This is a genomic window from Burkholderia sp. L-4, from assembly GCF_056856535.1.
In genome coordinates this window covers 624226-737833 of record NZ_JBXEOX010000002.1, presented here as the reverse complement: position 1 = coordinate 737833, position 113608 = coordinate 624226, and the positions used below count along the sequence as shown (strand labels likewise).

Here is a 113608-nt window from a genome sequence, read left to right as displayed (position 1 = left end):
AATTCCTTGCGCTGAACGTCGCGTAACCCGCTCTGATAGCTCGACGCCATGCTGCGCAACGAGTCCAGCTCGACCAGCATCGGCTTGACGCGGCGTTCGGCTTCGGCCACGGCGTCCTTGATTTGCTGCGCGTAGTGCTCGGTGCGCTGCTGCAATTCGGCCTGCAATGCATCGATCCGGTCGCGCAGCGCAGCGTTTTGCGCCTGCTCGGTGTCGATGCGGGCCGCCGCCGCGGCCAGTTCCTTTTCCAGTCGGGCGATTGTGGTGAGCAACGTGGCTTCGCTTGCCGAACCGTGCGTCGATTGCGACACGAGCTGAACTTCGAGTTCGGTCACGCGGGCCTGCAGTTGCTCGTTCCGGGCTTCGCCGCGGGCGAGCGCCTCTTCCAGCGTCTGCTGGCGGATGGTTGCGTCGCGCAACCGCCGTTCGGCGTCGGCCATCCCGGCGCGAACCTGTTCACGATCGCCATCGAGGCTGTCGCGTGCGGCTTTCAGCGCTTCTTCATAGAGTGCGCCGAGCAATGCACCGGCTTTTTCCTCGACGGCCTTCGGGATCGCCGCACCGTCGAGCCGAATCTTGGACGCGGAACGGATGCGCTCCCAGAAATGATCGATGTCTTTCGGAATGTCGCTGGCGCTGCCGGTCTGGGTGAGATCGCGGACATTGGCGGCCGATGGCCGGATGCCGAGATCGAAGAACAACCGCTTGCATGCATGCAGCGACAATTCCTGACGACGTGCACCGCTGGCACGCAGCGATTCCAGTTCGTCGCGAATGACTTGGCGCATTTCATCCAGGGTCATGACCAGGCTCACAAACGTTGAAATGTGGCAATCATAACGAAATACGTATTTCCTGATACCAATTTTGTGCAGGCGTGGTGAATTTACGTCGTAATGCACAGAAAGCGGGTCTGTGAGCCTATCCGGACGAATGTGGTTCGGGATTCCGTGAAACAAAGCGAAGAAAAGCAGCTAAGTCTTTGTTGTACAAGCATTTTCTAGCGGACCGCGAATTTGGGCATTTGTTTCACATGCCGACGGATCCGTTTGCCGGCGGGTGTTCAGGGGTTGGGGTGTCTGTGGAAAACTCGTCAGCCGATGTCTTGAGAGTATTAGAAGTAAACACCCTTGAACCCTTAGTTAAAAACGTTAACGCCACGGCACAGCCTTATGTAGCAAGGCTTTCCAGCCGACAAGGTGAAGTTTTACGGGAGCCAAGGTGATCGTCTGCGGGAGCTGACGTGATGGGGTTCAGGGAGCAGCGTGAGCCGTTGCAGGAAAGGTCGTGAGCGGATTCGGGATCACAGTGAAACACGAGATTTCCCAAAGGTGAGCGTTTTCGGGGCCGCACAGCCACAGAACCCGCGCGCTGCCTGACTGCACAGTTTTCTGCCTGTGCAGACACAGGTGAGAATTTGCGGGACCTTCTTTGCGCCCCGATTCTGCCCATCTTTTAGGCAGTTTGGGCGAAAGGTGAGGTTTCACGGGACTCCGCGAGATTTTGCTGTGAGGATTTCCGGGAACCGAGCGCCATTTTGCACAGCAAAAGTGCGTTCAGGGGCCCGTGATGCCCTAAAGGTGAGGTTTTTCGGGAGGGAAATCCGGGTTTTCCTGCCCTGATCCCGCTGAGGTGAGCTTTTTCGGGGCATGGATCACAGGCTGTGCGCTCGCTCACAGGTGAGACTTTTCGGGAATGGAATTTGCCCGAAAAATGGGCACAGGTGAGGCTTTTCGGGACCCTTGAGGGGCCGAATTCGCCGAAAAGCCCGCCAGGACTGGAAGAAATCTCGTTTTTGCTGTGCCACTTTTTGGCACAGGTGAGATTTTTCGGGGGCGGACCCAGGGTCGTCGGATGAAGGATTCCCGCCGAAAGGTGAGGCTTTTCGGGGGACATCTACCGCGCACAGCCAAATGCCTTCTGTGCATAAGTATCGGAACGCATTGAGGTTTTTGATACCGCGGTGGTTACGGTGAGGTTTTTCGGGAGCCATTCCCGTGCCTGTCGACGCACAGCCTTTTTTCGGCAAGGTGAGCGTTTTCGGGAGGCGGTACCGGTCAATCCCGCGTGAGTCGGGCCTTCGTCGGCATCCAGGTAAAAGAACAAGCTGTGCTCAAGGTGAGTATTTTCGGGACCTGATCCGATTGGGCCGCTGTACAATGCGCGCCCGGACCTGCAAATCAGGCCCGATCGGGCCGCACGAGCCGGTTTCGACGGCGCCGTGTCGAACGCCGGACCCGATTCCGATCTTCCCGCGAGCCGCGCCTGTACATGCATACAGGCCGCCGCGAGGCGATCCGGAACGCAGGGTGCAAGGCAATCGCAACCCTGTGCCGAACCCCCGGCCGTGAAGTCGCAAAATTACGACAAATCGAAAGGTGAGCCGATACGGGAGCGAATTCCGCACGTGTCGAGCACAGGTGAAATTCTGTGAATCCGCGCATCCCGCGGCACGTCTGGAAGAGTCCGGAACGCCGCAATGACGGACCGGTGAGGGTTTTCGGGAGTCGCTGGGGTGAGTGCTGTTTTGCACGCGTGCTTCACCGGCTATGGTGAGCATGTCGTTCTGGACGCACATCACCGCAGGCGCTATCCTTCCGGGAAACTTCACCTCCGACCCGACGTATGGCCACGACGAAGCGCGCCAAGAAAACCGATGTGGATGTGGTGAGTGCCAGTTCCGCCGAATTGCGCAAGGCCGTCGAGGCGATTGCCATTCAGCCGAAAAGCGGCAAGATCACGCTCCTCACTCGCAAGCTGTTCAATGTCCTGCTGGCCGTCGCGCAGCAGGCCGACGACTCGGGCGATACCTACCGCGCGCTGCTGTCGGACATCGTTGCCAACTCCGCTTTCGATTCGAACGACACCGCACTGGTGAAGGAACACCTGCGCCGCATGGTGTCGGTGCAGGTCGAATGGAGCACGGGGACGTCGAGCCAGAAGCCTGGCCGCAAGTGGGGGATCTCGACGCTGATCGCCGACGCCGAAATTCTCGAGGATCCGACGACCCGCCGCGTGTGGGTCGAATTCTCGTTCGCGCCGAAGATCAAGAAGAAACTGCTCGACCCGGTCCAGTACGCGCGCCTGAGCCTGCAGTTCCAGAGCCAGCTGCGCAGCAGCGCGGGTCTCGCACTGTACGAGATCTGCGTGCGCTACCTGACGAACCCGAGCCACCTGACGATGCGCGAGCCGTGGGAATGGTGGCGGCCGATCCTGTCGGGTACGCCCGATACGGAAGCCGGCGACGAGGCGAAGCGCGAGTACAAGTACTTCAAGCGCGACTACCTGCGCCCCGCGATCGCGGAAGTCAACGCGGTCACCAACATCTTCGTCGAGCTGATCGAGCACCGCGAAGGACGCCGGGTGGCCGAGATCCAGTTCCGCGTGACCGAGCGCAAGCAGCCGATGCTCGCGCTCGACGAACACCCGAACGTGTTCGACAGCACGCTGGTCGACCGGATGGTGAAGCTCGGGATCCCGCTGAAGGAAGCGCAGACGCTCTATGCGGACAGCGAGGAGAACCGGATTCGCGCCGCACTGCAGATGACCGAACAGCGGATGCGCAGCACGACGCTGCCGCCGGTGCGCAGCGCGCCGGCGTTGTTCAAGGATGCGCTGAAGAAGGGTTATGCGCCGCCGGTCGAGTCGGTCGATGCGCTGCCGGCCGGCACGCCGTCCGCGAAGGTCGCGGCGGCCCAGCCTGACGACCTGAAGGCGCGCCTGCTGAGCGAGTTCTCGGCGTTCCGCCGCAAGGAAGCGAAGGTGTTGTACGAAGAGCAGGGCGACGCGGAGCGCGAAGTGGCGCGCGAATCGTTCGAAGCGGAGGCGCTGCCGACGATGGGCTCGCATCTGCGCGACGACTGGCGCAAGCGCGGCCTCGATTCCAAGCTGGCCGAGACGGCCTTTTTCGACTGGCTGGCCCAGAAGACCTGGGGTGAGCCGACGGACGGCGACCTGCTGTCGTTCACGCTGAACCAGTCGCGGGCCGCCTGAGGCCCGCTCAGGCCCGCTGACGGGCCGCCGCCGGCCCCGACCCTCGATCGGGCGGGCCCGGCGTCCTCACCAGGCCCTGCCGGCCGTTTCCATCACTCCGACAACAGCATCCGCTCGAGCTGCTCGAGAATCGCGTCGCGCTTGTCCTTCGGGAGGCCGCGCAGGCGCAACTCGATGCGATCCTCGCCATACGACTTCAGGTCGCCGACCGACTTGCCGCCGAGCTTGATCTCGAGACGCTGCGCATAGCGCTGGCGGCCCGCGGCCTTCGGCGTTTCCTGCGCCGCGACGCGGCCCTTGACGATGTCCGACACCTGGCGCGTGCTGAGATCGTCCGACACGATCTTGTTGATCAGCCGCAGCGTCGCCTCGGTCCCGCGCGCATTGTGATAGCGGCCGACCTGATACGCCATGTTCGAACCGAAGCGGTCGGGACGCGCGACCATTTCCTGCATGATCGCTTCCGGCAGCTTGCCGATCGACAGCGCAACGGCCACCGTCGACTCGTCGAGCCCGAGGTGCTCGGAGAGCTCCTTCTGGCTCTGGAAATGCTTGTCGTCGAGGAAGCGGCGCCACACGACGGCGTTGTCGAATACCGTCTGCGAATCGCGCTGGACGTTGAGGTCGTAGCCGAGCTTGTAGCTCTGGATGCCGATCGGCACGTCGATCACGATCGCCTTGACCGACTCCTTGTTCGCTTCCTTCAGCGCCCGCACGCGGCGACCGCCGTCGCTGACGAAATACGTGCCCGGATTGTCGTAATCCGGAATCACGTGGATCGCCTGCTGTTGCCCCTGCTTCGCGAGGTTGACCGCGAGTTCGGCAATCGACGCCTTCAGATAGAAGTGCCGCGGGTTGAACGGGCTGTGCTTGATCGCCTTCAGCGACAGCTCGATCACCTGGCCCGGTGCGTAACGATTCTCGAGGCGCCACGCACGATATTGCGGCGACTCGTCGATCGACGGATCGATCGTGAATTCCGGAGCAGGCGGCGAAGCGATGTCTTTCTTTGCGGATTTGGTCGGCGTCGGCGTGGGCGTCTCGGACTTGACGATGCCGTCGATCGCATTGAGCCGATCAAGCGCGGTGCGCTTCTCGCTCGTCGTGATATCCGGGCGCGCTTGGAATCCTTTGGCAAATTGGGAAGGTTTCATGTGACTCCTTTATGCGCATAAAGTCAGGGCAGCATGGCGACGATTTCGTCGGCACATGCGCGAATTTCGGCGGCGGCCAGCTTGCCGCCGCGATCGTTCATCTGCAGCACGGTCTGACCGAGCGCCATCGCCTGCTTGTACGCTTCCCGGGTCGGGATCTGCGTTTTCAGCAACGGGAAGCCGAGTTCCTCGAGCGCGCGCTTGAGCTCGCGGGTCAGCATGCGCTTCTCTTCGGTCTTGTTCAGCAGGAAGACCGCGCGGAGGTCTTCGTTCATGACCTGCGCCTGCTGGATCAGCTTGACCAGCCCGACGCTCGACCAGTAGTCGGCCGGCGACGACGAAGTCGGGATCACGGCAATCGACGCGGCGAGCAGGACGACACCGGACACCTTCTCGGTGATCGACGGCGGGCAGTCCACGACGATGATGTCGTAGTCGTTGATGAACTTCTTGATCTCGCGATGGATCTGGCCGTCGGCTTCGGCGAGGTTGACGACCGGAAACGGGATGCCGTTGTCGCTGTCGCCGGATGCGCTCGACCAGTGAACCAGCGTGTTTTGACGGTCTGCGTCGATGACGAGGACGCGCTTCCCTTTTTCATGGAACGCGGCGCCGAGGTGCATGGCAATCGTGCTTTTGCCGACGCCGCCTTTTTGTTGAGTGACTGCAATGATTTCCGCGGCCAATTTTCACTCCTGTTTTGGTCGTTGGAATTCTACAGGACGATATTTGAATTTCAATGAAATTGTCGTTCGACAACTACGCATTAGCCATTCGGGCTATCGGTTTATGCGCATAAACGGGACGGAGGAGATCGATGGCTCGATCGGATCGTGTGGCGGAGGCCTGGCGATGTCGATGGGCTACTCGATGGATGTGTCGCGGCGATCGATGTCGGCGAGATGAGTGGGCGCGCGCTACGATGTCCCGAAGCACTGCCCTTTCGATGGATGGGGGGACGCTTGCCAGAGAGTCGGGGAGTTTGTGCGCATAAACTCGGCGGGGATCGAGCGGATCAACATCGAGGCCAAATGGGCTGTCGTTCGCGAGCGAGGGGCGTGAGCGGCGTACCCTGACCAAGCATGTGGCTTTAATGGTGCGTGTGGTTTGAGCGCGTCGGCATCGATGCGACGGCCTGTTCGGGCGCGACGTGTTTATGCGCATAAACCGGTGACGCTCGATGGCGATGAGCGACGGGCCACGCGCAGTCTCCGCCTGAGTCCGATGCGCGATGATGCCGTGGCCAAGCCGCATATCGATACAACGGCCCCTCGAGGCCGTGGAATATCGACATGCAACCACGCCGTGAATCGCGACGCACCTCCTCCGGCGACCGGAATTTATGCGCATAAACCAAGCGGCTCACGCCATTCCCCGCCCCCTCTCTCAATGCAAAGGGAGCCACGATGCATTGGCTCGCAGATCCCGCGCCTCATCCCGCGATCGCACGCTGCCCGACTTTATGCGCATAAACACATCCATTCTTTGACGCGAATTCTCCGGATAGCACACCCCTCTCGCGGCTCGCATCGACGAGGCGCCACCTGTCCGATCGCCGCGGCGATACACCAGCCCACTCGCGCCCGCCCCTGACCACCTTCGGGGCCCCCGGCACAGACTGGCTACAATACCGGGCTCTACCATCCAGGCCTGAATGATGATCACGATCTACCACAACCCCCGATGCTCGAAGTCGCGCGAGACGCTTGCGTTGGTCGAGTCGCTGCATGCCGCCGGCACGCCGCTGAACGTCGTCGAGTACCTGAAGACGCCGCCGACGGTCGAGGAACTGGAAACGCTGCATCGGCAGCTCGGCCGCCCGGTTCGCGACATGCTGCGCGACGGCGAGGAGCCGTACAAGGCGCTGAATCTGGCTCGCGCGGATCTCACCGACGCCGAAGCCTATGCCGCGATTGCCGCGCACCCGATTCTGCTGCAGCGGCCCATCGTCGTGTACCGCGGCAAGGCGGCCATCGGCCGGCCGCCCGAATCGGTGAAGGCGCTGTTCGAATAATTATTGCCCGGCGTATTTTTCTTATTGCATCAGCCCGACGTTCGCACCGGCATCCGACGCCGACGCGATCGCCGGGCCATCGGCCGCCCGCGACGCGACGAACGACGGCGACAACACGACGAACCGGATCCTAGCGTTCACCGGACGGCGCACCGTCATCGTCCGGCGCCCGCCCCGCCGCCGCTTTCGCGGCCGTCCGCAACAGCGAAATCTGTCCGCGATAGGCCCTGCATCCGCTGCAGGTCGGCAGATGCACGCGCACCTGCAGTCGCTCGTGCAGTGTCAGATGCCGATCGAGCGCATCCGACAGCAGTCGCGTGATGTCAGTACATTTCCCCGGCAGCATCTTCGGTCGTCATCCCTTTTTCGCTCAGGCAGGTTCGCAGGCGCGTGCGCGCCCGATACAGCAGCACGCTGCAATGATTCGTCGTCAGCGTCAATTCGCTGCAGATGTCCGTGATCTCGACGTCGAGGAACTCCCGCATCATGAACACGCGCCCGATCTGTTCCGGAAGGTGGTCGAGACAGGCCTGGAACAGCGTCCAGAACTGCTGCTGCTGCAACAGCGTCTCGGGCTTCGGCCACGGTCGCGGCTTCGCATGCGCGGCCCAGTGCCCGTTTTCCTTGAACAGTTCGCGGTCGAGCACCGATTCGCCGTCGAGTTCGGCGTCGAGCGCGGACAGGTTGACCGTCCGCTGCCGCGCGCGCAGCACGTCGATCAGCTTGTTGCGCAGGATACCGAACACCCACGTCTTGTGAGCCGACAGCCCGGCGAAATCGCCCGCGTGCGACCACGCGGCGGTCAGTGCCTCCTGCACGGCGTCTTCGGCCGCGTCGGCATCGCGGAGCTGGAGTCGCGCGAAGCGCAGCAGGTCGCGCCGCAGTTGTGCGAGATAAACGGGATCGTCGTAGGCGGACGGCATGTCTGGGTTGCAGTGTGTCGAAACGGTCGCGCCTGCGCGACAGAGCGCGCGCATCGCGGTGCGAGCAGCTTACTGGGCGCGCCGCTTGCCCGCAACGCATGTTCGGTCACGATTTCACGAAACCGGCCTGCCGGCTGCGCTATGCTTGCCGAACCCCGGCTCGCGCGTCGACGGCGTCGCGCGGCGGGCAATCTGTAACGTCGGAACATAACGGTCGAGTTATCCACAATTTCTGTGGAAAACCTTGTGGAAAGTCGGCCGGACGGCCCCGTGGGACGGCTCGCGGGCTGGCTTGCCTATAAACAGACCTTTGTCGCCCATTCGGAAGCAATCGATCCGATTCCTTACTCACCGGAAGGAGAATGCCATGTCCTATCGTGTTGCGGTCGTCGTCGGCAGCCTGCGCCGTACTTCGACGAACCGTGCGCTCGCGCACGCCGTGATCTCGCTCGCCCCCGCCGATTTTTCGTTCGAGTTCGTCGAGATCGGCGAACTGCCGCTGTACAGCCAGGACTACGACGCGGATTTCCCGGACGTCGCCAAGCGCTTCAAGCAGTCGATCGAAGCCGCCGACGCGCTGCTGTTCGTCACGCCCGAATACAACCGGTCGATTCCCGGCGTGCTGAAGAATGCGCTCGACTGGGGCTCGCGCCCGTGGGGTTCCAACTCGTGGTCGGGCAAGCCGGGTGCGGTGCTCGGCACGTCGCCGGGCGCCGCGGGCACCGCGCTCGCGCAGCAGCACCTGCGCAACGTGCTCGCGTACCTCGACGTGAAGACGCTCGGTCAGCCCGAGATGTTCATCAAGCACGATCCCGCTCGTATCGACGATCAAGGCCAGATCGTCAGCGAGGACACCCGCAAGTTCCTGCAGGGCTTCGTCGATCGCTACGCGGGCTGGGTGCGCCTGCTCAAATCGGCCTGAGCGTCACGCCCGCCCCGCCGCCGGCGCCGGCCCGCATGCAGCGGGTCACGCGCCGGCGTGCCGTGCGTCGCGCGCCTCGCGGATGCCCAGCAGGATTTCGTCGAGCAGCGCGATGTCGAACGGCTTCGACAGCACGCGGACGTTGACGGTGCGCGTGCGGTCGAGTTCCTCCGCATAACCCGTGACGAGTATCACGGGCAACTTCCCCGGCCGCTTGTCGACCGCTTCCGCGAGGTCGATGCCGTTCAGGCGGCCCGGCATGTGGATATCCGAAATCACGAGGTCGAACGCGTCGTTCGCGGCCGCGCCTTCGATCAGGCGCAACGCGTCGTCGGCGGTGGGCGCATAGGTCACGCGGTGCCCGAGCAGCGACAGCAGCGCTTCCGTGCCGGCCGCGACCTCGCTGTTGTCCTCGACGAGCAGCACGTGCAGGCCGGCGAGCGTGCCCGAACCGGCATCGTGCGCGACGGCCTGCGGCCGCGCGACGACGTCCTCGGCGCGTGCGCGCGGCAGATAGAGGCGCACCGACGTGCCGGCGCCGACCGCGCTGTCGATCGTCGCCAGGCCGCCCGAGCGCTCGCAGAACGCGAACACCTGCGGCAGGCCGAGCCCCGTCCCCATCCCCGGCGCCTTGGTCGTGAACAGCGGCTCGAAGGCGCGCGCGAGCACGTCGGGCGCCATGCCCGAACCCGTATCGTCGAGCGAGATCTGCACGAAGTCGCCGGTCAGCGGGAAGCCGTCCTCGCGACGCAGCGTCACGTTGCGCGCGCCGACCGTGAAGCGCCCGCCGGCCGCCATGGCGTCGCGTGCGTTGACGGCGAGGTTGATCACCGCGAGCTCGAGTTCCGCGACGTCGACACGGATCGGCCAGACGCCGGGCTCGATCGCGACGACCAGCGACGACTTCGAACCGAGCGACGTCTTCAGCAGTTCGCGGCACGTGCCGAGCCATTGGCCGACGTCGATCGTCTCGTTGTGCAGCGGCTGCTTGCGCGCGACGCCGAGCAGCTGGCGCGTGAGCGATTGCCCGTTCTTCAGCGCGCGCTCGATCGCGCCGAGTTCCTTGTCGAGATGCTGGACACCGCGCCGCCGCGCGATCTGCACGTTGCTCGAGATGATCATCAGCAGGTTGTTGAAGTCGTGCGCGACGCTGCCCACGAGGTTGCCGAGCGCCTGCATCTTGCGCGACTGCCGGTATGCCGACTCGATCGAACGCCGCATCGATGCTTCGGCCTGCCAGCGATCCCATGCCTCCTCTTCCGCCTTCAACCGCTTGAGCGACAGCCAGATCACCGACCACAGCGCGATCGACGGTGCGAACATCGAGATGAACAGCACGCTCAGGTGTTCGTACCATTCATGCCAGATCGCCGACGTGCGGTACGCGCACGTCACGTACACGGGATAGCTGCCGACCTGGCGGTACGCGACGATCTCGCTGCTCGCGCCATCGTGGCGCACGCGCACGACGCCCGCGCGCGGATCGTTGCGCGTGTCGCCGAACGTGACCGAGCGATCGGTGTGCGCGAGCGACGGCGGCGGCGGATACGATGCGATCACGGCGCCGTCCGAGCGTGCGAGCGCCATCGTCATCGGCGTGCTCGCGCCGCCGAGCAGGTCGCGATAGAACGCATTGAAATACGACGACTTCAGCGCGATCGACACCATCCCGGCGAACGAACCGTCGCTATGACGGCGCGCGACGCCCGTGTTGAACACCGGAATGTTCTCGAGCTTGAGCGGACCCATCATCAGCCGCGAGATGTGTTCGATGACCTTGCCGTCGCGGATGCCCGCGAAGTCGTCGCGGTTCGCGATCGACGCGTACGGCGCCGGGTAGTAGAGGCTGTTGGCGAGCAGCATCCCGCTCGCGCCGAAGATCGACACGGCGGCCACCTGCGGATAGCCGCCGCCGATCGTGTTCAGCGCTTCGTGGATGTCGGACTCCTTGTCGCGCACGGTGGCGTCGTCCATGTCCTGCACGAGGTCGACGATGCGCGCGTCGAGCGTCTCGCTCAGGTCGAACACCTTGAGCGCGTGTTCCTCGGCGACCCGCACGGTGCGCATCGTCACGTCGCTCGCGGCGGCCTCGCGCGTCTTCAGGTCGTTGTACGCCATCACCACCACGTAGATGCACGGCAGCACGATCGCCGCGACCAGCAGCACGATCAGCGTCACGCGGCGGACCGCGAAATCGTGTTCGGGTGCGCCGGACGCGTAGCCGCCGTCGTCCTGCCAGTCATCGGCGGGCGGGGAGGCGGGAGCGTGGGAGTCGGCGGGCCGGTCGGACGTCATCGAAGAGGCGGGCGAAGCGGAGGTGCCTGCCATCATAAACGAGTTGCGGCGGCCGGCCGCGCAGCCCCGCCGCGCCGCGATCCTGTCGATTCCGACAGGGGGAGATTGTCAGATTGAAAACGCGACGAATCCGGCAGCGCAAACGTACACAAGGAAAAATTTTGCGTGCTTATCTCGAAAATGATCGCGGCTGTTTTCGGAATGACGGGCGATCGGACCAATTCTGTTCGAAATGGTGAAAATGGCGAGTTGCATCGCCTCCGGTTTACTCCGAGAATCGCGCCTTGCTTTCCCTATGACAGATAGATGCGCCCGCCGGCGACCGCCGCGCGGGCATCGCGCGCACCCGCGTCGCGATACCCGCGCACGGCCGCAAGGCGGTTGCCCCGCGCCCGAACGCATGGCCCCCTAAAGAAGTGCGCCGCGCGGTCGTTAACGCGAGAGAGACCATTCCGTATACCGCATCGCCCCATGCCTTTGCCGATTGTAATTGCCGACGATTCGCTGCTCGCTCGCAAACTTCTGACAAAGGCGCTGCCGGGAGACTGGGACGTTGAAGTCGCGTATGCCGCGAATGGTCGCGAGGCCTTGGCGCTTTATCGTGACGGCAAAGCTTCCGTGATGTTTCTGGACCTGACGATGCCCGACATGAGCGGATATCAGGTCCTCGAGACACTGCGCCACGAAGATCTGAACACGTTCGTGATCGTGGTATCCGCCGATATCCAGCCGCAGGCGCAAGCACGCGTGCGTGAATTGGGCGCGATCGCATTCGTTGCCAAGCCCGTGACGTCGGAGGCATTGCTGCCCATTCTCAAGGAGTATGGGTTGTATGCCTGAATCGGTGTTCACGGCGGAGCAACGCGACGCGTTGCAGGAGATCGCCAACCTGGCAATGGGCCGCGCCGCCGCGCGGCTTGCGTTGTTGCTCGGGCGCTTCATCGAATTGTCGGTGCCGCGCGTGCGCGTCGTGAAAGCGGCCGACGCAGGCAATGCGCTGCGCGAGATGACGGGCATTCACGACAACGTGACCGCCGTGCGCCAGGGCTTCCGTTCCGACATCAAGGGCGAGGCGATCGTACTGTGCCGCAGCGCGAGCGTCGCGCGGCTCACGTCGGTCGTCGACCGCACGTTCGGCGACGGTGTCTACGGCGGGATGGCGAGCCCGGACGAACTCGTGTTCGACGTCGCGAACGTGCTGATGGGCGCGTGCGTCGCGTCGATCCTCGACGAGCTCGGCCGCAAGCCCGTGTTCTTCCCGCCGGGGCTGCTCGGCGCGAACGTATCGTTCGACGACGTGTTCGAGCCGAACATGCTCGCGTGGAGCGTCGCGCTGCTGCTCGAGGTGAACTTCGGGCTCGAGGACCACACGTTCCGCGCGCACTTCGTGATGCTGATGGCCGAGGATTCGATCCGGCTGATGGGCGACGCGCTCGACGCGTTGCTCTCCGCGCTATGACGGCCGCCGCTCCGTCGCTGAGCGACCTCGTGATCGAGCGGGTCGGCTTCGGGCTGTTCGTGCTCGACCGCTCGATGACCGTGCTGATGTGGAACCGCTTCATGCAGGATCACAGCGGCATTGCGGCGGCCGACGTGATCGGCCGCAACCTGTTCGACTGCTTTCCGGACCTGCCGCGCGCGTGGCTGTCGCGCAAGCTCGAAAGCGTGTTCCAGCTCGGCAGCTTCGCATTCAGTTCGTGGGAGCAGCGGCCCTACCTGTTCCGCTTCGAGCATGACCGCCCGATCACCGGCGGGGTCGACTACATGCAGCAGGACTGCACGTTCATGCCGCTCACGCGCGGCCGCGACGTCGAGGCCGTGTGCGTGACGATTTCCGACGTCACGCATGTGAGCGTGATGCAGCGCGAGCGCGAGGAAGCCGTCGCGAAGCTGCGCGAACATGCGAATCGCGACGGGCTGACCGGCATCGCGAACCGGCGTTTCTTCGAGGCGCGGCTCGGCGACGAATTCGCGCGCTGGCAGCGCTACGGCGGCGACCTGTCGGTGCTGCTGTTCGATCTCGACCATTTCAAGACGATCAACGACCGCTTCGGGCATGCGGCGGGCGACGCCGTGCTGCGCGAGACGGCGCGCCGCGTCGCGTCGATCGTGCGCGGACAGGATACGTTCGGCCGCTTCGGCGGCGAGGAATTCGCGCTGCTGCTGCCGTGCACGAATCTCGACGAGGCGATGCGGGTGGCCGACAAGGTGCGCGACGCGATCGGCAGCATGCCGGTCGATGCCGAGGGCGTCAGCGTGCCGGTGACGGCGAGCGTCGGCGGCGCATGCGCGAGGAACGGCGCGCCGACCAGCGACGTGCTCGTCAGCGAGGCCGACGCCGCGCTCTATCGCGCGAAGCGGCTCGGGCGCGATCGTTCGGTCGCCTACGCGTAGACCGCGCGCGCCCCTCGCTCAGCTTTTCGCGATGTCGGCGAGCACGCCGGCCAGCACGGCCGGTTGCGACACGAACGGCGAGTGGCTGCTGTCGAGCTGGTGCACGTGGGTCGGATTGCCGGGCGCGAGCGTATCGGCTTCGTCAATGAAGCGCTGCTGCAGCGCGGGCAGGATCACGCGATCCTCGAGACACTTGATGTAGTGGCGGTCGATCGCACCCCAGCGCGCGGCGGTGGTCGGGATCGCGGTCGCGAACGGCGCGGCCGGCACGTCGCAGGTCATCAGGTTCGCGACGGCGTCGAAGTCGGCCTGCGACACGTCTTCATAGAGCGCGCGTTTCATGGTGTCGCGATACGCGGCGTCGCCGCTGCGCGGATCGATGCGCAGCGCGCCGGCCACGCGCGGGCTTGCGAGCATCAGCGGGCCGAGCATCTCGCCCTTGTTCTCCGGCGCGCGCACGTAGTCGAGGCCCGGCACGCCCGAGCCCGGCATGAAGGCCGCGAGATAGACGATCTTCGCGATCTTCTCCGGCGCGCGCTCGGCGGCCGCCGTGATCGCGAGGCCGCCCATGCTGTGGCCGACCAGCACGACCTTGCCGCGGCCGAGCGCGTAGGCGTCGTCGACGGCCTGCATCACCTGTGTCGCATAATCGTCGAGCGTCGTGTTCGCGACCGGCGACGGTTCGGCGCCGAACGCATCCTTGTCGAGCGGCCGTTCGAGATACGACGCGGGAAAGCGGGCATTGATGCCGTGCGCGGGCAGGTCGCGCGCGATCGACAGATAGCCGCGCGCGGCCAGCGCCGCCGCGACGTGTGCGTAACACCAGGCGCCGTGCCAGGCGCCGTGCACGAGCACGAAAACGGGATGGCCGGACGGCGGGGTGGCGGTATCGTTCGTCTCCATGATGTCCGTATTTTTTCGAGAAAGGTGTCATCTTAGACGAACCGGCCGTCATCCAGACGCGAACGCGCAGGGCGATCGCGTGACGGGCCTCGATCCGTCCCCTTTGTCTCGTGCAGGCCACATTTCGTCCGGATCCGATAGGCATTTGTGCCGAAGCACGCTACTTTGTCGCTTTACTTGCGATTGCGCCCCATGAACGTCGACTATCTTTTCTACCGGAAGCCTGACAAGCCCGGCCCCTATTCGCTCGACGACCTGGGCGACATCGCGCCGCCGATCGGCCCGGGCGACGTGGTGCGCGCGGGTATCGCGCGCGTGTTCGAGCAGATCGACTGGCAGGAATCGCCGGACGTGCCGGGCGCATGGTTCGGCACCGGCGGTGCGGTGTTCCAGTTCACCGCGGAGCCCGACGGCGGCGTGACGAGCTTCATGGGCTCGCGCCTCGAACGCCGCTCGATGCTGCAGCTCACGCGTGAAATGGGGCTCATCGCGCTCGATCTGCAGCGCGACATCGTTTACGGCTGACCCGCCGCCGGCGCCCGGTCCCGCCGGGGCCGGCCGCGCCCGGCTGCCGGCGGCCTCCGGCGCCCCGCCGGGCTTGGCGCGTGTCCGCCATCGAACTTCAAAGATTGCTATACTTTCGCCCAATTCCGGCTTCCGGCCGGTAATTTGTGCCTGTCTGTGTCGATCGTTCGCATATCTCGCACGCATTTGACACCCTGACCATCCCAGCCGGGCATGGCTTCTTCAATCGCCCCGCGTGGGTGTCTCCGTGGAGCTCGTCTTGGCCGTTTCCCATTCCGTCGTGGACGAACAAGAAACCGACGCCGCTGCCGTCACATCGGGCAGTTCCTTCTATCTGGCGATGCGCATCCTGCCGGCCGTGCAGCGCGACGCGATGTTCCAGGTCTACGCGTTCTGCCGCGCGGTCGACGACATCGCCGACAGCGACCTGCCGCGCGCCGAGCGCAACGCGGGCCTCGACCGCTGGCGCGCGGACATCGACGCGTGCTTCGCGGGCCGCCCGCCGCGCCACCTGGTCGCGCTCGACCGCGAGATCCGCGCGTTCAACCTGCAGCGCGCCGATTTCCACGCGATGATCGACGGGATGGCGATGGATGCGGTCGAGGATATCTGCGCGCCCGACGAGCCGACGCTCGACCTCTTCTGCGATCGCGTGGCGAGCGCCGCCGGCCGGCTGTCGGTGAGGATTTTCGGGATGCCGGAAGCCGAAGGGATCAAGCTGTCGCACCACCTCGGCCGCGCGCTGCAACTGACGAACATCCTGCGCGACATCGACGACGACGCGGCGATCAACCGCTGCTACCTGCCGCGCGAACTGCTCGCGCGCGAAGGCATCGCGATCACCGACCCGGCGACGATCGTGCGCGATCCGGCGCTGCCGCGCGTGTGCGCGACGCTCGTCGAGCGCGCGCTCGAGCACTTCCGCCAGGCCGACGCGGTGATGGATACCTGCCCGCGTGCACAGGTGAAGGCGCCGCGCATCATGTCGGGCGCGTATCGCTGCATTCTCGAAGCCGCGATCGCACGCGGCTTTGCCGCGCCGCGCGCGCCGCTGCGCAAGCCGAAGGCGCGCATGCTGATGATCGCCGCGCGCTACGCGCTGTTCTGAGCCGATCGCGTCGATGCCCAGAACCGTCCACGTGATCGGCGCCGGACTCGCGGGCCTGTCGGCCGCGGTCGAGCTGCAACGCCGCGGGCGGCGCATCGTGCTGCACGACGCGCACGCACACGCGGGCGGCCGCTGCCGTTCGTGGTTCGACGGGACGCTGAACGCGACGCTCGACAGCGGATTGCACACGGTCTTCGCGGGACAGCCCGCGACGCAGCGCTACCTGCGCGCGATCGGCGCGGCCGATCAGCTCGCGGGGCCCGCGCTGCCTGAATGTCCGGTCGTCGACGTCGCATCGCGGCAGCGCTGGACGCTGCGCTTCGGCGACGGGCGCTGGCCGTCGTGGCTGTTCGACGCCGCGTCGCGCGCGCCGGGCACGACGCCGCTCGACTACCTCGCGCTCGCGCCGCTCGCGTTCGCGCGCACGGGCCGCTCGCTCGCCCAGACGATGCGATGCGACGGCGTGCTGTGGGATCGTTGGCTGCGGCCGTATTTCCTCGGTGTGCTGAACGTCGAGCCGCGCCACGCAAGCGCCGAGCTTGCGCGCGCCGCACTGTGCGGCACGTTCGGCGCGGGTGGCCCCGGCAGCCGCCCGCTCGTCGCGCGCCACGGGCTCGGCAGCGCATTCGTCGAACCGGCGCTGCGGATGCTGCAGCACGGCGGCGCGCAGATCCGGCTGAATTCGCGGCTCGACGCATTCGAATTCGGCGCGCACGGCAATGCGGTCGATGCGGTTTCGGTCGGCGGCGAGCGCGTCGATCTCGCGCCGGGCGACGCCGTGGTGCTGGCCGTGCCGCCCGAGGTCGCGCGGCCGCTGGTGCCCGAACTCACCGCGCCCGACACGTTCAGCGCGGTCGTGACCGCGTATTTCGCGGTGGAGTCTCCAGCCGGCCATCCGCTGCAGACGGCCGTCGTGAACGGCATCGTCGATGCGGTGCGCACCGGCGGCGGCCAGCTTGCGGCGACGATCCGCGACGCGGGCCGCTGGCTCGACACGCCGCGCGACACGCTCGCGCGGCGCATCTGGGAAGACGTCGCGCGCGTGACCGGCGCGAACCCGGAAACCATCCCCGCGTGGCAGCTCGTCGTCGAGCCGCGCGCGGGTTTTGCGGCGGTGCCGTCGCAGGAAATGAAACGTCCGGCCGTGCGTACGCGCTGGACCAATCTCGTGCTCGCGGGTGACTGGATTGCCACCGGCCTGCCCGCCACGATCGAGGGCGCGATCCGTTCCGGCCAGCTGGCCGCGGACGTGCTCCAGACGCAATAAACAGAGGGACCAATGAACGATCTCACCGAAATGGCTACCCTGTCCGCCGGCGCGGTGCCGGCCGGCGTCGACGCGGCCGTCGCGCGTGCGACCGACGCGCTGCTGGCCGCGCAGCAAGCGGACGGACACTGGGTCTACGAACTCGAAGCCGATTCGACGATTCCCGCCGAATACGTGCTGCTCGTCCACTATCTCGGCGAGACGCCGAACCTCGCGCTCGAGCAGAAGATCGGCAACTATCTGCGCCGGATTCAGCAGGCCGACGGCGGCTGGCCGCTGTTCACCGACGGCGCGCCGAACATCAGCGCGAGCGTGAAGGCGTACTTCGCGCTGAAGGTGATCGGCGACGACGAGAACGCCGAGCACATGCAGCGCGCCCGCAAGGCGATCCACGCGATGGGCGGCGCCGAGATGTCGAACGTGTTCACGCGCATCCAGCTCGCGCTGTACGGTGCGATTCCGTGGCGCGCGGTGCCGATGATGCCGGTCGAGATCATGCTGCTGCCGCAGTGGTTCCCGTTCCACCTGTCGAAGGTGTCGTACTGGGCGCGTACCGTGATCGTGCCGCTGCTCGTGCTGAACGCGAAGCGCCCGATCGCGAAGAACCCGCGCGGCGTGCGCATCGACGAGCTGTTCATCGATCCGCCCGTCAACGCCGGGCTGCTGCCGCGCCAGGGCCACCAGAGCGCCGGCTGGTTCGCGTTCTTCCGTGTGGTCGACCATGCGCTGCGCGCGGTCGACGGCCTGTTCCCGAGCTATACGCGCGAACGCGCGATCCGTCAGGCCGTGTCGTTCGTCGACGAGCGCCTGAACGGCGAGGACGGCCTCGGCGCGATCTATCCGGCGATGGCCAACGCGGTGATGATGTACGACGCGCTCGGCTACGCGGAAGATCATCCGAACCGCGCGCTCGCGCGCAAGTCGGTCGAGAAGCTGCTCGTCGTGCACGAGGACGAGGCGTATTGCCAGCCGTGCCTGTCGCCGGTGTGGGACACGTCGCTCGCCGCGCATGCGCTGCTCGAGACGGGCGATGCGCGCGCGGAAGAAGCCGTGCTGCGCGGCCTCGAATGGCTGCGTCCGCTGCAGATCCTCGACGTGCGCGGCGACTGGATCTCGCGCCGCCCGCACGTGCGGCCCGGCGGCTGGGCGTTCCAGTACGCGAACGCACACTACCCGGACGTCGACGATACGGCCGTGGTCGTGATGGCGATGGATCGCGCGCAGAAGCTCAAGCAGTCGGACACCTATCGCGATTCGATGGCGCGTGCGCGCGAATGGGTCGTCGGCATGCAGAGCAGCGACGGCGGCTGGGGGGCGTTCGAACCGGAAAACACGCAGTACTACCTGAACAACATCCCGTTCTCCGATCACGGCGCGCTGCTCGATCCGCCGACGGCCGACGTGTCGGGCCGCTGCCTGTCGATGCTGTCGCAGCTCGGCGAGACGCCGCTGAACAGCGAGCCGGCCCGCCGCGCGCTCGACTACATGCTGAAGGAACAGGAACCGGACGGCAGCTGGTACGGCCGCTGGGGGATGAACTACGTGTACGGCACGTGGACGGCCCTGTGCTCGCTGAACGCGGCCGGCCTGACGCCGGACGATCCGCGCATGAAGCGCGGCGCGCAGTGGCTGCTGTCGATCCAGAACAAGGACGGCGGCTGGGGCGAGGACGGCGACAGCTACAAGCTGAACTACCGCGGCTTCGAGCAGGCGCCGAGCACGGCGTCGCAGACGGCCTGGGCGTTGCTCGGCCTGATGGCGGCCGGCGAAGTGAACCACCCGGCCGTTGCACGCGGGGTCGACTACCTGATCGCGCAGCAGAACGAAGAAGGCCTGTGGGACGAGACGCGCTTCACGGCGACGGGTTTCCCGCGCGTGTTCTACCTGCGCTACCACGGCTATCGCAAGTTCTTCCCGCTGTGGGCGCTCGCGCGCTACCGCAACCTGAAGCGCGACAACGCGACGCGCGTCACGGTCGGGATGTAACGCGTGGGCGTGTCACGACACAACGGCGCATTGCCCGTCATCGCGGTGACGGGGATGGCGTTCGAGGCGCGCATCGCGCGCGGCGACGGCGTCGAGGCCGTGTTTGCCGCGCGGGCCGACCGGCTCGAACGCGCGCTGGCCGACGCGACCGCGCGCGGTTGCGCGGGCATCGTCAGCTTCGGTACGGCCGGCGGGCTCTCGCCCGATCTGGCGCCCGGCTCGCTCGTGATCGCGAACGCGATCGACGGGCCGTTCGGCCGTGTGGAGACCGACGCGGGCTGGAGTACGCGGCTCGTCGCCTCGCTGCACGACACGCCGGTGTGGGCGCGTGTCACGCGCGGCACGATCGCGGCCGTCGGCGCGCCGGTCGTCAGCGAACAGGAGAAGACGTCGCTGCACCACGCGAAGGGCGCACTGGCCGTCGACATGGAGTCGCACATCGCGGCGGCCTTCGCGGCGGCGCGCGGCGTGCCGTTCGCGGTGTGCCGCGCGATCGTCGATCCGGCGTGGCGCACGCTGCCGCGCGCGGCGACGGCCGGCCTGCGCGACGACGGCAGCACGGCGATCCTGCCGATCCTGCGCGAACTGCTGAAGCAGCCGTCGCAGCTCGGCCCGCTGCTGCAGGTCGCCAGCGACGCGCGCGCGGCGCGTACGACGCTGATCCAGGCGCGGCACGCGTTCGAGCGGACGGGCGCGATGCGGATCGTCTGAGCGGCCCGCGCCGCGGCTGTCTCCCCTCTTCCCGGATTCTCCGTTTCGTACGGACAAAAAAAGAGCGCTGCGTGATGCAGCGCTCTTTGTCCTTGCGCGGCCGCCGGTGCGGCGTTACTGCGCGGCCGGACTGCTTGCGGGTGCCGCCGGAGCAGCCGGCACGGTCGCCGCCGGTACCACGGCCGACGCCGCGGCAGGCGCGCTCGCGGGCATCGCATTGTCCGCGCCCGGGTCGTCGTACTGCGGCAACCCCGGCGCAGCCGGCGCGGGGTTCGGCGCGGCGCCCGATGCGCCGCCCGCATCGCCCGGATCCTCGTAGTTCGGCAGCCCCGGCACGGCCGGCGTCGCGGCCGGCACGGCGCCGGCTTCACCCGGCTCGTTGTAGGTCGGCAGCGCGGCCGACGACGACTGGCTGCGGTACGTCAGCGACTTGCGCTGCTGCAGGTATGCGTCGCGCACGAACGAATACGGATCGAGCGCGGCCTGCTTCAGCAGGTCGGTCGCGCCGAGCAGGTCCGAACGCGCGCTGATGAACTGCGCGATGTACATCGGGTTGCGCGCGGCCGGCTCGATGTAGTTCAGCAGGTTGAAGCGCACGTCCACCGCGCGGCCGACGCCGTCGCGGACCGTGCTCGGCCCGAACACGGGCAGCACGAGGTACGGGCCGGACGGCATGCCCCAGCGCGCCATCGTCAACCCGAAATCCTGGTGATGCTTCGGCAGCCCGGCCGGCGTCGCGATGTCGATCAGGCCGGCGACGCCGAACAGCGAGTTCATCGCCACGCGCATCAGATCCTGCGTCGCATCGGTGATGCGCAACTGCAGCAGGTTGTTCGCCATGTTGCCGAGATCGCCGAGGTTCGAGAAGAAGTTGCTGATCGCGGTCCGCACCGGCGTCGGCGTGACCTTCTGGTACCCCTTCGCGATCGGCTGGGCGATGTTCGTGTCGACCGTGTCGTTGAACTTGTACATCGCCCGGTTCATCGGCTCGAGCGGGTCGTCGGGATTGCGGTTCGGTCCCGTCGCGCAGCCGGACAGCATCGCGCTGGCGGCGACGGTCGCCGCAATGATTCGCACCTTATTCATTGATTCCTTGCGATTGGTTCTTGGCACGTTTGACGCGCGGTTTGCCCATCAGGACGGGCTGGAACACCACGGCGCCGATCAGCGTGCAGGTCAGGGCCAGCGCGAGCAGCTTGCCCATGCTCGACGTGCCCGGATGGTGTGACAGCCACAGGCTGCCGAACGCGGTCGCCGTGGTCGCGGCGCTGAACAGCACGGCATGCGTGAGGCTCGAGTGCAGCAACCCCGTCTGCCCCGCGCGCCATGCCATCACGAAATACACCTTGAACGCGACGCCGACGCCGAGCATCAGCGGCAGCGCGATGATGTTCGCGAAGTTGAGCGACATGCCGAGCACGACGCACATCTCGAGCGTCACGATGCCCGACACGAGCAGCGGCACCAGCGTGCGCAGCACGTCGCCGAAACGGCGCAGCGTGATCCACAGCAGGATCGTGATCGAGATGATCGACCACAGCGCCGCGTGCAGGAACGCGTTGATGATCGTGTCGGCCGAATGCAGGATCGAGATCGGCCCGCCGGTCGCGCCCGGTTCCGCGGCCTTCACCGCCTTCGCGAAACGGCGCAGCATCGTGTCGTCGTTCGGGTCGACGCCCTTCGGCACCTTCGGCGAGACCTGCACGAGCGCGTGGCCGTCCGGCGCGACCCAGTCGCGCACGAGTTGCGGCGGCAGCGATTCGCGCGTGATGTCCTGCGGCTGCAGCAGCGACGCGAGCTGGTTGAGCGCGATGCGCAGCGTGTCGGCGAACGCGCGCTCGGCGCGGTCGCGCGTCGCGCTGTCGGCCGCCGCGAGCTTCGCGAGCGACGCGGACAGGTGCTGCGCGGCGGCCGCGCCGGGGCCCGGGTGATCTTCGGCCGCGTAGCCGAGCAGGTCCGACACGCGCTTGAGCGCGGCCACGCGCTGCGCATCGGTCGCGGGTGGCGCTGCCGGCTGCGTCAGCGCCGGCAGCAGGTCGCTCGCGGCCGCGGCGATCGCCGCGCGCTTGGCCGGCTGGTCGGCGGGGATGAAGGTCGACAGTGTGGTCGTGCGGCCGACTTCGGGCAGCGTGTCGAGGCGCTTCGCGGCCGCGTCGGCTTCGGCGAGCGACGGCGCGAGCAGCGTGACATCGTTGACCGCGGCTTCCGGCGAATCCTTCAGCGCGAGCAGCGTCGCCATCGATTCGCTGTTCGGATCCTTCAGGTGCAGCGGGTTGAAGTCGAAGTGCAGGAACGCGAGCAGCGGCAGCGCGCCGATCACGACCGCGAGCGTGCCGATCAGGATCGGCTTGCGATGACGATCGAGGTAGTCGTCGACCGGCGCGAGCCACGGGAAGCCCGGCGTCTTCGATTCGCCCGGCGGCGCGAACAGGCGCAGCAGCGCGGGCAGCAGCGTGAGCGTGGTCAGCAGCGCGACGAACATCCCGACGCCCGCGATCAGCCCGAGTTCGGACACGCCGCGATAAGCCGTGGGGATGAACGAGAAGAAGCTCGCGGCGACGGCCGCGGTGGCCAGTGCGAGCGGCATGCCCATCGAATGCGCGGCGCCGATCAGCGCGTGATCGATGCGCGGATCCCGGAAGCGTTCCTCGCGGTACTTCACGCCGTACTGGATCGAGAAGTCGACGCCGAGGCCGACGAACAGCACCATGAACGCGACCGAGATCATGTTCAGCGAACCGACCATCGCGAGGCCGAGCGCGGCGGTCACGACGAGACCGACGAACAGCGTGACGAGCACCGAGCCGATCATCCGCTTCGAGCGCAGCGCCAGCCACAGGATCACGAGCACGGCGAGCAGCGTGAGCACGCCGTTGAGTGCGGCGCCGTCTTCGACCGACGCGAATTCGTCGTCGGCGAGCGGCTGCTCGCCGGTCAGGCGCACGGCCGCGCCGTAGCGCTTCTCGAGGTCGAGCGAACGGGCCGCGTCGCGGATCACCTGGCTCGTTTCCGCGCCGGCCTTCAGCGCGCCGTAGTTGACCACCGGCTGCACGGTGACGAACGCGCGCGCGGGCAGCCGCGCGGCATCGTTGTCGACCAGCGCGCGCCACGAGAACGCGGCCGGCTTGCCGGCCAGCACGTCGTCGACCGTCGCCGCGCTGCGCGCGAGCAGCTTCGCCATCGCGGGCAGTTTCACCTGGCCGGTCAGCAGCGGCTGGCCGAGCGTGGTGGCCAGTGTGGTGACGAGCCCGGTCAGGCTCGGGTTCTTCGCGAGTTCGTTGACGAGCGGGCGCGCGCTCGCGAGCTGCGACGTCGTATCGGCGACTTCCTGCGGCGACAGGAACAGCAGGCCGTTGTGCTCGAAGAACGGCCCGCCGCCGGGCTCGGCGACCTGGCCGATGCGGCCGGCGGCCGCGTCCTTCCGCAGTGCTTCGGTCAGCGCATGCGCGGCGGCATTCGCGAATTCGGGCGCGGGTGCCTCGACGACCGCGAGGATCGTGCCGTTGCGTTGCGGGAACGCCTTGTCGACGGCCTGCCCGAGGGCGGCCCATTGCGGCTCGGCATCGACGAGCTTGCTGATGTCGGTGTTGATCTTGAAATGCTGCGCGACGTAGACGCCGCTGACGGCGGCGATGACGAGCGACAGGACGACGACCCAGACGGGGCGGCGCACCGACCATGCGACGAGTCGGACGATGAGAGATGTCACCATGTGGCGGTGGGGAGCGGCTGGCAAGGGCAAAGTAGCCAAGTATACCGGCGCGGCGTGGCGGCGGTCGTGACGTTGCGGGTTTCGGGGCAGGAAGGAGATTTGCTCGTGGCGGCGAAATCGGTACCGATGACCGGTTCGTTTGTATGGGGATATTTACATAATCGGTGCGGGGCCGCGCGGCCTGTGACAAATGCGGCTGAAAGGTAACAGTCGGTCACCGTGAGGCACCGGGGCGTCGGGCCCGGTATACTTTGCTTCACCGGCCGATGCAAGGAGCCGGTCGTTTTTTCCCATCGAGTGCGATATCCGTATGAAACGTCATCTGTTTGCTTTCGTCGCGGCCGCCGCCGTGTCGGTTTCCGCTTTCGCGCAGAGCGCGCCGGTCGACATCGTCCGCAATGCGGTCGAGGGCACCGTCAATGCGATGAAGGCCGACCCGGCCGCGCGCGGCGGTGACATGGCGAAGGTCTCGCAAGTCGTCGAGCAGCGCTTCCTGCCCGCGACCAACTTCGAGCGCACGACCCGCATCGCGGTCGGCGATGCGTGGAAGCAGGCCACGCCGCAACAGCAGCAGGAGCTGTACAAGCAGTTCCGGCTGCTGATGACGCGCACCTACGCCGCGTCGCTCGCGCAGCTCGGCAGCCAGGACGCGAAGTTCTCGTTCAAGGCCGGCGGCGCGTCGGGCGCCGACGCGCTCGTGCAGTCGACGGTCACGACGCCGGGCGACAGCCAGTCGGTCGGCTACCGTCTCGGCAAGGTCGGCAACGACTGGAAGATCTACGACATCGACATGTCGGGTGCGTGGCTGATCCAGGTGTACCAGGGGCAGTTCAAGAGCCAGCTGTCGTCGGGCGGGATCGACGGGCTCATCGCGTATCTGCAGAAGCACAATTCGCGGACGAACTGACGGCTGATTCAAGGCCGCGATCCGGATGCATGAAGGGCGCCCTCGGGCGCCCTTTTTTCATGGCTGCGCGTTGACTGTGCGTCATGTGCCGATGCCGAGCATCCGCAGGCAGTCGTCGACCACCACATCGACGAATGCCGCACGATTCGTTTCCGGTGACGACGCTTCATTTTTGGCCGCGTGTCCGAGAATTAACGTGATTTCCTGCGAGTTACGATGCTCGCCGAGACGATCGCAACGATGACAGACAGCCCACCCCATCCTGCGAAGAATGCATTCGCGATTTCCGGGTTCGTATCGAAAAGACTGCCCCTGCCATGCAGGACGAACGTTCCGTATGCGTAGAGCGCGCCCCAGCAGAACAAGGTCGCGCAGGCTGCGCCGACAAGTGCGCCCGCTACAGCGGCAACGAGTTTCATTTGACGGGAAAGAACAGGATGGTTTTTGAGTGACGGAAATCAGACCAGAAGCCCGCTATGACTATATTCCATGAAATCCGAATGCCTGATGCGAAACCGGTGAGCCTGCGTCCGTTCCAGAGGTCGATATGCCCGCCGCTCAAATTATCTGGCGAATCGCCGTCCTGCAACCAGTAGCCATCGAAAAAGACAATTCCGGTTCGGCCTGCTACTTTGCGTGCCCAATCGGGTCCCGTAATGTTCTCGGGAGGCAGCACGCCGGCGACCGGCCGCAGCTTCAACCATTCGGCGAACTCGTATGCACGAGTCGCGGTCGGTTTACCGTCGATGAGAAGGCGGCCTATCGTCGGTTTGCCCGGCATCGGCCGAACCCGCTTCTGCGAAAACGACTTCATTGCGATGCCGACCTTGTGCAGCGTCACGCTCATCCGGATTGCACACTGGTTCTTGTATTGTCCGTTCGGATCGTCGTACGGGTTGCCGTGAGCATAGTTGTTCCAGAGCTCGGAAAACGTCACGGACTTCAACTCGACTGCCTTGTGCGATTCCGGCACGGCGGTTGTCTTCACGGTTGTCCTCGGGTTCGGCACTATGCGTCCCCGCTTGATCGGGCGAGCGCTTCGTCGCCCCAATAGACGACGTATTCATCCTCACTGGCAGTGTGAATGCGCGGCAGATGCCCGCTGTCGTCGAGGTGGCCCGAGTGGATGCGTCCGTCCGACGTTTCGATAACGTACGGATAGCCTGTCGACGCACCACTTCCGATGGCGTGAACGGATTCGTCGTAAGCGCCCGCGATGATCGACACGACACCGCCTTTCCGATTTTCGCCGGACGTCACAATGCCTGCCGTTTCCGCCATGTCATCGCACCATGATTCGCCGGCGAGGACCGCGACGATGCGCGGCGGTGTCGGGCAGCCGCATAAGACGACGTCACCATCGGCGGCCGTTTCACCCATGAATTCGAGACGTCGCGGCCCGCCGGCCTTGGCGATCGGCCCGGTGCCTTGGCATGCATCGCAGAATGCGAGACCGCCGATCAACGCAACCGGGCGACCGGGGCTGCCGAACGTGAATGTCGGCCCCGCATAGGCAAGGATGCTTCCCCCGGTCTCCAGCGCGTCGCCGACCACCGCGATACGGCGTTTCATGATTTCGCTCCCCGGTTCCGGTCGCCGACCCGTGCCGGCGATACCGTGTGCCGCGTGACGACGTCACGCGCGGGAGGGCGCGGCTCATGACGATGTCGCCTGCTGCGGCAAGCGAAAGGATTCCATCGACCCGGGGAGCGGTCGATTGGACGAGTATGAAATTGAACGGCGAATCGTGAGGGGATGTGCTTGGGGTACCGACCTACCGCCGCCGATGCTCGACCGCGAACTTGATCAGCTCGGCCTGCCCTTCGATCTCCAGCTTGCGCTTCAGGTTGAGCCGGTGCGTTTCGACCGTGCGCACCGACAGCCCCGTCTGCTGCGCGATCTGCTTGCTCGACAACCCTTGCGCCAGCGCATCGAGGATGTCGCGTTCGCGCGGCGTCAGCCGATCGAGCGGCGACGCGGTCGCGCTCGCGTGGATCATCCGCGCGGCCAGCCCTTCGCTGAAGAACGTCTGACCGGCCAGCACCGCGCCGATCGCGCGGACGATCTCGCTCGCGGGCGAATCCTTCAGCAGGTAGCCGCTCGCGCCGGCCCGCACGGCTTGCGTCACGTATTCGACGTTGTCGTGCATCGACAGCATCAGCACGCGGATGCCGGGAAACCGATCGTGGAACACGCCCGCGAGCGTGATGCCGTTCATCCCGTTCATGCCGACGTCCATCAGCGCGAGATCGGGTTCGAGCGACGCGGCGAGCGCGAGCGCCTCGTCGGCGTTGCCGGCTTCGCCGACCACCGACAGGTCGGCCGCCTCGAGCCGCATCCGCAGGCCGTCGCGCACGAGCGGATGATCGTCGACGAGCAGCAGTCGGGCGGCGGGCCGGGCGGAGTCGGGGGCGCTCATGCGTGAAAGTCTCCTGTCATGGGGCGTGTCGTCACGCCGCGCAGCGGCACGCGCGCGGCGACGATCGTGTGGCCGACCTGCGACGCGATCGTCAGCGTGCCGCCGAGCGCGTCGAGGCGCTCGCGCATGTTGCGCAGGCCGATGCCGCGGCGCGCGTCGGCCTGCGAGCGTTCGGCGTCGAAGCCGCAGCCGTTGTCGGCGATGGTCAGCGTGACGGCGTGCGCGCCGACGTCGAGCGTGACGGCCGCGCGCGACGCCTGCGCATGATGCACGATGTTGCTCAACGCTTCCTGCGCGATCCGGAACAGCGCGGTGTTGACGGCCTCGGGCAGCGGCTGCGCGCCGCTGTGCGCGACCTGCGTATAGCCGATGTCGATGCCGCTTTCGGCGCCGAGTTCGCGCACGAGTTGTTCGAGCGCGGCCGCGAGGCCGAGATCGTCGAGCATCGACGGCCGCAGCGCATGCGAGATGCGCCGCACTTCGCGCAGCGTGTCGCCGAGCCGACCGACACCCGACGCGAGCGCCTGCTCGGCTTCGGGCACGCGCGCCGTGCCGCGCTCGAAGCGCGCGAGCGCGGATTCGAGCATCAGCTTCGCGGACACCATCATCTGGCTGATCCCGTCGTGCAGCTCGCGCGACAGCCGCGCACGCTCCTGCTCCTGCGATTCGACGATGCGCTGCGCGAGCAGCTTGAGCTTCGCGTCGGTGCTGCGCGACTCGCTGACGTTCAGCACCAGCGCGCACACGGCGATCGCCGCCGCGCCGGTCAGCGCGATCGCGGTGAGCCAGCTCATCGTGCGCTCGATGTTCGCGGATGCCCGCGCGTCGATGCGCTGCAGCGCGGTGTCGACGTCGTCGAGATAGATGCCGGTGCCGACCATCCAGCCCCAGCGTTCGAGCGCGACGACGTAGCCGAGCTTCGGCGCGACGCGGCCCGTCGACGGTCGCTGCCATGCGTAGCGCACGTAGCCGCCGCCGCTCGACGCCGCGCCGATCAGCTTCTGGATCGTCAGCGCGCCCTGCGGGTCGCGCATCGACCAGTAGTTGTGGCCGACCCGTTCGGGCTCGCGCGGATGCATCAGCGCATTGCCGTGCAGGTCGTACACGAAGAAATAGCCGTCCGGGCCGAAATCCATTTTCTGCAGCATCGCGAGCGCCTGCGTGCGCAGCAGCGCGTCGTCGCGCGCATTGCGGCCGCTCGCGTCGTAGAGCGGCATGATCGCGCTCGTCGCGAGCTCGACATAGTGCTTCAGCTCGACTTCCTTGCTCGACAGGTACGCGGCCTGGATCGTCGCGTGCTGCGTGCGCGCGAGCGACGTCGCCTGCTGGCGCACGCCGAAGCCGATGCCGGCGATCGCGAGCAGGAACGGCACGACGGCCAGAAGGAAGATCTTTGCCTTGAGTCTCATGGTGGTGCGAAGCGGCCGCGAACCGGCGCGGGCCGGCCGGGCGCGTCAGCCGCGCGGCGGCGCGGCGGCGGATCGAGCCGACATTGTCGGCGATTTTGCGCGCGGGCGGCGCCGCCGCCGGGCACCCGGGCGTTCAGGCCCGCCGCGATTCGAAATGGTCCGGCGGCGCGGCCGTCTGCACGACGATGCGATTGCGCCCGGTTTCCTTCGCGCGATACAGCGCGTCGTCGGCGAGCTTCAGCGCGGCCTGTATGTCGTCGTCGCGTTCGGGGTAGCTCGTCGTCACGCCGATGCTCACGGTCAGGCGGCCGGCCGTGCCGGCGTCATGCCGGATGCCGAGATCGAGGATGCCCGTGCGGATCGCCTCGGCGATCGTCACCGCGCCGTCCGTGTCGATGTCGGGCAGGACGACGACGAACTCCTCGCCGCCGTAGCGCGCCGCATAGTCGGCCGGGCGGCGCAGGCAGCCGGCGATGCAGTGGCCGACCGCGGCGAGCGCGTCGTCGCCGGCCTGGTGGCCCTGCGTGTCGTTGTAGCGCTTGAAGTAATCGACGTCGATGAACAGCAGCGACAGCGCGTGCTGCTCGCGCGCGGCGCGGCGCCATTCGCGCGCGAGCGTGACGTCGAGCATCCGGCGGTTGTCGAGGCCCGTGAGGCCGTCGGTGCGCGCGAGCGCCTGCAGTTCGGTTTCCGCGCGGTGGCGCTTGCGCAACTGCACGTCGAGCAGCAGCGACAGGCCGACGAAGCCGATCGCGAGCACGGCCATCGCGGAGCCGATCGGAATCGCGCGGTCGTACCATGCGGCGTAGGTGTCCGCCTCCGAGCGCGCGACCATGATGATGAGCGGCAGGTGCTCGAGGTGCCGGAACACGTACAGGCGCCGCACGCCGTCGATCGTCGCGGTGTCGGCGAAGCTGCCTTCGTTGGCCGTCATGAAGCGCCGGAACGTGCTGGCATGGCTGATGTCGCGGCCGACGATCTTGGGGTCGTACGGCTCGCGCGCGACCATCTTGCCGTCCGTGTTGATCAGCGCGATCGAGCCGCGATCGCCGAGCGACAGGCGCGAGAACAGGTTCTGGAAATATTCGAGCCGGATCGACATCACGGCGACGCCGCCGAACGACCCGTCGGGCTTCGCGATCCGCCGGCTGAGGGCGATGCTCGGGGAGCCGCCGCGCAGCCGGGAGTGATACGGCGGGCTGACGTACAGGCCGACGTCGGGATGGTCGCGGTGCACGGCGAAATACGGCTCGTTGGCGAAATTGGCCTTGCGCGGCACATCGCTCTTGCCGTCGACCGCGATGTCGCCCTTCGCGTCGAGCACGTAGATGCCGCCGAGGTACTTGGCGGTCGTCGCGCGGTCGAACAGCACCTGGCGGCGCAGCGGCATCGGCAGCTTGACGACTTCGGGGTCGGTCGCGCCTTCGACGACGGCCTGCAGCGACAGCGAATAGATCTCGATGTTGCGCTCGATGTCCCACGATGCCATCAGCGCCAGGTTCTGCTGCATCGCAATGGAACGGTCGCGCGCGTCGATGCGGCCTTCGTACAGCACGATGCCGCACAGGAGCAGCAGGAGCAGCGCGATCAGCAGCCCGGTATAGAAGATCAGGTGCGGCAGCAGGAACCTGCGCAGATGAGCGGCGACACGGCGCGTCGGGCCGGATTCGCTGGGCATTGCGTAGTCGGTTTCTGCCATGGTCCGTGTGGATCGATGGGCATCGCCGCCTGGCGGCGGGCCGATGCGATTGTTCGTATGACGTGTCGGCGGCGATCCGGTGCGCGGCCCTTCCGGCGCCTTCCCGCCGTTCGGCGGAGAAAGTTGACACCGATTATCGGCAATCGCGGCCGGATTAACCGGTAAATCATCGATTCACCGGTGGCATCTGCCGCGATTCGACGATCCGGCGAATCGGGTGGCGTGGATTCAACGGAGTATAACGCGCGCGTTCGTGTGCGCGGAAAATGTTGCGACCCGTTGATCCGGATCAAATTATAGTGAATTCACGGACTTGCAAATATCGGGCAGAGCGTTGCGGTACAAGGCTTTGCGGTATGCAAAAGGGTGCCGCGCCGCGTATGGCCGGCGATTCCACTGGTTTAACGGCGGGCGTGCGAGATACTTGAATGCACGTGGTATGTACCGATTATCGGTTTCAGCGGACGATTGCAGTGGCCGTGTCAACGCGAATATGAAAACGGGCGGCCGCGAGGGCCGCCCGTTTGGTCAGGCCGGCATGCGGACCGGCCCGCATGCGCAGGTTTAGGCGCCGTGCTGTTGCGCCTTGAACGCGAGGCGGAACTGGTGCAGCAGCGGCTCGGTGTAACCGCTCGGTTGCGACGTGCCCTGCAGCGCGAGCGCGCACGCGGCCTTGAATGCGGTCGACTGGTCGTAGCCGGGCGCCATCGGGCGATAGTTCGGGTCGCCGGCGTTCTGCTGGTCGACGACGCGCGCCATCCGCTTGAACACGTCGAGCACGAAGGCCTCGGTGATCACGCCGTGGCGCAGCCAGTTGGCGATGTGCTGGCTCGAGATGCGCAGCGTTGCACGGTCTTCCATCAGGCCGACGTCGTGGATGTCGGGCACCTTCGAGCAGCCGACGCCCTGTTCGACCCAGCGCACGACGTAGCCGAGGATGCCCTGCGCGTTGTTCTCGACCTCGCTCAGGATCTCGGCCTCGCTCCATGCGGCGCGCTCGACGACCGGCACGGTCAGCAGCCCTTCGAGCAGCGTGTCGCGTTCGCTCGCGTACGGCGTCTTCTCGAGTTCCTGCTGGACGGCCTGCACGTCGACGAGGTGGTAGTGCAGCGCGTGCAGCGTCGCGGCGGTCGGCGACGGCACCCAGGCGGTGTTCGCGCCGGCGCGCGGATGCGCGATCTTCTGCTCGAGCATCGCGTGCATCAGGTCCGGCATCGCCCACATGCCCTTGCCGATCTGCGCGCGGCCGCGCAGGCCGGCCGACAGGCCCGCGAGCACGTTGTTGCGCTCGTACGACTGGATCCACGCGGACGATTTCATGTCGCCCTTGCGGATCATCGGGCCCGCTTCCATCGCGGTGTGCATCTCGTCGCCGGTGCGGTCGAGGAAGCCGGTGTTGATGAACGCGACACGCGCGGCCGCCGCGGCGATACACGCGGCGAGGTTTACGCTGGTGCGGCGCTCCTCGTCCATGATGCCCATCTTCAGCGTGTTGCGCGGCAGGCCGTACAGATCCTCGATGCGCGCGAACAGCGTATCGGCGAACGCGACTTCGACCGGGCCGTGCATCTTCGGCTTCACGATGTAGATCGAACCCGTGCGCGAATTGCGCTTGGCCTTCAGGTCGTGCAGCGCGCACAGCGTCGTGACGACGCCGTCGAGGATGCCTTCCGGGATCTCGTTGCCGTCGCGGTCGAGCACCGCGCCGTTGGTCATCAGGTGGCCGACGTTGCGCACGAACAGCAGCGAGCGGCCGTGCAGCGACAGCGTGCCGCCGTCGGGCGTGGTGTACTCGCGGTCGGCGTTCAGGCGGCGCGTGAAGTGCTTGCCGCCCTTCGCGACTTCCTCGGCCAGCGTGCCCTGCATCAGGCCGAGCCAGTTGCGGTAGAGCTGGACCTTGTCGTCGGCGTCGACCGCCGCGACCGAATCCTCGCAGTCGATGATCGTGCTGACCGCGGCTTCGAGCACGATGTCCTTCACGTTCGCGAGATCGGCGCGGCCGATCGGCGTCGACGCGTCGATCTGGATCTCGAGGTGCAGGCCGTTGTGCTTCAGCAGGATCGCGGACGGCGCGTCGGCCGTGCCCTGGTAGCCGACGAACTGCGCCGGCTGCGCGAGCGATACGTTGCCTTTCGCGGTTTCGACGGCGAGCTGGCCGTCCTGCACGCGATAGCGCAGCGCGTCGCGGTGCGAGCCGCTCGCGAGCGGCGCCGCGTTGTCGAGCACGTTGCGCGCATAGTCGATCACGCGCTGGCCGCGCGTGGGGTTGTAGGCCGCGGTGCGTTCGGCGCCGCCGTCTTCGGGCAGCGCGTCGGTGCCGTACAGCGCGTCGTACAGGCTGCCCCAGCGGGCGTTCGCGGCGTTCAGCGCGTAGCGCGCGTTCGACAGCGGCACGACGAGCTGCGGGCCGGCCTGCGTGGCGATCTCGCTGTCGACGTTCGCGGTGGCTGCCGCGACGTTCGACGGGACCGGCACGAGGTAGCCGATTTGTTCGAGGAAGGCACGGTACGCGGCGTGGTCGCGTACGGGGCCCGGGTGGGCACGGTGCCACGCGTCGAGTTCCTGCTGCAGGCGGTCGCGTTCCGCGAGCAGTTCGCGGTTGCGCGGCGCGAGGTCGTGCACCAGGGCCGAGAAACCGCTCCAGAACGCGGCCTTGTCGATGCCGGTGCCCGGCAGCGCTTCGTTTTCAATGAACTGGCTCAGCGCTGGCGCGACTTGCAGTCCTGCTTGGTCGATCATCGTTAATCCTCCCGGGGAAAAATGCGCGCGCGGCTTGGCTGGTTATTCCGCGACGCTCTGTGTGCCGGCGCGGGCGATCTGCGCGTCCTGCTCCGACTTTACGCCAGACACGCCGATCGCGCCCGCAATCCGGCCGCCGACCGTGACCGGCACGCCGCCTTCGAGCAACCCGCTCAGCGGCGCGCTGAGAAACGCGGTGCGGCCACCGTTGATCATATCCTCATACGCCTTCGTCTCGCGACGGCCGAGCGCCGCCGCGCGCGCCTTGTCCTGCGCGATGTCGCTGCTGGCCGGCGACGCGCCGTCCAGCCGCGCGAACGCGAGCAGGTGGCCGCCGTCGTCGACGACGGCGATCGACACGGCCCAGCCGTGGCGTTCCGCTTCCGCGCGGGCGGCGGCGAGCATGCGGTCGGCGTCGGCCAGTTCGAGTTCGGGTTTCGTCTGCATGGCATTCCTCCGGAATCCGGTCAGTTGACGAGCCGGTTGTCGACGAGCTCGATCCAGTGGCGTACGGGCGTGCGACCCGCGCCGTTCAGGTGAGTCTGGCAGCCGACGTTGGCCGTGACAATCAGGTCCGGCCGCGCGGCTTCGAGCGCATCGAGCTTGTTGTCGCGCAGCGTCGTCGCGAGCTCGGGCTGCGTCAGCGAATACGTGCCGGCCGAGCCGCAGCACAGATGGCCGTCGGCGACATTCGTCAGATCGAAGCCGAGCCGCGTCAGGACGCTTTCGACCGCGCCGCCGAGGCGCTGAGCGTGCTGCAGCGTGCACGGGCAGTGGACCGCGATGCGGCGCGGCGTCCCATCGGCCAGCGCGTCGAGCGGCTCGGCCGCGATCACTTCGGCGAGATCGCGCGCGAGCGTGCTGACGCGCCGCGCCTTCTCCGCATAGACGGGGTCGGAGCGCAACAGGTCGCCGTATTCCTTGACGAACGCGCCGCAGCCGCTCGCCGTCAGCACGATCGCTTCCGCGCCGGCTTCGATCGCCGGCCACCACGCATCGATATTGCGGCGTGCGCGGACCAGGCCCGCCTCCTGCGCGTTCAGGTGATATTCGGTCGCGCCGCAGCAGCCGGCCTCGCGCGCCGGCGTGACGCTGATGCCGAGCCGGTCGAGCACGCGCGCGGCGGCCGCGTTGGTGTTCGGCGACAGCGACGGCTGCACGCAGCCTTCGAGCATCAGCACGCGCCGGGCGTGACGCGCGGCGGGGCGCGCGGCCGCTGCGGGGGCGGCGGCCGGGATCTTGTCCCGCAGCGTGCCGGGCAGCAGCGGGCGCAGCGCGCGGCCGGCCTTCAGCAGCGCGGCGAACGTCGCCGGACGCGGCACGACGTGACGCAGCCCCGCGCGCAGCCATCGTTCGCGCGCGGGCCGCGGCGCGCGCTTCTCGGCTTCCGCGCGGCCGATGTCGAGCAGCGTGTGGTAGCGCACGCCGGACGGGCAGGTGGTCTCGCAGTTGCGGCACGTCAGGCAGCGGTCGAGATGCCGTTGCGTGCGCTCGCCGCACGGCTCGCCTTCGAGCAGCTGCTTGATCAGGTAGATGCGGCCGCGCGGCCCGTCGAGCTCGTTGCCGAGCACCTGGTAGGTCGGGCAGGTCGCATTGCAGAAGCCGCAGTGCACGCAGGCGCGCAGGATCGCTTCCGCTTCGTCGGCCCGGGCGAGGGCCTTGCTTGCTTCGCTGAGATTGGTTTGCATCGGCGGGTCGGGGTCGGGTTCGCGTCAGAAGTCGGCGTAGAGCCGGCCGGGGTTGAAAATCGCGTACGGGTCGAGTTGCGCCTTGAGCTGCCGGTGGACGCGCAGCAGCGCGGGCGGCAGCGGCTGGAACGGCGCGTGTGCGGCGCCCGCCGTGAAGCAGGTCGCGTGGCCGCCCCATTGCGCGGCGAGCCGCTGCACGTCGGCCGGCGCGGCGTCGCTCTTCAGCCAGCGCTGCGCGCCGCCCCAGTCGACGAGCTGCGCGCCCGGTAACGCGTCGAGCGGCGCGGCAGCCGGCACCGACACGCGCCACAGCGGGCGCGGATCGTCGAAGAACGGCAGCGCAAGGTCGCGCAACCGTGCCCAGAACGCGTCCCCGGCGTCGTCCATCGGATCGCCGCCGATCGTGTCGCGCGCGGCCTTGACCGAGCCGTCGCCACCCTCGATGCGCACGCGCAGCACGCCGTCCGCGTGGCACGCGCCCGCGAGCGGCAGCCCCGCGCGCCGCCATGCGGCGACGCGCTGAACGGCTTCGCCGGCCGCGAGCGTCAACGCGAGATCGCCGGTCGCGCGCGGTTTCGGCAGCACCTTCAGCGACACCTCGGTCACGACGCCGAGACAGCCGAAGCTGCCCGCGAGCAGCCGCGACACGTCGTAGCCCGCGACGTTCTTCATCACTTCGCCGCCGAACCGCAGGTGCTTCGCGTGGCCGGTGATCACGCGGCAGCCGAGCACGAAGTCGCGTACCGCGCCGGCCCACGGGCGGCGCGGTCCCGACAGCGCCGCCGCGAACATCCCGCCGACCGTCGCCGCGCCGCCGAACGACGGCGGCTCGCACGGCAGCATCTGGCCGGCCGTGTCGAGCATTGCTTCGAGATCGGCGAGCGGCGTGCCCGCGCGCGCGGTGACGACGAGCTCGGTCGGGTCGTACGAGACGACGCCGCGATGCATGCGCACGTCGAGCGTGCGGCCTTCGACGGGGCGGCCGAGGCACGCCTTCGTGCCGGCGCCGCGGATGTGCAGCGGCTGGCGATCGTGGATCGCCGCGTCGACCTGCGCGACGAGCGCCGCGCTGTCGTCGATCGATTCGATGTCGCGTCGCATCAGAAGCGCTCCAGTTCGGGAAACGGCAGCTGGCCGTGATGGACGTGCATCGCGCCGAATTCGGCACAGCGGTGCAGCGTCGGGATGTTCTTGCCGGGATTGAGCAGCCCCTGCGGGTCGAACGCGGCCTTCACCGCGTGGAAGAACGTGATTTCGTCGGCGTTGAACTGCACGCACATCTGGTTGATCTTCTCGCGCCCGACGCCGTGCTCGCCGGTGATGCTGCCGCCCGCCGCGACGCACAGCTCGAGGATCCTGCCGCCGAGCGCTTCCGCGCGATCGAGCTCGCCGGGCCGGTTCGCATCGAACAGGATCAGCGGGTGCATGTTGCCGTCACCCGCGTGGAACACGTTCGCGACCGGCAGCCCGTATTCGGCCGACAGCGCGGCGATCCCTTCGAGCACGCGCGGCAGCTCGCGACGCGGGATCGTGCCGTCCATGCAGTAGTAGTCGGGCGACATGCGGCCGACCGCGGGAAACGCGTTCTTGCGGCCGGCCCAGAAGCGCTGGCGCTCGGCCTCGTCGCGCGCAACGCGGATCTCGGTGGCGCCCGCGTCGCGCAGCAGCGCGGCGACGCGCTCGGCATCCTCGTCGACGTCGCTCGCCGCGCCGTCGAGTTCGCACAGCAGGATCGCCTGCGCATCGACCGGGTAGCCCGCATGGATGAAATCCTCGGCCGCGCGGATCGCGAGGTTGTCCATCATCTCGAGGCCGCCGGGAATCACGCCCGCGCCGATGATTCGCGCGACCGCGACGCCGGCCTCGGCGACGTCGTCGAAGCTCGCCATCAGCACCTTCACGCTCGGCGGCTTCGGCAGCAGCTTCACGGTCACTTCGGTGACGATGCCGAGCATGCCTTCGGAGCCGGTGAACAGCGCGAGCAGGTCGAAGCCGGGCGCGTCGAGCGCATCGGCGCCGAGCGTGAGCGTGTCGCCGTCGATCGTCAGGATCTCGACCTTCAGGATGTTGTGCACCGTGAGCCCGTATTTCAGGCAGTGCACGCCGCCCGCGTTTTCGGCGACGTTGCCGCCGATCGAGCATGCGATTTGCGACGACGGATCGGGCGCGTAGTAAAGGCCATGCGGCGCGGCCGCCTGCGAGATCGCGAGATTGCGCACGCCGGGCTGCACGCGTGCAATGCCGGCATCGGGGTCGATGTCGAGAATCCGGTTGAACTTCGCCATCACCAGCAGGAGGCCTTTTTCGAGCGGCATCGCGCCGCCCGACAGCCCCGTGCCCGCGCCGCGCGCGACGACCGGCACGCCGTGCGCGGCCGCGACGCGCAGCACCGCGCGCACCTGGTCGACCGTGTCGGGCAGCACGACCGCGAGCGGTACCGTGCGGTACGCGGCGAGGCCGTCGCATTCGAACGGCTTGAGCGCCTCGCGTTCGTGCAGCACGTCGAGGCCGGGCGCCGCCGCATGCAGCGCGGCGACGAGCGTGTCACGGTCGACGGTCGCCAGCGCGCCGTCGATCCGTTCGTCGTAGATGAAACTCATCGGTCTGTCTCCACCATGCAGGCGGCCGCGCGATGCGCGGCACGCCGGAAGGAAGGGATTCTTGGCGGGCCGCGCGGGCGTGTCCAGATGTCTTCAAGGTGGTCGTACCAGTTTTTCGATCGAGCCTTTTGAGATAGTCGTGGCGGGCCAGGAAAAACCAGTAGGAACAAGGCTTTGTGAGAAAATCGGCGATATCCGTCCAAAGTGGTCATACCAGTATGGGAATGCAGGATCGAGAAGGGCCGGCGCGGCGCGTGGCCGATGTCGTCGCCGAGCGGATCGAGCAGCTGATCGTCGACGGCGTGCTGAAGGCCGGACAGGCGTTGCCGTCCGAACGGCGGCTGACCGAGAAGCTCGGCGTGTCGCGTACGGCCGTGCGCGAAGGGATGAAGCTGCTGCACGCGCGCGGGATCATCGACACGGCGCACGGCAAGGGCTCGTTCGTTGCGAGCCTGACCCCGCAGCGCGAGGTCACGCCGATGATGCATCTGCTCGGCTCGCAGCCGCGCACGCTGTACGACCTGTTCGAGGTGCGCGGGATGCTCGAGGCCGAGGCCGCGCGGCTTGCGGCGCTGCGCGGCACGCCGGCCGATTTCATCCTGATCCGGCGCCGCTACGAGGAAATGACGGCGGCCGACGCGCAGGATCTCGACCCCGCCGCGCGCGCGAAGCTCGATCACGCGTTCCATCTCGCGATCTGCGAGGCGTCGCACAACCCCGTGCTCGTCAATACGCTGCAGTCGCTGACCGACCTGCTGCTCAGTTCGGTGTTCGCGTCGGTGAACAACCTCTATCACCGCGAGCCGTTGAAGAAGCAGATCGACCGCCAGCATGCGCGGCTCTACAACGCGGTTACCGGGCGGTTGCCCGACCAGGCACGCAAGGCCGCGAGCGAACATATCCGCCAGTGCGTCGAGTATCTGCGCGAGATCGAGCAGGAGGAACAGCGGCTCGTACGTTCGACGTTGCGGCTCGAAGGGTGGACTTGAGCAAGCGCTGGTGCGTTCGGGCGATGACGTCGATCAAGTGACGTGCGTTGACGATGCGGGTTGACACGCCAATGCATCATGATGTGACGTATCCGGCGAGCGGCGCGCGCTGATTGGCACATTCGTGCAATACGCGCCGTGTACCGTCGAGCGTGTTACGCCATCGATCCCGACAGGAGGATGCTGCATGTCGATGCCGACGCATGGCGGCGGCCCTGATACCCACGCCGGCCCGAATCCGCAAGATGACCGCACGGCGCTGCTGGCGACGCTCGACGAACTGCTGGAGGCCGAGCGCGCGAGCGCACGTGTGGCTTCCGAAACGGCAGCCGAGGTAACCGGCGATCCGGAGCTGCATCGGCTGATCGCGCACATTCGCCAGGACGACGCGCACGGGTGCAGCGTGCTCGTCGACGCGATCCGGTCGCTCGATGCCGTACCGACGCGCGCGACGGGCGCGTTCCACGAGCAGGCGATGGCGATCGACGATCTGGCGCAGCGGCTGGCGTTCCTGAACCGCGGCCAGCGCTGGGTCGTGCGCAAGCTGCAGACGTTGCTGCCGACGCTTGCCGATCGGGACATGCATCACGCGCTGTCGTTGATGCTGGTCGCGCACGAGAAGAATATCGGGGCGGTGGCGGTGTGGCTGCGCGGCGCGGCGCACGGGGCGCAACCCGCGCCGTAACCGCTAGAATTGCGGTTTTAGCCCGGAATACGTCCATGTCTTTTGCCTCGCTTGGCCTGATCGAGCCGCTGCTGCGTAACCTGCAGGGCCTCAATTACCAGACACCTACGCCGGTGCAGGCCAAGGCGATTCCTGCGGTGCTGAACGGCAAGGACGTCATGGCCGCGGCACAAACCGGCACCGGCAAGACGGCAGGGTTCGCGCTGCCGCTGTTGCAACGGCTCGTGCAACACGGCCCGGCGGTATCCAGCAACCGCGCGCGCGTGCTGGTGCTGGTGCCCACGCGCGAACTGGCCGAACAGGTGCTGCAAAGCTTCGTCGAGTACGGCAAGGGCCTCGATCTGCGTTTCCTGGCCGCCTACGGCGGCGTGAGCATCAACCCGCAGATGATGAAGTTGCGCAAGGGCGTGGACGTGCTCGTTGCCACGCCGGGCCGCCTGCTCGACCTCAATCGCCAGAACGCGGTGCAGTTCGATCAGGTGCAGACGCTGGTGCTGGATGAAGCCGATCGCATGCTGGATCTCGGCTTTGCGCGCGAGCTCAATGCCGTCTTCGCCGCGTTGCCGACGCGGCGCCAGACACTGCTGTTCTCCGCCACGTTTACCGACGATATCCGCGCGATGGCGGCGGGCATCCTGCGCAATCCGGTCGATATCAGCGTCAGCCCGCCCAACGTCACGGCCAGCAAGATCAAGCAGTGGGTGGTGACGGTCGACAAGCGGAACAAGCCCGATCTGTTCATGCACCTGGTGGCCGAGAACAACTGGGAGCACGCGCTGGTATTCGTCAAGACCCGCAATGGCGTCGACTATCTGGCGGCCATGCTGGATGAAGCCGGCTATGCGGTCGACACCATCCACGGCGACAAGCCGCAACCCGCGCGCCTGCGGGCGCTGGAGCGCTTCAAGGCACGCGAAGTACAGATGCTGGTCGCCACCGATGTGGCGGCGCGCGGGCTGGATATCGACGATCTGCCGCTGGTGATTAACGTCGATCTGCCGATCGTCGCGCAGGACTACGTACACCGCATCGGCCGGACCGGCCGCGCGGGTGCCAGCGGGGTGGCCGTGTCGCTCGTGTGTGCCGATGAAGCGCCGCAACTGGCCGCGATCGAAGCGTTGATCCGGCAAACGCTGCGGCGCGAGGAAGAGCCGGGTTTCGAAGCCGAACACCGCGTGCCGGAGACGAGCGCGACGGGGCAGATCATCAAGAAACCTAAAAAACCGAAGAAGCCCAAGGTGCAGCACGCCGCGCCGGTTGCCAAGCCGGCGCCCGGCAAGAAGCCGCGATCGCCGGGCGGCGAAGGGCAGCGCAAGCCTGCGGCGCAGCATGCGAAGCCGGCCGACGGCGGGCCGGACTACACCATCGGCAGTCCGTTCAGCGTGAAAAAGCCGCGCGGCAAACCTGGCGGCAAGCCAGCGGGCAAGCCTGCCGGCGGCCGGGGCAAACCGTCCAGGTAATCCGGATCGGTCCTTTCAAAGTCGGTCAGCCGATCCGGCTGCATCCGGCAACTGCGGCCTGTTCGGCGTGCGTCGACGTTTGCTGAAACAGGTCGTGCGTACGTCGCGCGCGGACGGGCGTAGCCATGGCCGACGGCCACGACAAACCGTCAGGCGGTGGACGTGCTGGAAGCCCGCATTGCATGCGTGTCATGACGCGCGTTGCTCGACCCGTTGTCCAGGCCGTCACTTCGGCCATCGCCAGGTCGGATCGCTCAGATGTTCGGCGAAGTAATCGGACAGCGCCGCGACCTTCGCCGGTCGCGCGCGCGCCGACGGCGTCACGAAGTAAAGACCGCCCTTCGTCAGCGACCAGTCGGTGAGGATCGCTTCGAGACGCCCGTCGGCCAGATATTCGCCGGCGATGAACTCGGGCAGTTCGGCAATCGCCAGGCCGTCGAGCAGCGTGGGCAGCAGCGCATCGGCGTTCGTCACGCGCAGCGGGCCCGCCGGCATCACCGGTTCCTCCTCGCCCGCGTCGTTCGTGAAGCGCCACACGGCGCTGCGTGCACGGTACGCGTACGAGAGACACGGACGGTTCGCCAGTTCGCGCGGATGCGCGGGCCGCCCTTCGCGCTGCAGATACTCCGGCGATGCCACCACGTATTGCGTGACCGCGCACAGCCGCCGGGCGACCAGCGACGAATCCGGCAGCGCGGCGATACGCAGGGCGGCGTCGAACCCGTCGCCGACCAGATCGACCGACGCGTCCGACAGATGCAGGTCGATCGACACCTCCGGGTATGCGCGAAAGAAGCCGGGCAGCAACGGCGCGACCCAGCGCAGCCCGTACGACATCGGCATGGCCAGCCGCACCAGCCCGCGCGGCTGTACCGACATTTCGCGCGCCGAGCTTTCCGCCTCCTCGGCCTGGCGATAGATCTCGCCGGCTTTCTCGCTGATCGTCCGGCCGAACTCGGTGAGCGAGAGCTGACGCGACGTGCGATTGAACAGCCGCGCGCCCAGCCGGTCCTCCAGGCGGGCCACGCCGCGCGAGACCGTGGCGACCGACACGCCGGTCGCGCGCGCCGCGGCTGCGAACGATCCGTGCTCGGCCACCTTCGCGAACATCGCGAGCCCTTCGAAATCGGGAAGTTGAGCCATGTCCTTGTCTTTTCATTTATGCAACGTTTGATTGCAATCAATTCTATTTCGAAAAGATAAGGCCGTCGATATTCTCCTCACATCGCAGCAAGCCGCTGCGACGCAAACATCACCGACTCATCGAAAGGAGCAATACCATGGCACGCAAACTCGACAACAAGATCGCACTCGTCACCGGCGCAACCAGCGGCATCGGCCTCGCCACCGCGCAACGCTTCGCGGCCGAAGGCGCGCACGTCTATCTCACGGGCCGCCGACAGGCGGAACTCGATGCCGCCGTGAAAGGCATTCGCGAAGCCGGCGGCAACGCGATCGGCGTCCGTTCGGATTCCACCCGGCTCGATGAACTCGACGCGCTGTATGCGCAAATCAAGGAAGAACAGGGCCGCCTCGACGTGCTGTTCGTGAACGCCGGTGGCGGCTCGATGCTGCCGCTTGGCAACATCACCGAAGCGCACTACGACGACACCTTCGATCGCAACGTGAAGGGCGTGCTGTTCACGGTGCAAAAAGCGCTGCCGCTGCTTGCCGAGGGCGCATCGGTGATTCTCACCGGCTCGACGGCGGGTAGCGCGGGCACTGCCGCGTTCAGCGTGTACTCGGCTTCGAAGGCGGCGGTGCGGGCGTTTGCGCGCAGCTGGATTCTCGACCTCAAGGACCGCCGTGTGCGCGTGAACACGATCAGCCCGGGCGCGACCCGTACGCCGGGCCTGCTGGATCTTGCCGGCGACGACGCCGCGCAGCGCCAGGGGCTGGCCGATTATCTGGCTGCGCAGATCCCGATGGGGCGGCTCGGCGAGCCCGGCGAGATCGCGAGCGCGGCGCTGTTCCTGGCCTCGGACGACGCGAGCTTCGTGAACGGCATCGAACTGTTCGTCGATGGCGGTCAGCAGCAGATCTGAACGTTGCCGGGGCGCCCGGGGTGTGGGGGACGCGGTCTTCGACGATCGCGATCCGCACCCGGCGTACCCGAATCGAGCTTCATCATGATCGAACATCGGCCTTTTCTTGCGCTGGGCGTGCTGCGGCGCGGCGGTGTCGACGCCCGCCGGCATTTCCGCGAGGGCGTCGACTCTGCGCTGCCCGGCCCGCTCTACGGATGGGACGACGTCGAATTCGCGCCGCACTCGGGCCTCGGCATGCAGGTTCACCGCGACGTCGAGATCGTCACATGGGTGCGTTCGGGCGCCATCACGCACGAGGACGACGCGGGCAATCGCGTGCGTCTGGTCGCCGATTCCGTCCATGTGACGAGTGCCGGCGCGGCGTTTCATCACGCCGAGCGCAACGAGGAAAACGTACCCGCGCGGCAGTTCCGAATCTGGCTGCGTCCGCGCACACCGGCCGGCACCGCGCGCTGCGCGACGCGCGTCTGTTCGCCCGGATGTCGCGACGGCCGATTCGTGACGGTGGCGAGCGGCGATCCAGACGATGTTCGCGCCGGCGCGCTGCCCCTTCACGCCGACGCACGTGTGCGTATCGCGATGCTGCGCGAAGGCACGACGATGCAGCACGGGTTGCCGCTACCGGGCGCCGCCTATCTGGTTGCGGATCACGGGCGGCTGGACGTCGGGCCGATCAGGCTGGCGCAACGCGACGGCATCGCCGTTCGCGATGAAACGTGGCTCGCGTTGCGGGCGCGAGACGACACGAAGGTCGTGATCGTCGAGCGCCTGCGCCAGGGCAGGCGCGCCGACAGGTGACATCGAGCGGCATTGCCTTCCAATCCGCACGGCATGAAAAAAGCCCGCCGAAGCGGGCAACCTCACGATGCGGAGGGGGAGATGCGAAAAACGCTTGCGGCGCGCGTTCAGCCTTTCGTCGCGCCGAACGTGAGCCCCGCGACGAAATGCTTCTGCATCGCGAAGAACATCGCGACCGACGGCAGCGCGGCGAGAATCGACCCGGCCGACACGAGATTCCACGACGTCGTCCATTGCCCCTTCAGCGCTGCGACGCCGGCGGTGATCGGCGCGGCCTCGTCGCCCTGCGTGAGACACAGCGCCCAGAAGTAGTCGTTCCAGACGAACGTGAACACGAGAATCGCCAGCGCGGCCAGCGCGGGCCGGATCAGCGGCAGCACGATGCGCCAGAACACCGTCCATTCGCCCGCGCCTTCGATGCGCGCCGCCTCGATCAGCTCGAACGGCAACTGCTTGATGAAGTTGCGCAGGAACAGCGTGCAGAACCCGGTCTGGAACGCGACGTGAAACAGGATCAGCGCTTCGACCGTATTGAACACGCCGAGCCTCAGCGACAGGTCGCGCACCGGAATCATCAGCACCTGCACCGGCACGAAGTTGCCGGCGACGAACGTGCCGAACAGCGCGGTATTGCCGCGGAACCGGTAGGTCGCGAGCGCGAAGCCGGCCATCGCCGCGAGCGCGATCGAGCCGATCACGGACGGCACCGTGATCTGCACGCTGTTCCAGAAGTAATGCAGCATCGGCGACGTCGTCAGCGCGTCGCGGTAGTTCTCGACCATCGCGAAGCGGCGCGGCCAGCCCCAGTAGTGGCCTTCGACGAGTTCTTCGGTCGAGCGCACCGACGTGACGAACACGGCGATCATCGGCATCAGCCAGATCAGCAGCGCGACGGGCAGCGACAGCTTGTACAGCCGGCGCGAGACGGGCTTCCATTGGGCAACGGGCGTCGGAAACATGATGAAGCCTCTCCGGTGGGTCACTGCTCGTTGCGCAGCATGCGGCGCAACTGGAACACGATGTAGACGAGCATGATCGCGAACAGCACGGCGGCGATCGACGCGGAATAGCCCAGCCGGTAATACTTGATCGCCTGGTCGTACATGTAATACGCGAGCACGGTCGAACTCTCGAACGGGCCGCCGCTCGTCATCACCGAGATCAGGTCGAAGCTGCGCAGCGCGCCGATCACCGTGACGACGATCGCCATGAAAGTGGTCGGCCGCAACTGCGGCAGCACGACGTGCCACAGCAGCGCGAAGCCGCGCGCGCCTTCCATCCGCGCGGCCTCGATCTGTTCCGGGTTGACCGACGTGAGGCCGGTCAGGTACAGGATCATGCAGTACGCCGTCTGCGGCCACAGCGCGGCGAACACGACGCCGAGCGTCGCGTAGCGTGCGTCGCCGAGTACCGGGATGCCGTGCCCGACTATCAACGCGAGCAGCCCGAAGGTCGGATCGTAGAACCACGAGAAGATCAGGCCGACGACCACGCCGGACAGCACGAACGGCGCGAAGAACAGCGATTTCACGAGGCGGATGCCGCCGACCGCCTGGTTCAGGTACAGCGCGAGCGCGAGGCCGAGCGGCGGCGCGAGCATGAAGAGCGCGAGCCAGATCACGTTGTTGCGCAGCGCCGTGTAGAAGGTCGGCGCCTGCAGCAGTTCGGCATAGTTCGCGAGACCGACGAACGTGCGCTCGGTCATCCCGTCCCAGTTGTACAGGCTCAGCCACAGCGTCGACAGGATCGGCCAGATCACATAGACGGCCACCATCGCGCAGGCCGGCGCGAGAAACAGCCACGCGGCGCGCCGTTGCCGCCGCACGGCGGGCGACGGGCGGCGCGCGGGCAACGCGGCGGCGGATGTCCCGCGCGGCGGCGGCGCGGTGCCGGCGCGCGGGGGGGACGTGATCGGACTGGACACGGCAAGCCTCCTGAACGGACAGGGCGGCGCGCGGCCGCCGGTTGGGTCACGCGGTCACTTCTTGTAGATCCGCTTGCGGGTCTGTTCGAGTTGCGCGAGCACCGTATCGAGCTGCGCGGGATTCGCGAGGAACTGCTGCATGCCTTTCATCCCTTCGTCGGCCATTTCCTTCGTCATGTCGCGATCGTAGAACTGCGCGACGCCGCCCTTCGTGTCGGCGAGAATCCGGAACCCGATGCGCGAGACCGGATCGGCCGGCTCGGGCGACTTGCTGTTGGCCGACAGCGAGCCGAGCCCTTCCGCGAGCTTCGCGCCCATCTCGGGCGTTTCGACGAATGCGAGGAACGTGCGCGCATCGGCCTTGTTCTTCGCCTTGGTCGGGATGTGCAGCGATTCGACCGGGCCGTCCTCGGCGGTCGGCACCTTCGGGTCGATGATCGGGAAGCGGTAGTAGCCCATTTCCGGCTTCACGTTCGGCGGAAAGCCCGCCGCGATGAAGGTGCCCATCAGCATCATCGCGGCCTTGCCCTGGAACAGGAACGGCTGTGCGCCGTCGAGATCGTAGGACAGCGCGTTGTCGATGAAGTAGCCGGCGTCGATCAGCGACTTCCACGTCGTGTAGACCTTCTTCACGCGCGGGTCGGTGTACGGCACGTCGCCGGCCATCAGTTGCTGGTGGAACGCGTTGCCGTTCAGGCGCAGGTCGAGATAGTCGAACCAGCCGGCAAGCGTCCACGCGTCGCGGCCGCCGATCGCGACCGGCGTGATGCCGGCCGCCTTCAGCTTCTTGCACGCGTCGAGAAACTGGTCCCACGTCTTCGGCTCGTCGGCGATGCCGACCTTGCGGAACAGGTCCTTGCGGTAGAACAGCCCCCACGAGTAGTAGACGGTCGGCGCCGCATACTGCTTGCCGTTGTACGACGAGGCATCGCGCGTCGACGCGTACATCGCGCCCCAGCCGTTCTTGGTCCAGTCGCCGCTCAGGTCCTCGAACAGCCCGCGCTTCGCGTAGTACGCCATCCGCTCGCCCGCGTGCCAGTTCACGACGTCCGGCGCGACGGTCGTCAGCCACGCGGGGAGTTGCACCTTGTACGCTTCCTCGTCGACGAAGGTCGCCTTCACGTCGATGTCGGGATGCGCCTTGTGGAACGCGTCGAGCGTCGATTGCCAGACCGCGCGCTGGCTCGCGCCCTTGAACGCGATATTGATCGTCAGCGTGCCGGCATCGGCGGGCGCCGTCGTGCCGAGCGATGCGAACGCGACGGTGGCGGCCGCGGCGAGCCGGGCGGCGGCGCGAAGGGGGCGATGTGTCATGCGTGTCTCCATTCCAGTGTGTCGTCTTGTGCGTGACCGGCGCGTCGCGGCGCCGGTGGCGGGGGGGCTACGAACGGCTGCGATACACGGCCACGTCCTGCGGCTCGACTTGCGCGGCGCCGAGCACGAACGCCGACGGCGGCACCGTATCGATCGTGTGCGGCGCGTTGCCGTAGTTGAAAACGTAGGTCAGGCCGCCGCGCCGGCTCACCCGCACGCCGTCGCCGAGCGGCGTCGGCGCGAGGCCCGCGTCGGTCGCGACGTCGGCGAACAGCTTCGCGGTGGTCGCGGCGTCGAACAGCGCGGCCCAGTAGTGCAGCGCGCCATGCGACACGCAGGCCGGATGACCGTCGGCGAAACGCGCATGCACGACGCTGCGCGTTTCGTCGTGGAGCTCGACGAAGTCGCGCCAGTGGCGCGCGTCGCCCGCGAGCGGCGAGCCGTCGCGCAACGTGCCGTCGATCCGCTCGGTCACGTTCGGCCGCAGCGATTCGACGCGCCACACGCGCACCGGCAGGATCGACGCGAGCGGGCCGGGCGGCAGCGTCGGCGGAATCTGCAGGTCGACGGTCTTCGAACCCGTACGCGGCCCGAATACCGCATGTGCGCCCGAGGCGGCGAGCCGTGCCGCGAAATCGTCCGGCACGACGGGCAGCGGCGGCACGACGACGAGGCGATAGCCGTCGAGCGGCGCGTGCGGCGACACGATGTCGACGTCCAGGCCGAGCGAGCGCAGCGCCGAGTAGTAGTCGAACGCGACGCGCGGGTAGTGGAAATCGGCGCCTTGCGGCTGCACTTCGAACAGCCACTTCGCTTCATAGTCGAACACGAGCGCGACCGGGGCGCGCACCGTGCCGTTCGCGTCGGCATCGGCGCCGGCATCGAGCACGGTGGCGATTTCGCGTGCGACGCGCTGCGCGTCGCGGCCGCCTTCGTCGAGCCGGTTGTCCGGCGTATTGAGGCCCGCATGCATCTGCTCCTGCGCGAACGGCGCCTGCCGCCAGCGGAAGTAGGACACGCAGCCGGCGCCATGCGCGAACGCTTCCCAGCTCCACAGGCGCACCATGCCCGGCAGCGGCGCGGGGTTCCACTGGGCCCAGTTCACGGGCCCCGGCTGCTGTTCCATCACCCAGAACGGCAGCTTCGACATCCCGCGATACAGATCGTGATTGAACGACGCGAAATCCGGATGGCCGGTGCGCAGCCAGCGCGCCTTCACGTCGGGCGCGAACCAGAGCTCCTCGAGCGCGCCGAGCGGGTAGCTGTCCCACGTCGCGATGTCGAGGTCGCGCGCCACCTCGTAGTGATCGAACTCGGTGAACAGCTGCATGAAGTTGTGCGCGACCGGCCGGCCCGGCGAATGCGCGCGGATCACGTCGACCTGCATCCGGTGATAGCGCGCGACTTCGTCGGATGCGAAGCGCCGGTAATCGAGACGATGCGACGGATGGGCTTCGGTCACGGTGCCGACGGGCGCGTCGATTTCGTCGAAACGGCGATACTCCATGCTCCAGAACACGGTGCCCCATGCGCGGTTCAGCGCGTCGATCGTGCCGTAGCGCGCCTTCAGCCACGCACGGAAGCGCACGAGCGCGGCCGGCGAGTAGCTGACGACGGTCTGGTGGCAGCCGAGTTCGTTGTCGGTCTGCCAGTGGCGCACGGCGGGATGGCGGCCGTAGCGTTCGGCGACGGCCGTGCAGATCTGCCGCGACGCTTCCAGATAGGTCGGCGACGAGAAGTCGTAGTGGCGGCGCGAGCCGAACGCGCGCGGCCGGCCGTCGGCACCGATCGCTAGGATGTCGGGATGGCGGTCGACCAGCCATTTCGGCGGCGTCGCGGTCGGCGTGCACATCACGATCTCGAGGCCGGCCGCGCCGAGCACGTCGACCGCGCGGTCGAGCCAGCCCCAGTCGTATTCGCCCGGCGACGGCTCGATGCGGCTCCACGCGAATTCGGCGATCCGCACCTGCTCGATACCGAGCGCTTTCATCCGGCGGGCGTCATCGGCCCACATCGATTCCGGCCAGTGTTCCGGGTAGTAGCAGACTCCGAGGCGCATGCCGATCCTTATGCGTAGTGGTGGACGTGGACGTCGGCGCACGCGGGCACCGCGCGGCCGTCTTCGGTGAAGAGATGGCAGGCCGCGGCCGGCGCATGCAGGTGCACGCGCTCGCCGGTGCGCACCTGCGCGTCGCCGGGCACCTTCGCGATCAGCGGTGCGCCGCCGGGCCCGTCGAGGTGCACGTAGGTCTGTTCGCCGAGGCGTTCGACGAGCGCGACGTCGCGCGCGAGCGTCGTGGCGTCGAGCGCGACGCCGAGCGTCAGGTGTTCGGGGCGAATGCCGAGCGTCACGGCGGCGCCGGCGCCAAGTGCCGAGCCGTCGCGCGGCAGCGCGAAGGTCTCGCCGGACGGCACGAGCGTGACGGTCGTGCGATGCGCGTCGCACGCGGTCACGACGGCCGGCAGGAAGTTCATGCGCGGCGACCCGATGAAACCCGCGACGAAGCGGCTGGCCGGATGGTGGTAGAGGTCGAGCGGCGCGCCGACCTGCGCGATGCTGCCGTGCTGCGCGGTATCCGCGCCGGCGTGCAGCAGCACGATCTTGTCGGCGAGCGTCATCGCTTCGGTCTGGTCGTGCGTCACGTAGACGACGCTCGCGCGTTCGAACTGCCGGTGCAGCCGCGCGATCTCGATGCGGGTCTGGCCGCGCAGCGCCGCGTCGAGATTCGACAGCGGTTCGTCGAACAGGAACACGCCGGGCTCGCGCACGATCGCGCGGCCGATCGCGACGCGCTGCCGCTGACCGCCGGACAGCGCCTTCGGCTTGCGGTCGAGCAGCGTGTCGAGCTGCAGGATGCGCGCGGCGTCGCGCACCTTGCGGTCGATCTCGACTTTCGGCACCCGTGCGAGCTTCAGCCCGAACGCCATGTTCTCGTACACCGTCATGTGCGGAAACAGCGCGTAGCTCTGGAACACCATCGCGACGCCGCGCTCGGCGGCCGGCACGTCGTCGACGCGGCGGCCGTCGATCGACAGTTCGCCCGCGCTCAGGTCCTCGAGCCCGGCGATCATGCGCAGCAGCGTCGACTTGCCGCAACCGGACGGCCCGAGGAACACGCAGAACTCGTGCGCACCGATCTCCAGATCGACGTCGCGTATCACCGGCGCGTGATCGCCGTAGGCTTTCTGCACGCGCCGCATCGAGATGCTCGCCATTGTCTCCGCTCCATGTTTTAATGCGCCGTACTGCATGATTAAGCGCTTAATCATCGCGATCAAAAAAAGAGGCGATGCGATCGCGTCCGAGTCGCGCCCGTCGGGCGGCGGCAAGGTGTGCGGCGATAGTGCGCCGCTTCGGTAAGCGAAGCAAATATTGGATCGACGTCTCATATAGTGAGCAAACGATGGCAACCCTGGATGAAGTGGCGCGTCGCGCCGGCGTGACGGCCGCGACGGTGTCGAACGTGCTGCGCGGCCGCGGCCGGGTGGGCGAGGCGACGCGGGCGCGCGTGCTGGAAGCCGTCGAGGCGCTCGGGTACCGGCCGCATCTCGCCGCGCGGGCGCTGGCGGAAGGGCGCGCGCCGACGGTCGCGCTGATGGTGTCGAGCATCGCGAACCCGTTCTACCCGGAATTCGCGCTGGCGGTCGAGCGGGCGGTGCGCCGCAACGGGCAGTTCCTGATCGTCTGCAATACGAATGAAGACCCGTTGCAGGGGCGCGCGTATCTCGACCAGATCGCCGGCACGATCTCGGAAGGGATTCTCGTGACCAACGCGAACCTGCACCTGCCGGATCTGCTCGACGTCGCGCGGCGCGGCGTGCCGGTCGTGCTGTGCCTGTGGGAGCGGCCCGAGGCGCCGCCCGACGGCCTGCCGTGCGTGGCGATCGATTTCCGCGAGGCGGGACGGATCGCGACACGGCATCTGCTCGAACTCGGCCACCGGCGGATTGGCGTGATCGTCGGCGGGTCGGCAAGCGGCGTGCAGGCGGCGCGCTACGACGGGTTCGTCGACGTGATGCGCGAGGCCGGGCTCGACGCGTCGGTCGTCGCGGCCGAGCCCGATTCGATCGAAGGCGGCGTGCGCGCGGCGGGGCGGCTGCTCGATGCGCATCCGCGCCTGACCGCGCTGGTGGCCACCAACGACCTGCCGGCGATCGGCGCGATGCATGCGGCGGCCGATCGCGGCAGGCGCGTGCCCGACGATCTGTCGATCGTCGGGATGACCGACATTCATCTGGCCAGCGACACGCGCCCGACGCTGACGACCGTCGCGATCCCGACTGCCGAGGCGGCCGGCCTCGCGGTCGAACTGCTCAATACATTGCGCGAGGCGGGCGGATGGAGCGACGAGGCGCCGCGCATGCGTGTCGCGTCGTTGCCGAAACTGAGGGTGCGCGGCACGACCGGGCAGGCGCCGCGCGCGGCATAGCGCGCGGCGAACCGGCGCGCACCGGTCTCAAGCGCCTTCGACGAGCCGCATCACGATGCGTCTCGCCGACTCGAGATGCGCGACCGTCATCGAGCGTGCCGCCCGCGCATCGCGTGCGCGGCACGCCTGCAGAATCGCTTCGTGCTCGACCTGGAACGACGGCGTATCGGCGAGCAGCGTCGTCTGCAGGCGCTCGTAACGTTCGACCTGGCTGCGCAGTTCGGCAATCGACTTCAGCTGCCGCGCATTGCCGCAACCCGCATACAGCAACGCGTGGAATTCGCGATTCAGTTCGCCCTGCCGGCGCGGCACGCTCGCGTCGCCGAGCAGGCGATGCACGAGTTCGGCGCGCGCGAGCGTCTCGTCGTCCAGACGTTTCACGCTCCGATAGATCGCGTCGCCTTCGAGCAGCACGCGAAGATCGTAGATGTCCTGTACGTCGGACGCACTCAGCATCCGCACGACGGCGCCGCGATTCCTGAAGATATCCAGCAATCCTTCGCGTTCCAGCCGCTGGATCGCCTCGCGCATCGGAATCCGGCTGATGCCGAACCGTTCGGCGAGATCGCGCTCGACCAGCCGTTCGCCGGCCGAAAGCTCGCCGTTGATGATCATGTCGCGCAGCGACGCTGCGACCGCGTCCGCCGTGGAGTCGAGTTTGGCTTCCATGCCTGCGTGTTTCGTCAATTTGGAATAATTGTATACCAAATGGCCATCCAGTGCCACAATGGCGGCCAGGCAGGCGGATGCTGCAAAACGGCATCCGACACGGTCGAGGCAACCGACATCAATGGAGAGCGAGATGGCAGCAGGCGAGCACAAATATCGCGTCGCGGTGGAGTGGACGGGCAATCGCGGCACCGGCACGTCGGGGTATCGCGAGTACGGGCGCGATCACGTGATCCGGGCGGGCTCGAAGCCGGATATTCCCGGTTCGTCGGATCCGGCGTTCCGCGGCGACGCGTCGCGCTGGAACCCCGAAGACCTGCTGCTTGCGTCGGCATCGGCGTGCCACAAGCTCTGGTATCTGCATCTGTGTTCCGAGGCCGGCATTCGCGTGCTGGCCTATGCCGACAACGCCGAAGGCACGATGCTCGACGGCGCCGGGGAAGGCCGTTTCACCGAAATCGTGCTGCGCCCGCACGTGACCATCCGGGCCGGCGACGATCGTGAGCTGGCCGGGCATCTGCATCACGATGCGCATGCGAAGTGCTATATCGCGAACTCGGTCAATTTCCCGATCCGCTGCGAACCGGTGATCGAGTCCGCCGCGGCGTAGGGAACCCCCGCCGCATCGTCACGGCGCGACGCCGTACACCTCCCGCGCAGCCGCGCGAATCGCGTCGGCCATCACCGCGACGGCCGGCGAATGGAGCCGGTCGGTGCGCGTGATGATCCCGAAATCGTCCATCCGGCAATCCATTTCCAGCGGCAGCACCGTGACGATCCCGTGCCGCGCGTAGTAGTGCGCGACGTCCTCGGCCAGCACCGCGATCATGTCGCTCTGTTCGAGCAACTGCGTGATGAACAGCAGCGCCGCCGTCTCGACGAGGTTCGCGGGCGGCGCAAGGCTCGCGCGCTGGAACACGAGCTCGAAGCGGTGGCGCAGCACGCTGCCGGCCGGCGGCACGACCCACGCGGCGCGCTGCACGTCGGCGAGCGACAGCGGCGCGTGCGCGAGCAGCGGGTGGCCGGGTCGCACGACGGCGGCCACCGACTCGCCGGTCAGCGGCTCGTAGCGCAGGCGCAGCTTGTCGTGTTCGGCGGAGAGCCGGCCGAGCACGATGTCGATCTTCTCTTGCGCGAGATGTTCGAGCAGCACGTTGCTGGTGTCGATCTCGACCGACACGTGCAGGCCCGCATGCGTACCCTTCACCGCGGCGACGGCCGGCGGCACGAGCCGCAGCCCGGGCGACGTGATCGCGCCGACCGCCACGTGGCCGAGATGGCCGGCCTTCAGCGCGGCCAGCTCCTCGTGCGCCTGGTCGAGGCTGCCGAGCGCCGCGCGCGCATGGCGGATCAGCGCGTCGCCGTAGAGCGTCGGCCGCATCCCGCGCGGCAGCCGCTCGAACAGCACCGCGCCGATCGATTCCTCGAGTTCGCGCAGCAGCTTCGACGCGGCCGGCTGCGTCATGTTCAGCGCGGCCGCCGCGCGATGAATGCTGCCTTCGTCGGCGAGCGCGACGACCAGCAGGAGCTGGCGCGTCTTCAGGCGGCCGCGGTTTCCCCACGGACTGGCTTCGGGCATCGTACGGGTTTATATCGATATTGGAATCGATATCGTAATCGCCAAAAACGTCATTAGCCAGTTATCAAAATTCTGCCTAGACTGCGCCGGTATCCCGTCACCACAGGACTGACGATGTCGGCAACAAAACCCAGGCTGCGCTCCGCGCAATGGTTCGGCACGAACGACAAGAACGGCTTCATGTACCGGAGCTGGATGAAGAACCAGGGCATTCCCGATCACGAGTTCGACGGCCGGCCGATCATCGGCATCTGCAACACGTGGTCCGAACTGACGCCGTGCAACGCGCACTTCCGCAAGCTCGCCGAGCACGTGAAGCGCGGGATCTCCGAGGCGGGCGGCTTCCCGGTCGAGTTCCCGGTGTTCTCGAACGGCGAATCGAACCTGCGGCCATCGGCGATGCTCACGCGCAACCTCGCGTCGATGGACGTCGAGGAGGCGATCCGCGGCAACCCGATCGACGCGGTCGTGCTGCTCGCCGGCTGCGACAAGACGACGCCCGCGCTGCTGATGGGCGCGGCGAGCTGCGACGTGCCGGCGATCGTCGTGTCGGGTGGCCCGATGCTGAACGGCAAGCTGGAAGGCAGGAACATCGGGTCGGGCACGGCCGTATGGCAGCTGCACGAAGCGCTGAAGGCCGGCGAGATCGACCTCCATCACTTCCTGTCGGCCGAAGCCGGCATGTCGCGCTCGGCCGGCACCTGCAACACGATGGGCACCGCGTCGACGATGGCGTGCATGGCCGAGGCGCTCGGCGTCGCGCTGCCGCACAACGCGGCGATTCCGGCCGTCGATTCGCGTCGCTACGTGCTCGCGCACATGTCGGGCATCCGCATTGTCGAGATGGCGCTCGAAGGGCTCGTGCTGTCGAAGGTGCTGACGCGCGCGGCGTTCGAGAACGCGATCCGCGCGAACGCGGCGATCGGCGGCTCGACCAATGCGGTGATCCACCTGAAGGCGATCGCGGGCCGCATCGGCGTGCCGCTCGAACTGGAAGACTGGATGCGCATCGGCCGCGACACGCCGACGATCGTCGACCTGATGCCGTCGGGGCGCTTCCTGATGGAGGAGTTCTATTACGCGGGCGGGCTGCCGGCCGTGCTGCGCCGCCTCGGCGAAGGCGGGCTGCTGCCGCATCCGGACGCGCTGACGGTGAACGGCAAGTCGCTGTGGGACAACGTGCGCGAAGCGCCGAACTACGACGACGAAGTGATCCGCCCGCTCGACCGGCCGCTGATCGAGGACGGCGGCATCCGCATCCTGCGCGGCAACCTCGCGCCGCGCGGCGCGGTGCTGAAACCGTCGGCGGCGAGCCCCGAACTGCTCAAGCATCGCGGCCGCGCGGTGGTGTTCGAGAACCTCGACCACTACAAGGCGACGATCAACGACGAAGCGCTCGACATCGATGCGAGCTCGGTGATGGTGCTGAAGAACTGCGGGCCGCGCGGTTATCCGGGCATGGCCGAGGTCGGCAACATGGGACTGCCGCCGAAGCTGCTGCGCCAGGGCGTGAAGGACATGGTGCGGATTTCCGATGCGCGGATGAGCGGCACCGCATACGGCACGGTCGTGCTGCACGTCGCGCCGGAAGCGGCCGCCGGCGGACCGCTCGCGGCGGTGCGCAACGGCGACTGGATCGAGCTCGACTGCGAGGCCGGCACGCTGCATCTCGACATTCCGGACGACGAACTGCAGCGCCGCCTGTCGGATGTCGATCCGACCGCCGCGCCGGGCGTGGCCGGCCAGCTCGGCAAGGGCGGTTATGCGCGACTGTATATCGATCACGTGCTGCAGGCCGACGAGGGGTGCGACCTCGACTTCCTGGTCGGCACGCGCGGCGCGGACGTGCCGAGCCATTCGCATTGAGCGGCAGGCGGCGCGACGTGCGCCGCCGGTTGCGGACCTTCCCGGTCCGCGCTTCGTGAAACCGTGAACGCAAGACGGCCGGTGGCTACCAGGGCCGGCGCAGGACGCGAAACATGACATCGAGCAGCACGCCGCGTTACCGCGGCATCTTCCCCGTCGTCCCGACGACGTTTACCGATACCGGCGAGCTCGACCTCGCGAGCCAGAAGCGTGCGGTCGACTTCATGATCGATGCCGGCTCCGACGGGCTGTGCATCCTCGCGAACTTCTCCGAGCAGTTCGCGATCACCGACGACGAACGCGACGTGCTCACGCGCACGATCCTCGAACACGTCGCGGGCCGCGTGCCGGTGATCGTCACGACGTCGCACTACAGCACGCAGGTGTGCGCGGCCCGCAGCCTGCGCGCGCGGCAGCTCGGCGCGGCGATGGTGATGACGATGCCGCCGTATCACGGCGCGACGTTCCGCGTGCCGGAAGCGCAGATCTTCGACTTCTATGCGCGCGTGTCCGACGCGATCTCGATCCCGATCATGATCCAGGACGCGCCCGCGAGCGGCACCGCGCTGTCCGCGCCGTTCCTCGCGCGGATGGCGCGCGAGATCGAGCAGGTCGCGTACTTCAAGATCGAGACGCCGGGCGCGGCGAACAAGCTGCGCGAGCTGATCCGGCTCGGCGGCGACGCGGTCGAGGGGCCGTGGGACGGCGAGGAGGCGATCACGCTGCTGGCCGATCTTCACGCGGGCGCGACCGGCGCGATGACGGGCGGCGGCTTTCCGGACGGCATCCGGCCGATCCTCGAAGCCTTCCGCGAAGGGCGGCACGACGACGCGTTCGCGCATTACCAGACATGGCTGCCGCTGATCAATCACGAGAACCGCCAGTCCGGGATCCTCACCGCGAAGGCGCTGATGCGCGAAGGCGGCGTGATCGCGTGCGAGCGGCCGCGGCATCCGATGCCGGAACTGCACCCGGACACGCGCGCGGAACTGCTCGCGATCGCGCGGCGGCTCGATCCGCTCGTGCTGCGCTGGGCGCACTGAGCGATTCGCGAAGGAGACACGCACGATGAGTGATCGGATTTCGCTGGGCGTCGTCGGGATCGGCAAGATCGCGCGCGACCAGCATCTGCCGGCGATTGCCGCCGAACCGGGCTTTGCGTTGACCGCGTGCGCGAGCCGCCACGCGGAAGTCGCGGGCGTCCGCAACTATCAGGACCTGCGCGCGCTGCTGGCCGCCGAGCGCGAGCTCGACGCCGTGTCGCTGTGCGCGCCGCCCCAGGTGCGCTACGCACAGGCCCGCGCCGCGCTCGAAGCCGGCAAGCACGTGATGCTCGAGAAACCGCCGGGCGCGACGCTCGGCGAAGTGGCCGCGCTGGACGCGCTCGCGCGCGAACGCGGCCTCACGCTGTTCGCGACCTGGCATTCGCGCTGCGCGAGCGCGGTCGAGCCCGCACGCGCATGGCTCGCGACGCGCACGATCCGCGCGGTGCAGGTGCGCTGGAAGGAGGACGTGCGGCGCTGGCATCCGGGGCAGCAGTGGATCTGGGAGCCGGGCGGCCTCGGCGTGTTCGACCCCGGCATCAACGCGCTGTCGATCGTCACGCGGATCCTGCCGCGCGAGCTCGTGCTGCGCGAGGCGACGCTGTTCGTGCCGAGCGACGTGCAGACGCCGATCGCGGCCGACCTCGACTGCGCGGATACCGACGGCGTGCCGGTACGCGCGGAATTCGACTGGCGGCACGGCCCCGTCGAGCAATGGGAGATCGCGGTCGACACGGCCGACGGCGTGCTCGCGATCAGCCGCGGCGGCGCGCAATTGTCGATCGCGGGCGAGCCGGTCGAGATCGGGCCGGAACGCGAGTATCCGGCGCTGTATGCGCACTTCCATGCATTGATCGCGCGCGGCGAAAGCGACGTCGACGTGCGGCCGCTGCGGCTCGTCGCCGACGCCTTCCTGTTCGGCCGGCGCGTGCAGACCGACGCGTTCGGCCGCTGAACCCGCGCGCGTCGGCACGACGCGCGTCCGACGAATCTTTACGGCACACATCACGGCACCCGCCGATACCAAGGAGACATCCCATGAACCGCACGACTCACACGATTCGCCGACATACCCTGCGCGCGCTCCTCGCCGCGCTCTGCATCGCGCCGCTCGGCATGCAGGGCGCCGCGCGCGCCGACGCGCCGCTGAAGATCGGTTTCCTCGTGAAGATGCCCGAGCAGGCGTGGTTCATCAACGAGCAGAACGCGGCGTCCGCGCTCGGCCAGAAGGAGAACTTCTCGGTCGTGAAGATCGGCACGCCGGACGGCGAGAAGGTGCTGGCCGCGATCGACAACCTCGGCTCGCAAGGCGCGCAGGGCTTCGTGATCTGCGCGCCGGACGTGCGTCTCGGGCCGGCGATCGCGTCCCGCGCGAAGCGCTACAACATGAAGTTCGTGACGGTCGACGACCAGCTCGTCGATTCGAGCGGCAAGCCGCTGCCGAACGTGCCGCACCTCGGGATGTCGGCGACCAAGATCGGCAACCAGGTCGGCCAGGCGATCGCCGACGAGATGAAGCGGCGCGGCTGGAAGCCCGAGGAAGTCGGCGCGCTGCGGATCACCAACTACGAACTGCCGACCGCGAAGCTGCGCACCGACGGCGCGACGCAGGCGCTGCTCGCGAACGGCTTCCGCAAGGAGAACATCTTCGATGCGCCGCAGAAGACGACCGACGACGAAGGCGGCTTCAGCGCGGCGGCGCCGGTGCTCGCACGCCATCCGAACGTGAAGAAATGGGTCGTCTACGCGCTGAACGAGGAAACCGTGCTCGGCGCGGTGCGCGCGACCGAGCAGCTGCACATCCCGGCGGCCGACGTGATCGGCGTCGGCATCAACGGCGCGGGCGAGGCGTTCGCCGAATTCCAGAAGAAGGAGCCGACCGGTTTCTACGGGACGATCGCGGTCAGTTCGACCAACCACGGCAAGGACAGCACGCAGAACCTCGTCGACTGGATCCGCAACGGCAAGACGCCGCCGGCCGACACGCAGACGAGCGGCAAGCTGATGACGCGTGCGAACTGGCAGGCCGTGCGCGCCGAACTCGGTATCTGAGCGGGCGAGGCGAGAACGCGATGACGATGCAGACGATGACGGCCGTGCCCGGCCACGACGCCGAAGCGGGCACGCCGCCGGACGGCCCGCTGCTTGCGCTCGACGGCATCACCGTGACGTTCCCGGGCGTACGCGCGCTCGATGCGGTGTCGCTGTCGGTGCGCGCGAGCGAAGTGCACGGGCTGATGGGCGAGAACGGCGCGGGCAAGTCGACGCTGCTGAAGGTGCTGTCCGGCGTGAACCAGCCGCAGGCCGGCACGCTGACGCTGAACGGCACCGTCCAGCGCTTCGCGTCGACGCGCGCGGCGCTCGAGGCCGGCATCGCGATCATCTACCAGGAGCTGCATCTGGTGCCCGAGCTGACGGTCGCGGAGAACCTGATGCTCGGGCAATTGCCGAGCCGGCTCGGCGTGGTCGACGAGCGCACGCTCGCCGCGCGCGCGCTCGATGCGCTGGAGCGGCTCGGCGAGCGCATCGACCCGGGCATTCCGGTGAAGTATCTGTCGATCGGTCAGCGGCAGATGATCGAGATCGGCAAGGCGCTGATGCGCGATGCGCGCGTGATCGCGTTCGACGAGCCGACGAGTTCGCTGTCCGCGCGCGAAACCACGCAACTGTTCCGGATCATCCGCGCGCTGCGCGCGGAAGGGCGCGCGATCATCTACGTCACGCACCGGATGGAAGAGGTGTACGAGCTGTGCGACCGCGTGACCGTGTTTCGCGACGGCCGCCGCATCGACACGTTCGATTCCGTCGCCGATCTCGACCGCGACCGGCTGATCGGCTGCATGGTCGGCCGCGCGATCGAGGACGTCTACGGCTATCGCCCGCGCACGGCCGGCGACGTGCTGATCGAGGCGAAAGGGCTGGCGGGGCCCGGCCTGGCGGAACCCGTGTCGTTTACCGCGCGGCGCGGCGAGATCGTCGGCTTCTTCGGGCTCGTCGGCGCGGGCCGCTCGGAGCTGATGAAGCTGCTGTACGGCGCGGTGCGCCCGAGCGCGGGGCACGTCGAGCTGAACGGGAAACGCGTCGCATTCGGGAGCCCGCGCGACGCGGTGCGCGCCGGCATCGCGCTGTGCCCGGAAGACCGCAAGCAGGAAGGCATCGTCGCGATCGCGTCGGTGGCCGACAACCTGAACATCAGCGCGCGCCGCCATTTCAGCCCGGCACGCGTGCTGCTCGACGGGCGGCGCGAGCGCGAGCTTGCACAAAGCTACATCGAGCGGCTCGCGATCAAGACCCGCGACGGCGACACGCCGATCGGCGCGCTGTCGGGCGGCAACCAGCAGAAGGTCGTGCTCGCGCGCTGGCTGGCCGAGCGCATCGACGTGTTCCTGATGGACGAGCCGACGCGCGGCATCGACGTCGGCGCGCGCGCGGAAATCTACAACCTGTTCTACGAACTCGCGGAAGCGGGCCGCACGGTGATCCTCGTGTCGAGCGATCTGGCCGAGGTGATCGGCGTGTCGGACCGCATCGTCGTGATGAAGGAAGGACGGATCGCGGGCGAGGTCGCGAAGGCGCATGCGACGCCCGACACGCTGATCAAGCTCGCGCTGCCGCGCTAGCGGCGAGCAGTCAACCGGAAAGCAACCGATATGAGCCAGGCAATGCAACCCCAACGCACTTCCCCGTCCCCCGATGCCGCCGCCGTGCCCGCACGCGCGCGTGGCGGCGTGTGGCAACTGATCAACCGCTCCGGCATCGTGATGGTGTTTCTCGTGCTGTTCGCGGTGCTGTCGTTGACCGTGCCGGACTTCCTCACGCCGCGCAACATCCAGGGTCTCCTGCTGTCGGTCACGCTGATCGGTTCGATCGCGGTGACGATGATGTTCGTGCTCGCGCTCGGCGAGGTCGACCTGTCGGTCGCGTCGATCGTCGCGTCTTCCGGCGTCGTCGCGTCGACGCTGATCACCGCGACGCACAGCGTCGTGCTCGGTATCGCGGCCGGCGTGCTCGCGGGAGGCGCGGTCGGGCTCGTGAACGGCGTGCTGATCGCGCGCTACAGGATCAATTCGCTGATCGTCACGCTCGCGATGATGGAAGTCGTGCGCGGGCTCGCGTTCATCACGTCGAACGGCGATGCGGTGATGATCTCCGAGGAGCGCTTCTTCGATCTCGGCGGCGGGTCGTTCCTCGGCATCTCGTATCCGATCTGGAGCAACATCGTCGGTTTCGTCGTGTTCGGCTTCCTGCTGCGCAAGACGGTGTTCGGCAAGAACGTGCTGGCCGTCGGCGGCAACGGCGAGGCCGCGCTGCTCGCGGGGCTGCCGGTGATGCGCATCAAGATCACGGTGTTCGTGCTGCAGGGGCTCGTGACCGGCTTCGCCGGCGTGATGCTCGCGTCGCGCATGAGCCTCGGCGACCCGAAGACGTCGGTCGGCCTCGAACTCGGCGTGATATCCGCGTGCGTGCTCGGCGGCGTGTCGCTGACGGGCGGCGTCGCGACGATCTCCGGCGTGCTGGTCGGCGTGCTGATCATGGGCGCGGTGCAGGATGCGATGAGCCTGCTGAACGTGCCGACCTTTTACCAATATCTGATACGCGGCGGAATTCTGTTGCTCGCGGTGCTGTTCGACCAGTATCGTCGCAACCAGCGGCGCGCGATGAAGATCTGACCGGCAGCGCGGCCGCCCGCGAACGCGACGGTCATTCGCGACAGATATCGGGAGACGGCATGCAACAGACTCATCCGGCCGCGCACGCGACGCTGCTGGCAGACACCCGCAACACGCTCGGCGAAGGCGCGACGTGGTGCGACAAGGCCCACGCGCTGTACTGGGTGGACATCGAAGGCGCGCGACTGTGGCGCTGCCGCGCGGACGGCACCGACCTCACGCCGTGGGCGATGCCCGAGCGGCTCGCGTGCTTCGCGCTGACCGACGATCCGGACGTGCTGCTCGTCGGGCTCGCCACGCATCTCGCGTTCTTCGACCTGCGCAGCGGCGCGTTCACGCGGATCGTCGACGTCGAGCCCGATCTGCCGACGCGCCTGAACGACGGGCGCTGCGATCCGTCCGGCGCGTTCGTGTTCGGGATGAAGGACGAAGGCGCCGAGCCGCCGCGCGCGGTCGGCGGCTTCTACCGGCTCAATGCGGACCTCACGCTCGAACGGCTCGCGTTGCCGCCGGCCGCGATCGCGAACAGCATCGCGTTTTCGCCGGACGGCTCGACGATGTACTTCTGCGATTCGCTGGTGCGCGAGATTTTCGCGTGCGATTACCGTGCGGGCGGCGACGTTGCGAACGTGCGGCCGTTCGCGCGGCTGACCGATGCGGACGGCGACCCGGACGGCTCGACGACCGATCGCGACGGCGGGCTGTGGAACGCGCAGTGGGGCGGCCGGCGGGTGGTGCGCTACGGGCCGGACGGGATCGAGACCGATCGCGTCGACGTGCCGACCGCGCAGCCGAGCTGCGTCGCCATCGACGGTGAAGGCCGGTTGTACGTGACGAGCGCACGCGTCGGGCTCGGCGACGATGCGCTGGCGAACGATGCCGCCGCCGGCGGCGTATTCGTCGCCCGCACCCGCTACGCGGGGCTGCCGACCGCGCGGTTCGCGGGCAAGCCCGCGAACTGAGCGCGCCGGTGCGGCGGGTGCGGGCGGCGGCGCGGTCGGTCGCGCCGCCACGCGCTGCCGGCGCCGTCACGGCCGGACGGGTCACGACTGCCGCGCGGCCTGCAGCCCCAGCAACGCGACCGCGTTGTCTTTCAGAATCAGCGAATGCACGTCGGGCCGGAACCCGGCGCCCTGAAAATCCTCGAGCCAGCGGTCCGGCCGGATCAGCGGAAAATCGGACGCGAACAGCACCTTGTGCCTGAGCAGCGTGTTCGCGTATTTCACCAGCTCGGGCGAGAAGTACTTCGGCGACCATCCCGACAGGTCGATGTAGACGTTCGGCTTGTGCAGCGCGATCGACAGCGCCTGCTCCTGCCATGGCCATGAAGGGTGCGCGATCACGATCTTCATGTCCGGGAAGTCGACCGCGACGTCGTCGAGGTGAATCGGTTCGGAATACTTCAGACGCAGCCCGCCGCCGCCGTGCATCCCCGATCCCATCCCCGAATGCCCGCTGTGGAATACGGCCGGCAATCCGTATTCCGCGATCACCTCGTAGATCGGATAGGCGAGCCTGTCGTTCGGGAAGCATCCCTGCATCGTCGGGTGGAACTTGAAGCCTTTCACGCCGTGCTCGTCGATCAGGCGGCGCGCCTCGCGCGCGCCGAAGCGGCCCTTGTGCGGGTCGATGCTCGCGAACGCGATCATCACGTCGGCGTTGTCCCGCGCGAATTGCGCGATTTCCTCGTTCGGAATGCGCCGCCGGCCGATGTTCGTCTCGCAGTCGACGGTGAACATCACGAAGCCGATCCGGCGCTCGCGGTAATACGCGATCGTCTCCGGAATGGTCGGCCGACGGCCCTGCTTCAGCACGGTGCCGAAGTACTTGTCGGCCGCGTCGTCGAATGCCTTCGCGAACAGGTCCGGCGGCTGGCAGCACGACACCTCGGCATGCACGTGCGTGTCGATGGCGATCAGGTTGTCGATGTCCAAGCGTGTCTCCTCATGTCGTGATTCGTCGGCCGGCACGGCGCGAAATCGGCTGTCCGGGCCCGTTTAGGGGTTTGTCCGGAGCCGCTTCCATTCTACTTTACATATCAGGTTACCTGATAGTAAATTGGTCGCGAGTCGCACAGGGCGGCATCGTCATTGGAGAACGAAAATGGGTTACGAAGGGCGCTGGAAAACGGTGAAGGTCGAGGTCGAGGGCGGGATCGCATGGGTGACGCTGAACCGTCCGGACAAGCGCAACGCGATGAGCCCGACGCTGAACGCGGAGATGATCGACGTGCTGGAGGCGATCGAACTCGATGCCGAGGCGCAGGTGCTCGTGCTGACCGGCGAGGGCGACGCCTGGACGGCCGGGATGGACCTGAAGGAATATTTCCGCGAAGTCGACGCGGGCCCGGAAATCCTGCAGGAAAAGATTCGCCGCGACGCGAGCCGCTGGCAGTGGCAATTGCTGCGCATGTATGCGAAGCCGACGATCGCGATGGTCAACGGCTGGTGCTTCGGCGGCGGCTTCTCGCCGCTCGTCGCGTGCGACCTCGCGATCGCGGCCGACGAAGCGGTGTTCGGCCTGTCGGAAATCAACTGGGGCATCCCGCCGGGCAACCTCGTCAGCAAGGCGATGGCCGACACCGTGGGCCATCGCCAGGCGCTCTACTACATCATGACCGGCGACACCTTCACCGGCCCGCAGGCCGCGCAGATGGGGCTCGTCAACAAAAGCGTGCCGCGCGCGCAGCTGCGCGACGAGGTGCGCGCGCTGGCCGCGAAGCTGCTCGACAAGAACCCGGTCGTGATCCGTAACGCGAAGCACGGCTTCAAGCGTTGCCGCGAGCTGACCTGGGAGCAGAACGAAGACTACCTGTACGCGAAGCTCGACCAGGCGAACTACCGCGATCCGGAAGGCGGGCGCGAGCAGGGCCTCAAGCAGTTCCTCGACGACAAGAGCATCAAGCCGGGCCTGCAGGCGTACAAGCGCTGACGCGCGCCGCCGCACGCAACCGGATCCGAGTGGAGACACGGAAATGCACGAAGTGAGTTTGTTGATCGACGGCGTGTCGCGCGGCGCGTCGGACGGCGGGACCTTCGACCGGATCGATCCGGCGACGGGACAGGTGGCGTCGCGCGCCGCCGCGGCGACGCTTGCCGACGCGGACGCCGCGGTCGCGGCAGCCGCGCGCGCATTCCCCGCATGGGCCGCGCTCGCGCCGACCGAGCGCCGTCGGCGGCTGCTCGCGGCGGCCGACCGGATGGACGCGCGCGCGGGCGAATTCATCGAAACCGGCCGCGCGGAAACCGGTGCGATGGCGAACTGGTACGGCTTCAACGTGATGCTCGCGGCGAACATGCTGCGCGAGGCGGCCGCGATGACCACGCAGATCGACGGCGCGGTGATCCCGTCGGACGTGCCCGGCAGCCTCGCGATGGCCGTGCGCCAGCCGTGCGGTGTCGTGCTCGGGATCGCGCCGTGGAATGCGCCGGTGATTCTCGCGACCCGTGCGCTCGCGATGCCGCTCGCCTGCGGCAACACGGTGGTGCTGAAGGCGTCGGAGGGGTGTCCGGGCGTGCACCGGCTGATCGGCAGCGTGCTGCACGACGCAGGGCTCGGCGACGGCGTGGTCAACGTGATCACGCATGCGCCGCGGGACGCGCCGGCGATCGTCGAGCGGCTGATCGCGAACCCGGCGGTGCGCCGCGTGAACTTCACCGGTTCGACACGCGTCGGCCGCATCGTCGCGACGCTCGCCGCGCAGCACCTGAAGCCGGCGCTGCTTGAACTCGGCGGCAAGGCGCCGGTGCTCGTGCTCGACGACGCCGATCTCGACGCGGCGGTCGAGGCGGTCGCGTTCGGCGCGTTCTTCAACCAGGGGCAGATCTGCATGTCGACCGAGCGCGTGATCGTCGATCGCAAGGTTGCCGATGCGTTCGTCGAACGGCTCGTCGCGAAGGCACGCACGCTGAAGGCCGGCAACCCGGCCGCGCCGGGCGTCGTGCTGGGCACGCTCGAAAGCGCGGCCGCCGCGCGGCGGATCGCGGCGATGGTGGACGACGCGCGCGCGCACGGCGCCGCGCTGCCGCTCGGCTGTGAAGTCGACGGCGCGGTGATGCAGCCGACGATCGTCGACGGTGTCACGCGCGACATGCAGCTGTATGCGGACGAATCGTTCGGGCCGGTGGTGACCGTGCAGCGCGTCGACGGCGACGCCGCCGCGCTCGCGGCCGCGAACGACAGCGAGTACGGGCTGTCGGCGGCGGTGTTCAGCCGCGATATCGCGCGCGCGATGCAGGTCGCGAAGCAGATCGAATCGGGCATCTGCCACATCAACGGGCCGACGGTGCACGACGAGGCGCAGATGCCGTTCGGCGGCGTGAAGGCAAGCGGCTACGGGCGGTTCGGCAGCAAGGCGTCGATCGCCGAGTTTACCGACCTGCGCTGGATCACGGTCCAGACCACGCCGCGTCACTACCCGATCTGAGCAGTCCCGGGCGCCGCGGCGCCCCCGTTAAGACAACGACACAATGAAGTCTCCGCCCGGCGCGCGTACGCGCGCGGGGCGGAACCGACCGGAGACAGAACTTGGATGCGGATCCGACCCAACTGCGCGACGCGGCTGCCGCACAGCGCGTTCCCGCCGGCTATCGCCCCGTGGCGATCGGCACGGCACCGCCGGAGATCGTGCAACGCGACGGCTGCTGGACCTTGCGCGCGACGACCCCGCTCGGCGCGTACCCGCACCGGCTGACCGACCGGCTCGCGAGCGGCGCGCGCGCGCATCCGGACCGCTGGCTGGTCGCGCGGCGCGGGCCCGACGGTACGTGGATCGGCATCACGTATGCGCAGATGCTCGAGCGCGCCCGCGCGATCGGCCAGGCGCTGCTCGATCGCGGGCTGTCGGCCGAGCGGCCCGTCGCGATCCTGTCGGGCAACGACCTCGAACATCTGCAACTCGCGTTCGGCGCGATGTGGGCCGGCATTCCGCATGCGCCGCTGTCGCCCGCGTATTCGCTCGTGTCGAGCGATTACGGCAAGCTGCGCCACGCGCTCGCCGTGCTCACGCCGGGGCTGGTCTTCGCGTCGGACGGCGCGGCGTTTCGTGCCGCGCTCGACGCGGCGGTGCCGCCTGATGTCGAGCGCGTGGTCGTGTCGGCACCCGACGGGATGGACGGCGTCACGCGTTTCTCGTCGCTGCTCGACACGACACCGGGCGGCGTCGATGCCGCGCACGGTGCGATCACCGGCGACACGATCGCGAAATTCCTGTTCACGTCGGGGTCGACACGGCTGCCCAAGGCGGTGCCGACCACGCACCGGATGCTGTGCAGCAACCAGCAGATGCTGCTCGAGACGTTTCCGCAGTTCGGTCTGGAGCCGCCGGTACTGGTCGACTGGCTGCCGTGGAATCACACGTTCGGCGGCAGCCATAACGTCGGCATCGCGCTGTACAACGGCGGCACGCTGTACATCGACGACGGCAAGCCGGTCGCCGGCAAGTTCGGCGAGACGCTGCGCAACCTGCGCGACATCGCGCCCACCGTGTATTTCAACGTGCCGAAGGGCTGGGAAGAGCTGACCGCGGCGCTCGAGACGGATGCCGCGCTGCGCGAAACCTTCTTCTCGCGCGTGAAGATGTATTTCTTCGCGGGCGCCGGACTGTCGCAGGCCGCGTGGGACCGGCTCGAGCGCGTGACGCTCGCGCACTGCGGCGAGCGCATCCGGATCATGGCGGGCCTCGGGATGACCGAGGCCGCGCCATCGTGCATGTTCACCACCGGGCCGATGTCGGGAGCCGGCTACATCGGCCTGCCCGCGCCCGGCTGCGACGCGAAGCTGGTGCCGGTCGACGGCAAGCTCGAGGCGCGCTTTCGCGGGCCGAACGTGATGGCCGGTTATTGGCGCGCGAGCGGCGACGACGCGCGCGAGGTATTCGACGAGGAGGGCTACTACCGCAGCGGCGATGCCGTGCGTTTCGTCGATCCCGCGCGACCGGAGATCGGCCTGATGTTCGACGGGCGCATCGCGGAGGATTTCAAACTGTCGTCCGGCACCTTCGTGAGCGTCGGGCCCATGCGCGCGCGGATCGTATCGAACGGCGCGCCGTACGTGCAGGACGCGGTCGTCACGGGGATGAACCGCGACGACGTCGGCGTGATGATCTTCCCGCGCATCGACGATTGCCGTCGCCTGGCCGGCGCGGCACCGGATGCCGATGTGCGCACCGTCCTGCAGGCGCCCGCGGTGCGGGCGTTCTTCGCGGACCTGCTCGAGCGCCTGAACCGCGACGCGACCGGCAGCGCGACGTTCGTCACGCGGCTGTGCGTGCTCGATACGCCGCCTTCGCTCGATCTCGGCGAAGTCACCGACAAGGGCTCGATCAACCAGCGTGCGGTGCTCATGCACCGTGCGGCGGTGGTCGACGGGATGTACGAGCCGGGCGCGGCCGACGCGGGCGTGATCGTCGCCGGCACGGCGTACCGGGCATGAGGTGCGCGCGATGAGCAACGCGTATTGCGCGCCGTTGCGCGACATGCTGTTCGTGATCGGCGAATGGCTCGATGCGCCGGCGCTGTGGCGCCGCGTGCCCGACTGGGCGGAGCTCGACCTGTCGACCGCCGGGCAGGTGCTCGACGAAGCCGCCCGCTTCGTGGTCGAACGCATCGCGCCGCTCGATTCGACCGGCGATCTCGAGGGCTGCCGGTTCGACGGTATCGGAGTGACGATGCCGGCGGGCTTTCGCGATGCGTACCGCGACTACGTCGACGCCGGCTGGCCGACGTTGGCGCTCGACGCCGATTGCGGCGGCCAGGGGCTGCCGCATCTGCTCGACGTCGCGCTGCAGGAGATGCTCGCGGGGGCGAACCATGCATGGCTGATGTCGCCGGGGCTCACGCACGGCGCGGTGGCCTGCCTGCGCGCGCACGGCGGCGAGCGCCTGAAGCGCGACGTGCTGCCGAGGATCGCGAGCGGCGAGTGGCTGACGACGATGTGCATCACCGAGCCACAGGCGGGCAGCGATCTCGGCCTGCTGCGCACGCAGGCAGTGCCGGACCCGGCCGCCGACGGCTACCGGATCAGCGGCAGCAAGCTGTTCATCACCGGCGGCGAGCACGATCTGACCGACAACATCGTGCACCTCGTGCTCGCGCGGCTGCCCGATGCGCCGGCGGGAACGAAGGGGCTGTCGCTGTTTGTCGTGCCGAAGTGGCTCGACGCGCCGGGCGGCCGCGTGCGCAACGGCGTCTGGTGCGACGGCGTCGAGAAGAAGATGGGGCTGAAGGCAAGCCCGACCTGCACGATGCGTTTCGACGCGGCCGCGGGCTGGCTCGTCGGCGAGCCGCATCGCGGGCTCGCATCGATGTTCGTGATGATGAACGCGGCGCGCCTGCAGGTCGCCATGCAGGGTGTCGGGCATGCGCAGAGCGCATGGCAGGCCGCGTCGGCCTATGCGCGCGAGCGCGTGCAGGGCAGGGCGGCGCCGATCGCGCAACACGCCGCGATCCGCCGCATCCTGCTCGATGCGCAGGCGATCGTCGAAGGCGAGCGCGCGATCGGCTACTGGATCGCGCACTGGCTCGACGTCGCCGCGCACGATCCGCAGCCGCCGGCGCGGCTCGCGGCGTCGCGGCTGGCATCGTTGCTCACGCCGGTTGCCAAGGCGTTCTTCACCGCGAACGGCTTCGCGGCCGCGTCGAACGCGCTGCAGGTATTCGGCGGCTACGGTTACGTTCACGAATACGGGATCGAACAGACGGTGCGCGATTGCCGCGTGTCGATGCTGTACGAAGGGACCAACGAGATCCAGGCGATCGATCTGCTGGTGCGCAAGGTGCTGGGGGATCGCGGCGAGGCGCTGCACGCGCTGCTCGAGTTGATTCGCGCGGAAGCCGCGCAGGGCGTCCAGGCGGCAGCGGACGAGCGGGTGAGGGACGCCGGGGCGCGCGTCGCCACGCTGTGCGCGGAGCTCGAGCGCGTGACGGCCGGCGTGATCCGCGCGAGCGAGCACGATCCGGATCTGCCCTACCGGGTCGCGGACGACTATCTCGCGCTGGTCGGCTGGCTGCTGCTCGCGTTCGCGTGGGCGCGCACGCTGCGCATCGTCGGCGATTCGCCGGGAGACGATTCGTTCCGTGCGGGCAAGCGCGCGGTCGGCACCTACTTCTTCGACTATCCGCTCGCGGCGTTCGCACACCGGCTCGCGCTGGTGGACGCGGGCTGCCGCGCGGCGTTGCCGGTTGCCGCGGCATAAGGTTTGTCCGAGCCGGGCGTGGATGGCCCGGGGCGGCTCGCCGGCCGGCACGAGCCGCCGTGCGGGCCGATATACGGGCCGATAGACGGACCGCGTGAGGTAAGATGGCCCGCGATCCTCCTTCCGACACGTTCATGAGTTCGACACCCGTCAAACCGGCCGGCACGAAACGCACGGCCCGCGCCAGCGAAGCCAGGCCGCGCATGCGTTCGCAGCAGCGGCTTACCTACCTGATCGGCAATCTCGACCGGCTGCTGCGCCGCCAGATGAGCGATGCGCTCGCGCCGCTCGGTGTGACGCTCGCGCAGTACACGGCGCTGTCGGTGCTCGAGGCGCGCGGCGCGCTGTCCAATGCGCAACTCGCGGTGCGCTCGTTCATCACGCCGCAATCCGCGAACGAAGTGATGGTTGCGATGGCCGCCCGCGGCTTCGTGACGCGCGAGGCCGATCCCAGCCATGGCCGCGTGATCCTGCTGCGTCTGACCGACGAGGGCTCGGCAATCCTGCGCGACTGCGAGCGGGTGCTGCGGCCGCTCGAGCGCCGGATGCTCGGGGACGACGTGAACGCCGACGACGTCGAGCAGGTTCACCGCACGCTCGAGCTGTTCGTGCGCAACCTGCGCGACTGAGCACGCCGCCGCGTCTTTCGTTCCGGTTTCTCCGGCCGCGCCGGGCCACGCCGCGGCGTGGCCCGGGTTGCGAACGGGTTGCGGGTTAACACCGCGCTCGCGACACTTGAAATATCAGGTTACCTGTTATTAAATCATCCCGTCCCTCGACGGGATTTTCTTTCGGGTTATTAATCAGGCTACCTGATAAAGTAACGAGACCCGATCACGATAAAGCAAGGACACCGCGCATGCGTTCCGCGTATGCCGCGCGAGTCACGGTTAGGAGACGACATGGATACTTCCGTTGCCGCAAGGCCGGCCGTCGCGACGACGCTCGGCCTGTGTTTCGCGATCGCATTGCTCGAGGGGCTCGACCTGCAGTCGGTCGGCGTCGCGGCACCGCGCATGGCCCACGAATTCGGGCTCTCGGTTTCACAGATGGGACTCGCGTTCAGCGCGGGCACGTTTGGCCTGCTGCCGGGCGCGATGCTCGGCGGCTGGCTGGCCGACCGGATCGGCCGCAAGCACGTGCTGATCGCGTCGGTCTGCCTGTTCGGGCTGCTGTCGATCGCGACCGCGCAGGTGTCGAGCTTCGCGATGCTGGTCGCCGTTCGCGCGCTGACCGGCCTCGGCCTCGGCGGCGCGATGCCGAACCTCATTGCATTGTCGTCGGAAGCGGTCGACGCACGCTCGCGCAGCAGCGCGGTGGCCGTGATGTATTGCGGGATTCCGTTCGGCGGCGTGATCGCGTCGCTGATCGGCGTGCTGCTCGCAGGCGACACCGAATGGCGGCACATTTTCTATGTCGGAGGCGTCGGCCCACTGCTGCTCGCGCCGCTGCTGCTCGCCCTGCTGCCCGAATCGCGTGCGTTCCTCGACGTCAGCGCATCGGGCGCAGCGCGCCCCAGCGTCGGACAGACGCTGTTCGGCGGCTCGCGCACCGGCACGACACTGGCGTTGTGGCTCAGCTACTTCTGCACGCTGATCGTGCTGTATTTCCTGCTGAACTGGTTGCCGTCGCTGATGGCCGCGAAGGGGCTCGCGCGCAGCCAGGCCGGGATCGTGCAGATCTTCTTCAACATCGGCAGCGGCCTCGGCGTGCTCGGCATCGGCATGTCGATGGACCGCTTGCGTCCGTCGCGCGTGGTCGGCGGCATGTACGCGGGGATCGTGCTGTCGCTTGCCGCGCTGGCGATCGCGCCCGGACTCCTGTGGCTGTCCGCCGCCGCGTTCGCGGCCGGGATGTTCGTCGTCGGCGGCCAGTCGGTGCTGTATGCGCTGGCCGCGATCTATTACCCCACCGCGATGCGTGGCACCGGCGTCGGCTCCGCCGTTGCCGTTGGCCGCCTCGGCTCGGTGGTCGGGCCGCTCGCCGCCGCCGAGCTGCTCGCAATGGGCCGCAGCGCGCCCGTCGTGATCGGCGCGAGCATCCCTGTCACGCTCGTCGCGGCCGTCGCCGCGCTGCTGCTGATCCGCCGCCCGCAGGCGGACGACTGAGGTTTCGCTTTTTTCGATACGCGCCGTCAGAGCGCGCCATTCAACATGGTCTGGAGACGCAACGATATGAAGACGAAGACAAGGAACGGCCTGCTGGCCGCCGGCGCATGCTGCGCGCTCGCCGCAACCGGCGCGCACGCGCAGTCGAGCGTGACGCTGTACGGGATCATCGACACGGGCGTGGAGTTCGTGTCGCACGCGAACGCGGCCGGCGATCACGTGGTGCGCATGCCGGGCGTGACGGGCGAGCTGCCGTCGCGCTGGGGGCTGCGCGGCACGGAGGATCTCGGCGGCGGTTATCAGGCGGTGTTCACGCTCGAAAGCGGCTTCAACGTGCGCGGCGGCGATCTCGGCCAGGGCGGCCGGCTGTTTGGCCGGCAGGCGTTCGTCGGGCTGAAGGGCGGCTTCGGCACGCTCGCGTTCGGCCGCCAGTACACGATGACCTACCTCGCGCTGCAGGGCGCGGACATCATCGGCCCCGACATCTACGGGCTCGGCTCGTTCGACGCCTACGTGCCGAACGGCCGCGCCGACAACGCGGTGACCTACCTCGGCACCTATCGAGGCGTGACGCTCGGCGCCGCGTATTCGTTCGGCCGCGACGGCGCGGGCACCGGCAACTCGCCGGGGCAGGGGACGTGCGCCGGGCAGGTGCCGGGCGATGCCACCCAGTGCCGTAACTGGTCGGTGATGCTCAAGTACGACAGCGCGTATTTCGGCGCGGCCGCGTCGTACGAGGAACAGCGCGGCGGCACCGGCGCGGCCGCCAACTTCTTCGACGGCATCGCCCCCGTCGCCTTCACCAGCAGCGGCGGCAAGGATGCCCGCACGCACGTGAGCGCGTACGCGCAGGCCGCCGGCGCGCGGATCGGCGCGGGCTGGATCGGGCGGCGCGTGTCGACCGGTTCGCCGGCCGCGCCCGGCGCGCATTCGGACCTGTTCTTCGTCGGCGCGTCATATGCGGTGAAGCCCGATTTCGTCGTCGACGGCGAAGGCTACCGGATCGTCAACACCGCGCACGACACGCGCGCGACGATGGCGACGCTGCGCGCGACCTATCTGCTGACCAAGCGCACGGCCGTCTATGCGCAATCGTCGTATCTGTGGAACAGCGCGCACGCACGCTACGCGGTCAGCGGCGGCGGGCCCGGCACGACGCCGGGCGAAGGGATGGGGCAGCTCGGCGCGATGGTCGGCGTGCGGCACATGTTCTGATCCGGCAGCCAGACAAACGGGAGATATCTTGAACAGGAAATCTGCATTCCTCTGCATCGCGCCGCTCTCCGCGGCGGCCATGCTCGCCGGTTGCGGTGGCGACGACTCGGTCAGTTCCACGCCGACCCACCTGAGCGCCGCGACGCCGGCCGCGATGGCGCAGACCTGCGACGCGCTTGCCGCGAAGCTCGCGTATGCGAACACGTCGTTCACGTCGGTGACGACCGCGGCCGCCGGCGCGCTGACGGTGGCCGGCAAGCCGATCGCCGAGCACTGCGTGATCGAAGGGAAGATGAACGAGCGCGTGAGCGCGGTGGACGGCAAGACCTATGCGATCGGCTTCGAGATGCGCTTGCCGAAAGCGTGGAACGGCCGCTTCTTCTACCAGGCGAACGGCGGGCTCGACGGCAACGTCGTGACCGCGACCGGCGAGATCGGCGGCGGCGGGCCCCTGACCGACGCGCTGAACCAGGGTTTCGCGGTGATCAGCTCGGATTCCGGGCACAGCGCCGCGCAGAACCCGCTGTTCGGCCTCGATCCGCAGGCGCGGATCGACTACGGCTACGGCGCGGTCGATGCGCTCACGCCGATGGCGAAGCAGGTGATCCGGCTCGCGTACGGCAAGGCGCCCGATCGCAGCTATTTCGGCGGCTGCTCGAACGGCGGCCGTCACGCGATGGTCACCGCCGTGCGCAACCCGGCCGACTACGACGGCATCATCGCGGGCGATCCGGGTTTCCATCTGCCGAAGGCGGCGATCGGCGAGATGTACGGCGCGCAGCAGTTCGCGAAGATCGCGTCGGCCACCGGCGCGAACGGGCTGCCGGATATCCGCAGCGGCTTCAACGATGCGGAGCGGCAGTTCGTCGGCGCGAAGATCCTCGAGAAATGCGATGCGCTCGACGGCGCGGCCGACGGGATGGTGCAGGACGTCGCCGCGTGCCAGGCGCATTTCAGCGTCGAGGCCGATATCCCGACCTGCGCGAACGGCACCCGCACGGGCGCCTGCCTCACGCCCGCGCAGAAGACCGCGCTGGAGAACGTGTTCACGGGGGCGCGCAACAGCGCGGGCACGGCGCTCTACGCGAGCTTTCCGTACGATCCGGGCGTGGCCGGCGGCGGCTGGGCCGCGTGGAAGCAGTCGAATTCGGTCTCGCTCGATCCGGCCGCGATGGCGTTCACGTTCATGACGCCGCCGAAAACCGCCGCGGCGCTCGCGAACCTGCCCGGTTTCGCGCTCGGCTTCGACATGGACAACGATGCACCGGCGATCTTCGCGACGAACGGCGTGTACACGCAATCTTCATGGTCGTTCATGACGCCGCCCGACGAGACGAACCTGTCCGCGCTGAAGGCGCGCCGCGCGAAGCTGCTCGTCTATCACGGCACGGGCGACCCGGTGTTCTCGTTCAACGATACGCGCGACTGGTATGCGAAGGTCGCGCAGGCGAACGGCGGCGATGCGTCGGATTTCGCGCGTTTCTATCCGGTGCCGGGGATGAACCACTGTTCGGGCGGGCCGGCGGCCGACCAGTTCGACATGCTGACGCCGCTCGTCGCGTGGGTCGAGCAGGGCCAGGCGCCTGCCGCGATCGTGGCCGCCGCGCGCGACACGACCAACGCGGTGCCGAATGCGGACGTGCCCGCCTCGTGGGGCGCGGGACGCACGCGGCCGTTGTGCCCGTATCCGCAGGTCGCGCGCTACAACGGCTCGGGCGACGTGAATTCGGCGGCGAGCTTCAGTTGTCGTTGACGTAGCCGTCGACGGGAAGCGGCCGGCGCGGGTAGTCTCGCGCCGGCCGTTTCATTTTTGCCGGCAGGCGCGTACTTACTCGCCGAGATCGAGCGGTACGTCGAGCCCGACCTTCACGCGGCTCATGCTCACCAGCGTCTTGAACCGCTTCACGTTGTTGTTCGCGAAGAACAGCTCGCGCGTGAGCGCGTTGTACTGATCCATGTTGCGCACCGCGAGGATCAGCACGAAATCCCATTCCCCCGTCACGTAGTAGCACTGCTGGATCTGCGGGCAGCGCTCGAACGCGCGCTTCATCGCATCGAGCTGATCGATCTGCTCGCTCTCGACCTCGACGTTCACGACGATCGTCAGCGGATGGTCGACCTTGTCCGGCGCGATCACGGCCGTATAGCGCTCGATCACGCCGTCTTCCGCGAGGCGCTTCAGCCGCCGGTTCACGGCGGCGGTCGACAGGTTGACGCGCGCGCCGAGCTCGGCCTGCGGCGTGTGCGCGTCGCGCTGCAGCTCCGCCAGCAGCTTGCGGTCGAACGCATCGAGTGGGGTCGTCATGATCGCGCGTGAGCCCTCGGAAGAATGAGAAATTTTTGCGTTGAAGCCGTCGATTTGGCGATTTTATTGACCGGCCCGCGCAATATTATTTTTCGAACCGACGGCGAGCGCAACTGGCGCTCGCCCGATCCGACCCACCCGACGGACCGCCCGCGCGGTCCCGCCCCAGGAGCCCTCCGCCATGCTGATCGCCAACCCGCGCGCGTCGCGCACCGCGTACCCGAACGCGCTGCGTCGCGTGATGAACATCGCATCGGCCGACGAAAGCGGCGCATGGCTGTCGCACTGGCCGCTCGTCGGCAACGCGCGCACGCCGCTGCGCGCGCTACCCGATCTTGCCGCGCGGCTCGGCGTCGCGAGCGTCCGCGTGAAGGACGAGTCGTGCCGCTCGCCGCTCGGCAGCTTCAAGGCGCTCGGCGCGCCGATCGCGCTGGTGCGGCTCGTGAGGCGACTGCGGCGCACGCGGGATCTCGAGCCACGCGGGCTCGTCACCGGCGCGTACGCGGCGGAGCTGGCCGACCTGACGGTGATCAGCGCGACCGACGGCAACCACGGCCGGGCGCTGGCCGCCGCCGCGCGCGCGATCGGCTGCGGCTGCGTGATCGTGCTGCACGCGAACGTCGACGCCGAGCGCGAACGCGCGATCGCGGCGTACGGCGCGCGGATCGTGCGCATCGCGGGGAACTACGACGAATCGGTCGTCTGCGCGGCGCAGCTCGCGCAGGCGAACGGCTGGCATGTCGTGTCGGACACGTCGTACGACGGCTACGAAGCGATTCCGCGCGACGTGATGCAGGGTTACGGCGTGATCGCCGCCGAAGCGGCCGCGCAGGCGGCGCAGGACGACGGGCGGCCGTTCACGCACGTGTTCCTGCAGGGCGGCGTGGGCGGCCTCGCCGCGGGCGTCGCGAGTTATCTCTGGGAACGCGACGGCGTGCGGCGGCCGCGCTTCGTCGTCGTCGAGCCGCGCCAGGCCGATTGCCTGTACCAGAGCGCGTTGGCCGGCCGTGCGACGAAGGCGACCGGCAGCGTCGATTCGGTGATGGCCGGGCTCGCGTGCGGCGAGGCGTCGCCGCTTGCATGGGATTTCCTCGAGAGGTGCATCGACCACTTCATGCTGATCGACGACGACGACGCGGTGCAGGCGATGCGCGGCCTTGCGGCCGGCAGCGCCCGCGACGTGCCGGTCGTCGCCGGCGAATCGGGCGCGGCCGGCGTGGCTGGCCTGACGGCACTGATGCGCGACCCGGCGCTCGCGCGGCAGGCCGGGCTCGACGCGAACGCGCATGTGCTGGCGATCAATACCGAAGGCGCGACGGCGCCGTCCGTGTACCGGCACTGCGTCGGCGAGACGGCCGACGCGGTGCGCGCGCGGCAGCGCGACTGGCTGGACCGCGTGGCGGTGGCGGCCTGAACGACATGACGACCGACGAGGCGAACGCAATGGAAACAATCGAGGAAAGCACGCTGCAGGCGCGACTGAAGACCTGGCGCCGCCATCTGCACCAGTATCCTGAAACGGGTTTCGAGGAAGTGAACACGTCGGACTACGTCGCGCGCATCCTGACGACGCTCGGGCTCGACGTGCATCGCGGGATCGGCGGCACCGGGCTCGTCGCGAACCTGACGGCCGGCACCGGCAAGCGCGCGATCGGCATCCGCGCGGACATGGACGCGCTGAACATCGCCGAGCACGCACCAGGCCGCGAACACGCATCGCGCACGCCGGGCAAGATGCATGCGTGCGGGCACGACGGCCACATGTCGATGGTGCTCGGCGCCGCGCAACTGCTGGCCGAGCGCAAGGATTTCGACGGCACCGTGCGTTTCGTTTTCCAGCCGGCGGAGGAGCACGGCCGCGGCGCGAAGGCGATGATGGCCGACGGATTGTTCGAGCGCTTTCCGGTCGACGCGATCTTCGGCGCGCACAACATGCCCGGCATGCGCGCGGGCACGTTCTCGACACGCGCCGGCGGCATCATGGCGAGCGAAGACAATTTCGTGATCCGGATCGATGGGCGCGGCACGCATGCGGCGCGGCCGCACATGGGCATCGATCCGATCGTGATCGGCGCGCAGGTTGTGCTCGCGCTGCAGACGATCGTGTCGCGCAATCTCGACCCGGGCCAGCAGGCGGTGATTTCGTGCACGGAGTTCATCACCGACGGGCTGCGCAACGTGCTGCCGTCAACCGTGACGATCAAGGGCGACACGCGCAGCTATTCGCGGGACGTGCAGGCGCTGCTCGAAACGCGGATGCGCGAGATCAGCGAAGGAATCTGCCGCACGCATGGCGCGACCTGCACGTTCGAGTACACGCACGAGTTCGCGCCGACGGTGAATTCGCCGGAGTGGGTCGACACGGCCGTGCAGGCCGCCGCGCAGGTCGCGGGCGCTGCCGCGGTGAATGCCGACGTGCAGCCGATGATGATCTCGGAGGATTTCGGCGCGTTCCTGCAGGTGGTGCCCGGCAATTTCGTGTTCATCGGCAACGGTGAAGCGGGTGGCCTCGGCGGCGTGCCGCTGCACAACGCGACGTACGACTTCAACGACGCGATCCTGCCGGTGGGCGCGCGGTATTTCGCGGAAGTGGCGCGGCGGGCGTTGCGGGCCGCGTAGCGCGTGCTGCGGGACGGTACGCGCTCGCGCGAGCACCGTCCCGCGCGTCGTCACGTCACACCAGTTCGCCGAGACACGCGTCGAACTGCGCGACGAGCCGGTCGACATCGTCGGCCGTCGTCTGCGGACACACGAGCATCATGTTGTGGAACGGCGTGATCAGCACGCCACGATTCAGCAGGTACAGGTGGACGATGTGTTCCAGTTCGCTGTCGAGTTGCGCGCCGGCCAGCGTGCCGTTGCGCGGCGGCGCGGACGCGAACTGGAATTCGGTGCGCGCGCCGATGCGCGTCACGCACCACGGCAGCCGGTGTTTCGCGATCGCCTGCTCGAGCCCCGTCGCCAGCCGCGCGGCGAGTTCGAACATGTGTGCATACGCGGCGTCGGTCGCGACGTCGGCCAGCGTCGCGCGCATCGCATGCATCGCGAGCATGTTCGCGGTAAGCGTCGTGCCGATGCCCGAATGGCCGGGCGGCGCGTTCAGCTTGGCCTGCTTCGCGCGTTCCGCGAATTCGGCGCTGAAGCCGTATACCGCGCACGGCACGCCGCCCGCGATGGGCTTGCCGACCACCAGCATGTCCGGTTCGAGAGCGTGCGCGACCGCATAGCCGCCGGGGCCGCTGCTGATCGTGTGCGTCTCGTCGATCACGAGCAGCGTGCCGTAGCGGCGCGTCAGTTCGCGCGCGGCCGCCCAGAAGCCCGGGTCGGGCAGCACCATCCCGATGTTCGTCATCGCGGGCTCGGCCAGCACGCACGCGACGTCGCCATCCTTCAATGCGGCTTCGAGCGCGGCCAGGTCGTTGAATTCGACGACGCGCGTGTTGGCGAGCAGGTCGTAGGATTGCCCGAGCAGGCTGTCGCGCTGAACCGGGCGGCCGTCGACGAGATCGACGAATACGTCGTCGACCGTGCCGTGATAGCAGCCGTTGAACACGACGATCGTGTTGCGGCCGGTGGCCGCGCGTGCCCAGCGCAGCACGAAGCGGTTCGCGTCGCTCGCGCTCAGCGCGAATTGCCAGACCGGCAGCTTGAAGCGGCGCGCGAGTTCGCGCGACACCCATGCGGCGTCTTCGCTCGGCAGCATCGTCGTATAACCGCGCGTGGCCTGTTCGACGAGCGCGCGGGCGACCGGTTCGGGCGCGTGGCCGAACATCGTGCCCGTATCGCCGAGGCAGAAATCGACATAGCGATGGCCGTCGACGTCGGTGAACGTCGCACCGCGCGCCTCCTTCACATACAGCGAGAACGGTGTCGACCAGTCTTGCATCCAGTGCAACGGCACGCCGAACAGCAGGTGCTCGGACGCTTCCGCGGACAGCGCGCGGGAGACCGGCATGGCTTCGGTGAACGCTTGGCGCTCGCGATCGAACAAGGCGCGGGCGCGGATGAGGTCGACTCCGTGGCGGGAAGGCAAAGGCAGCTCCTGGGCTGTGAACAAGGAGAAACGATAGCGCGGGCGGCAGGGGGCTGAACAGGGGCGGAATTCCCGAGGCGTGATGGCGGGGGAACGCCCGGGCGCGTCCTGTTCGATTTCAAGATGGCGCGAGTGAATCGAAGCTGTGCCGGATACTGACCGGCGCGCGAATTGGCGCGGGAGGCGATCGAATCCGACGAGGATTTTTAGCTAAAGTTTTTGCGCATAAAGGTACGACAACGTATCTTTAGAGGCGGTCTGTCAGAAGTGAGTGTGCGCACACATTTATAGCATCGAACCGATGAGAGTGCAGTCGAAGACAGGAATCTGCCTTGATATGATCCTGCCTGGACGGTGTGATACGGTACGACGACGTATGAATTGACGCCGAACGGCGGGACCCACCACGCTTCCAGGCGATCGTCGCGCAGGGGCCGGGTCGCGTCCGACTGCAACGGCACGCCGCCCCCGCCTGCCGTGCGGCCGATCCCCGGCGCGACGACGGGCAACTGCGACTTCGGCACGCCCGTCGCAACGCGCACGCCGACAGTCACATCGCCGGGGCCGGTCCAAACGTTCAACATGAGTGCGATGACGCCGACGAACGTGACGATCACCGACAAGCGGCGATGCCATGAGGCGAGGGAGGAGGGGCATTCGCGTGCGGCGTGGTCGGCCGATGCACGCGAACGCAACGGCAAATACGCAAGCGGACGAACGTGAACGCGTTACGCGAGCGTCTTGATCATGTAGTGCTCGTCGTAGAACCGGCCGTCGACGAACATCGAGCGCGGCTCTGTGCCGAACCGCACGAACCCTTGCGACGCATACAGCCGCTCCGCGTTGCCGTTGACCTCGTTTACGCACAGCATCAGCTGCTTGCACTGCCACGCCTGCGCGGCATGCTCGGTCGCGCTTTCGAGCAGCGCCTGCGCGATGCCACGGCCGCGATACGCGGGCTCGACGAACACGCCCCAGATCGTCGCCTTGTGCGCGATCTTCGCGCGCGCATCGCGGCGTACACCGGTGATGCCGACGAGCGTATCGCCGTCGAATGCACCGAACACCGCGCGCTCGTGGTTCGGCGTGAGGCGCGTCGCGAATTCGTCGACCGGCACCTGGGATTCCTCGTCGAGCGTCGGCAGGAAGGACGTGGGCGCGGTATCGACCGCACGCAGGCGAACGGTCTGGAAACGGGCGGCGTCGGCCGCATCGAGCAGGCGGGTCGTGATCGTCATCGGCGGGATTCCGGTTGAGGGGCGTGCATGCCGGCGCGGGCTGCCGTAGCCGCGGGATGCATCGTCCTCATCCTAATGGGAATTCGGATGTCGCGTGGCGCCGTTCGGCGCATTGCGCATTTCGGCGGCGCCGGAGCGTTGCGGGCCGTGCGCGCATGGCGGGTCACGCAGCCGTGCCGGCGTGACGGAAGGGACGACGTGCGCGCGATCAGATCACGCGCACGCAACGGGCATCAATCAATACCGCGACAGCTGATTGCCGTTGATCTGCACGCGGTCACCCGGACGCAGGTTGCCGGGCGACTGCACGTCGAACGAGCGCATCGAGCCGTCGCTGACTTGCACGTCGATCCGATAGCTGCTCGGGCCTTGCGAGGCACCCATCTGCTGACCGATCTGGTTGCCCGCCACCGCGCCGCCGAGCGCGCCGATGACGGTCGCCGCATCGCGGCCGTGACCGCGGCCGACCTGGTTGCCGAGCACGCCGCCAATGAGCGCGCCGACGACGGTACCGGCCACGCCCGACGGGCCGACCGAGCCGTTGACCGGCTGGATGTTCGCGACGGTGCCGTATTGCGCGCCGTACGGATTCGCGTATTGCTGTTGCGGGTTGCCGTACTGGTCATACGGCTGCGAGCCGTATTGCGACGGGTTGCCGTACTGGTCATACGGCTGCGAGCCGTATTGCGACGGGTTGCCGTATTGATCGTACGGCTGCGGCGCCGGGTTCGGATACGCCGGTTGCTGCTGCACGTAGCCCGGCTGCGAATACGCGGGCTGCGCGTAGCCGGGCGTCGCGTATTGCTGCTGCTGCGGATAGCCCGGCTGCGCGCCGTAGTAGCCGGGTGCGACGCAGGCGGTCAGGGGAAGCGCCGCCACGGCGACGAGCGAGGCGAACAGAACGGTCTTCGTGGAGGGCATGCGCATCATGATGTTTCCTGCATCGGCAACGTGTCCGCCGATGGATTCCCGTCATGGGTGGCGAACTCGGCGTGAGTATAAGGAATGGCCGGATGCGCGTCCGGTGCGGCCGGGTAACAACGTGTAAAGTCTGTTGCCGCGTAAATCGCTGCGCCGGCGCGGCGTTCGAGCCAGGCCCGACAACGGCGCGAAGCGGTTTCCAGTCATCCGCGTGCCGGTGATGCGGCCCGCTTGTTTCATGCGGCGTGTCGGCCCTCCGTTGCGATCGAACCCCTGCGTCACGCGAGACCCGGCGGGCGTGTGCGGCACACATCGCGAAATCGAATGCGCGGCATCGCGACATTTAATTGGCCGCGGGCGGCAGCGTCCGATATCGTGGCCGGATTCCCTGCCCGTGGTCGCGCCGCGCCGGCTGCGGTTCCTTCCCCTATCCGCGCCGGCGGCGCGCCGCGACCGCCCCACCTTCCAGGCCATGACCGAACGATTCTTCATCAACGCCGTCGATGCCGGCGGCCAGCCCGTCAACCTCGTCGTCCGCGACGGCCGCTTCACGGCGATCGGCGCCGATTGCGCAGCCGCGCCCGGCGCGGAGACCATCGACCTCGACGGCCGCGTCGTGCTGCCCGGCTTCGTCGACGGCCACATCCACCTCGACAAGAGCTTCGTCGGCGCTCGCTGGGTGCCGCACGAATCGGTCGGTTCGCTGCGCGAGCGGCTCGCGGTCGAGAAGCGCCAGCTTGCCGCCGCACCGCCGATCGTCGAGCGCGCGAACGCACTGATCGCGCAGGCCGCCGCATTCGGCACGATCGCGATGCGCAGCCACGTCGACGTCGATGCGACGACGGGCCTGTCGAACCTGCAGGCCGTGATGGCCGCGCGCGAGCAATGGCGCGGGATCGTCGACATCGAACTGGTCGCGTTTCCGCAGGCCGGCGTCGTGACGTGCCCGGGCACGGCCGCGATGCTCGACGCGGCCGTGCGCGAAGGCGCGGACGTCGTGGGCGGGATCGATCCGACGACGCTCGACGGCGACGCGGACGGCCAGCTCGACATCGTGTTCGGCATCGCGGAGAAACGCGGCGCGAAGATCGACATCCACCTGCACGAGCCGGGCGAGATCGGCATCGCGCAACTGCTGCGGATCGCGGCGCGCACGCGTGCGGCCGGGCTCGGCGGGCGCGTGAACGTGAGCCATGCGTACGCGCTCGGCCAGGTGAGCGATGACGATGTCCGGCGCACCGCGGCGGTGCTGGCCGAAGCGGGCGTATCGATCCTGACGAATGCGCCGGGCGATTGCGCGTTTCCGCCGGTGCGGTTGTTGCGCGACGCGGGCGTGCACGTGTTCGCGGGCAACGACAACATTCGCGACGCGTGGTGGCCGTACGGCAACGGCGACATGCTGCAGCGCGCGATGATGGTCGGCTACCGGTCGGGTTTCTACACCGACGAAGCGCTCGGCATCGCGCTCGACATGGCGACGTACGCCGGCGCGCGCGTGATCGGCAACGCGCACTACGGCATCGCGGTGGGCTGCGATGCGAGTTTCGTCGCGGTGCGCGCGCCGAACGCGGCGGCGGCCGTCGCCGGCGTGCCGGCCGAACGCTGGGTGTTCCGCCGCGGCGAAAGCGATACGGGGGCGCCGTTCGCGCCGTCGCTGCGCTTCACGCGCTGACCCACCGACCGGCGGCACGGCATGCGCCGTGCCGGCCTTGCACTGACCGACTTCACCGGAATCGACATGACGAACCTGCTGATCCGCAACGTCCGCACGAGCGCCGACACCGCACTCGACATCCTGATCGAAGGCGACCGCATCGCGCGTGTCGGCCCGTCGCTCGACGCGCCCGCCGGCTGCGCGATCGAGGACGGCGCGGGCGCGCTCGCGCTGCCCGGCCTTGTCGAAGGCCACACGCACCTCGACAAGACGCACTGGGGGATGCCGTGGTATCGCAACCAGGTCGGGCCGCGTCTCGTCGACCGCATCGAGAACGAACGCCACTATCGCGCGACGAGCGGCCACGACGCGGGCGCCGCGTCGCTCGCGCTGGCACGAGCCTTCCTCGCGGCCGGCACGACGCGCATCCGCACGCACGTCGACGTCGATACCGAAGCGGGCCTGCGCCACCTGCACGGCGTGCTCGCGACGCGCGAGACGCTGCGCGGGCAAGTCGACATCCAGATCGTCGCGTTTCCGCAGTCGGGCGTACTCAAGCGGCCGGGCACCGATGCGCTGCTGTCCGATGCGCTCGGCGCCGGCGCGGACCTGCTCGGCGGACTCGATCCGTGCGCGATCGAAGGCGATCCGGTCGAGGCGGTGGACGTGCTGTTCGCGATCGCGGAGCGTCACGGCCGCGGGCTCGATATCCATCTGCACGAGCGCGGGTCGATGGGCGCGTATTCGCTCGACCTGATCCTGCAGCGCACGGCCGCGCTCGGCATGCAGGGGAAGGTCACGATCAGTCATGGTTTCTGCCTGGGCGATCTCGCCGAGCGCGAGCGCGATGCATTGCTCGCGCGAATGGCCGCGCTCGGGGTGGCGATCGTCACGACCGCGCCGGCGGCGGTGCCGGTGCCGCCGGTCGCCGCGTGCCGCGCGGCGGGCGTGACCGTGATCGGCGGCAACGACGGCGTGCGCGACACGTGGACGCCGTACGGTTCGCCCGACATGCTCGAACGTGCGATGCTGATCGGCATGCGCAACGATTTCCGCCGCGACGATGCGCTCGAAGTCGCGCTCGACTGCGTGACGCACGGTGCGGCGCACGGCTGCGGTTTCGCGGATTACGGGCTGCGGCCGGGCAGCCGTGCGGACGTCGTGCTCGTCGACGCGCTGACGTTCGCCGAGGCCGTCGTCGCGCGGCCGGTGCGGCGTCTCGTCGTATCGTCGGGGGCGATCGTCGCGCGCGACGGCGCACTCGTCTGAGCACGGCGTCGCGCCGGTATGATCGGGTTTTCAGCCGGATTTCCGGGGAGACGACGATGCGACGCACGACAGCGGCACGGGCCGCACGATGGACGGCGGCGGCCTTGTTCGCCGTGACGGCCGCGCACGCGGTGGCGGCCGATCCGGCCGATGCGCGGCAGGAAGCCAACCGGCGGACGGTGCTCGCGTTCTACGAGAAAGGCCTCAACGAAAAGGATGCGGAGGCCGCGCTCGCGTACGTCGGCGATCGCTACGTGCAGCACAACCCGAACGCGGCCGACGGCCGCGACGGTTTCCGCAAGTTCGTCGCCTTTCTGCGCGACACCTATCCGCAGTCGCACAGCGAGATCAAGCGTTCGTTCGTCGACGGCGACTACGTGATCCTGCACGTGCACGCGGTGCGCGAACCCGGCACGCGCGGCAGCGCGATCATGGACATCTTCCGGCTCGAGCACGGCAAGATCGTCGAGCACTGGGATGTGAACCAGCCGGTGCCCGAGCAGGCCGCGAACGGCAACACGATGTTCTGACATGTCCGGGGCAGTGTGCCTCGTGCGTTGCCCCTGGATGAAACCCGCGCGGCTTATCGCCCCTCGAGTTCCAGCATCGCCGCGAGCGCTTTCGTCAGCTCGCTGACCATCGGGTCGGCCGTCGGCCGGTGCAGGATCGCGATATCCATGTTCTCGATCGGCGCGAAGCCCTGCTTCGCGGTCAGCACGACGTGCTCGTCGGTCACCACGCGCGCGGGCAGCACGCTGATGCCGAGCCCGTCCGCGACGGCCGCCTGGATGCCGCTCAGGCTCGACGTCGTGAAGCTGATCCGCCAGCGGCGGCCGCGCTCCTCGATCGCCTTGATCATGTCGTCGCGGTAGAGCCCGCGCGGCGGAAACACGACGATCGGTACCGGGTCGAGATCGATCGACGGATGCTTCGCGCTGTCGATCCAGCGCAGCTTCTCGGGCCAGCGCACGACGGCCTCGCGGCTGTCGCGCCGCTGCTTGATCAGCACGAGATCGAGTTCGCCGCGATCGTACGCGGCGCAGATGTCGCGGCTCAGCCCGCACGTCACTTCAAGCTTGACCTGCGGATGCTCGCGCTTGAATGCCGCGAGCGCGTGCGTCGTGCGGCCCGCCGCGAAATCGTCGGGCACGCCGAGCCGGATCGTCAGCGCGACCGTGGCGCCCGACAACGCTTCCAGCATTTCGTCGTTCAGCGCGAGCATGCGCCGCGCATAGCTGAGCACCGTCACGCCCGCATCGGTCGGCCGGACATCGCGCGTGCCGCGATCGAGCAGGCGGTGGCCGGCGATTTCCTCGAGCCGGCGCACCTTCTGACTGACCGTCGACTGCGTCGAATGCAGGCGCGCGGAAGCCGTCGTGAAGCTGCCGCAGTCGGCGACCATCACGAGCGCGCGCAGCAGGTCGAGGTCGAACAGGGGTCTATTCATTTTTGCACTTTTGCAGATTCGAGCATTGCATTTCCACATGCATGCGACGACTTTTAACATGCGCGGACGGCGCGGGCAATCGCGGTTTGGCCGGACTTGGGGCGGCGCGTTTCGCGGGCTTTTGAGGCGCCTGACGACATCCTGCGGATGACGCTCGCGCCCGGCGCCGACCTGCGCGGCACGCACCGGTATCGCGACACCGCATTGAATCCGGCGGCCGAACGCGGTCATGTCGAGACGGTGCGCAGGCTGATCGATGCGGGCGCGGCCGGGGTTAGCGGCGGCGCGATTTGGGCTCGGGCGTGCCGCCGGGGAGTTTTCGCAGGAAGGCGTCGGCGAGTTCAACACTAGAGTCGAACGACGGCGCGTAGCCGAGTGTCCGGATGTCGTCGAACCGCGGCCGTACGAACGTGCGAGGCTCGTTGAGCAAACGCAGAAACGTGTCGCGATGCCGAACGAGAAACGCAGCGGTTTCGATCAAGCTTGCCGGCTCCCGCTCGATGACCAAGCACAAGTCCAACAGGTCCCGCGCGGTTGGACGATCGCCGCGGAAGTCCACTGCGGTATGGGGCGCGTGACCGGCAGGTTCGATGAAACATCGGGCAACCTATCGCCACGGATACCGGTATAGACCGCTATCTCTTGCGTTGCGTCGCGGACGGGTGTCGCGTACGGGAGCACCTGAATTCCGCATAGAAATGCGTTAAATCGAAGGCTCCCCTGCCTCCCTGGTCCTCATCTCCCGTCGGTCCATCGCGCTCCCTTGTTTCCCCTGCTTGCACTCGAAATTTAGGCGGTCTAGACTGCATCCCAGTCTCATCGAAGTCCCGCCTTTCGCGCACCGCGCCGGCTCTCCGGCGCGGCGCCTCCACCGGACGCCGGCGTCGCCCGCCGCGTCGAGACCTGCAAGGACCCGCCATGAACTGCACTGCAACGCTCCTCGTTACCGCGCTGGCATTCGCGCCGCTCGTGTCGTTCGCCCAGGACACGTCGACGATCCGCTGGGGCATCGATCCGACGTATCCGCCGTTCGAGGCGAAGCAGCCCGACGGCTCGCTCGCCGGTTTCGACATCGACCTGCGCAATGCGATCTGCGAGCAGCTGCATGCGAAGTGCGTGTGGGTCGAGCAGGGCTTCGACGGGATGATTCCGGCGCTGCGCGCGCGCAAGTTCGACGTGATCATGTCGGCGATGACGGCCACCGACGAGCGGCTCAAGCAGATCGACTTCTCGAACAAGCTGTATGCGTCGCCGGGTGCGCTCGTCGCGCCGGTCGGCTCGAAGCTGCTGCCGACCGCCGCGTCGCTCGCGGGCAAGCGCATCGGGATCGACCAGGGCACGACCCAGGAGGCGTACGCGAAGGCCGAATGGGCGACCCGGGGCGTGACGATCGTCTCTTACCAGAATCAGGACCAGGTGTACCAGGATCTCGTCAACGGCCGCCTCGACGCGACCTTCCAGGACAAGACGCAAGCCGGCTACTCGTTCCTGAAGACGCCGCGCGGCAAGGGCTACGCGTTCGCCGGCCCCGACGTGACCGACGCACGGATCACCGGCTACGGCGTCGCGATGGGCGTGCGCAAGGGCGACGCGGACATGAAGAAGCGGCTGAACGACGCGATCGTCGCGATCCGCGCGAACGGCACATACCAGAAGATCGCCGCGAAATATTTCGACTTCGACATCTACGGCGCGAAGCAGCAGCTGACTTCGGCGCCGTGACCCGGTGATTCATTCAATGGACAGGCACACCATGACGAGTATCCAGGATCGAGTCGCGCAAGCCGTGACGCCCGAACTGATTGCCGCGTTCCGCGAGGAAGGCGCGGTCTGCATCAAGGGCATCTTTTCGCCCGACGAAGTGGCCGCGCTGCGGGCCGGCATCGACGTGAATCTTGCCCGGCCGAGCGCGCGCGCGAAAGTCGCGAGCCGGCCCGACGATCCCGGCTGGTTCTTCGAGGATTTCTGCAACTGGCAGCACAACGACGCGTATCGCGACTTCATCGTGCGCTCGCCGGCGCCGTCGGTCGCCGCCGCGCTGATGGGAACCGGGCGCGTGCGACTGCATCACGACCACCTGCTCGTGAAGGAGCCCGGCACGCGGCAGCGCACGCCGTGGCACCAGGACCAGCCGTACTACAACATCGAAGGCGACGACAACGTCAGCATGTGGATTCCGGTCGATCCGGTGCCGCTCGAATCGACGCTGGAATTCGTCGCGGGCTCGCATCGCGGGCCGTGGCTGATGCCGCGCACGTTCATGGACAAGGAAGCGAAGTGGTTCCCGGAAGGCAGCCTGGCCGACCTGCCCGATATCGAAGCCGACCGCGCGGCGTTCCCGATCCGCCGCTGGGCGCTCGAGCCCGGCGACATGGTGTGCTTCCGGATGCTCACGCTGCATGCGTCGGGCGGCACGCGGAACCGCCGGCGCGCGTTCTCGATCCGCTTCGTCGGCGACGATATCCGTCACGCGCCGCGCCGCTGGAAAACGTCGCCCGACTTCCCCGGGCTCGCGGAGCAGCTGGCCGACGGCGCACCGCTCGACCATCCGCTGTTTCCGGTCGTGTGGTCGCGCGGCGCGGGGCAGGTCGGCGCGATCTGACCGGCGCGGCGAACGAACGCGGCGGCCGTTTCGTCATGAAACGGCCGCCGTGTCCATTGGCGCGTACGGGGAAAGATCAGGTCGGGTGGCGCCCGGCGCCCGGCTTGAAGCGCGAGCCGAGCCGGTAGCGGTTGCCCGGATGCAGGAAATGCACGAACGTGACGGGCAGCCCGTCCGTCCACGTGCGGCGCGTGAGCGTGAGGCACGGCTCGTCGGCGCGCATGTCGAGCAGCCGCGCCTGCTCGACGGTCGGCAGCGACGCGTCGACGACGTGCTCGATTTCCAGTTCGTAGTGCGACACGTTGTTGTACAGGTACTCGGACGGCGGCTCGGTCTGGAAATCCTGGTCGATGAAGCCGGGCGCCGCGGCCGGGTTCACGTAGCGGTCCTCGAGCTGGATCGGGCGGCCGTTTTCCTCGTGCACGCACACCACATGAAAGACCGGCGTATTGACCGGCAGCCCGAATGCGGCCGCGACGTCGAACGACGCCGGCTCGCTCGCCCGGTTCAGCACGCGACAGCGATATTCGTGCCCGCGCGCGCGGATTTCGTCGCGGATGTGCGCGATCATCAGCAGGTTCGACTGCGGCTTCACCTCGGCGACGAAGGTGCCGACACCCGCGATGCGCTTCAGCACGCCTTCCTCGGTCAGCTCGCGCAGCGCGCGGTTGACCGTCATGCGCGCGACGCCGAACTGCGCGGCGAGATCGAGCTCGGAAGGGATGCGGTCGCCCGGGCGCCAGTCGCCGGACTCGACGTTCTGGCGAACGAGCGTCTTGATCTGCTGGAACGGTGCGGCGGCCTTCGTGACCATCAAGGAGGTTTCCGTGGGTGAAATACCAGCGGGATTCTATCGTCTTTGCCCGGTGGCGCTCCGGACGCGGCCTTGCGGGCGGCCGCTGATCCGACGACTCCTTTCCGTCCGTCGACAGGGGAGGGCGATGTCGATTACAGGTTCCGCACGTCGGCCGTCGGCTCGGCGCCGAACGCATCGCTCAGCGCATAGCCGATCAGCTGGCGTGCGGCGGCCTCGGGCGTCGCGAGCGCGCCGCTCGATTTCAATTCGTCGAACTTCTCGCGCATCGGGAAGTTGTCTTCGCTGGTCGAGCGGATCGTCGCCTGCATGCCCGTGTCGACGACGCCCGGCGCCACGCTGCAGATCCGCAGAGCGCCGTTCGCATCGAGCGCGACCGCGCGTGCATGGTGATCGAGCGCGGCCTTGGTCGCGCAGTAAACGCTCCAGCCCGCGTATGCGTTGCGGGCCGCGCCGCTCGACAGGTGCAGGATCCGGCATTCGGTCGCGGCCGAAGCCGCTTGCGCGAGCGCGGCCGACAGCATCAGCGGCGCCGCGACGTTCAGGTCGACCGCACGCGCGACGATCGCCGGATCCTGCGTGGCGAGCGGGCCGATCGGATCGACGATGCCTGCGTTGTTGAACAGCAGCACGAGCGACGCGCCGTCGACGAAGCGGCGCAGCGTGTCGCCGGCGAGCCAGGCTGCGACGGCTGTGGTGTCGGACAGGTCGATCTCGACTTCGGAGAAGCGGTCGCCGGCTTGCGACGCGAGCGACGGATGGCGGCTGCGCGACACGCCGAGCACGGCGACGCCTTCCAGCAGCAGTTGTTCGGCGAGCGACGCGCCGAGGCCGCGCGTGTGTCCGGTGACGATGGCGCGCACGTGCGGTGCGGAAGAGGATGCAGTCATGGCAGTGAACCGGTGAAGGCGTGAACGGTGTTGACGGGCGGCGTGCATGCGCGGCGGCAGCACGATAAGGACGGGCGACGCGTGGCATCGGCGGGCGAAGACGATCGTGTGCGGCGCCACGGATACCGGGGTGAACGCATATCGTAGCGCCGGCATGTGTATCGCGCAAATGCCGGTGCGTGCGCGCAGGCAGTGCCGCGCGGTATCGGGCGCGCCGACAGGCTGGACGACAGCCCGCTGCGGCAAGTGCGCGCGCCGGCGCAGCGCGCGCCGCCGGGCCGTGCGTCGCGAGCTATCATATGGCTCGCCCGTGCGCGATGCCGGACGGGCCGCGATCGTTTCCCTTCACCTGCTGCACGCTGCGACGCCACTCATGAACACCACGCCGGATACGCCCACGCCACGCGCCCTTCGCGAACTCACGCCCCTCGAGGCCCGCATTCTCGGCGTGCTCGTCGAGAAACAGCACACGGTGCCGGATACGTACCCGCTGTCGCTGAACGCGCTGACCGCGGGCTGCAACCAGAAAACCGCGCGCGCGCCGGTGATGAACGTCAGCGAGGACGAGGTCACGACCGCGCTCGACGGGCTGAAGCACCTGAGCCTCGTGATGGAGGGCAGCAGCAGCCGCGTGCCGCGTTTCGAACACAACATGAACCGCGTGCTGGGCATCCCGAGCCAGGCGATCGCGCTGCTGACGATCCTGCTGCTCCGCGGCCCGCAGACGGCCGCCGAGCTGCGCCTGAACAGCGCGCGCCTGCACGGCTTCGCGGATATCTCGTCGGTCGAGGCGTTCCTCGACGAACTCGCGGCGCGCGCGCCGGCGCTCGTCGTCCGGCTGCCGCGCGCACCGGGCGCGCGCGAGAACCGCTGGATGCACCTGATGTGCGGCGAGGTGAACGTGGCCGATTTCGCCAGCGCGGAGGCCGGCGGCGCGGATGCGGTGCCGCCTTCCGAGTTCGAGGCGCTGAAGGCCGAGCAGAAGCGACTCGCGGATGAAGTGGCGCGGCTGAGTGCGCTGGTTCAGCGGATGGCGAGCGAACTCGGCATCGATGTCGACGCGCCGGGCGACGCCGGCTGACCGACAGCCTGCAACGCGCTCCTCGCTACCAGCGGCGCCCCGATTTCGCCGAAGCGTCGATATCCGGCGCCCACGAGAAATCGGTTTTCCTGCCCGTGCGCGCGCTGGTGTAGGGCATCGAATAGACCATCGCACCCTGGCTCATCATTTCGTATTCGCCGTCGATCGTGCCGTCGACCATTCCCCACCACGTCGTCGTGTATTGATACGGCCGGTCGGCTCCCAGCATTTCCGCGTCCCGGTGCTTGAACGGCAACGGAATGGCCGTGTTCGATTTCGCATGACGGACGACGCCACCTGACCATTTCGCGACGTCGTCGTGGTACATGCGCGGTTCGACGCGCACGGGTTGGTCGCCGGCTGTCCGGAAGCACGGCACTTCCGTGCTCACTTCGGCCGAGGCGGGCAATGCGATGCAAAGCATCAGCAGCGCGAGCGCTTTCTTCATGAGCGTATGTGAACGACGATGCGCCATTTCAACCCACGCTGATCCGCGTCGCACCTGCATCGACGAGCCGGAACAGCAGATCCTCGACGGCCGTCTCGGGCGCCGAGCCGAGATCCGCATTGACGCGCCACCCGTGTTCCGTGCGAACCGGTTCCGACAGGTAATGCACGATGCCGTGCAGCCCGTCTTCAGCCGGATCGTTCTCGTCGTCGACATCGAACCACGCGAGGAACCACGTCTTGAACGCATCGGCCGCCGCGCTTCCGTCGAGACCGTCGGCCTCGATCACGACCCAGTCCCATACGAACGGGCGGACTGACACGGCTGCCATTTCGAGGTCGAACTCGAACGGGTCGAAATCGAGTTGCGTGGTCGAATCGATCATCACGGGCCGGCCGGCCGCTTCGCCTTCGGCCGCGATGGTGTCGGCGCGGCACGGCAGCGCGAGCGGCCCTTCAGTGGCGAGCGTGCCGTCGGCCTTCCGGTAGGCCGGCTCGACGATCACCGACGGTCGCGTGGCCGCTTTCGCGAGCAGGTCGGCGTAGGGTTGGCGGATGGCACCGAGCAGTTCGGATACGGTCATCGTGGCGAGTCCGTGGGGCGGGGAGCGAACGGTTGCAGAGCAGGCGGTGAACGGCGCGGACCGCCTCCTGCGACGGGCCGCTTCGTTACCGGACAGCGCCGATCGTACGGTACCCCGGCAAAACGCGAACAGTCGGCCGAACGGCCGGTGCGCATGCGTCGGCCGGCGAGGGTTTTAGACGTTTACCTTCAAACAATCGAAAACGCGCGTCGAACGCGTTCGCGTTGTGCTTCAATGAATCCGGTTTGTACTCCTACTAAAACGACAGGTTCAGAACAGGCCGGATCATTCATTCACAGGAGACAGTCGATGGCACGGAAACGGTTTTGATGCGGCAGGCACGATGGTCTGCAATACCGCCGAACTTCCTTCGATGAAAGCAGGTTATCCCAGAGGCCCCCACCCATGTCCTCCAGACGACTCATGACCGTCGCGGCCGCCGTGTGCGCCGCGCTGGCCATCGCCGCACCGTCGGCCGGCGCCGCCGCGCCGACCGTGTCCGATCCGTTCTACACGTACACTGGCACCACGCCGCTGGCGTCGATTCCGCCGGGCACGGTGCTCAAGACGCGCAGCGTCACCTATCACGTGGCCGGCATTCCGACCGCCGTGACCGCGCAGCAGTTGCTGTACCGCACCAACAACGCGCGGAATCAGCCCGTCGTCAACGTGACGTCGGTGATTCGCAGCCAGGTCAGCAACGGCCACGCCATTTCGTACCAGTCGGCCTACGATTCGCTGAACCCGTACGACGAGCCGTCGCAGGTGATCGCCGGCGACCGCGACGTGACCAAGGTCATCAACGTCGGCACGCTGCTCTACAGCGCGGAATCGATCCCGCTGTCGACGCTGCTGCTGCTCGGCTACAACATCATCGTGCCCGATACGGAAGGCCAGACGGCAGACTTCGCGGCCGGCCCCGAATACGGGATGACGACGCTCGATTCGATCCGTGCGGCGCTCAATACGCCGTCGACCGGCCTGAATCCGTCGAGCAAGGTCGCGATGATCGGTTATTCCGGCGGCGCGATCGCGACGAACTGGGCCGCGCAGCTCGCGCCGAGCTATGCGCCCGACGTCAACAAGCAGCTCGTCGGCGCGGCGGAAGGCGGCGTGCTGGTCGATCCCGCGCACAACCTGCGTTACGTCGACGGCAGCATCGTGTGGGGCGGCGTCGCGGCGGCGGCGCTCGCCGGGCTGGTGCGCGGCTACGACTTCGACCTGACGCCGTATCTCAGCGATACCGGCGTGGCCGTGTTCAAGGACATCCAGAACCAGTCGCTCGCGTACATCCTGCCGAAGTACACGGGGCTGCGCTGGGGCACGCTGTTCAAGCCGCAATACGCGAACGACATCAACAGCATCCCGGCGTACGTGACGTATGCGAACAAGGTGAATGCGGGGCTGGCCGCATCGCCGACGATCCCGATGTTCATCGGCCAGGGCACGGCCGGGGCGCTCGACGGCACCTTCAGCAGCCAGGTGGGCGACGGCGTGATGCTCGCGTACGACGTGCGCGCGCTGGCGCAGAAGTTCTGCGCCAGCGGCACGCGGGTCACGTACACCGAGTATCCGCTCGAGCATGCGGGTGCGATCGTGCCCTGGGTGGCCGGGATGCTGCCCTGGCTCTACGACCGCTTCAACGGGAAAGCCGCGCCGAGCAATTGCTGGCTGACGTCGCTGCTGCCGAGCAACTCGCTGGCGCCCGAGACGTTGCATTAGGCGCGACGGCGTACGACTGGATGCATGGCCGGGCGATCTTTTTCGGGTCGCCCTTTTTTACGATGTTTTGACGTCGGTCGCGTGACCGGTGTGACGACTGTCCGCCTTCCCCTGCCGTCCCCCGCTGCCGCCTTCTCCGGGTGCCATAATCGAGCCTGCCCATCATTCCAGACGTCCCCCGGAGAATCACCATGCAGAACCTCAACAATCCTTCCCACGATCGCGAGGTAGGCAGCGCCGACGCGACGCAGGACACCACGCGCATCGACGACGTCCGCATCGGCGCCGTGCGCCCGCTGATTTCGCCGGCGCTGCTGCTGGACGAGCTGCCGGTGCCGGCCGGCACGCAGACGCTCGTCGAGGACACGCGCCGCGCGATCGGCGACATCCTGCACGGCCGCGACGACCGGCTGCTGCTCGTCGTCGGCCCGTGCTCGATCCACGATCACGACCAGGCGCTCGACTACGCGCGCCGCCTGAAAGCCGCCGCCGACGCGCTGAAGGACGACCTGCTGATCACGATGCGCGTCTACTTCGAGAAACCGCGCACGACGGTCGGCTGGAAGGGCTACATCAACGACCCGCGCCTGGACGGCAGCTTCCGCATCAACGAAGGGCTGCGCGCCGCGCGGCAGCTGCTGCTCGACATCAATGCGCTCGGCCTGCCGGCGTCGACCGAATTCCTCGACCTGCTGAGCCCGCAATACATCGCCGACCTGATCGCGTGGGGGGCGATCGGCGCGCGCACGACCGAGAGCCAGAGCCATCGGCAGCTCGCGTCGGGCCTGAGCTGCCCGATCGGCTTCAAGAACGGCACCGACGGCGGCGTGCAGGTCGCGTCGGATGCGATCGTCGCGGCCGCCGCGAGCCATGCGTTCATGGGGATGACGAAGATGGGGATGGCCGCGATCTTCGAGACGCGCGGCAACGACGACGCGCACGTGATCCTGCGCGGCGGCAAGACCGGCCCGAACTACGACGCCGAGCATGTCGAGGCATGCTGCGCGGTGCTGCGCAAGGCCGGGCTGCGCGAGCAGGTGATGGTCGACTGCTCGCACGCGAACTCGAACAAGTCGCACGACCGGCAGGTCGACGTCGCGCAGGATCTCGCGCGGCAACTGTCGCAGGGCGAGCATCGGATCGTCGGCGTGATGGTCGAGAGCCACCTCGAAGCCGGGCGCCAGGACCTGAAGCCGGGCGTGCCGCTGAAGTACGGCGTGTCGATCACCGATGCCTGCCTGAGCTGGGCGCAGACGGAGCCGGTGCTCGACGTGCTGGCGGAGGCCGTGCGGCACCGGCGCACCTATTCGCGGAATGCGTGACGCCGCGTGGCGGCGCGGCGTCGGCCGCGCCGTTCGAGGCGCCGCGAAGATCGGGGGACCATCCGTGAGGTTGTCCTGATCGACGGGCATCGATGCCATTTTTCCGCGCCGCCCGCCCGGTCTGTCCGCACGATCATTGATCCTGATCCGGCTCGTCCGGCGTGTCACGTTGCACCCTGGGCGCACGATCCGCCGAATGCCGCTACCATGAAGCCGTGTCGCACGCTGCGGCCCGGCTGCGCCGGTCCGTCACGTACACATGGCGTGGTGGTGCGGCCGGCCGCCACGCGACCGACGAAGCGCGGGGCGCTCACCGATCAGCCGTTGCGTCCGCGCCGCTTCGTCCCCGGAATCAACAACAACCGAACCGGAGTGCAACGCATATGAAGTTTTACAAGACCCTCATCGCAGCAACCGTCCTCGCGTCGAGCGTCAGCGCGCACGCGCAGATCGCGGGCGCGCAGCCGATCAGCGTCACCGTCGAGCAGTCGCAGGCGCTGCTCGAAGGCTGGAGCGTGAAGAAGAGCGTGCTCGGCAAGACCGTGTACAACGACGAGAACCAGAAAGTCGGCAAGGTGCGCGACCTGATCGTCGCGCCGGACGGCTCGGTGTCGGCCGCGATCGTGTCGGCCGGCGGCTTCCTCGGCGTGGCCGCGCACGACGTCGCGGTGCCGATCGCGTCGCTCGACGTGCGCAACGGCAACATCTACCTGCCGGGCGCGACGAAGGAAGCGCTGAAGGCCACGCCGGCGTTCCAGTACGCGAAGGTGCCGTCGCCGCCGAAGCCGAAGAAGCTCGACGAAAAGCACTGACCTGCGTTACCGGCGCGGGGCCCGCTGCGCGATGCGGCGGGCCCCGCGTTTTCATTTTCGCTCAGCGCTGCGATGTCTCGTCCGGCGGCGCAAGCGCCACGACGTGACTGATCCCTTCGTGCGCCATCTTCGTATACGGGCTGAAGCGCTCCGTATTGCGCACGAGCTCCGCCGCCACTGCGCGTTCGACACCTGGCAGCCGCACGCGAATGTTCGCGTTCAGCATGAACAGCCCGTCCACCGGATCGCGACAGAAGTCGATCGATGCGGACACCGATGCCCCGGCGATCGACACGCCCGCCCGTGCAGCCAGCAGGCTCAGCGCGCCGTGAAAGCACGCCGCATAGCTCGCGGCGAACAGTTGCTCCGGATTCGGGCCGTCGCCGGGCCCGCCGAGCGCGGGCGGCAGGCGCAGCTCGACATCCAGGCGCCCGTCGTCGGAACGCGCGACGCCGGAGGCGCGGCCGTGCTCCGCCGTCCCGCCCGTGACGGTCACCGTCGTCGAGTACAGCGTTTGCGGTTCCCGACCGCGATACCGGTCGAGCAGCGAGAGGGGCGGCGGGCGCAGCGGCGTCATGGTGTGCGATCCGGCGGCGGCGTTCAGCGCGCGAGCGCGTTCTGCCGGAACCACGTGTCGAAGGTCGTCGCGCCGAGGCGCGCACCGGGCGCCGGCACGAGCGTGTCGTCCTGCAGCACCGCGCCGAAGTAGTCGGCGGCCGCATCCCGCGTCACCGTGCGCGCGTCGTGCGTGGCCGACAGAAAACGCTCGACCAGATCGGCGATCCGCACGCGCTCGGGGCCGCCGATTTCGGCGATGCCGTTGCGCGGCGCGTCGAGCGCGAAGTCGGTCACGGCGGCCGCGACGTCGTCGGAGGCGATCGGCTGGAAGTGCGCGGTGGTCAACCGCACCGTGTCGCCTTGCGCGCCGGCCTGAGCGATCGCCCCGACGAATTCGAAGAACTGCGTCGAACGCACGATCGTGTACGGCACGCCTGCCGCGCGGATCAGGTCTTCCTGGATGATCTTGCCGCGGAAATACGCGCTCTGCTGCAGTCGGTCGGTGCCGACCACCGACAACGCGACGTGATGACGCACGCCGGCCGCGCGCTCCGCGGCGAACAGGTTGCGCCCCGACGCCTCGAAGAACGCCTTCACGGCCGCTTCCTCGAATGACGGCGAATTCGCGAGATCGACGACGACCTCCGCGCCGGCGAGCGCGGCGTCCAGTCCCGCACCCGTGATCGTATCGACGCCCGTCGACGGCGCAGCCGCCACCGCGTCGTGGCCGCGTGCGATCAGGTTCCTGACGACCTTGCTGCCGATGAGGCCGGTACCACCAATCACGACGATTTTCACGATTGCTCTCCTTGAACGGGCGCGCGACATGCACGCCGCTTGAATGTGCCGAAACCGGCGCCCAGCGCGTTCGCGCGACGGGGCCTGGACCTTGCCGAGCGGTGCACCGCCGTATCGGCATGCCGGTCGAACAGCCCGCATCGTAGGCATGCGCCGCGCGATCCGCCAGCGTCCCGCAAGCCCTCATCATGTTGCCGCGAATGCATCAATCGATCGTCTCCAGCGGCGCGATCGTCGTCATCGTCGTTGGGCACTGCAGGTCGCGCGCACGCGTCTGCTCGATCATGTAGTCGATGAACGCGCGGATGCGCGTGGGCAGGTGCTTGCGGCTCAGGTAACAGAGATAGTGGCCGCCGTCGTCCGGCGCATGCTGGCCGAGACAGCTCACCAGCCGGCCGTCGGCGAGCAGGTCGCACACCTGGTACGCGGGCAGTTGTGCGATGCCGAGCCCGTCGAGCGCCGCGCGCACGACGAGATCGATGTCGTTGAACGTGTGATGCGCGGCGAGCTGGCGCTGCTGCGTCACCCCGTCGATCCTGAATTCCCATTCCGTCACGCGGCCCGACGCGGTGCACAGGTTGATGCAGCGATGCCGCGCGAGTTCGTCGACGTGGCGCGGCAAGCCGTGCCGGTGCGCATACGACGGCGACGCGCAGACGATCATCTGCATCGGAATCAGCCGGCGCGCGACGATCGCGCTGTCCTCCATGCGACCGTCGCGAAACGCGACGTCGATGCGGTCGGCGGAGAAATCGGCCGGCCGGTCGTTCAACAGCAGGTCGAGCGTGATGTCCGGATAGCGTGCATGGAAATCGCGCAGCAGCGGGGCGATGACCTTGCGGCCGAAGCCTGGCGTCGAGCCGATGCGCAGGTGCCCGCTCGGCGGTCCGCTGCGCAGCTCGCGCATGTCCTCGAGCGCCTGCGCCAGATGCTCGATGCCGGGCCGGCAGTTTTCGTAGAAGAGCTCGCCTTCGCGCGTCAGCGACATGCTGCGCGTGGTGCGCTGGAACAGGCGTGCGTCGAGCCGGTCCTCGAGCCGTTGCACGTGACGGCTGACCGACGAGCGGCCGACGCCGAGGCGATCGGCGGCGCGCGCGAAGCTGCCCTCGGTGACGACGGCCAGGAATGTGACCACGCCGGCATAGCAGGTCGAGAAGCTGCGCGCGAATGGATCGTCGGCGTCGGGGCGGCGGATGGAGGTATCGGGCATGGAGGCGCTGGAATCGTGGTGTCCGTATGCGACTAGACGTTTCAGCGCTGCCGCCTGTGACACCGCCCGCCGCATTTTTTTTCAAAAAGGTCGCGGCGGCGTGCGGCCGGCTATTTTTCCGGCACGAGCACGGGCGCGCCCTTGTCCTTCAACAGCAGCACGATGAACTTCGCGGGTCGGGTCCGGCTCGCGTTGCGTCCGACCGTGTGCAGGTCGTCCGGACCCTCGTAGAAGGTCTGGCCCGGTTTCAGCGTGACGGGCTCGCCGCCCTTCACCTGCATCACGATCGACCCCTCGACGACGTAGACGAACGCGTCGGCGTGGTGGCGGTGAACGGGGTCGACCGCGCCGGGCGGGTACTCGACCGAGATCATCTGCGCTTCCTTGCCCGGGTAAGCGTCGAGCGGCTTCGTCATCAGCGGCGTGACGATGGCCGAGGGCGCCGCGCGAACGGCGCCGGTCGCGTGGGCCGCGACGACGAGCGCGGACGCGATCACGTGTTTCATGCGAATCATGGTGGTGGCTTCCGGTGGGCCGCCGGCCAACGGCCGGCAGCGAGAGAGGGGGGCGGCCGTCAGGCGAGGTTGGCCTTGTCGAGCCCGAACGCCTTGTCGGACGAGCCCGGCACGGTCCGGAACGCGACGTTCGCGCGATTCCAGCCGTTGATCGCCATCACTTCGAACGTCAGGTCCGACAATTCCTTCTCGGAGAGCTGGCCGCGCACGCGGTCGTAGACATCGTCCGGCACGCCGTGCGCGGGCAGCGTCGTCAGCACTTCGGTCCATGCGAGCGCGGCCCGCTCGCGCGGCGAAAACAGTGTCGATTCGCGCCAGGTCGCCAGATGATGCAGGCGCAGTTCGCGCTCGCCGTGGATGCGCGCTTCCTTCACGTGCATGTCGAGGCAAAAGGCGCAGCCGTTGATCTGGGACGCCCGGACGGACACGAGATCCCGGATCGATTCCTCGATCGCGCTGCTGCGCAGCAGGTTGCTGAGTTCGAGGAGTTTCCGGAACAACTCGGGGGACTGTTGAATGTAGTCGAGACGCTGCGTCATGATTTCTCCTGGCGACGAAGAGGCTGGCCCGCATGGCGCGGGTGTCGTGGGCGGCAGGGCGCCGCGCGAAATCATCTTAGGGGGGTGCATCCGTGCGCGGTAGCCACGCACGGGGACGCATCGTGTTGCGCGCGCTGCACCAATCCGCGCTCGGCGGCGGGCGCGGTCGGCGCGGGCGCGCGATGCGCGTGTCAGCCGGCGGCGCAGGCGGCCGCGATGCGGGCGAGCTTCTCGGGATTGCGCTGCACGAGAAGCCGGACGATACGCGTGCCGTCGGTCTCGAACGACATCGCCGCTTCGAGCTGCCCGTCGATGAAACGCAGCATTGCCCACTGGCCGTTCAGCACGACCGGCCGCATCTCGACACCGCTGCCGCAGCGCAACCACGTCGCATAGAACAGTTGAGCGATCCGCCGGCCGCCGACCATCGGTTTCGGGAAGCTCTGGACGTGGCCGCCGCCGTCGCCGATCAGCATCGCGTCCTCGGCGAGCAGCGCCTGGATCGACGGGAAATCGCCGTGCGCGAGCGCATGCGTGAACGTCTGCAGCAATCGGCGATGCGTTTCGTGCGGCACCGTGCGCCGCGGCTGGGGATCGTCGCGCAGCCGCGCTCGGGCCCGGCTGACGAGCTGCCGGCACGCGGCTTCGGACTTGCCGATCGCGTCGGCGACCCGGTCGTAGTCGAACTCGAAGATTTCGTGCAGCAGGAACGCCGCGCGCGCTTCCGGCGTCAGCCGTTCGAGCAGCAGGAGGTACGCGACCGACACGTCGTTCGCGCGCTCCGTCATTTCCTCGGGCGTTGCAGGCGATTCGCCGAGCTCCGGTTCCGGCAGCCAGATGCCCGCATAGTGCTCGCGCCGGAGCTTCGCCGCGCGCAGGCGGTCGATCGACGTGCGCGTCGTGACCGCGACGAGCCAGGCCTCGGGGTTCTCGATGCTGCCGCGCGCCGCGTCGTGCCAGCGCAGCCACACGTCCTGCACGATGTCCTCGGCATCCGCGACGGAGCCGAGCATCCGGTACGCGATCTTCTGCAGGCGCGGGCGCAACGCGTGGAAGGCTTGTGCGTCGTCGGTCATCACAGCCACACCCCGCTGAACCCGAACGTGACGGGCCCGCTCAGGAACACGCTGCCGGCGCCGTCCCATTGAACGGTGACGTCGCCGCCGTCGCACGTCACCCGCACGGTATCGTCGAGCAGCCCGCGCCGGATGCCGTTGACCGCCGCGCCGCACGAACACGAGCCGGACCCGAGCGGCACGCCGCCGCCGCGCTCCCAGATGCGAAGACGAATGTGCGTGCGATCGATGACCTGTACGACGTGCACGTTGGTTTTCCGCGGAAACAGCGGATGCGTTTCGATGGCCGGACCGAGCGCTTCGAGGTCGACCGCATCGACGTCGTCGACGAAGAACGTGCAGTGCGGGTTGCCCATGCTGCACGCGGCCGGCGCGCCGGGCAACGGCAGCGCGAGCGTATCGACGGCTTCGGCGACGGGCACGTCCCGCCAGCCGACGCGCGGCACGCCCATCTCGACCTTGATCGACCCGTGCGCGTCGTACGCGCACTGCAGGGGCCCGCGATTCGTGCGCAGCACGATCGACGCCGCGCCGGTTTCCCGCATCAGCTGCCACGCGACGCCGCGTGTCGCGCTGCCGCAGGTATCGAGCGGCGAGCCGTCGGGATTCCAGAACGCGACCTGTGCGGCCGCGTCGTCGCAGTCCGTCACCACCGCGAGCTGGTTGAAGCCGATGCCGCTGTGCCGGTCGCCCATGCGCCGCACGAGGTCGCGATCGAGGCGGGGCACGCGATCCCGATCCTGACCGCGGAGGTCGACGATGACGAAGTCATCGCCGTTTGCGTTCATCTTCTGAAATCGGATCGGCATGGCGGTTCCGGAATGGAGACAGGCGAACACTGTACGTGGCTCGCCGTCCACGATCAATCGCATGCCGGCCGATCGCCACGCAACCGGCATCTACGTAATTCTACGTAGTCGCGCGTACGTAGTTATCCGCTTGTAAGCCGCCCCCGTCGCGCGGAATACTACGGCCCATCGTCGCGGCCTTTGCGAGGCCGCGGCACGACGCATCGACGTCACGTGTGCGCGGCCCCTGCGCCGCACGCCATCTAAAACCACATTGGAGACTAGGAGACGCCATGAATCGGGCTTCCAGTACCCTGCTCTGGATCGCGGTCGCGCTGCTCGGCGCGTTCTCGTTCGGCACCATCGCACTCGCACACGGCGAGCGCGTGAGTGCCCTCTGGATCGTGATCGCCGCTGTCTGCGTGTATCTGATCGCGTATCGCTTCTACAGTCGTTTCATCGCCAGCAAGGTCATGCAGCTCGACGGGCTGCGGATGACGCCGGCGGTCAAGTACAACGACGGCCTCGACTACGTGCCGACCAACAAGTACGTGCTGTTCGGCCATCACTTCGCCGCGATCGCCGGCGCCGGGCCGCTGGTCGGCCCCGTGCTCGCCGCGCAGATGGGCTACACGCCCGGCATGCTGTGGATCCTGGCCGGCGTCGTGTTCGCCGGCGCGGTGCAGGACTTCATCGTGCTGTTCATCTCGACGCGCCGCGACGGCCGTTCGCTCGGCGATCTCGTCAAGATGGAACTCGGCACGGTGCCCGGCGTGATCGCGCTGTTCGGCGCGTTCCTGATCATGGTGATCATCCTCGCGGTGCTCGCGCTGATCGTCGTGAAGGCGCTGACCAACTCGCCGTGGGGTACGTTCACCGTCGCCGCGACGATTCCGATCGCGCTGTTCATGGGCATCTATACGCGCTACATCCGCCCGGGCCGCATCGGCGAAGTGTCGGTCATCGGCTTCATCGGGCTGATGGCGGCGATCGCGTTCGGCCAGAACGTGGCCGCGTCGCCGACCTTCGCCGCATGGTTCACGTTCACCGGCACGCAGCTCACGTGGATCCTGATCGGCTACGGCTTCGTCGCGTCGGTGCTGCCGGTGTGGCTGCTGCTCGCGCCGCGCGACTACCTGTCGACGTTCCTGAAGATCGGCACGATCCTCGGCCTTGCGATCGGCATCCTGGTCGTCGCACCGGAACTGAAGATGCCCGCGCTGACGAAGTTCGTCGACGGCACGGGCCCGGTGTGGTCGGGCAACCTGTTCCCGTTCCTGTTCATCACGATCGCGTGCGGCGCGGTGTCGGGTTTCCACGCGCTGATCTCGTCGGGCACGACGCCGAAGCTGATCGACAACGAAACCAACGCGCGCTTCATCGGTTACGGCGCGATGCTGATGGAATCGTTCGTCGCGATCATGGCGCTGGTCGCGGCCTGCGTGATCGAGCCGGGCATCTACTTCGCGATGAACGCACCGGCCGCCGTGCTCGGCTCGACGCCCGAAGCCGTCGCGAACACCGTCACGCAATGGGGCTTCGTGCTGACGCCCGACATGCTGACGCAGACCGCGAAGGCCGTCGGCGAAACGACGATCATCGCGCGCGCGGGCGGCGCGCCGACGCTGGCCGTCGGCATGGCGCACATCCTGCACCAGGTGATCGGCGGCGAAGCGATGATGGCGTTCTGGTATCACTTCGCGATCCTGTTCGAAGCGCTGTTCATCCTGACGGCCGTCGACGCCGGCACGCGGGCGGGCCGCTTCATGCTGCAGGACCTGCTCGGCACGTTCCACCCGGCGCTCAAGCGCACCGAGTCGCTGCCCGCGAACCTCGTCGCCACCGCGCTGTGCGTGGCCGCGTGGGGCTACTTCCTGTACCAGGGCGTGGTCGATCCGCTCGGCGGCATCAACACGCTGTGGCCGCTGTTCGGCATCTCGAACCAGATGCTCGCCGCGATCGCGCTGGTGCTCGGCACCGTCGTGCTGTTCAAGATGAAGCGCGAACGTTATGCGTGGGTGACGGTCGTGCCGACCGCGTGGCTGCTGATCTGCACGCTGACGGCCGGCTGGCAGAAGATTTTTGACGCGAACCCGAAGGTCAGCTTCCTCGCGCACGCCGCGAAGCTGCAGGCCGCGGTGGATGAAGGCAAGGTGCTCGCACCGGCCAAGTCGATCGCGCAGATGAAGCGGATCATCTTCAACGACTACATCGATGCGGCGCTGGCCGGGCTGTTCATCTTCGTCGTCGTGAGCATCGCGGTGTACGGCGTGATCGCCGTGCTGCGCGCGCGCCGCGAGTCGAAGCCGACCGTGCGCGAGACGCCGTACGAAGCGATGCCGGCCGCGCAGGCGCTCGGCAGCGGACGTTAAGGGGAGGCCGCGATGTTCAGCGATCTTGGCAGCGACCTGCGCAGCGCGGGGCGTTACCTCGGGCAGGCGTTGCGGCTGATGGTCGGCCTGCCCGACTACGACACCTACGTCGCGCACATGCGCGACACCCATCCGGACCGCGAGCCGATGACGTACGAGGAATTTTTCCGCGAACGCCAGAACGCGCGGTACGGGTCGGGCGCCGGGAAGTGTTGCTGAGCCGGACTGTCCAGGCGGTTCGACGATCGAAACGGAAGCGCCGCGATGGCAGTCGCGGCGCTTTTTTCTTTGGCGGCCGGCGACGCACGTCGCGTGACGGCCGCTTCGCCGTTTGCCCGGGCGCAGCACGGCAAAATCCGGCCGCCGGTATCATAGGGGTCCCTCTTTTCCCCGATGGACCGCAGGAGAACACGTCGTGCATGTCGGTGAGCGTTTCAACAGCATTTCCCATCTCGTCGGCGCGGTGCTGTCGGTGGCCGGTCTCGTGGCGCTCGTGACGATGGGCGCGCTCGAAGGCGATCCGTACAAGGTGGTGAGCTTCAGCGTGTACGGCGCGATGCTGTTCCTGCTCTACGCGATCTCGACGCTGTATCACAGCGTGCGCAATCCGCGCCTGAAGGCGATCCTGCAGAAATGCGACCATTCGGCGATTTACCTGCTGATCGCCGGCAGCTACACGCCGTTCACGCTGGTGACGCTGCGCGGCCCGTGGGGCTGGTCGCTGTTCGGCGTGAGCTGGGGGCTCGCCGTGTTCGGCATCGTGCAGGAGCTGACGCTCGGGCGCCGCACGCGCATGCTGTCGATGATCCTGTACGTGCTGATGGGCTGGCTCGCGCTCGTCGCGGTGCGTCCGCTGATTCATGCGCTGCCGCCGGTCGGCACCGCATGGCTCGTGGCCGGCGGCGTGATCTACAGCGCGGGGATCTACTTCTTCATCAACGACGAACGCATCCGCCACGGGCACGGTATCTGGCACCTTTTCGTGCTGGCCGGCAGCCTGTGCCAGTTCGTCAGTGTCGCGATGTATGTCGCGTGAGCGCGTTGTCTGCCGCGGAATGCGCTAGCGTCGCGTGGCGGCCGCCTGCAGGTGCGCGGCCGCTTCGCCGGTTGCCGGTGTCGGCCGCGTCGCGAACCGCCACGATACCGCGGCAAGCGCCGACAGCGCGATCGCCATGACCAGCGCCACCCGCATCGCGACCGAAAACGGCTGCAGCGTCGCGATGCATGCACCGAAGATCGCCACGCCGAGCGCCGATCCGCTCTGCCGCGCCGCGTTCAGTGCCGCCGCCGCGACGCCGGCGCGGTGCCGGTCGATCGTTCCGAGCGCCGGTGACGTCGCGGCCGGCGAGATGAATCCCGAGGCGAAGCCGATCGCGAGCATCGGCGCGACCGCGAGCCACGCCGGTGTCGTCGCGCCGATGCCCGTCATGCCGAGCGCGCCTGCCGCATACAGCCCGAACGCCGAGCACATCGGCCCGCGCGTCCCGAAGCGCGCGACGATCCGCCCCGAACACAACCCGCCGAGCGCGACCATCGCGGTCATCGGCAGGAACGCGAGCCCCGTGTCGAGCGGGCTCGCGCCGCGAACCTGCCGATAGAACAGGCTGAGCACGAACAGCAGGCCGTAGAACACGAACGCCGACGCCATCGACACGAACGTCGATCCCGCGAACAGCCGGTTGCGGAAGAACGCGAGCGGCAGCATCGGTTCGCGGCGCCGCGCTTCGATCGCGACGAAGGCGATCCATGCGGCGACGCTCGTCGCGGCACCGCCGACGATCGGTGCCGAGCGCCAGCCGAGCGACGGGCCTTCGATCAGCGTGCCGATCAGCGCGGCGATCGCGACGGCGGCGGCGGCCTGTCCGGCCCAGTCGAACTGTCGCGACGCGTCGGCGGCGGCGCGCACGACCGTGCGGCCGAGCCAGATGCCGGCGAGCCCGAACGGCAGGTTCACGAAGAACAGGCTGCGCCATCCGAACAGGTCGACCAGCAGCCCGCCGATCAGCGGGCCCGACGCCATTGCGATGCCGCCGCAGCCCATCCACAGGCTGATCGCCGATGCGCGCGCGGCCGGTGCCGGGAAGGCGCGGTTGATCAGCGCGAGCGAACAGGGCACCAGCATCGCGCTGCCGACGCCTTGCAGCGCACGCGCGACGGCAAGTGCCGGAAGGGTCGGCGCGATGCCGCACAGCGCCGACGCGGCGACGAACACCGCGAGCCCCGCGACATGGACGGTGCGATCGCCGAGCCGGTCGCCGAGCGTGCCGCCCGTCAGCAGCAGGCTCGCGAACGCGAGCGTGTAAGCGTTCACTATCCATTGCAGGCCGGCCACGCGGCCGCCGAAGGTGTGCGCGATGTCGGTGAGCGCGACGTTGACGATCGACGCGTCGAGCAGCACGAGCGTGTAGCTCACGCAGGTCGCGGCGAGCACGCGGCGGGCCGCGGCCCGGTCCGGCTCGGCGGCCGTCATGCGCGCTCGGGCGCCGGCGTGGCGGCCCGCAGCGCACTGAATCCGACCCATCCCCAGTACACGCGATGATGCGCGATCCGGCCGTCGCGCAGATCCATGACTTCGACGAGATCGACCTGATCGCCGTCCGGCGCGGCGCGCGGATACTCCCAGACGAGCTGGCGGCCGTTCGAGAAGAACAATCCGGTCCGGTACCAGCGTCCGAGCGGGCTGCCCGGATTTTGCAGGCCGGCCGCGAAGAATGCCCCGATCGCGGCCTTGCCGTGCAGCACGCCCGAGCCGTGCGCGGGCAGCGTGACGACGACGAGCGGCGTTTCGAGCACCGCGTCGTCGGCATACAGCGCCATCAGCGCGTCGAGGTCGCGCGCGACGACGGCCGCGTGCCAGTCTTCATGGATGCGCCGGGCATCGGCGTCGGTGTCTGCGGGTGTCATGGCGGGTGTCCGGAAGCGTCGTGAGCGGAAACCCACTGTATGGGCGCACCGCCGCGGGACGTTTCACGTCGACCCGAAACGTGGATGCAGCCTCGGGAAGGCTGCGCCGCGGGCCGCCGTTACCCGGTAAGCGCGTCGAGATTCAGCCCATACGACTTGCCGAGCCACACCCCGCAATCGCGATGGTCGCGCAGGTCGTCGCCGGTATTCGGATGCAGGAAGATGTCGAGCGCGCCGTGGTTCAGCACGAGCCACGGCACGATCTCGTCGAAGCGCGCGGCATCGAACGCGATCTGGTACGACCAGGCCGGATGCGGACCGACGAGGCGCTCGTGAAAGCGGCCGAGCTCGATGACCGCGCCGAACCGTTCGTCGACGACCTGGCGAAACGCCCAGGCCGCGTCGCGGCTGGCCGCATCGAAATAAACGTGCGCGTGCCAACTGTCGATGGCGGTGGTGTCGAGGGCAGCCATGGAAGGACTCGATGAAAATGGGAAGGTATGAGAAACCGTGCGAAACGAAGCGAATGGCCGATGCGTGATTATCGCGCGTCCTTGCCGGGCACGTCGTGTGGCGATCCGGCGATTCGGCGCCGATGACTTGTCCTGTGTCAGAAGAACCGTTGGTCCGATGCAATCGTTTCCGCGCTATCCGCATGCGCGATATCACGCCGGGACCCTTGCCGGCAGGTGCGCACGCCACGAGCGCGCCGGCAACACGTCATTTCGGAAACTGAAAAAGCGGCGGGCGTGCCGCCTGCGATCGGGCGCAAAAGCGCGATCAGGTCGTTGAATGAAATAGAGAAATTCCCGTGCGAAGCGATTCGCGAATGGTGCGCGCGCACAGCGGATTCCGAAGCCGAAAATATCCATTGCGGAATCGGCTATTCAAGCGGCATGCGACACGACATACGATGGTTTCAACGCATCGACGATCACGATCGATGCGGGGACAACCATCTGGAGGCCACTATGCGATCCCTCGTTCCCGTTGCCGTTCTCTCCTGCGCACTCGTTGCGCTGCCCGCCGTCAGCTTTGCGCAGTCGGCCGGCCCCGACTGGTCGTCGTATGCCGCGCAGTCGACCTGGTCGGCGGCGCGTGCCGAAACCGACGCGCAACTGATGCAGATGACGCGCGCCGGCTATCGTGCGACGTCGGTCGGCAACCAGAACTATCCGCTTGCGATGCAGCGTGCGCTCGCACGCGTTCACAATCCGGTGCCCGACCGGTCGCGCGAGGAGCGGGCCGCGATGGAAGCGCGCGCCGCGCGCGACGCCCAGAGCGGTCATCCGGTGAAGGCGTTCTTCGTGAAGACCGCGTTCTACCTGAAGGGCGAGAACACCTTCTGATGCGGGAGACGAGCATGGGATGCCCGATCCGCTCGACCGGCGTCGCGCGTGCGGCGTTGCCGCGCGTTGAAGTGCCCGCAAGCGGGCACGAAGCATGAAGGCCGCACGCAAAAACCGTCGTCGCGTGCCGTTGACGCGCGAGTGGCTGCTGCCGCTGCCTCCCGCGCATGCACGCGACATCTCGCTGAAATGCCACATGGCGCTCGTCGCGTTGCGTGGCGGGCACGGCAACGAGGCGCTGCTGACGCGGTTGCGCACGAGCGTCTACCTGGTGTTCCTCGCGCTCGACGATACGCGGTACGCGGAAGCGGACATCGACCTGTGCGTCGACGCGGAGCGTGCGCTCGAAGCGAGTGTGGCGCGCGCGGCGCAAAGCGGCGCATGGACGCTGCACGATGACGAATGCGCGGTGCTCGAGCGCGTGCTCGCCGCGCACGACACCTGCGTCGCGACGCTCACGCGGCATCGGCTGGCCGAACTGTGGCGTGATGTCTGCACGTTCGCGTCGTGCGGCCAGCCGGCGCTCGTTGCGAGCGCGGCGGAGAAGATGCGCGCCCACGTGCCCGACTCGCTGGCCGCGTAGCATCGTGCAGCGGTTTCGCAGGGAGGATGGAGGAGACAGGGTCGGCCGAGCCGGCACGGCGACGGCGTAACGCGGCCCAAAACAAAAGCGCCACGGAGCGAATCCGTGGCGCTATATTTTTATCACCTGCGCGGAGGCACCGCCTCCGCGTGGCGCAACGCGTTTAGGCGGCCGTTGCCGGCTTCGCCGGCTTCTGCAGCTTGCCCTTGCCGGCGCGCTGGATTTCCTCGAGCTTGATCTCGACGTGGCGCGAGAACACGTACTCGGCCGGACGCTGCTTCGCGATCGAGATGTCCGGGGCGAACGGGCCGTCGGTCCGGATGCCCTTGCGGCTCACCTTCAGCGCCTTCAGCGGGTTCGAGATCGTGTCCATCACGGCCGTTGCCTCGAAGCCGCAGTGGACCATGCAGTCCGCGCACTTCTCGTAGTTGCCGACGCCGTAGTTGTCCCACTCCGTCGTTTCCATCAGTTCCTTGAAGGTCTTCACGTAACCTTCGCCGACCAGGTAGCACGGCTTCTGCCAGCCGAACACCGTACGCGCCGGGTTGCCCCACGGCGTGCACTTGTACGTCTGGTTGCCGGCCAGGAAGTCGAGGAACAGCGACGACTGGCTGAACGACCAGCGCTTGCCGCCTTCGCCGCGCTTCAGGATTTCGCGGAACAGGTTCTTCGTCTTGTCGCGGTTCAGGAAGTGCTGCTGATCCGGCGCGCGCTCGTACGCGTAACCCGGCGACACCGTGATGCCGTCGACGCCGATCGGGCCCAGCGTGTCGAAGAACTTCGCGACGCGCTCCGGCACCGCATCGTTGAACAGCGTGCAGTTGATGTTCACGCGGAAGCCGCGGCGCTTCGCTTCCTTGATTGCCGCGACGGCCTTGTCGTACACGCCTTCCTGCGACACCGAGTGATCGTGCGCTTCCTTGTCGCCGTCGAGGTGGACCGACCAGACGAAGTACGGGCTCGGCGCGTAGTCGTCCATCTTCTTTTCCATCAGCAGCGCGTTCGTGCACAGGTACACGAATTTCTTGCGCTTCATGATGCCCTTGACGATTTCCGGCATCTCCTTGTGGAGCAGCGGTTCGCCGCCGGCGATCGACACGACGGGCGCGCCGCATTCGTCGACGGCCTGCAGGCATTCCTCGACGGACAGGCGCTGGTTCAGGATCGGATCCGGATAATCGATCTTGCCGCAGCCGTTGCACGCGAGGTTGCAGCGGAACAGCGGCTCGAGCATCAGCGCGAGCGGATAGCGTTTGTTGCCGGACAGGTGCTGGCGCACGATGTACGCGCCGACACGGACTTGCTGGAGCAGCGGAATAGACAAGGGATGTCCTCCTTAAACTTCGCGGGCGACGGCTTGCGTGAGCTTCGCCGGCAGCTTGAATTCGACTTTTTCCTCACGGCCCGCCATCGTCGCGACATCGACGGGCCCCAGCGCGCGCAGCGCGCCGATTACATCCTCGACCATCTCTTCGGGCGCCGACGCGCCGGCCGTCAGGCCGACCGTCTGCACACCCGCGAACCATTCGGCCTTCACTTCCGAGCCGTCGGCGACGAGATAGCTCGGCACACCGCTTTCGGTGCCGATCTCGCGCAGGCGGTTCGAGTTCGAGCTGTTCGTCGCACCGACGACGAGCAGCACGTCAACCTGTTCGCTCAGCTCGCGCACGGCGGCCTGGCGATTTTGCGTGGCGTAGCAGATGTCGCGCGTGTCCGGGCCGACGATGTCGGTGAACCGGCGCTGCAGCGCCTCGATGATGCCGCGCGTATCGTCGACCGACAGCGTGGTCTGCGTGATGTACGCAACCGGCGTGTCGACGGGCAGCGTCAGCGTATCGACTTCGGCTTCGCTCTGCACGAGGATCACCTCGGCCGGAATCTGGCCGATCGTGCCCTCGACCTCCGGATGGCCCGCGTGGCCGATCAGGATCAGCCGGCGGCCCGCCGCGACGTACTGGCGGCCCTGCACGTGCACCTTCGTGACGAGCGGGCAGGTCGCGTCGAGCACGTCGAGCCCGCGCGTTTCCGCGTCGCGCTCGACCGTCTGGGCGACACCGTGCGCGCTGAAGATCGCGACAGCGCCGTGCGGCACCTCGTCGAGTTCCTCAACGAATCGTGCCCCTTTATTACGCAGATTTTCTACGACGTGCCGGTTATGCACGATTTCATGACGCACATAAACCGGCGCACCGTGCTGTTGCAGCGCGCGATCGACGATTTCGATCGCACGGACAACCCCCGCACAAAAGCCGCGGGGCTGGGCAAGGATGACTCGCATAGGTGAGCGAACTCCGACGACAGACGCCGGGGTTCGAGGAGCTGGCACTCGCTCGCTCGCCCCGGCTTGATGTTATGAAGGCAGGAACGAACCGGCCGGCCAGGCCCCGGAACCCCGAATTAATCGCGCATTTTAACCCTATCGCGCCGTCCGTGCTTTGGTGCTGTATCGGCGCTGTTGCAATTGCGGGAGAGCCGCGTCGGCGCTGGCGCGCGCGGAACCCGGTAAACTGCGCGGTTTCGCGGGCGGCCGCTCCGGCTGCCCGGCGTCGCGCTCATTTCAAGGCCATTCGATGACCGTCGATTCTCACGCATATTGCCCGTCCGCCCGTGCGGTGTCGGGTGTTTTGTTCCCGACCCCCATTGATATCGGGCATGCCGGCGCCCGGCAGGAGGCGTGCCGATGATGCTGGCGATCGCTTTCCTGGTGTCCGGCCTGTCGCTCGTGATCTGGATCGTGCTGCTCGTCGCGCGCGGCGGCTTCTGGCGCGCGGTGCCCGCGCGGCCGCTGCCGCCCGAGGCGCGGGGCGCCGCGGCCGAGGCCGGCTGGCCGGCCGTCGTCGCGGTCGTGCCGGCGCGCAACGAAGCCGACGTGATCGCTCGCGCGGCGACTTCGCTGCTCGAGCAGGACTATCCGGGCGACTTTCATCTGATCATTGTCGACGACCACAGCGACGACGGCACCGCCGACGCGGCGCGCGCGGCGGCGCTCGCGATCAACCGCGCCGACCGGCTGACGGTGCTGGCCGCGAAGCCGCTGCCGGCCGGCTGGTCGGGCAAGGTGTGGGCACAGTCGCAGGGGATCGCCGCGGTGCAGACGCTCGGCCTGCCGGCCGACTACCTGCTGCTGACGGATGCCGACATCGGCCATCCGCCCGACGCCGTCGCGCAACTGGTCACGCGCGCACAGGCCGAGCAGCGCGATCTCGTGTCGCTGATGGTGCGGCTGCGCTGCGATTCGTTCTGGGAAAAGGCGCTGATTCCGGCGTTCGTGTTCTTCTTCGCGAAGCTGTACCCGTTCTCGTGGATCAACAACCCGCGCAACCGGACGGCCGGCGCCGCCGGCGGCTGCATGCTCGTGAAGCGCACGGCGCTGGAGGAAGCGGGCGGCATCGAGTCGATCCGCGGCGCGCTGATCGACGATTGCAGCCTCGCCGCGCAGATCAAGCACCGCGGCAGCGGCCGCCATCCGATCCGTCTCGACCTGGCCGATCGCAGCGTGTCGCTGCGCCCGTACGACAGCTGGCGCGACATCTGGAACATGATCGCGCGCACCGCGTTCACGCAGCTGCACTATTCGCCGCTGCTGCTGGCCGGCACGCTGCTCGGGATGACGATCATCTATCTCGTGCCGCCCGCCGCGGCGCTCGCGTACGGCGCGCGGGCGTGGCCGGCCTGGCTCGCGTGGGCGTCGATGTGCGCCGCGTATGCGCCGATGCTGCGCTACTACCGGCGCTCGCCGCTGTGGGCGCCCGCGCTGCCGCTCGTCGCGCTGTTCTACGTGGGTGCGACGTTCGCGTCCGCGTGGCGCTACTGGCGCGGCAAGGGCGGCCAGTGGAAGGCGCGCGTGCAGGCGCCGGTGGAGCGCTGAGGATCGGCCGGGAGGCGCGCCTCCCGGCAGCCGGAAAACGAACAGCCCGATCGGTGAACCGGTCGGGCTGTTGCGTTTTGGGGCGGGCGGCGGCTTACCGCTGCGTCAGCATCATGTACATCTGGACCACGACGTCCGGCGAGAACGTGAACGGCACCCAGCCGTAGCCCGTGTGGCGGGCGACCAGCAGGCGGTCGCCATTCGACTGCTTCTGCACCGCCATCATCGGGTTCTTCGTCGTCACGAAACGCCAGCCGGCCGGGATCCCGGCCGGCGGCTCGGGCTGCATCGACGCGCGCGCATGCGCGAGTTCCTCGATCAGCTGGCCCAGTTGCTCCGGATGCAGCGTGATCGACTGGCCGTTGATGGTCAGCGTCAGTTCGTTCTGGGACGGGCGCGCGACGTGCAGCGTCGCCTTGTCGGCCGGTGCGGCGGCCGTGTCGGTTTCAGCGGCGGATGCGGCTTGGGCCGCCGGGACGATCGCGGTGTCGGCCGCCGTCGCGCCGGCAACGTCGGCCGTTTCGGCCTCGGCCGGTGCCGCTGCGCTCACGATCGGTTCCGCCGGCGTCGGTTCGACGACCTCGGCCGCCACGGCCGGGGCGGCCACCGCGTTCGTCGCGGCTTCCTTGACGACGGCCTCGACCAGCGCCTCCGCGTCGGCGATGGCCTTCGCGTGGTGCTGCGCGGCCGCTTCGGCTTGCGCGATCGCTTCGGTATGGCGCTGCGTGACGGCCTCGGCCGCGGCGGTCGCGTCGGCATGACGCTGCGCGGCCGCTTCGGCCTGCGCGATCGCCTCGGTGTGGCGCTGCGTGACGGCTTCGGCCTCGGCGGCCGCATCGGCATGACGCTGCGCGGTGGCTTCGGCTTCGGCGATCGCCTGCGTGTGACGTTGCGCGAGCGCTTCGGCTTCGGCGATCGCGGCCGTGTGGCGCCGTGCAGCCGCTTCGGCTTCGGCAGTCGCTTGCGCGTGACGTTTCGCGGCGGCTTCGGCTTCGGCGGTCGCGGCCGCATGACGCTGCGCGGCCGCCTCGGCTTCGGTTGCCGCGGCGTGATGGCGTTGCGCGGCGGCCTCGGCTTCGGCGATCGCGGCCGCGTGGCGCTGCGATGCGGCTTCGGCATCCGCGTGACGCTGCGCGAGCGCTTCGGTCAGCGCGGTGGCTTCCGCATGGCGCTGCACGGCCGCTTCGGCCTGCGCGGCGGCATCGGTATGACGTTGGGCGGCGGCTTCGGCGGCAGCGGTTGCGTTGGCGTGGCGCTGCTGCGCGGCTTCGGCGTCGGCGGCAGCGGCCGTGTGGCGCTGCGCGGCGGCCTGCGCTTCGGTTTCCGCGGCGGCGTGACGCTCGGCCGCGGCCCGGGCTTCTGCCGCGGCGGCGCGCGCGAAGGCTTCCGCGCTGCGGGCCGCCTGCTGCGCGGCGTGGTGATCGTGGAGGAGCTGATCGACGCCCGTGGCGAGCGAAGCGATCTGATCGTTCAGGTTCATGCGTGTCTTCTCTGCGTAAGACCCGCGATTTTAACCGCTGCGCGGATGTCGGTCCGCGCGGGTCGTG

At 68.0% G+C, this 113608-nt stretch carries 101 protein-coding genes and 3 pseudogenes (1 of these 104 cut by a window edge); 53 read left to right on the top strand and 51 right to left on the bottom strand.

Annotation, left to right across the window (positions count from 1 at the left end):
• On the bottom strand, positions 1–803 hold the 5' portion of the coding sequence (locus AC1VVG_RS20070) for a DNA-binding protein (RefSeq protein ID WP_034187836.1). It extends 379 nt beyond the left edge of the window; 803 of the gene's 1182 nt are visible here — the first part of the coding sequence; the start codon lies at positions 801–803; the stop codon falls past the left edge of the window.
• 1822 nt (positions 804–2625) lie between these two features.
• On the opposite strand from AC1VVG_RS20070, the gene AC1VVG_RS20065 reads away from it, so the two are divergent.
• On the top strand, positions 2626–3993 hold the full coding sequence (locus tag AC1VVG_RS20065; RefSeq protein ID WP_034187552.1) for a replication initiation protein: 1368 nt from the start codon (positions 2626–2628) through the stop codon (positions 3991–3993).
• Positions 3994–4085: 92 nt separating this feature from the next.
• Here AC1VVG_RS20065 and AC1VVG_RS20060 read toward each other — a convergent pair whose 3' ends face one another.
• The gene (locus AC1VVG_RS20060) at positions 4086–5147 is read right to left on the bottom strand and encodes a ParB/RepB/Spo0J family partition protein (protein ID WP_069705640.1); all 1062 of its coding nucleotides are present in this window, start codon (positions 5145–5147) and stop codon (positions 4086–4088) included.
• Positions 5148–5170: 23 nt separating this feature from the next.
• On the bottom strand, positions 5171–5833 hold the full coding sequence (gene parA / locus AC1VVG_RS20055; protein WP_006480195.1) for a ParA family partition ATPase: 663 nt from the start codon (positions 5831–5833) through the stop codon (positions 5171–5173).
• A 971-nt stretch (positions 5834–6804) separates the two neighbouring features.
• Here parA and arsC point away from each other — a divergent pair.
• Positions 6805–7161: an arsenate reductase (glutaredoxin) gene (gene arsC, locus AC1VVG_RS20050; RefSeq protein ID WP_034187837.1), complete on the top strand. Its 357-nt coding sequence runs from the start codon at positions 6805–6807 to the stop codon at positions 7159–7161.
• A 130-nt stretch (positions 7162–7291) separates the two neighbouring features.
• On the opposite strand, the gene AC1VVG_RS20045 is transcribed toward arsC, so the two are convergent.
• Both AC1VVG_RS20045 and AC1VVG_RS20040 read right to left on the bottom strand, forming a co-directional pair.
• Positions 7292–7507: a zf-HC2 domain-containing protein gene (locus AC1VVG_RS20045; protein ID WP_049036026.1), complete on the bottom strand. Its 216-nt coding sequence runs from the start codon at positions 7505–7507 to the stop codon at positions 7292–7294.
• On the bottom strand, positions 7485–8084 hold the full coding sequence (locus AC1VVG_RS20040; RefSeq protein WP_034187554.1) for an RNA polymerase factor sigma-70: 600 nt from the start codon (positions 8082–8084) through the stop codon (positions 7485–7487). Before AC1VVG_RS20040 ends, AC1VVG_RS20045 begins: the two co-directional genes overlap by 23 nt.
• 367 nt (positions 8085–8451) lie before the next feature.
• Here AC1VVG_RS20040 and AC1VVG_RS20035 point away from each other — a divergent pair, with 367 nt between their 5' ends.
• Entirely contained in the window at positions 8452–9006 is a 555-nt protein-coding gene (locus AC1VVG_RS20035; protein ID WP_034187555.1) for an NADPH-dependent FMN reductase, read from the top strand.
• 45 nt (positions 9007–9051) lie between these two features.
• Here the strand turns inward: AC1VVG_RS20035 and AC1VVG_RS20030 are convergent, their stop codons facing one another.
• Positions 9052–11301 carry a hybrid sensor histidine kinase/response regulator gene (locus AC1VVG_RS20030; protein ID WP_034187556.1) on the bottom strand — a complete coding sequence of 750 codons (2250 nt, stop codon included), beginning with the start codon at positions 11299–11301 and terminating at the stop codon, positions 9052–9054.
• A 471-nt stretch (positions 11302–11772) separates the two neighbouring features.
• On the opposite strand from AC1VVG_RS20030, the gene AC1VVG_RS20025 reads away from it, so the two are divergent.
• From AC1VVG_RS20025 to AC1VVG_RS20015, 3 genes are read left to right on the top strand one after another with little or no spacing between them, the layout of a single operon-like run.
• Positions 11773–12141 (top strand): response regulator, encoded by a 369-nt coding sequence (locus tag AC1VVG_RS20025; protein ID WP_034187557.1) that lies wholly within the window; start codon positions 11773–11775, stop codon positions 12139–12141.
• Positions 12134–12760: a chemotaxis protein CheC gene (locus tag AC1VVG_RS20020; RefSeq protein WP_034187558.1), complete on the top strand. Its 627-nt coding sequence runs from the start codon at positions 12134–12136 to the stop codon at positions 12758–12760. Before AC1VVG_RS20025 ends, AC1VVG_RS20020 begins: the two co-directional genes overlap by 8 nt.
• The gene (locus AC1VVG_RS20015) at positions 12757–13695 is read left to right on the top strand and encodes a GGDEF domain-containing protein (protein WP_059559274.1); all 939 of its coding nucleotides are present in this window, start codon (positions 12757–12759) and stop codon (positions 13693–13695) included. The genes AC1VVG_RS20020 and AC1VVG_RS20015 overlap by 4 nt, the downstream gene beginning before the upstream one ends.
• 18 nt (positions 13696–13713) lie before the next feature.
• On the opposite strand, the gene AC1VVG_RS20010 is transcribed toward AC1VVG_RS20015, so the two are convergent.
• Positions 13714–14598, bottom strand: a complete 885-nt coding sequence (locus AC1VVG_RS20010) for an alpha/beta fold hydrolase (RefSeq protein ID WP_034187560.1) — start codon at positions 14596–14598, stop codon at positions 13714–13716.
• A gap of 192 nt (positions 14599–14790) precedes the next feature.
• Between AC1VVG_RS20010 and AC1VVG_RS20005 the strand changes: the two genes are divergently transcribed.
• The 5 genes from AC1VVG_RS20005 to AC1VVG_RS19985 all read left to right on the top strand — a co-directional run bounded on the left by AC1VVG_RS20005 (position 14791) and on the right by AC1VVG_RS19985 (position 20195).
• A complete protein-coding gene (locus AC1VVG_RS20005) occupies positions 14791–15123 on the top strand; it encodes a hypothetical protein (RefSeq protein WP_034187561.1) in 333 nt (110 codons plus the stop codon).
• A gap of 259 nt (positions 15124–15382) precedes the next feature.
• Positions 15383–16231 carry a presqualene diphosphate synthase HpnD gene (gene hpnD / locus AC1VVG_RS20000; RefSeq protein WP_034187562.1) on the top strand — a complete coding sequence of 283 codons (849 nt, stop codon included), beginning with the start codon at positions 15383–15385 and terminating at the stop codon, positions 16229–16231.
• 13 nt (positions 16232–16244) lie between these two features.
• Positions 16245–17498, top strand: a complete 1254-nt coding sequence (hpnE, locus tag AC1VVG_RS19995) for a hydroxysqualene dehydroxylase HpnE (RefSeq protein WP_059559269.1) — start codon at positions 16245–16247, stop codon at positions 17496–17498.
• 12 nt (positions 17499–17510) lie between these two features.
• On the top strand, positions 17511–19484 hold the full coding sequence (gene shc, locus AC1VVG_RS19990; protein WP_034187564.1) for a squalene--hopene cyclase: 1974 nt from the start codon (positions 17511–17513) through the stop codon (positions 19482–19484).
• Between the two features lie 54 nt (positions 19485–19538).
• Entirely contained in the window at positions 19539–20195 is a 657-nt protein-coding gene (locus AC1VVG_RS19985) for a phosphorylase (RefSeq protein WP_069705643.1), read from the top strand.
• A 114-nt stretch (positions 20196–20309) separates the two neighbouring features.
• Here AC1VVG_RS19985 and AC1VVG_RS19980 read toward each other — a convergent pair whose 3' ends face one another.
• A complete protein-coding gene (locus AC1VVG_RS19980; protein WP_034187565.1) occupies positions 20310–21281 on the bottom strand; it encodes an MlaA family lipoprotein in 972 nt (323 codons plus the stop codon).
• Entirely contained in the window at positions 21274–23907 is a 2634-nt protein-coding gene (hpnN, locus tag AC1VVG_RS19975) for a hopanoid transporter HpnN (protein WP_482836068.1), read from the bottom strand. The genes AC1VVG_RS19980 and hpnN overlap by 8 nt, the downstream gene beginning before the upstream one ends.
• A gap of 310 nt (positions 23908–24217) precedes the next feature.
• On the opposite strand from hpnN, the gene AC1VVG_RS19970 reads away from it, so the two are divergent.
• Positions 24218–24814: an MlaC/ttg2D family ABC transporter substrate-binding protein gene (locus AC1VVG_RS19970; protein WP_034187567.1), complete on the top strand. Its 597-nt coding sequence runs from the start codon at positions 24218–24220 to the stop codon at positions 24812–24814.
• Between the two features lie 415 nt (positions 24815–25229).
• Here AC1VVG_RS19970 and AC1VVG_RS19965 read toward each other — a convergent pair whose 3' ends face one another.
• The 10 genes from AC1VVG_RS19965 to glcD form a co-directional block, all read right to left on the bottom strand.
• Positions 25230–25823: a type VI secretion system amidase effector protein Tae4 gene (locus AC1VVG_RS19965; RefSeq protein WP_034187568.1), complete on the bottom strand. Its 594-nt coding sequence runs from the start codon at positions 25821–25823 to the stop codon at positions 25230–25232.
• Positions 25823–26386 carry a PAAR domain-containing protein gene (locus AC1VVG_RS19960; protein WP_049028718.1) on the bottom strand — a complete coding sequence of 188 codons (564 nt, stop codon included), beginning with the start codon at positions 26384–26386 and terminating at the stop codon, positions 25823–25825. The genes AC1VVG_RS19965 and AC1VVG_RS19960 overlap by 1 nt, the downstream gene beginning before the upstream one ends.
• A 202-nt stretch (positions 26387–26588) precedes the next feature.
• Positions 26589–27233 carry a response regulator gene (locus tag AC1VVG_RS19955; RefSeq protein ID WP_049028717.1) on the bottom strand — a complete coding sequence of 215 codons (645 nt, stop codon included), beginning with the start codon at positions 27231–27233 and terminating at the stop codon, positions 26589–26591.
• Positions 27230–28642, bottom strand: coding sequence for a cache domain-containing protein (locus tag AC1VVG_RS19950; protein ID WP_049028716.1), 1413 nt, complete (start codon positions 28640–28642; stop codon positions 27230–27232). The genes AC1VVG_RS19955 and AC1VVG_RS19950 overlap by 4 nt, the downstream gene beginning before the upstream one ends.
• Positions 28643–28775: 133 nt before the next feature.
• Positions 28776–30341, bottom strand: a complete 1566-nt coding sequence (locus AC1VVG_RS19945) for a sensor domain-containing diguanylate cyclase (RefSeq protein WP_034187571.1) — start codon at positions 30339–30341, stop codon at positions 28776–28778.
• Positions 30342–30905: 564 nt separating this feature from the next.
• Entirely contained in the window at positions 30906–33080 is a 2175-nt protein-coding gene (locus AC1VVG_RS19940; RefSeq protein ID WP_034187572.1) for a malate synthase G, read from the bottom strand.
• 42 nt (positions 33081–33122) lie between these two features.
• Positions 33123–33527, bottom strand: a complete 405-nt coding sequence (locus AC1VVG_RS19935) for a GlcG/HbpS family heme-binding protein (RefSeq protein WP_059559247.1) — start codon at positions 33525–33527, stop codon at positions 33123–33125.
• 20 nt (positions 33528–33547) lie between these two features.
• Complete coding sequence (glcF, locus tag AC1VVG_RS19930; RefSeq protein ID WP_226252455.1) at positions 33548–34768, bottom strand: glycolate oxidase subunit GlcF; 1221 nt, start codon at positions 34766–34768, stop codon at positions 33548–33550.
• 24 nt (positions 34769–34792) lie between these two features.
• Complete coding sequence (gene glcE, locus AC1VVG_RS19925; RefSeq protein ID WP_034187575.1) at positions 34793–35869, bottom strand: glycolate oxidase subunit GlcE; 1077 nt, start codon at positions 35867–35869, stop codon at positions 34793–34795.
• Positions 35869–37368 carry a glycolate oxidase subunit GlcD gene (gene glcD, locus AC1VVG_RS19920; protein ID WP_034187576.1) on the bottom strand — a complete coding sequence of 500 codons (1500 nt, stop codon included), beginning with the start codon at positions 37366–37368 and terminating at the stop codon, positions 35869–35871. Before glcD ends, glcE begins: the two co-directional genes overlap by 1 nt.
• 218 nt (positions 37369–37586) lie before the next feature.
• Between glcD and glcC the strand changes: the two genes are divergently transcribed.
• The 3 genes and pseudogenes from glcC to AC1VVG_RS19905 all read left to right on the top strand — a co-directional run bounded on the left by glcC (position 37587) and on the right by AC1VVG_RS19905 (position 40502).
• Positions 37587–38357 carry a transcriptional regulator GlcC gene (gene glcC, locus AC1VVG_RS19915; protein ID WP_049030349.1) on the top strand — a complete coding sequence of 257 codons (771 nt, stop codon included), beginning with the start codon at positions 37587–37589 and terminating at the stop codon, positions 38355–38357.
• 247 nt (positions 38358–38604) lie between these two features.
• Positions 38605–39042, top strand: a pseudogene (locus tag AC1VVG_RS19910) (DUF6306 domain-containing protein); the annotation flags it as partial.
• A gap of 35 nt (positions 39043–39077) precedes the next feature.
• Complete coding sequence (locus AC1VVG_RS19905) at positions 39078–40502, top strand: DEAD/DEAH box helicase (protein ID WP_049030346.1); 1425 nt, start codon at positions 39078–39080, stop codon at positions 40500–40502.
• Between the two features lie 225 nt (positions 40503–40727).
• On the opposite strand, the gene AC1VVG_RS19900 is transcribed toward AC1VVG_RS19905, so the two are convergent.
• Positions 40728–41645, bottom strand: a complete 918-nt coding sequence (locus AC1VVG_RS19900) for a LysR family transcriptional regulator (protein ID WP_482836067.1) — start codon at positions 41643–41645, stop codon at positions 40728–40730.
• 137 nt (positions 41646–41782) lie between these two features.
• On the opposite strand from AC1VVG_RS19900, the gene AC1VVG_RS19895 reads away from it, so the two are divergent.
• Together AC1VVG_RS19895 and AC1VVG_RS19890 are read left to right on the top strand one after the other, a co-directional pair.
• The gene (locus AC1VVG_RS19895) at positions 41783–42547 is read left to right on the top strand and encodes an SDR family NAD(P)-dependent oxidoreductase (RefSeq protein WP_343727244.1); all 765 of its coding nucleotides are present in this window, start codon (positions 41783–41785) and stop codon (positions 42545–42547) included.
• Positions 42548–42631: 84 nt separating this feature from the next.
• Positions 42632–43348 (top strand): pirin family protein, encoded by a 717-nt coding sequence (locus tag AC1VVG_RS19890; protein WP_482836066.1) that lies wholly within the window; start codon positions 42632–42634, stop codon positions 43346–43348.
• A gap of 107 nt (positions 43349–43455) precedes the next feature.
• On the opposite strand, the gene AC1VVG_RS19885 is transcribed toward AC1VVG_RS19890, so the two are convergent.
• From AC1VVG_RS19885 to AC1VVG_RS19865, 5 genes are all read right to left on the bottom strand, one after another.
• Positions 43456–44307: a carbohydrate ABC transporter permease gene (locus AC1VVG_RS19885; protein WP_034187583.1), complete on the bottom strand. Its 852-nt coding sequence runs from the start codon at positions 44305–44307 to the stop codon at positions 43456–43458.
• Between the two features lie 20 nt (positions 44308–44327).
• Positions 44328–45272 carry a carbohydrate ABC transporter permease gene (locus AC1VVG_RS19880; protein WP_034187584.1) on the bottom strand — a complete coding sequence of 315 codons (945 nt, stop codon included), beginning with the start codon at positions 45270–45272 and terminating at the stop codon, positions 44328–44330.
• 54 nt (positions 45273–45326) lie between these two features.
• The gene (locus tag AC1VVG_RS19875) at positions 45327–46586 is read right to left on the bottom strand and encodes an ABC transporter substrate-binding protein (protein WP_059559230.1); all 1260 of its coding nucleotides are present in this window, start codon (positions 46584–46586) and stop codon (positions 45327–45329) included.
• A 67-nt stretch (positions 46587–46653) separates the two neighbouring features.
• Positions 46654–48645 (bottom strand): beta-galactosidase, encoded by a 1992-nt coding sequence (locus AC1VVG_RS19870; protein ID WP_482836065.1) that lies wholly within the window; start codon positions 48643–48645, stop codon positions 46654–46656.
• Positions 48646–48653: 8 nt separating this feature from the next.
• The gene (locus tag AC1VVG_RS19865; RefSeq protein ID WP_367188880.1) at positions 48654–49802 is read right to left on the bottom strand and encodes an ABC transporter ATP-binding protein; all 1149 of its coding nucleotides are present in this window, start codon (positions 49800–49802) and stop codon (positions 48654–48656) included.
• A gap of 188 nt (positions 49803–49990) precedes the next feature.
• Between AC1VVG_RS19865 and AC1VVG_RS19860 the strand changes: the two genes are divergently transcribed.
• Positions 49991–51016, top strand: a complete 1026-nt coding sequence (locus tag AC1VVG_RS19860) for a LacI family DNA-binding transcriptional regulator (protein ID WP_034187588.1) — start codon at positions 49991–49993, stop codon at positions 51014–51016.
• Between the two features lie 27 nt (positions 51017–51043).
• On the opposite strand, the gene AC1VVG_RS19855 is transcribed toward AC1VVG_RS19860, so the two are convergent.
• Positions 51044–51685, bottom strand: coding sequence for a GntR family transcriptional regulator (locus AC1VVG_RS19855; protein WP_049031899.1), 642 nt, complete (start codon positions 51683–51685; stop codon positions 51044–51046).
• A gap of 133 nt (positions 51686–51818) precedes the next feature.
• On the opposite strand from AC1VVG_RS19855, the gene AC1VVG_RS19850 reads away from it, so the two are divergent.
• Entirely contained in the window at positions 51819–52295 is a 477-nt protein-coding gene (locus AC1VVG_RS19850; RefSeq protein ID WP_034187590.1) for an OsmC family protein, read from the top strand.
• Between the two features lie 18 nt (positions 52296–52313).
• Here the strand turns inward: AC1VVG_RS19850 and AC1VVG_RS19845 are convergent, their stop codons facing one another.
• Positions 52314–53264 carry a LysR family transcriptional regulator gene (locus AC1VVG_RS19845; protein ID WP_034187591.1) on the bottom strand — a complete coding sequence of 317 codons (951 nt, stop codon included), beginning with the start codon at positions 53262–53264 and terminating at the stop codon, positions 52314–52316.
• Positions 53265–53378: 114 nt separating this feature from the next.
• Between AC1VVG_RS19845 and AC1VVG_RS19840 the strand changes: the two genes are divergently transcribed.
• From AC1VVG_RS19840 to AC1VVG_RS19810, 7 genes are all read left to right on the top strand, one after another.
• Positions 53379–55130 (top strand): IlvD/Edd family dehydratase, encoded by a 1752-nt coding sequence (locus AC1VVG_RS19840; RefSeq protein WP_049035313.1) that lies wholly within the window; start codon positions 53379–53381, stop codon positions 55128–55130.
• 113 nt (positions 55131–55243) lie between these two features.
• Positions 55244–56173 (top strand): dihydrodipicolinate synthase family protein, encoded by a 930-nt coding sequence (locus AC1VVG_RS19835; protein ID WP_034187593.1) that lies wholly within the window; start codon positions 55244–55246, stop codon positions 56171–56173.
• A gap of 25 nt (positions 56174–56198) precedes the next feature.
• Positions 56199–57128, top strand: a complete 930-nt coding sequence (locus tag AC1VVG_RS19830; protein ID WP_034187594.1) for a Gfo/Idh/MocA family protein — start codon at positions 56199–56201, stop codon at positions 57126–57128.
• Between the two features lie 83 nt (positions 57129–57211).
• Positions 57212–58225: an arabinose ABC transporter substrate-binding protein gene (locus AC1VVG_RS19825; RefSeq protein ID WP_034187595.1), complete on the top strand. Its 1014-nt coding sequence runs from the start codon at positions 57212–57214 to the stop codon at positions 58223–58225.
• Positions 58226–58245: 20 nt separating this feature from the next.
• Positions 58246–59793, top strand: coding sequence for an L-arabinose ABC transporter ATP-binding protein AraG (gene araG / locus AC1VVG_RS19820; protein WP_482836064.1), 1548 nt, complete (start codon positions 58246–58248; stop codon positions 59791–59793).
• Between the two features lie 30 nt (positions 59794–59823).
• Positions 59824–60843, top strand: coding sequence for an L-arabinose ABC transporter permease AraH (gene araH, locus AC1VVG_RS19815; protein WP_482836063.1), 1020 nt, complete (start codon positions 59824–59826; stop codon positions 60841–60843).
• A 59-nt stretch (positions 60844–60902) separates the two neighbouring features.
• Entirely contained in the window at positions 60903–61805 is a 903-nt protein-coding gene (locus AC1VVG_RS19810; RefSeq protein ID WP_482836062.1) for an SMP-30/gluconolactonase/LRE family protein, read from the top strand.
• Between the two features lie 81 nt (positions 61806–61886).
• Here the strand turns inward: AC1VVG_RS19810 and AC1VVG_RS19805 are convergent, their stop codons facing one another.
• The gene (locus AC1VVG_RS19805) at positions 61887–62777 is read right to left on the bottom strand and encodes an amidohydrolase family protein (RefSeq protein ID WP_049033264.1); all 891 of its coding nucleotides are present in this window, start codon (positions 62775–62777) and stop codon (positions 61887–61889) included.
• 169 nt (positions 62778–62946) lie between these two features.
• On the opposite strand from AC1VVG_RS19805, the gene AC1VVG_RS19800 reads away from it, so the two are divergent.
• The 8 genes from AC1VVG_RS19800 to AC1VVG_RS19765 all read left to right on the top strand — a co-directional run bounded on the left by AC1VVG_RS19800 (position 62947) and on the right by AC1VVG_RS19765 (position 74113).
• Entirely contained in the window at positions 62947–63774 is an 828-nt protein-coding gene (locus AC1VVG_RS19800) for a p-hydroxycinnamoyl CoA hydratase/lyase (protein WP_021163522.1), read from the top strand.
• Between the two features lie 43 nt (positions 63775–63817).
• The gene (locus AC1VVG_RS19795; protein WP_034187600.1) at positions 63818–65269 is read left to right on the top strand and encodes an aldehyde dehydrogenase; all 1452 of its coding nucleotides are present in this window, start codon (positions 63818–63820) and stop codon (positions 65267–65269) included.
• A gap of 101 nt (positions 65270–65370) precedes the next feature.
• On the top strand, positions 65371–67275 hold the full coding sequence (locus tag AC1VVG_RS19790) for a feruloyl-CoA synthase (protein WP_034187601.1): 1905 nt from the start codon (positions 65371–65373) through the stop codon (positions 67273–67275).
• Positions 67276–67285: 10 nt separating this feature from the next.
• Positions 67286–69037, top strand: a complete 1752-nt coding sequence (locus AC1VVG_RS19785; protein ID WP_482836061.1) for an acyl-CoA dehydrogenase — start codon at positions 67286–67288, stop codon at positions 69035–69037.
• A 134-nt stretch (positions 69038–69171) separates the two neighbouring features.
• The gene (locus AC1VVG_RS19780; RefSeq protein WP_034187602.1) at positions 69172–69666 is read left to right on the top strand and encodes a MarR family winged helix-turn-helix transcriptional regulator; all 495 of its coding nucleotides are present in this window, start codon (positions 69172–69174) and stop codon (positions 69664–69666) included.
• A gap of 273 nt (positions 69667–69939) precedes the next feature.
• On the top strand, positions 69940–71145 hold the full coding sequence (gene mhpT / locus AC1VVG_RS19775) for a 3-(3-hydroxy-phenyl)propionate transporter MhpT (RefSeq protein ID WP_069246021.1): 1206 nt from the start codon (positions 69940–69942) through the stop codon (positions 71143–71145).
• 66 nt (positions 71146–71211) lie between these two features.
• Positions 71212–72360 carry a porin gene (locus tag AC1VVG_RS19770; protein ID WP_034187604.1) on the top strand — a complete coding sequence of 383 codons (1149 nt, stop codon included), beginning with the start codon at positions 71212–71214 and terminating at the stop codon, positions 72358–72360.
• Between the two features lie 28 nt (positions 72361–72388).
• Entirely contained in the window at positions 72389–74113 is a 1725-nt protein-coding gene (locus AC1VVG_RS19765; RefSeq protein ID WP_049033783.1) for a tannase/feruloyl esterase family alpha/beta hydrolase, read from the top strand.
• A gap of 75 nt (positions 74114–74188) precedes the next feature.
• On the opposite strand, the gene AC1VVG_RS19760 is transcribed toward AC1VVG_RS19765, so the two are convergent.
• Positions 74189–74665: an Lrp/AsnC family transcriptional regulator gene (locus AC1VVG_RS19760; protein WP_059559204.1), complete on the bottom strand. Its 477-nt coding sequence runs from the start codon at positions 74663–74665 to the stop codon at positions 74189–74191.
• 181 nt (positions 74666–74846) lie between these two features.
• Here AC1VVG_RS19760 and AC1VVG_RS19755 point away from each other — a divergent pair, with 181 nt between their 5' ends.
• Both AC1VVG_RS19755 and AC1VVG_RS19750 read left to right on the top strand, forming a co-directional pair.
• Complete coding sequence (locus AC1VVG_RS19755) at positions 74847–76079, top strand: diaminopropionate ammonia-lyase (protein WP_059559201.1); 1233 nt, start codon at positions 74847–74849, stop codon at positions 76077–76079.
• A 29-nt stretch (positions 76080–76108) separates the two neighbouring features.
• The gene (locus AC1VVG_RS19750) at positions 76109–77284 is read left to right on the top strand and encodes a M20 aminoacylase family protein (protein ID WP_482836060.1); all 1176 of its coding nucleotides are present in this window, start codon (positions 76109–76111) and stop codon (positions 77282–77284) included.
• Positions 77285–77339: 55 nt separating this feature from the next.
• On the opposite strand, the gene AC1VVG_RS19745 is transcribed toward AC1VVG_RS19750, so the two are convergent.
• Positions 77340–78698, bottom strand: a complete 1359-nt coding sequence (locus tag AC1VVG_RS19745) for an aspartate aminotransferase family protein (protein ID WP_482836059.1) — start codon at positions 78696–78698, stop codon at positions 77340–77342.
• A 410-nt stretch (positions 78699–79108) separates the two neighbouring features.
• On the opposite strand from AC1VVG_RS19745, the pseudogene AC1VVG_RS19740 reads away from it, so the two are divergent.
• Positions 79109–79325: pseudogene (locus AC1VVG_RS19740) on the top strand (endopolygalacturonase); the annotation flags it as partial.
• Between the two features lie 101 nt (positions 79326–79426).
• Here AC1VVG_RS19740 and AC1VVG_RS19735 read toward each other — a convergent pair.
• Together AC1VVG_RS19735 and AC1VVG_RS19730 are read right to left on the bottom strand one after the other, a co-directional pair.
• A complete protein-coding gene (locus tag AC1VVG_RS19735) occupies positions 79427–79936 on the bottom strand; it encodes a GNAT family N-acetyltransferase (protein WP_049031242.1) in 510 nt (169 codons plus the stop codon).
• 237 nt (positions 79937–80173) lie between these two features.
• On the bottom strand, positions 80174–80866 hold the full coding sequence (locus AC1VVG_RS19730; protein ID WP_482836058.1) for an outer membrane lipoprotein: 693 nt from the start codon (positions 80864–80866) through the stop codon (positions 80174–80176).
• Between the two features lie 463 nt (positions 80867–81329).
• Between AC1VVG_RS19730 and AC1VVG_RS19725 the strand changes: the two genes are divergently transcribed.
• The 3 genes from AC1VVG_RS19725 to AC1VVG_RS19715 all read left to right on the top strand — a co-directional run bounded on the left by AC1VVG_RS19725 (position 81330) and on the right by AC1VVG_RS19715 (position 84310).
• On the top strand, positions 81330–82529 hold the full coding sequence (locus AC1VVG_RS19725; RefSeq protein WP_482836057.1) for an amidohydrolase family protein: 1200 nt from the start codon (positions 81330–81332) through the stop codon (positions 82527–82529).
• 66 nt (positions 82530–82595) lie between these two features.
• Positions 82596–83780, top strand: coding sequence for an amidohydrolase family protein (locus tag AC1VVG_RS19720; RefSeq protein WP_482836056.1), 1185 nt, complete (start codon positions 82596–82598; stop codon positions 83778–83780).
• Positions 83781–83836: 56 nt separating this feature from the next.
• Entirely contained in the window at positions 83837–84310 is a 474-nt protein-coding gene (locus tag AC1VVG_RS19715) for a nuclear transport factor 2 family protein (RefSeq protein WP_124608488.1), read from the top strand.
• A 53-nt stretch (positions 84311–84363) separates the two neighbouring features.
• Here the strand turns inward: AC1VVG_RS19715 and AC1VVG_RS19710 are convergent, their stop codons facing one another.
• Positions 84364–85227, bottom strand: a complete 864-nt coding sequence (locus AC1VVG_RS19710) for a LysR family transcriptional regulator (RefSeq protein ID WP_059559191.1) — start codon at positions 85225–85227, stop codon at positions 84364–84366.
• Positions 85228–85362: 135 nt separating this feature from the next.
• Here AC1VVG_RS19710 and AC1VVG_RS19705 point away from each other — a divergent pair.
• Positions 85363–85497, top strand: a pseudogene (locus tag AC1VVG_RS19705) (ankyrin repeat domain-containing protein); the annotation flags it as partial.
• Positions 85498–85501: 4 nt separating this feature from the next.
• On the opposite strand, the gene AC1VVG_RS19700 reads toward AC1VVG_RS19705, so the two are convergent.
• Positions 85502–85708: a hypothetical protein gene (locus tag AC1VVG_RS19700; RefSeq protein WP_482837243.1), complete on the bottom strand. Its 207-nt coding sequence runs from the start codon at positions 85706–85708 to the stop codon at positions 85502–85504.
• A gap of 437 nt (positions 85709–86145) precedes the next feature.
• Between AC1VVG_RS19700 and AC1VVG_RS19695 the strand changes: the two genes are divergently transcribed.
• Positions 86146–86949 carry an ABC transporter substrate-binding protein gene (locus AC1VVG_RS19695; protein ID WP_059559189.1) on the top strand — a complete coding sequence of 268 codons (804 nt, stop codon included), beginning with the start codon at positions 86146–86148 and terminating at the stop codon, positions 86947–86949.
• Between the two features lie 31 nt (positions 86950–86980).
• On the top strand, positions 86981–87829 hold the full coding sequence (locus AC1VVG_RS19690) for a phytanoyl-CoA dioxygenase family protein (RefSeq protein ID WP_034187614.1): 849 nt from the start codon (positions 86981–86983) through the stop codon (positions 87827–87829).
• A gap of 76 nt (positions 87830–87905) precedes the next feature.
• On the opposite strand, the gene hutC is transcribed toward AC1VVG_RS19690, so the two are convergent.
• Complete coding sequence (gene hutC / locus AC1VVG_RS19685; RefSeq protein WP_482836055.1) at positions 87906–88643, bottom strand: histidine utilization repressor; 738 nt, start codon at positions 88641–88643, stop codon at positions 87906–87908.
• 134 nt (positions 88644–88777) lie between these two features.
• Positions 88778–89533 carry an SDR family oxidoreductase gene (locus AC1VVG_RS19680; protein ID WP_482836054.1) on the bottom strand — a complete coding sequence of 252 codons (756 nt, stop codon included), beginning with the start codon at positions 89531–89533 and terminating at the stop codon, positions 88778–88780.
• A gap of 373 nt (positions 89534–89906) precedes the next feature.
• On the opposite strand from AC1VVG_RS19680, the gene AC1VVG_RS19675 reads away from it, so the two are divergent.
• Positions 89907–90614, top strand: coding sequence for a YceH family protein (locus AC1VVG_RS19675; RefSeq protein ID WP_482836053.1), 708 nt, complete (start codon positions 89907–89909; stop codon positions 90612–90614).
• Between the two features lie 25 nt (positions 90615–90639).
• Here the strand turns inward: AC1VVG_RS19675 and AC1VVG_RS19670 are convergent, their stop codons facing one another.
• Positions 90640–91062, bottom strand: a complete 423-nt coding sequence (locus AC1VVG_RS19670) for a hypothetical protein (protein WP_482836052.1) — start codon at positions 91060–91062, stop codon at positions 90640–90642.
• A gap of 28 nt (positions 91063–91090) precedes the next feature.
• Positions 91091–91645: a hypothetical protein gene (locus AC1VVG_RS19665; RefSeq protein ID WP_482836051.1), complete on the bottom strand. Its 555-nt coding sequence runs from the start codon at positions 91643–91645 to the stop codon at positions 91091–91093.
• A gap of 405 nt (positions 91646–92050) precedes the next feature.
• On the opposite strand from AC1VVG_RS19665, the gene AC1VVG_RS19660 reads away from it, so the two are divergent.
• The 3 genes from AC1VVG_RS19660 (at position 92051) to AC1VVG_RS19650 (ending at position 95501) form a co-directional block, all read left to right on the top strand.
• A complete protein-coding gene (locus AC1VVG_RS19660; protein WP_049036782.1) occupies positions 92051–93367 on the top strand; it encodes a lipase family protein in 1317 nt (438 codons plus the stop codon).
• Positions 93368–93558: 191 nt separating this feature from the next.
• Positions 93559–94689 carry a 3-deoxy-7-phosphoheptulonate synthase gene (locus AC1VVG_RS19655; RefSeq protein ID WP_482836050.1) on the top strand — a complete coding sequence of 377 codons (1131 nt, stop codon included), beginning with the start codon at positions 93559–93561 and terminating at the stop codon, positions 94687–94689.
• Positions 94690–95072: 383 nt separating this feature from the next.
• Positions 95073–95501, top strand: coding sequence for a PRC-barrel domain-containing protein (locus tag AC1VVG_RS19650; RefSeq protein ID WP_006485034.1), 429 nt, complete (start codon positions 95073–95075; stop codon positions 95499–95501).
• A 61-nt stretch (positions 95502–95562) separates the two neighbouring features.
• Here AC1VVG_RS19650 and AC1VVG_RS19645 read toward each other — a convergent pair whose 3' ends face one another.
• The 7 genes from AC1VVG_RS19645 to dapF all read right to left on the bottom strand — a co-directional run bounded on the left by AC1VVG_RS19645 (position 95563) and on the right by dapF (position 101006).
• The gene (locus AC1VVG_RS19645) at positions 95563–96078 is read right to left on the bottom strand and encodes an Ohr family peroxiredoxin (RefSeq protein ID WP_049034434.1); all 516 of its coding nucleotides are present in this window, start codon (positions 96076–96078) and stop codon (positions 95563–95565) included.
• A gap of 23 nt (positions 96079–96101) precedes the next feature.
• Positions 96102–96857, bottom strand: a complete 756-nt coding sequence (locus tag AC1VVG_RS19640) for an SDR family oxidoreductase (RefSeq protein ID WP_034187622.1) — start codon at positions 96855–96857, stop codon at positions 96102–96104.
• Positions 96858–97062: 205 nt separating this feature from the next.
• A complete protein-coding gene (locus AC1VVG_RS19635) occupies positions 97063–98067 on the bottom strand; it encodes a LysR family transcriptional regulator (RefSeq protein WP_049034435.1) in 1005 nt (334 codons plus the stop codon).
• Positions 98068–98177: 110 nt separating this feature from the next.
• The gene (locus AC1VVG_RS19630; protein WP_069705668.1) at positions 98178–98582 is read right to left on the bottom strand and encodes a cupin domain-containing protein; all 405 of its coding nucleotides are present in this window, start codon (positions 98580–98582) and stop codon (positions 98178–98180) included.
• 59 nt (positions 98583–98641) lie between these two features.
• Positions 98642–99121, bottom strand: coding sequence for a carboxymuconolactone decarboxylase family protein (locus AC1VVG_RS19625; RefSeq protein WP_059559175.1), 480 nt, complete (start codon positions 99119–99121; stop codon positions 98642–98644).
• A 191-nt stretch (positions 99122–99312) separates the two neighbouring features.
• Positions 99313–100197 carry an RNA polymerase sigma-70 factor gene (locus AC1VVG_RS19620; RefSeq protein WP_049034438.1) on the bottom strand — a complete coding sequence of 295 codons (885 nt, stop codon included), beginning with the start codon at positions 100195–100197 and terminating at the stop codon, positions 99313–99315.
• Complete coding sequence (gene dapF, locus AC1VVG_RS19615; RefSeq protein ID WP_482836049.1) at positions 100197–101006, bottom strand: diaminopimelate epimerase; 810 nt, start codon at positions 101004–101006, stop codon at positions 100197–100199. Before dapF ends, AC1VVG_RS19620 begins: the two co-directional genes overlap by 1 nt.
• 272 nt (positions 101007–101278) lie before the next feature.
• On the opposite strand from dapF, the gene AC1VVG_RS19610 reads away from it, so the two are divergent.
• The 3 genes from AC1VVG_RS19610 to trhA all read left to right on the top strand — a co-directional run bounded on the left by AC1VVG_RS19610 (position 101279) and on the right by trhA (position 104393).
• Positions 101279–103357: a carbon starvation CstA family protein gene (locus AC1VVG_RS19610; protein ID WP_034187628.1), complete on the top strand. Its 2079-nt coding sequence runs from the start codon at positions 101279–101281 to the stop codon at positions 103355–103357.
• Positions 103358–103369: 12 nt separating this feature from the next.
• Positions 103370–103576 (top strand): YbdD/YjiX family protein, encoded by a 207-nt coding sequence (locus AC1VVG_RS19605; RefSeq protein WP_006766647.1) that lies wholly within the window; start codon positions 103370–103372, stop codon positions 103574–103576.
• A gap of 196 nt (positions 103577–103772) precedes the next feature.
• Entirely contained in the window at positions 103773–104393 is a 621-nt protein-coding gene (gene trhA, locus AC1VVG_RS19600) for a PAQR family membrane homeostasis protein TrhA (protein WP_034187629.1), read from the top strand.
• Positions 104394–104417: 24 nt separating this feature from the next.
• On the opposite strand, the gene AC1VVG_RS19595 is transcribed toward trhA, so the two are convergent.
• From AC1VVG_RS19595 to AC1VVG_RS19585, 3 genes are all read right to left on the bottom strand, one after another.
• Positions 104418–105827, bottom strand: coding sequence for an MFS transporter (locus AC1VVG_RS19595; RefSeq protein WP_124608494.1), 1410 nt, complete (start codon positions 105825–105827; stop codon positions 104418–104420).
• Positions 105824–106261, bottom strand: coding sequence for a nuclear transport factor 2 family protein (locus tag AC1VVG_RS19590; RefSeq protein WP_034187630.1), 438 nt, complete (start codon positions 106259–106261; stop codon positions 105824–105826). Before AC1VVG_RS19590 ends, AC1VVG_RS19595 begins: the two co-directional genes overlap by 4 nt.
• A 119-nt stretch (positions 106262–106380) precedes the next feature.
• The gene (locus AC1VVG_RS19585) at positions 106381–106734 is read right to left on the bottom strand and encodes a DOPA 4,5-dioxygenase family protein (protein WP_482836048.1); all 354 of its coding nucleotides are present in this window, start codon (positions 106732–106734) and stop codon (positions 106381–106383) included.
• 498 nt (positions 106735–107232) lie between these two features.
• On the opposite strand from AC1VVG_RS19585, the gene AC1VVG_RS19580 reads away from it, so the two are divergent.
• Positions 107233–107610, top strand: a complete 378-nt coding sequence (locus tag AC1VVG_RS19580; RefSeq protein WP_034187632.1) for a hypothetical protein — start codon at positions 107233–107235, stop codon at positions 107608–107610.
• Positions 107611–107704: 94 nt separating this feature from the next.
• Positions 107705–108193, top strand: a complete 489-nt coding sequence (locus AC1VVG_RS19575) for a hypothetical protein (protein WP_069705673.1) — start codon at positions 107705–107707, stop codon at positions 108191–108193.
• A gap of 163 nt (positions 108194–108356) precedes the next feature.
• On the opposite strand, the gene hpnH is transcribed toward AC1VVG_RS19575, so the two are convergent.
• Together hpnH and ispH are read right to left on the bottom strand one after the other, a co-directional pair.
• A complete protein-coding gene (gene hpnH, locus AC1VVG_RS19570; protein WP_034187634.1) occupies positions 108357–109517 on the bottom strand; it encodes an adenosyl-hopene transferase HpnH in 1161 nt (386 codons plus the stop codon).
• Positions 109518–109529: 12 nt separating this feature from the next.
• Positions 109530–110471, bottom strand: a complete 942-nt coding sequence (gene ispH / locus AC1VVG_RS19565; protein WP_034187635.1) for a 4-hydroxy-3-methylbut-2-enyl diphosphate reductase — start codon at positions 110469–110471, stop codon at positions 109530–109532.
• A 402-nt stretch (positions 110472–110873) separates the two neighbouring features.
• Here ispH and AC1VVG_RS19560 point away from each other — a divergent pair, with 402 nt between their 5' ends.
• Positions 110874–112061, top strand: a complete 1188-nt coding sequence (locus AC1VVG_RS19560) for a glycosyltransferase (protein WP_034187636.1) — start codon at positions 110874–110876, stop codon at positions 112059–112061.
• A 94-nt stretch (positions 112062–112155) separates the two neighbouring features.
• Here the strand turns inward: AC1VVG_RS19560 and AC1VVG_RS19555 are convergent, their stop codons facing one another.
• Complete coding sequence (locus tag AC1VVG_RS19555) at positions 112156–113541, bottom strand: hypothetical protein (RefSeq protein WP_059559157.1); 1386 nt, start codon at positions 113539–113541, stop codon at positions 112156–112158.
• Positions 113542–113608 lie beyond the last annotated feature (67 nt).

Coding starts and splice junctions, on each gene's coding strand:
- AC1VVG_RS20065 (WP_034187552.1), top strand. CDS start 2,626: ATGGCCACGACGAAGCGCGCCAAGAAAACCGATGTGGATGTGGTGAGT.
- AC1VVG_RS20060 (WP_069705640.1), bottom strand. CDS start 5,147: ATGAAACCTTCCCAATTTGCCAAAGGATTCCAAGCGCGCCCGGATATC.
- arsC (WP_034187837.1), top strand. CDS start 6,805: ATGATCACGATCTACCACAACCCCCGATGCTCGAAGTCGCGCGAGACG.
- AC1VVG_RS20045 (WP_049036026.1), bottom strand. CDS start 7,507: ATGCTGCCGGGGAAATGTACTGACATCACGCGACTGCTGTCGGATGCG.
- AC1VVG_RS20040 (WP_034187554.1), bottom strand. CDS start 8,084: ATGCCGTCCGCCTACGACGATCCCGTTTATCTCGCACAACTGCGGCGC.
- AC1VVG_RS20035 (WP_034187555.1), top strand. CDS start 8,452: ATGTCCTATCGTGTTGCGGTCGTCGTCGGCAGCCTGCGCCGTACTTCG.
- AC1VVG_RS20030 (WP_034187556.1), bottom strand. CDS start 11,301: ATGACGTCCGACCGGCCCGCCGACTCCCACGCTCCCGCCTCCCCGCCC.
- AC1VVG_RS20025 (WP_034187557.1), top strand. CDS start 11,773: ATGCCTTTGCCGATTGTAATTGCCGACGATTCGCTGCTCGCTCGCAAA.
- AC1VVG_RS20020 (WP_034187558.1), top strand. CDS start 12,134: ATGCCTGAATCGGTGTTCACGGCGGAGCAACGCGACGCGTTGCAGGAG.
- AC1VVG_RS20015 (WP_059559274.1), top strand. CDS start 12,757: ATGACGGCCGCCGCTCCGTCGCTGAGCGACCTCGTGATCGAGCGGGTC.
- AC1VVG_RS20010 (WP_034187560.1), bottom strand. CDS start 14,598: ATGGAGACGAACGATACCGCCACCCCGCCGTCCGGCCATCCCGTTTTC.
- AC1VVG_RS20005 (WP_034187561.1), top strand. CDS start 14,791: ATGAACGTCGACTATCTTTTCTACCGGAAGCCTGACAAGCCCGGCCCC.
- hpnE (WP_059559269.1), top strand. CDS start 16,245: ATGCCCAGAACCGTCCACGTGATCGGCGCCGGACTCGCGGGCCTGTCG.
- shc (WP_034187564.1), top strand. CDS start 17,511: ATGAACGATCTCACCGAAATGGCTACCCTGTCCGCCGGCGCGGTGCCG.
- AC1VVG_RS19985 (WP_069705643.1), top strand. CDS start 19,539: ATGGCGTTCGAGGCGCGCATCGCGCGCGGCGACGGCGTCGAGGCCGTG.
- AC1VVG_RS19980 (WP_034187565.1), bottom strand. CDS start 21,281: ATGAATAAGGTGCGAATCATTGCGGCGACCGTCGCCGCCAGCGCGATG.
- hpnN (WP_482836068.1), bottom strand. CDS start 23,907: ATGGTGACATCTCTCATCGTCCGACTCGTCGCATGGTCGGTGCGCCGC.
- AC1VVG_RS19970 (WP_034187567.1), top strand. CDS start 24,218: ATGAAACGTCATCTGTTTGCTTTCGTCGCGGCCGCCGCCGTGTCGGTT.
- AC1VVG_RS19960 (WP_049028718.1), bottom strand. CDS start 26,386: ATGAAACGCCGTATCGCGGTGGTCGGCGACGCGCTGGAGACCGGGGGA.
- AC1VVG_RS19955 (WP_049028717.1), bottom strand. CDS start 27,233: ATGAGCGCCCCCGACTCCGCCCGGCCCGCCGCCCGACTGCTGCTCGTC.
- AC1VVG_RS19950 (WP_049028716.1), bottom strand. CDS start 28,642: ATGAGACTCAAGGCAAAGATCTTCCTTCTGGCCGTCGTGCCGTTCCTG.
- AC1VVG_RS19945 (WP_034187571.1), bottom strand. CDS start 30,341: ATGGCAGAAACCGACTACGCAATGCCCAGCGAATCCGGCCCGACGCGC.
- AC1VVG_RS19940 (WP_034187572.1), bottom strand. CDS start 33,080: ATGATCGACCAAGCAGGACTGCAAGTCGCGCCAGCGCTGAGCCAGTTC.
- AC1VVG_RS19935 (WP_059559247.1), bottom strand. CDS start 33,527: ATGCAGACGAAACCCGAACTCGAACTGGCCGACGCCGACCGCATGCTC.
- glcF (WP_226252455.1), bottom strand. CDS start 34,768: ATGCAAACCAATCTCAGCGAAGCAAGCAAGGCCCTCGCCCGGGCCGAC.
- glcE (WP_034187575.1), bottom strand. CDS start 35,869: ATGCGACGCGACATCGAATCGATCGACGACAGCGCGGCGCTCGTCGCG.
- glcD (WP_034187576.1), bottom strand. CDS start 37,368: ATGAGTTTCATCTACGACGAACGGATCGACGGCGCGCTGGCGACCGTC.
- glcC (WP_049030349.1), top strand. CDS start 37,587: ATGGGAATGCAGGATCGAGAAGGGCCGGCGCGGCGCGTGGCCGATGTC.
- AC1VVG_RS19905 (WP_049030346.1), top strand. CDS start 39,078: ATGTCTTTTGCCTCGCTTGGCCTGATCGAGCCGCTGCTGCGTAACCTG.
- AC1VVG_RS19900 (WP_482836067.1), bottom strand. CDS start 41,645: ATGGCTCAACTTCCCGATTTCGAAGGGCTCGCGATGTTCGCGAAGGTG.
- AC1VVG_RS19895 (WP_343727244.1), top strand. CDS start 41,783: ATGGCACGCAAACTCGACAACAAGATCGCACTCGTCACCGGCGCAACC.
- AC1VVG_RS19890 (WP_482836066.1), top strand. CDS start 42,632: ATGATCGAACATCGGCCTTTTCTTGCGCTGGGCGTGCTGCGGCGCGGC.
- AC1VVG_RS19885 (WP_034187583.1), bottom strand. CDS start 44,307: ATGTTTCCGACGCCCGTTGCCCAATGGAAGCCCGTCTCGCGCCGGCTG.
- AC1VVG_RS19875 (WP_059559230.1), bottom strand. CDS start 46,586: ATGACACATCGCCCCCTTCGCGCCGCCGCCCGGCTCGCCGCGGCCGCC.
- AC1VVG_RS19870 (WP_482836065.1), bottom strand. CDS start 48,645: ATGCGCCTCGGAGTCTGCTACTACCCGGAACACTGGCCGGAATCGATG.
- AC1VVG_RS19865 (WP_367188880.1), bottom strand. CDS start 49,802: ATGGCGAGCATCTCGATGCGGCGCGTGCAGAAAGCCTACGGCGATCAC.
- AC1VVG_RS19860 (WP_034187588.1), top strand. CDS start 49,991: ATGGCAACCCTGGATGAAGTGGCGCGTCGCGCCGGCGTGACGGCCGCG.
- AC1VVG_RS19855 (WP_049031899.1), bottom strand. CDS start 51,685: ATGGAAGCCAAACTCGACTCCACGGCGGACGCGGTCGCAGCGTCGCTG.
- AC1VVG_RS19850 (WP_034187590.1), top strand. CDS start 51,819: ATGGCAGCAGGCGAGCACAAATATCGCGTCGCGGTGGAGTGGACGGGC.
- AC1VVG_RS19845 (WP_034187591.1), bottom strand. CDS start 53,264: ATGCCCGAAGCCAGTCCGTGGGGAAACCGCGGCCGCCTGAAGACGCGC.
- AC1VVG_RS19840 (WP_049035313.1), top strand. CDS start 53,379: ATGTCGGCAACAAAACCCAGGCTGCGCTCCGCGCAATGGTTCGGCACG.
- AC1VVG_RS19835 (WP_034187593.1), top strand. CDS start 55,244: ATGACATCGAGCAGCACGCCGCGTTACCGCGGCATCTTCCCCGTCGTC.
- AC1VVG_RS19830 (WP_034187594.1), top strand. CDS start 56,199: ATGAGTGATCGGATTTCGCTGGGCGTCGTCGGGATCGGCAAGATCGCG.
- AC1VVG_RS19825 (WP_034187595.1), top strand. CDS start 57,212: ATGAACCGCACGACTCACACGATTCGCCGACATACCCTGCGCGCGCTC.
- araG (WP_482836064.1), top strand. CDS start 58,246: ATGACGATGCAGACGATGACGGCCGTGCCCGGCCACGACGCCGAAGCG.
- araH (WP_482836063.1), top strand. CDS start 59,824: ATGAGCCAGGCAATGCAACCCCAACGCACTTCCCCGTCCCCCGATGCC.
- AC1VVG_RS19810 (WP_482836062.1), top strand. CDS start 60,903: ATGCAACAGACTCATCCGGCCGCGCACGCGACGCTGCTGGCAGACACC.
- AC1VVG_RS19800 (WP_021163522.1), top strand. CDS start 62,947: ATGGGTTACGAAGGGCGCTGGAAAACGGTGAAGGTCGAGGTCGAGGGC.
- AC1VVG_RS19795 (WP_034187600.1), top strand. CDS start 63,818: ATGCACGAAGTGAGTTTGTTGATCGACGGCGTGTCGCGCGGCGCGTCG.
- AC1VVG_RS19785 (WP_482836061.1), top strand. CDS start 67,286: ATGAGCAACGCGTATTGCGCGCCGTTGCGCGACATGCTGTTCGTGATC.
- AC1VVG_RS19780 (WP_034187602.1), top strand. CDS start 69,172: ATGAGTTCGACACCCGTCAAACCGGCCGGCACGAAACGCACGGCCCGC.
- mhpT (WP_069246021.1), top strand. CDS start 69,940: ATGGATACTTCCGTTGCCGCAAGGCCGGCCGTCGCGACGACGCTCGGC.
- AC1VVG_RS19770 (WP_034187604.1), top strand. CDS start 71,212: ATGAAGACGAAGACAAGGAACGGCCTGCTGGCCGCCGGCGCATGCTGC.
- AC1VVG_RS19760 (WP_059559204.1), bottom strand. CDS start 74,665: ATGACGACCCCACTCGATGCGTTCGACCGCAAGCTGCTGGCGGAGCTG.
- AC1VVG_RS19755 (WP_059559201.1), top strand. CDS start 74,847: ATGCTGATCGCCAACCCGCGCGCGTCGCGCACCGCGTACCCGAACGCG.
- AC1VVG_RS19750 (WP_482836060.1), top strand. CDS start 76,109: ATGGAAACAATCGAGGAAAGCACGCTGCAGGCGCGACTGAAGACCTGG.
- AC1VVG_RS19735 (WP_049031242.1), bottom strand. CDS start 79,936: ATGACGATCACGACCCGCCTGCTCGATGCGGCCGACGCCGCCCGTTTC.
- AC1VVG_RS19730 (WP_482836058.1), bottom strand. CDS start 80,866: ATGATGCGCATGCCCTCCACGAAGACCGTTCTGTTCGCCTCGCTCGTC.
- AC1VVG_RS19725 (WP_482836057.1), top strand. CDS start 81,330: ATGACCGAACGATTCTTCATCAACGCCGTCGATGCCGGCGGCCAGCCC.
- AC1VVG_RS19720 (WP_482836056.1), top strand. CDS start 82,596: ATGACGAACCTGCTGATCCGCAACGTCCGCACGAGCGCCGACACCGCA.
- AC1VVG_RS19715 (WP_124608488.1), top strand. CDS start 83,837: ATGCGACGCACGACAGCGGCACGGGCCGCACGATGGACGGCGGCGGCC.
- AC1VVG_RS19710 (WP_059559191.1), bottom strand. CDS start 85,227: ATGAATAGACCCCTGTTCGACCTCGACCTGCTGCGCGCGCTCGTGATG.
- AC1VVG_RS19695 (WP_059559189.1), top strand. CDS start 86,146: ATGAACTGCACTGCAACGCTCCTCGTTACCGCGCTGGCATTCGCGCCG.
- AC1VVG_RS19690 (WP_034187614.1), top strand. CDS start 86,981: ATGACGAGTATCCAGGATCGAGTCGCGCAAGCCGTGACGCCCGAACTG.
- hutC (WP_482836055.1), bottom strand. CDS start 88,643: ATGGTCACGAAGGCCGCCGCACCGTTCCAGCAGATCAAGACGCTCGTT.
- AC1VVG_RS19680 (WP_482836054.1), bottom strand. CDS start 89,533: ATGACTGCATCCTCTTCCGCACCGCACGTGCGCGCCATCGTCACCGGA.
- AC1VVG_RS19675 (WP_482836053.1), top strand. CDS start 89,907: ATGAACACCACGCCGGATACGCCCACGCCACGCGCCCTTCGCGAACTC.
- AC1VVG_RS19670 (WP_482836052.1), bottom strand. CDS start 91,062: ATGAAGAAAGCGCTCGCGCTGCTGATGCTTTGCATCGCATTGCCCGCC.
- AC1VVG_RS19665 (WP_482836051.1), bottom strand. CDS start 91,645: ATGACCGTATCCGAACTGCTCGGTGCCATCCGCCAACCCTACGCCGAC.
- AC1VVG_RS19660 (WP_049036782.1), top strand. CDS start 92,051: ATGTCCTCCAGACGACTCATGACCGTCGCGGCCGCCGTGTGCGCCGCG.
- AC1VVG_RS19655 (WP_482836050.1), top strand. CDS start 93,559: ATGCAGAACCTCAACAATCCTTCCCACGATCGCGAGGTAGGCAGCGCC.
- AC1VVG_RS19650 (WP_006485034.1), top strand. CDS start 95,073: ATGAAGTTTTACAAGACCCTCATCGCAGCAACCGTCCTCGCGTCGAGC.
- AC1VVG_RS19645 (WP_049034434.1), bottom strand. CDS start 96,078: ATGACGCCGCTGCGCCCGCCGCCCCTCTCGCTGCTCGACCGGTATCGC.
- AC1VVG_RS19635 (WP_049034435.1), bottom strand. CDS start 98,067: ATGCCCGATACCTCCATCCGCCGCCCCGACGCCGACGATCCATTCGCG.
- AC1VVG_RS19630 (WP_069705668.1), bottom strand. CDS start 98,582: ATGATTCGCATGAAACACGTGATCGCGTCCGCGCTCGTCGTCGCGGCC.
- AC1VVG_RS19625 (WP_059559175.1), bottom strand. CDS start 99,121: ATGACGCAGCGTCTCGACTACATTCAACAGTCCCCCGAGTTGTTCCGG.
- AC1VVG_RS19620 (WP_049034438.1), bottom strand. CDS start 100,197: ATGACCGACGACGCACAAGCCTTCCACGCGTTGCGCCCGCGCCTGCAG.
- dapF (WP_482836049.1), bottom strand. CDS start 101,006: ATGCCGATCCGATTTCAGAAGATGAACGCAAACGGCGATGACTTCGTC.
- AC1VVG_RS19610 (WP_034187628.1), top strand. CDS start 101,279: ATGAATCGGGCTTCCAGTACCCTGCTCTGGATCGCGGTCGCGCTGCTC.
- AC1VVG_RS19605 (WP_006766647.1), top strand. CDS start 103,370: ATGTTCAGCGATCTTGGCAGCGACCTGCGCAGCGCGGGGCGTTACCTC.
- AC1VVG_RS19595 (WP_124608494.1), bottom strand. CDS start 105,827: ATGACGGCCGCCGAGCCGGACCGGGCCGCGGCCCGCCGCGTGCTCGCC.
- AC1VVG_RS19590 (WP_034187630.1), bottom strand. CDS start 106,261: ATGACACCCGCAGACACCGACGCCGATGCCCGGCGCATCCATGAAGAC.
- AC1VVG_RS19585 (WP_482836048.1), bottom strand. CDS start 106,734: ATGGCTGCCCTCGACACCACCGCCATCGACAGTTGGCACGCGCACGTT.
- AC1VVG_RS19580 (WP_034187632.1), top strand. CDS start 107,233: ATGCGATCCCTCGTTCCCGTTGCCGTTCTCTCCTGCGCACTCGTTGCG.
- AC1VVG_RS19575 (WP_069705673.1), top strand. CDS start 107,705: ATGAAGGCCGCACGCAAAAACCGTCGTCGCGTGCCGTTGACGCGCGAG.
- ispH (WP_034187635.1), bottom strand. CDS start 110,471: ATGCGAGTCATCCTTGCCCAGCCCCGCGGCTTTTGTGCGGGGGTTGTC.
- AC1VVG_RS19560 (WP_034187636.1), top strand. CDS start 110,874: ATGATGCTGGCGATCGCTTTCCTGGTGTCCGGCCTGTCGCTCGTGATC.
- AC1VVG_RS19555 (WP_059559157.1), bottom strand. CDS start 113,541: ATGAACCTGAACGATCAGATCGCTTCGCTCGCCACGGGCGTCGATCAG.